99 protein-coding genes and 2 pseudogenes (1 of these 101 cut by a window edge) are annotated in these 114,556 nt (G+C 74.7%); 52 read left to right on the top strand and 49 right to left on the bottom strand.

Annotated elements, in window-relative coordinates:
• Positions 1–853, bottom strand: partial view of a B12-binding domain-containing protein gene (locus tag IE219_RS19985; protein WP_189979348.1) — the 5' portion only. Its footprint begins 119 nt before the window's first position; only the first 853 of its 972 coding nucleotides appear in the window; it begins with the start codon at positions 851–853; its stop codon lies beyond the left edge, outside the window.
• Between the two features lie 163 nt (positions 854–1,016).
• Between IE219_RS19985 and IE219_RS19980 the strand changes: the two genes are divergently transcribed.
• The 4 genes from IE219_RS19980 (at position 1,017) to IE219_RS19965 (ending at position 5,531) form a co-directional block, all read left to right on the top strand.
• Positions 1,017–1,505, top strand: coding sequence for a DUF1269 domain-containing protein (locus IE219_RS19980; protein WP_189979346.1), 489 nt, complete (start codon positions 1,017–1,019; stop codon positions 1,503–1,505).
• 87 nt (positions 1,506–1,592) lie between these two features.
• Positions 1,593–2,687, top strand: coding sequence for a baeRF3 domain-containing protein (locus tag IE219_RS19975; RefSeq protein ID WP_189979344.1), 1,095 nt, complete (start codon positions 1,593–1,595; stop codon positions 2,685–2,687).
• A 65-nt stretch (positions 2,688–2,752) separates the two neighbouring features.
• Positions 2,753–3,268 (top strand): MarR family winged helix-turn-helix transcriptional regulator, encoded by a 516-nt coding sequence (locus tag IE219_RS19970; protein ID WP_189979342.1) that lies wholly within the window; start codon positions 2,753–2,755, stop codon positions 3,266–3,268.
• 190 nt (positions 3,269–3,458) lie between these two features.
• Entirely contained in the window at positions 3,459–5,531 is a 2,073-nt protein-coding gene (locus tag IE219_RS19965) for an MMPL family transporter (RefSeq protein ID WP_189979341.1), read from the top strand.
• A gap of 28 nt (positions 5,532–5,559) precedes the next feature.
• Here the strand turns inward: IE219_RS19965 and IE219_RS19960 are convergent, their stop codons facing one another.
• Positions 5,560–7,611 (bottom strand): SpoIIE family protein phosphatase, encoded by a 2,052-nt coding sequence (locus IE219_RS19960; protein WP_189979338.1) that lies wholly within the window; start codon positions 7,609–7,611, stop codon positions 5,560–5,562.
• A gap of 276 nt (positions 7,612–7,887) precedes the next feature.
• Between IE219_RS19960 and IE219_RS19955 the strand changes: the two genes are divergently transcribed.
• The gene (locus IE219_RS19955; protein WP_189979336.1) at positions 7,888–8,643 is read left to right on the top strand and encodes a D-Ala-D-Ala carboxypeptidase family metallohydrolase; all 756 of its coding nucleotides are present in this window, start codon (positions 7,888–7,890) and stop codon (positions 8,641–8,643) included.
• Between the two features lie 52 nt (positions 8,644–8,695).
• On the opposite strand, the gene IE219_RS19950 is transcribed toward IE219_RS19955, so the two are convergent.
• Positions 8,696–9,223 carry an NUDIX hydrolase family protein gene (locus IE219_RS19950; protein ID WP_189979655.1) on the bottom strand — a complete coding sequence of 176 codons (528 nt, stop codon included), beginning with the start codon at positions 9,221–9,223 and terminating at the stop codon, positions 8,696–8,698.
• Positions 9,224–9,543: 320 nt separating this feature from the next.
• On the opposite strand from IE219_RS19950, the gene IE219_RS19945 reads away from it, so the two are divergent.
• Entirely contained in the window at positions 9,544–11,067 is a 1,524-nt protein-coding gene (locus tag IE219_RS19945; protein WP_189979333.1) for a glycosyl hydrolase family 18 protein, read from the top strand.
• 61 nt (positions 11,068–11,128) lie between these two features.
• Here IE219_RS19945 and IE219_RS19940 read toward each other — a convergent pair whose 3' ends face one another.
• The 4 genes from IE219_RS19940 to IE219_RS19925 form a co-directional block, all read right to left on the bottom strand.
• Complete coding sequence (locus tag IE219_RS19940; RefSeq protein ID WP_189979331.1) at positions 11,129–11,977, bottom strand: carbohydrate ABC transporter permease; 849 nt, start codon at positions 11,975–11,977, stop codon at positions 11,129–11,131.
• Positions 11,974–13,305 carry a carbohydrate ABC transporter permease gene (locus tag IE219_RS19935; protein ID WP_189979330.1) on the bottom strand — a complete coding sequence of 444 codons (1,332 nt, stop codon included), beginning with the start codon at positions 13,303–13,305 and terminating at the stop codon, positions 11,974–11,976. The genes IE219_RS19940 and IE219_RS19935 overlap by 4 nt, the downstream gene beginning before the upstream one ends.
• 12 nt (positions 13,306–13,317) lie before the next feature.
• A complete protein-coding gene (locus IE219_RS19930; RefSeq protein ID WP_189979329.1) occupies positions 13,318–14,664 on the bottom strand; it encodes an ABC transporter substrate-binding protein in 1,347 nt (448 codons plus the stop codon).
• Between the two features lie 132 nt (positions 14,665–14,796).
• Positions 14,797–16,074 carry an ABC transporter substrate-binding protein gene (locus tag IE219_RS19925; protein ID WP_189979328.1) on the bottom strand — a complete coding sequence of 426 codons (1,278 nt, stop codon included), beginning with the start codon at positions 16,072–16,074 and terminating at the stop codon, positions 14,797–14,799.
• Positions 16,075–16,241: 167 nt separating this feature from the next.
• Between IE219_RS19925 and IE219_RS19920 the strand changes: the two genes are divergently transcribed.
• From IE219_RS19920 to IE219_RS32295, 3 genes are all read left to right on the top strand, one after another.
• On the top strand, positions 16,242–16,748 hold the full coding sequence (locus tag IE219_RS19920; RefSeq protein ID WP_189979327.1) for a PadR family transcriptional regulator: 507 nt from the start codon (positions 16,242–16,244) through the stop codon (positions 16,746–16,748).
• The gene (locus IE219_RS19915) at positions 16,745–17,515 is read left to right on the top strand and encodes an ABC transporter ATP-binding protein (RefSeq protein WP_189979326.1); all 771 of its coding nucleotides are present in this window, start codon (positions 16,745–16,747) and stop codon (positions 17,513–17,515) included. Before IE219_RS19920 ends, IE219_RS19915 begins: the two co-directional genes overlap by 4 nt.
• Before the next feature lie 114 nt (positions 17,516–17,629).
• Positions 17,630–19,975: an FtsX-like permease family protein gene (locus tag IE219_RS32295; protein WP_189979325.1), complete on the top strand. Its 2,346-nt coding sequence runs from the start codon at positions 17,630–17,632 to the stop codon at positions 19,973–19,975.
• 72 nt (positions 19,976–20,047) lie between these two features.
• Here the strand turns inward: IE219_RS32295 and IE219_RS19905 are convergent, their stop codons facing one another.
• Complete coding sequence (locus IE219_RS19905; protein WP_189979324.1) at positions 20,048–21,061, bottom strand: zinc-binding dehydrogenase; 1,014 nt, start codon at positions 21,059–21,061, stop codon at positions 20,048–20,050.
• Between the two features lie 198 nt (positions 21,062–21,259).
• Here IE219_RS19905 and IE219_RS19900 point away from each other — a divergent pair, with 198 nt between their 5' ends.
• The 3 genes from IE219_RS19900 (at position 21,260) to IE219_RS31835 (ending at position 23,457) form a co-directional block, all read left to right on the top strand.
• Positions 21,260–21,826 carry a TetR/AcrR family transcriptional regulator gene (locus IE219_RS19900; RefSeq protein WP_189979653.1) on the top strand — a complete coding sequence of 189 codons (567 nt, stop codon included), beginning with the start codon at positions 21,260–21,262 and terminating at the stop codon, positions 21,824–21,826.
• A gap of 77 nt (positions 21,827–21,903) precedes the next feature.
• Positions 21,904–22,833: an ADP-ribosylglycohydrolase family protein gene (locus tag IE219_RS19895; RefSeq protein ID WP_189979323.1), complete on the top strand. Its 930-nt coding sequence runs from the start codon at positions 21,904–21,906 to the stop codon at positions 22,831–22,833.
• An 81-nt stretch (positions 22,834–22,914) separates the two neighbouring features.
• Positions 22,915–23,457 (top strand): amphi-Trp domain-containing protein, encoded by a 543-nt coding sequence (locus IE219_RS31835; RefSeq protein ID WP_229849879.1) that lies wholly within the window; start codon positions 22,915–22,917, stop codon positions 23,455–23,457.
• Positions 23,458–23,509: 52 nt separating this feature from the next.
• On the opposite strand, the gene IE219_RS19885 is transcribed toward IE219_RS31835, so the two are convergent.
• A complete protein-coding gene (locus IE219_RS19885) occupies positions 23,510–24,925 on the bottom strand; it encodes a lamin tail domain-containing protein (RefSeq protein ID WP_189979322.1) in 1,416 nt (471 codons plus the stop codon).
• A gap of 168 nt (positions 24,926–25,093) precedes the next feature.
• Here IE219_RS19885 and IE219_RS19880 point away from each other — a divergent pair, with 168 nt between their 5' ends.
• Complete coding sequence (locus IE219_RS19880; RefSeq protein ID WP_189979321.1) at positions 25,094–25,930, top strand: SDR family oxidoreductase; 837 nt, start codon at positions 25,094–25,096, stop codon at positions 25,928–25,930.
• Positions 25,931–26,124: 194 nt separating this feature from the next.
• Positions 26,125–26,472 (top strand): VOC family protein, encoded by a 348-nt coding sequence (locus tag IE219_RS19875; RefSeq protein ID WP_189979312.1) that lies wholly within the window; start codon positions 26,125–26,127, stop codon positions 26,470–26,472.
• 109 nt (positions 26,473–26,581) lie between these two features.
• On the opposite strand, the gene IE219_RS19870 is transcribed toward IE219_RS19875, so the two are convergent.
• Complete coding sequence (locus IE219_RS19870; RefSeq protein ID WP_189979303.1) at positions 26,582–27,487, bottom strand: NAD-dependent protein deacetylase; 906 nt, start codon at positions 27,485–27,487, stop codon at positions 26,582–26,584.
• A 343-nt stretch (positions 27,488–27,830) separates the two neighbouring features.
• Here IE219_RS19870 and IE219_RS19865 point away from each other — a divergent pair, with 343 nt between their 5' ends.
• The 3 genes from IE219_RS19865 (at position 27,831) to IE219_RS19855 (ending at position 33,781) form a co-directional block, all read left to right on the top strand.
• Positions 27,831–28,808, top strand: coding sequence for a hypothetical protein (locus IE219_RS19865; RefSeq protein WP_229849878.1), 978 nt, complete (start codon positions 27,831–27,833; stop codon positions 28,806–28,808).
• A gap of 108 nt (positions 28,809–28,916) precedes the next feature.
• Positions 28,917–30,779, top strand: coding sequence for an HSP90 family protein (locus IE219_RS19860; RefSeq protein WP_189979301.1), 1,863 nt, complete (start codon positions 28,917–28,919; stop codon positions 30,777–30,779).
• 2 nt (positions 30,780–30,781) lie between these two features.
• A complete protein-coding gene (locus IE219_RS19855; protein ID WP_189979299.1) occupies positions 30,782–33,781 on the top strand; it encodes a tetratricopeptide repeat protein in 3,000 nt (999 codons plus the stop codon).
• A gap of 51 nt (positions 33,782–33,832) precedes the next feature.
• On the opposite strand, the gene IE219_RS19850 is transcribed toward IE219_RS19855, so the two are convergent.
• Positions 33,833–34,873 carry a vWA domain-containing protein gene (locus IE219_RS19850; RefSeq protein WP_189979297.1) on the bottom strand — a complete coding sequence of 347 codons (1,041 nt, stop codon included), beginning with the start codon at positions 34,871–34,873 and terminating at the stop codon, positions 33,833–33,835.
• A gap of 104 nt (positions 34,874–34,977) precedes the next feature.
• On the opposite strand from IE219_RS19850, the gene IE219_RS19845 reads away from it, so the two are divergent.
• Complete coding sequence (locus IE219_RS19845; protein ID WP_189979295.1) at positions 34,978–35,475, top strand: hypothetical protein; 498 nt, start codon at positions 34,978–34,980, stop codon at positions 35,473–35,475.
• 24 nt (positions 35,476–35,499) lie between these two features.
• On the opposite strand, the gene IE219_RS19840 is transcribed toward IE219_RS19845, so the two are convergent.
• Both IE219_RS19840 and IE219_RS19835 read right to left on the bottom strand, forming a co-directional pair.
• Positions 35,500–36,168 carry an ABC transporter ATP-binding protein gene (locus IE219_RS19840; RefSeq protein ID WP_189979293.1) on the bottom strand — a complete coding sequence of 223 codons (669 nt, stop codon included), beginning with the start codon at positions 36,166–36,168 and terminating at the stop codon, positions 35,500–35,502.
• Positions 36,165–37,289 carry an ABC transporter permease gene (locus IE219_RS19835; RefSeq protein WP_189979287.1) on the bottom strand — a complete coding sequence of 375 codons (1,125 nt, stop codon included), beginning with the start codon at positions 37,287–37,289 and terminating at the stop codon, positions 36,165–36,167. Before IE219_RS19835 ends, IE219_RS19840 begins: the two co-directional genes overlap by 4 nt.
• Before the next feature lie 164 nt (positions 37,290–37,453).
• Between IE219_RS19835 and IE219_RS19830 the strand changes: the two genes are divergently transcribed.
• The 4 genes from IE219_RS19830 to IE219_RS19815 are packed head-to-tail and all read left to right on the top strand — an operon-like array spanning position 37,454 to position 40,448.
• Positions 37,454–38,056 (top strand): TetR/AcrR family transcriptional regulator, encoded by a 603-nt coding sequence (locus tag IE219_RS19830; RefSeq protein ID WP_189979285.1) that lies wholly within the window; start codon positions 37,454–37,456, stop codon positions 38,054–38,056.
• 44 nt (positions 38,057–38,100) lie between these two features.
• On the top strand, positions 38,101–39,180 hold the full coding sequence (locus tag IE219_RS19825; protein ID WP_189979284.1) for a serine/threonine-protein kinase: 1,080 nt from the start codon (positions 38,101–38,103) through the stop codon (positions 39,178–39,180).
• Positions 39,181–39,211: 31 nt separating this feature from the next.
• Positions 39,212–39,850 carry a class I SAM-dependent methyltransferase gene (locus tag IE219_RS19820; protein ID WP_189979282.1) on the top strand — a complete coding sequence of 213 codons (639 nt, stop codon included), beginning with the start codon at positions 39,212–39,214 and terminating at the stop codon, positions 39,848–39,850.
• Positions 39,837–40,448, top strand: a complete 612-nt coding sequence (locus IE219_RS19815) for a hypothetical protein (protein WP_189979280.1) — start codon at positions 39,837–39,839, stop codon at positions 40,446–40,448. Before IE219_RS19820 ends, IE219_RS19815 begins: the two co-directional genes overlap by 14 nt.
• On the opposite strand, the gene IE219_RS19810 is transcribed toward IE219_RS19815, so the two are convergent.
• Positions 40,442–41,038, bottom strand: coding sequence for a hypothetical protein (locus IE219_RS19810; protein ID WP_189979278.1), 597 nt, complete (start codon positions 41,036–41,038; stop codon positions 40,442–40,444). The genes IE219_RS19815 and IE219_RS19810 overlap by 7 nt on opposite strands.
• Positions 41,035–42,750 carry an aa3-type cytochrome oxidase subunit I gene (gene ctaD / locus IE219_RS19805; protein WP_373298860.1) on the bottom strand — a complete coding sequence of 572 codons (1,716 nt, stop codon included), beginning with the start codon at positions 42,748–42,750 and terminating at the stop codon, positions 41,035–41,037. The genes IE219_RS19810 and ctaD overlap by 4 nt, the downstream gene beginning before the upstream one ends.
• 650 nt (positions 42,751–43,400) lie before the next feature.
• Here ctaD and IE219_RS19800 point away from each other — a divergent pair.
• Positions 43,401–45,026 (top strand): sensor histidine kinase, encoded by a 1,626-nt coding sequence (locus tag IE219_RS19800; RefSeq protein ID WP_189979649.1) that lies wholly within the window; start codon positions 43,401–43,403, stop codon positions 45,024–45,026.
• 27 nt (positions 45,027–45,053) lie between these two features.
• Here IE219_RS19800 and IE219_RS19795 read toward each other — a convergent pair whose 3' ends face one another.
• Positions 45,054–45,773 (bottom strand): response regulator, encoded by a 720-nt coding sequence (locus IE219_RS19795; protein WP_189979276.1) that lies wholly within the window; start codon positions 45,771–45,773, stop codon positions 45,054–45,056.
• Between the two features lie 480 nt (positions 45,774–46,253).
• Between IE219_RS19795 and IE219_RS31825 the strand changes: the two genes are divergently transcribed.
• Positions 46,254–46,724, top strand: coding sequence for a pyridoxamine 5'-phosphate oxidase family protein (locus tag IE219_RS31825; protein WP_229849877.1), 471 nt, complete (start codon positions 46,254–46,256; stop codon positions 46,722–46,724).
• Between the two features lie 9 nt (positions 46,725–46,733).
• Here IE219_RS31825 and IE219_RS19785 read toward each other — a convergent pair whose 3' ends face one another.
• Both IE219_RS19785 and IE219_RS19780 read right to left on the bottom strand, forming a co-directional pair.
• Positions 46,734–48,113, bottom strand: coding sequence for a globin domain-containing protein (locus tag IE219_RS19785; RefSeq protein ID WP_308434032.1), 1,380 nt, complete (start codon positions 48,111–48,113; stop codon positions 46,734–46,736).
• Between the two features lie 178 nt (positions 48,114–48,291).
• A complete protein-coding gene (locus IE219_RS19780; RefSeq protein WP_189979272.1) occupies positions 48,292–48,669 on the bottom strand; it encodes a VOC family protein in 378 nt (125 codons plus the stop codon).
• Positions 48,670–48,850: 181 nt separating this feature from the next.
• Between IE219_RS19780 and IE219_RS19775 the strand changes: the two genes are divergently transcribed.
• On the top strand, positions 48,851–50,281 hold the full coding sequence (locus IE219_RS19775; RefSeq protein ID WP_189979270.1) for a polysaccharide lyase 6 family protein: 1,431 nt from the start codon (positions 48,851–48,853) through the stop codon (positions 50,279–50,281).
• Between the two features lie 55 nt (positions 50,282–50,336).
• Here the strand turns inward: IE219_RS19775 and IE219_RS19770 are convergent, their stop codons facing one another.
• Positions 50,337–51,317: a DUF2804 domain-containing protein gene (locus IE219_RS19770; protein WP_189979268.1), complete on the bottom strand. Its 981-nt coding sequence runs from the start codon at positions 51,315–51,317 to the stop codon at positions 50,337–50,339.
• A 203-nt stretch (positions 51,318–51,520) separates the two neighbouring features.
• Between IE219_RS19770 and IE219_RS19765 the strand changes: the two genes are divergently transcribed.
• The gene (locus tag IE219_RS19765) at positions 51,521–52,726 is read left to right on the top strand and encodes an NADH:flavin oxidoreductase (protein WP_189979265.1); all 1,206 of its coding nucleotides are present in this window, start codon (positions 51,521–51,523) and stop codon (positions 52,724–52,726) included.
• Positions 52,727–52,801: 75 nt separating this feature from the next.
• Here IE219_RS19765 and IE219_RS19760 read toward each other — a convergent pair whose 3' ends face one another.
• From IE219_RS19760 to IE219_RS19740, 5 genes are all read right to left on the bottom strand, one after another.
• Positions 52,802–54,013, bottom strand: coding sequence for a PucR family transcriptional regulator (locus IE219_RS19760; RefSeq protein ID WP_189979263.1), 1,212 nt, complete (start codon positions 54,011–54,013; stop codon positions 52,802–52,804).
• Positions 54,014–54,224: 211 nt separating this feature from the next.
• On the bottom strand, positions 54,225–55,169 hold the full coding sequence (locus IE219_RS19755) for a hypothetical protein (protein ID WP_189979261.1): 945 nt from the start codon (positions 55,167–55,169) through the stop codon (positions 54,225–54,227).
• A gap of 66 nt (positions 55,170–55,235) precedes the next feature.
• Complete coding sequence (locus tag IE219_RS19750; RefSeq protein WP_308434031.1) at positions 55,236–56,801, bottom strand: DUF6801 domain-containing protein; 1,566 nt, start codon at positions 56,799–56,801, stop codon at positions 55,236–55,238.
• Positions 56,802–56,930: 129 nt separating this feature from the next.
• Positions 56,931–57,335 carry a hypothetical protein gene (locus IE219_RS19745; protein ID WP_189979257.1) on the bottom strand — a complete coding sequence of 135 codons (405 nt, stop codon included), beginning with the start codon at positions 57,333–57,335 and terminating at the stop codon, positions 56,931–56,933.
• A gap of 100 nt (positions 57,336–57,435) precedes the next feature.
• Complete coding sequence (locus tag IE219_RS19740) at positions 57,436–58,065, bottom strand: hypothetical protein (RefSeq protein WP_189979255.1); 630 nt, start codon at positions 58,063–58,065, stop codon at positions 57,436–57,438.
• 730 nt (positions 58,066–58,795) lie between these two features.
• On the opposite strand from IE219_RS19740, the gene IE219_RS19735 reads away from it, so the two are divergent.
• The 13 genes from IE219_RS19735 to IE219_RS19675 are packed head-to-tail and all read left to right on the top strand — an operon-like array spanning position 58,796 to position 70,905.
• A complete protein-coding gene (locus tag IE219_RS19735; RefSeq protein ID WP_189979252.1) occupies positions 58,796–59,809 on the top strand; it encodes an ABC transporter ATP-binding protein in 1,014 nt (337 codons plus the stop codon).
• Positions 59,806–60,570 (top strand): MlaE family ABC transporter permease, encoded by a 765-nt coding sequence (locus tag IE219_RS19730; protein ID WP_189979243.1) that lies wholly within the window; start codon positions 59,806–59,808, stop codon positions 60,568–60,570. The genes IE219_RS19735 and IE219_RS19730 overlap by 4 nt, the downstream gene beginning before the upstream one ends.
• Positions 60,571–60,575: 5 nt before the next feature.
• Complete coding sequence (locus IE219_RS19725; RefSeq protein WP_189979241.1) at positions 60,576–61,382, top strand: MlaE family ABC transporter permease; 807 nt, start codon at positions 60,576–60,578, stop codon at positions 61,380–61,382.
• A gap of 1 nt (position 61,383) precedes the next feature.
• Entirely contained in the window at positions 61,384–62,637 is a 1,254-nt protein-coding gene (locus IE219_RS19720) for an MCE family protein (RefSeq protein WP_189979239.1), read from the top strand.
• On the top strand, positions 62,634–63,689 hold the full coding sequence (locus IE219_RS19715) for an MCE family protein (protein WP_189979237.1): 1,056 nt from the start codon (positions 62,634–62,636) through the stop codon (positions 63,687–63,689). The genes IE219_RS19720 and IE219_RS19715 overlap by 4 nt, the downstream gene beginning before the upstream one ends.
• Positions 63,686–64,732, top strand: a complete 1,047-nt coding sequence (locus IE219_RS19710) for an MCE family protein (RefSeq protein ID WP_189979235.1) — start codon at positions 63,686–63,688, stop codon at positions 64,730–64,732. The genes IE219_RS19715 and IE219_RS19710 overlap by 4 nt, the downstream gene beginning before the upstream one ends.
• Positions 64,732–65,757: an MCE family protein gene (locus IE219_RS19705; protein ID WP_189979233.1), complete on the top strand. Its 1,026-nt coding sequence runs from the start codon at positions 64,732–64,734 to the stop codon at positions 65,755–65,757. Before IE219_RS19710 ends, IE219_RS19705 begins: the two co-directional genes overlap by 1 nt.
• Entirely contained in the window at positions 65,754–66,989 is a 1,236-nt protein-coding gene (locus tag IE219_RS19700; protein WP_189979232.1) for an MCE family protein, read from the top strand. The genes IE219_RS19705 and IE219_RS19700 overlap by 4 nt, the downstream gene beginning before the upstream one ends.
• Positions 66,986–68,266: an MCE family protein gene (locus IE219_RS19695; protein ID WP_189979231.1), complete on the top strand. Its 1,281-nt coding sequence runs from the start codon at positions 66,986–66,988 to the stop codon at positions 68,264–68,266. The genes IE219_RS19700 and IE219_RS19695 overlap by 4 nt, the downstream gene beginning before the upstream one ends.
• Positions 68,263–68,784 carry a hypothetical protein gene (locus IE219_RS19690; RefSeq protein WP_189979230.1) on the top strand — a complete coding sequence of 174 codons (522 nt, stop codon included), beginning with the start codon at positions 68,263–68,265 and terminating at the stop codon, positions 68,782–68,784. Before IE219_RS19695 ends, IE219_RS19690 begins: the two co-directional genes overlap by 4 nt.
• Positions 68,781–69,497 (top strand): hypothetical protein, encoded by a 717-nt coding sequence (locus IE219_RS19685; RefSeq protein ID WP_229849876.1) that lies wholly within the window; start codon positions 68,781–68,783, stop codon positions 69,495–69,497. The genes IE219_RS19690 and IE219_RS19685 overlap by 4 nt, the downstream gene beginning before the upstream one ends.
• Before the next feature lie 26 nt (positions 69,498–69,523).
• Positions 69,524–70,069, top strand: coding sequence for an Rv1363c family protein (locus tag IE219_RS19680; protein ID WP_189979229.1), 546 nt, complete (start codon positions 69,524–69,526; stop codon positions 70,067–70,069).
• A 47-nt stretch (positions 70,070–70,116) separates the two neighbouring features.
• Positions 70,117–70,905, top strand: a complete 789-nt coding sequence (locus IE219_RS19675; protein WP_189979228.1) for a hypothetical protein — start codon at positions 70,117–70,119, stop codon at positions 70,903–70,905.
• Between the two features lie 24 nt (positions 70,906–70,929).
• On the opposite strand, the gene IE219_RS19670 is transcribed toward IE219_RS19675, so the two are convergent.
• From IE219_RS19670 to cseB, 4 genes are all read right to left on the bottom strand, one after another.
• Complete coding sequence (locus IE219_RS19670) at positions 70,930–71,946, bottom strand: endonuclease/exonuclease/phosphatase family protein (protein ID WP_373298863.1); 1,017 nt, start codon at positions 71,944–71,946, stop codon at positions 70,930–70,932.
• A 158-nt stretch (positions 71,947–72,104) separates the two neighbouring features.
• On the bottom strand, positions 72,105–73,058 hold the full coding sequence (locus tag IE219_RS19665; protein WP_189979227.1) for a D-alanyl-D-alanine carboxypeptidase family protein: 954 nt from the start codon (positions 73,056–73,058) through the stop codon (positions 72,105–72,107).
• A gap of 117 nt (positions 73,059–73,175) precedes the next feature.
• Positions 73,176–74,438: an ATP-binding protein gene (locus IE219_RS19660; protein ID WP_229849874.1), complete on the bottom strand. Its 1,263-nt coding sequence runs from the start codon at positions 74,436–74,438 to the stop codon at positions 73,176–73,178.
• A complete protein-coding gene (gene cseB, locus IE219_RS19655; protein ID WP_189979225.1) occupies positions 74,435–75,169 on the bottom strand; it encodes a two-component system response regulator CseB in 735 nt (244 codons plus the stop codon). Before cseB ends, IE219_RS19660 begins: the two co-directional genes overlap by 4 nt.
• A gap of 193 nt (positions 75,170–75,362) precedes the next feature.
• On the opposite strand from cseB, the gene IE219_RS19650 reads away from it, so the two are divergent.
• The gene (locus IE219_RS19650) at positions 75,363–75,899 is read left to right on the top strand and encodes a GNAT family N-acetyltransferase (RefSeq protein WP_189979223.1); all 537 of its coding nucleotides are present in this window, start codon (positions 75,363–75,365) and stop codon (positions 75,897–75,899) included.
• A 9-nt stretch (positions 75,900–75,908) separates the two neighbouring features.
• Here the strand turns inward: IE219_RS19650 and IE219_RS19645 are convergent, their stop codons facing one another.
• From IE219_RS19645 to IE219_RS19635, 3 genes are all read right to left on the bottom strand, one after another.
• A complete protein-coding gene (locus IE219_RS19645; RefSeq protein WP_189979221.1) occupies positions 75,909–77,498 on the bottom strand; it encodes a sensor histidine kinase in 1,590 nt (529 codons plus the stop codon).
• 100 nt (positions 77,499–77,598) lie between these two features.
• Entirely contained in the window at positions 77,599–78,354 is a 756-nt protein-coding gene (locus IE219_RS19640; protein ID WP_189979219.1) for an ABC transporter permease, read from the bottom strand.
• Positions 78,351–79,295, bottom strand: coding sequence for an ABC transporter ATP-binding protein (locus IE219_RS19635; protein ID WP_189979217.1), 945 nt, complete (start codon positions 79,293–79,295; stop codon positions 78,351–78,353). Before IE219_RS19635 ends, IE219_RS19640 begins: the two co-directional genes overlap by 4 nt.
• A gap of 171 nt (positions 79,296–79,466) precedes the next feature.
• Between IE219_RS19635 and IE219_RS19630 the strand changes: the two genes are divergently transcribed.
• A complete protein-coding gene (locus tag IE219_RS19630; protein WP_189979215.1) occupies positions 79,467–80,147 on the top strand; it encodes a response regulator in 681 nt (226 codons plus the stop codon).
• A gap of 32 nt (positions 80,148–80,179) precedes the next feature.
• On the opposite strand, the gene IE219_RS19625 is transcribed toward IE219_RS19630, so the two are convergent.
• Complete coding sequence (locus tag IE219_RS19625) at positions 80,180–81,583, bottom strand: CLIPPER-2 domain-containing protein (RefSeq protein WP_189979210.1); 1,404 nt, start codon at positions 81,581–81,583, stop codon at positions 80,180–80,182.
• Positions 81,584–82,617: 1,034 nt separating this feature from the next.
• Between IE219_RS19625 and IE219_RS19620 the strand changes: the two genes are divergently transcribed.
• Positions 82,618–83,529: a S1 family peptidase gene (locus IE219_RS19620; RefSeq protein ID WP_189979209.1), complete on the top strand. Its 912-nt coding sequence runs from the start codon at positions 82,618–82,620 to the stop codon at positions 83,527–83,529.
• Positions 83,530–83,618: 89 nt separating this feature from the next.
• Positions 83,619–84,125: a hypothetical protein gene (locus IE219_RS19615; RefSeq protein ID WP_189979208.1), complete on the top strand. Its 507-nt coding sequence runs from the start codon at positions 83,619–83,621 to the stop codon at positions 84,123–84,125.
• A gap of 33 nt (positions 84,126–84,158) precedes the next feature.
• Here IE219_RS19615 and IE219_RS19610 read toward each other — a convergent pair whose 3' ends face one another.
• Together IE219_RS19610 and IE219_RS19605 are read right to left on the bottom strand one after the other, a co-directional pair.
• Positions 84,159–85,202 carry a hypothetical protein gene (locus IE219_RS19610; RefSeq protein WP_189979207.1) on the bottom strand — a complete coding sequence of 348 codons (1,044 nt, stop codon included), beginning with the start codon at positions 85,200–85,202 and terminating at the stop codon, positions 84,159–84,161.
• A gap of 157 nt (positions 85,203–85,359) precedes the next feature.
• Entirely contained in the window at positions 85,360–86,760 is a 1,401-nt protein-coding gene (locus IE219_RS19605; RefSeq protein ID WP_189979205.1) for an APC family permease, read from the bottom strand.
• 382 nt (positions 86,761–87,142) lie between these two features.
• On the opposite strand from IE219_RS19605, the gene IE219_RS19600 reads away from it, so the two are divergent.
• Positions 87,143–88,354: a GNAT family N-acetyltransferase gene (locus tag IE219_RS19600; protein ID WP_189979640.1), complete on the top strand. Its 1,212-nt coding sequence runs from the start codon at positions 87,143–87,145 to the stop codon at positions 88,352–88,354.
• Between the two features lie 90 nt (positions 88,355–88,444).
• On the opposite strand, the gene IE219_RS19595 is transcribed toward IE219_RS19600, so the two are convergent.
• The 6 genes from IE219_RS19595 to IE219_RS19570 all read right to left on the bottom strand — a co-directional run bounded on the left by IE219_RS19595 (position 88,445) and on the right by IE219_RS19570 (position 96,731).
• Positions 88,445–89,449, bottom strand: coding sequence for a TolB family protein (locus tag IE219_RS19595; RefSeq protein WP_189979203.1), 1,005 nt, complete (start codon positions 89,447–89,449; stop codon positions 88,445–88,447).
• 3 nt (positions 89,450–89,452) lie between these two features.
• Complete coding sequence (locus IE219_RS19590) at positions 89,453–90,724, bottom strand: MFS transporter (RefSeq protein WP_189979201.1); 1,272 nt, start codon at positions 90,722–90,724, stop codon at positions 89,453–89,455.
• Positions 90,724–92,076 (bottom strand): discoidin domain-containing protein, encoded by a 1,353-nt coding sequence (locus tag IE219_RS19585; protein WP_189979199.1) that lies wholly within the window; start codon positions 92,074–92,076, stop codon positions 90,724–90,726. The genes IE219_RS19590 and IE219_RS19585 overlap by 1 nt, the downstream gene beginning before the upstream one ends.
• A 365-nt stretch (positions 92,077–92,441) precedes the next feature.
• Entirely contained in the window at positions 92,442–92,891 is a 450-nt protein-coding gene (locus IE219_RS19580; protein ID WP_189979197.1) for a hypothetical protein, read from the bottom strand.
• Positions 92,892–92,953: 62 nt separating this feature from the next.
• Positions 92,954–94,138 carry a DUF5954 family protein gene (locus tag IE219_RS19575; RefSeq protein ID WP_229849873.1) on the bottom strand — a complete coding sequence of 395 codons (1,185 nt, stop codon included), beginning with the start codon at positions 94,136–94,138 and terminating at the stop codon, positions 92,954–92,956.
• Between the two features lie 250 nt (positions 94,139–94,388).
• Positions 94,389–96,731 (bottom strand): glycosyl hydrolase family 18 protein, encoded by a 2,343-nt coding sequence (locus tag IE219_RS19570; protein WP_189979195.1) that lies wholly within the window; start codon positions 96,729–96,731, stop codon positions 94,389–94,391.
• Between the two features lie 317 nt (positions 96,732–97,048).
• Between IE219_RS19570 and IE219_RS19565 the strand changes: the two genes are divergently transcribed.
• Entirely contained in the window at positions 97,049–97,948 is a 900-nt protein-coding gene (locus IE219_RS19565; protein WP_189979193.1) for a DUF8832 domain-containing protein, read from the top strand.
• Positions 97,949–97,969: 21 nt separating this feature from the next.
• Here the strand turns inward: IE219_RS19565 and IE219_RS19560 are convergent, their stop codons facing one another.
• Positions 97,970–98,665 carry a nitroreductase family protein gene (locus IE219_RS19560; RefSeq protein ID WP_189979191.1) on the bottom strand — a complete coding sequence of 232 codons (696 nt, stop codon included), beginning with the start codon at positions 98,663–98,665 and terminating at the stop codon, positions 97,970–97,972.
• Between the two features lie 142 nt (positions 98,666–98,807).
• Here IE219_RS19560 and IE219_RS31820 point away from each other — a divergent pair.
• Positions 98,808–99,143: pseudogene (locus IE219_RS31820) on the top strand (transposase); the annotation flags it as partial.
• Here the strand turns inward: IE219_RS31820 and IE219_RS19550 are convergent.
• Positions 99,112–101,361 carry an MMPL family transporter gene (locus IE219_RS19550; protein WP_189979189.1) on the bottom strand — a complete coding sequence of 750 codons (2,250 nt, stop codon included), beginning with the start codon at positions 101,359–101,361 and terminating at the stop codon, positions 99,112–99,114. The pseudogene IE219_RS31820 and the gene IE219_RS19550 sit on opposite strands and share 32 nt — an antisense overlap.
• Before the next feature lie 94 nt (positions 101,362–101,455).
• Between IE219_RS19550 and IE219_RS19545 the strand changes: the two genes are divergently transcribed.
• The gene (locus IE219_RS19545; protein WP_189979187.1) at positions 101,456–102,043 is read left to right on the top strand and encodes a TetR/AcrR family transcriptional regulator; all 588 of its coding nucleotides are present in this window, start codon (positions 101,456–101,458) and stop codon (positions 102,041–102,043) included.
• Between the two features lie 578 nt (positions 102,044–102,621).
• Here IE219_RS19545 and IE219_RS19540 read toward each other — a convergent pair.
• Positions 102,622–103,311 (bottom strand): TetR family transcriptional regulator, encoded by a 690-nt coding sequence (locus tag IE219_RS19540; RefSeq protein WP_189979186.1) that lies wholly within the window; start codon positions 103,309–103,311, stop codon positions 102,622–102,624.
• 102 nt (positions 103,312–103,413) lie between these two features.
• On the opposite strand from IE219_RS19540, the gene IE219_RS19535 reads away from it, so the two are divergent.
• Positions 103,414–104,676 carry an MFS transporter gene (locus IE219_RS19535; RefSeq protein ID WP_189979184.1) on the top strand — a complete coding sequence of 421 codons (1,263 nt, stop codon included), beginning with the start codon at positions 103,414–103,416 and terminating at the stop codon, positions 104,674–104,676.
• Positions 104,677–104,738: 62 nt separating this feature from the next.
• The gene (locus IE219_RS19530; protein ID WP_189979182.1) at positions 104,739–105,971 is read left to right on the top strand and encodes a glycoside hydrolase family 1 protein; all 1,233 of its coding nucleotides are present in this window, start codon (positions 104,739–104,741) and stop codon (positions 105,969–105,971) included.
• A gap of 325 nt (positions 105,972–106,296) precedes the next feature.
• Here IE219_RS19530 and IE219_RS19525 read toward each other — a convergent pair.
• The 5 genes and pseudogenes from IE219_RS19525 to IE219_RS19505 form a co-directional block, all read right to left on the bottom strand.
• Positions 106,297–107,068, bottom strand: a pseudogene (locus tag IE219_RS19525) (transposase family protein).
• A gap of 40 nt (positions 107,069–107,108) precedes the next feature.
• Entirely contained in the window at positions 107,109–108,017 is a 909-nt protein-coding gene (locus IE219_RS19520) for a quinone oxidoreductase family protein (protein ID WP_189979181.1), read from the bottom strand.
• A gap of 79 nt (positions 108,018–108,096) precedes the next feature.
• Positions 108,097–108,708 carry an HAAS signaling domain-containing protein gene (locus IE219_RS19515; RefSeq protein ID WP_189979178.1) on the bottom strand — a complete coding sequence of 204 codons (612 nt, stop codon included), beginning with the start codon at positions 108,706–108,708 and terminating at the stop codon, positions 108,097–108,099.
• The gene (locus IE219_RS19510) at positions 108,705–109,079 is read right to left on the bottom strand and encodes a PadR family transcriptional regulator (protein ID WP_189979177.1); all 375 of its coding nucleotides are present in this window, start codon (positions 109,077–109,079) and stop codon (positions 108,705–108,707) included. The genes IE219_RS19515 and IE219_RS19510 overlap by 4 nt, the downstream gene beginning before the upstream one ends.
• A gap of 206 nt (positions 109,080–109,285) precedes the next feature.
• Positions 109,286–109,723, bottom strand: coding sequence for a winged helix-turn-helix transcriptional regulator (locus IE219_RS19505; RefSeq protein ID WP_189979175.1), 438 nt, complete (start codon positions 109,721–109,723; stop codon positions 109,286–109,288).
• A 218-nt stretch (positions 109,724–109,941) separates the two neighbouring features.
• Between IE219_RS19505 and IE219_RS19500 the strand changes: the two genes are divergently transcribed.
• From IE219_RS19500 to IE219_RS19490, 3 genes are all read left to right on the top strand, one after another.
• On the top strand, positions 109,942–111,378 hold the full coding sequence (locus tag IE219_RS19500; protein ID WP_189979173.1) for an MFS transporter: 1,437 nt from the start codon (positions 109,942–109,944) through the stop codon (positions 111,376–111,378).
• A gap of 350 nt (positions 111,379–111,728) precedes the next feature.
• Positions 111,729–112,907: an acyl-CoA dehydrogenase family protein gene (locus tag IE219_RS19495; protein ID WP_189979171.1), complete on the top strand. Its 1,179-nt coding sequence runs from the start codon at positions 111,729–111,731 to the stop codon at positions 112,905–112,907.
• 182 nt (positions 112,908–113,089) lie between these two features.
• A complete protein-coding gene (locus tag IE219_RS19490; protein ID WP_189979169.1) occupies positions 113,090–113,932 on the top strand; it encodes an NmrA family NAD(P)-binding protein in 843 nt (280 codons plus the stop codon).
• A 139-nt stretch (positions 113,933–114,071) separates the two neighbouring features.
• Here the strand turns inward: IE219_RS19490 and IE219_RS19485 are convergent.
• Positions 114,072–114,556: acyl-CoA carboxylase biotin carboxyl carrier protein subunit (locus tag IE219_RS19485; RefSeq protein ID WP_189979167.1), on the bottom strand; the 485-nt coding region annotated here is incomplete at its 5' end.

Here is a 114,556-nt window from a genome sequence, read left to right as displayed (position 1 = left end):
AGCCGGGCCCGGCGAGCAGCACCAGCGGCGCGGTCCTGGCGCCCCGCAGGCCGAAGCCGGTCGAGGCGACGTGCCGGGCGAGCGCGTGGTCGGCGGTGGAGCGGGCCTGCGCCCACAGCGCCACGGCGGCCGGACCGGTCCTGCGCACGGCGGCGTCCAGCGCCTCGGCCGGCACGGCGGCGCCGAACATCCGCACCGGCAGGCCCCGTTCGGCCAGTCCGGCGGCGAGCGCCTCCAGCGGCAGGGTGTGCTGCTCCGCCGGGGCACAGGCCAGCAGTACGGGACCCGCCCCCGGGTGCCGGACGCGCCCCGTCACGGCGGCCCGCCGCAGCGCGGTCGACACGTGCCAGGACAGCAGGTGCTCGACCTCCACGTACCGGTCGCCGGAGGACTCCCAGGTGCGGCCCACGGCGTGCAGCGCGGGCATCATGAGCTCCTCCCAGGCGGTCACCGGCCCGTGCTCCGCCACCGCCTCGGAGAGCAGCGCCTCCAGGGCGGGCCCGTCGAGCCGGACGGCGGCCCGCGCCAGCCCCCGGTGCCCGGCCCGCACCTCCCCGGTCGGCGGCGGCGCGCGCACCGGCTCCGGGGGCTCCGGGGGCGCGGTGGGCTCCGGGGGCGCGCCGAGGGCCGTCCGGGCGGCCTCGGCGGGCGGCACCCCGGCGGCCGTCAGCCGGCACATCTCCTCCAGGACGGCGACGTCCCGGGGCGCCCAGCGGCGGTGCCGGCCGTCGGCCCGGACGGCGGGCCCGATGCCGTACCGCCGGTCCCAGGAGCGCACGGTGGTGGGGGAGACGCCCAGGCGCCGGGCGAGGGCGCCGGTGGTGATGCCGGCCCCGCCGGCTCCTTCGGTCACGGGGCCACCCTACGGCGCGGCGGTGTGCGGGCGGTGCGGGGCGACCGATTCGCGGAAACGGTCATATCGGGACAGGATCGGCGGTGAGAGGGCGTGCGACGATGCCCCCGCGCGGTCGTGAGGACACGCTCCCCCGCCCGGCGCGCGGTTCGAGGAGGCGGTCTTGTCCGAGCTCATCGTGATCGGTTACGGGGACCGTGCCGGGGCCGAGGCGGCCCTCGCCACGGTGCAGGACCTCCAGCGGGACCAGATCGTCCGGCTCAACGGCCTGGCGGTCGTCTCCGTCGACGAGGAGGGCCGCACCCACGTCGACACCTCCAACCGGGTCGTCGGCGTCACCGCCGCCACCGGCGCCCTGTGGGGCACCATCTTCGGCATCCTCTTCCTCGTCCCGGCCGTCGGCGCCCTGACCGGGGCCGCGCTCGGCGGACTCGTCGGGCGGCTCAGTCAGTCCGGGATCGACGACCGCTTCCGGGAGCAGGTCGGCGACCTGCTGCGCCCCGGCTCCGCCGCCGTCGTGCTGATGGCCGGGAAGCTCACCGAGGACAAGTTCACCGCGGCGATGCAGCGGCACGGCGGCACCGTCCTGAAGACCTCGCTCAGCGACGAGGACGAGAAGGACCTCGCCGAGCGGCTCGCCGGCCCCGACTGAGACGACCCGGGGCCGGGGGAAGACCCCGGCCGAGACCCCGGCCCCCTCTTCCGGGCGAGCCCGCCCGGCCGACAGGAAGGCAGTCCCATGGATCCCGTGCTCAGCGGTGAGACCCTCGCGAAGCTGCGCCGGCCCCGGCCGTACCCGGCCGTCTCTCTGGTGATGCCGACGCACCGGCGCGAACCCGACAACGCCCAGGACCCGGTGCGCCTGCGCAACCTCCTGGCCGAGGCGGAGAAGGCCCTCACCGGCGACCCCGACGTGCCGCGCGAACGGCGGCTCGACATCCTCGACCAGCTCGGCCGCGCCGCCGCCGAGACCGACCTCGCGCACGCCGAGGACGGCCTGGTGATCTACGCGGCCCAGGGCGAGCACCAGGTGTGGTCGCTGCCCCGCACGGTTCCCGAGCGGGTGGTCCTCTCGGACACCTTCCTCACCCGCAACCTGGTCGCCGCGCACGCCGCCGAGCAGCCCTCCTGGGCGCTGGCCGTCGCCGCCGACCGGGTCTCGCTGTGGAGCGGCGACCCGGAGCGGACCGTCGAGTCCACCCGGGAGGGCTTCCCGCTCACCCGCGACCTGGAGGACCCCGACGCCGAGCGCAAGGAGCGGATCGGCGACCTCCCCAGCACCTGGCAGGACGAGGCCGCCCGGCAGTTCCTGCGCGACGCCCACGAGAAGCTGCGGGCCGTCCTCGCCTCCGACCCCCGCCCGCTGTACGTGCTCGGCTCCGCGCCCGCCCTCGCGCTCCTGGAGGAGCTGGGCCCGCTCGCCCCCGAGACCGTGCGGGTCCCGCACGGCGGCCTCGCCGACGGGCCGGCCGCCGCCGTCCACGACGCCGTCGAACCGGCCCGCGCCGAGCGCGCCGCCGCCGCGGTCTCCGCGCTCTCCGCCGAACTCGACGCGGCCCGGGGCCGGCGCGAGTTCGCCGGCGGCATCGACGAGGTGTGGCGCGCGGCCCAGGAGGGCCGGGCCCGGCTGGTCGCCGTCGAGGACGACTACCGGACGGTCGTCCGCGAGGAGGGCGGCCACCTGGAGCCGGCCGGGCCCGACGACCCGGGCGCCCGGGACGACATGGTCGACGAGATCGTGGAACGGGCCCTGGACACCGGCGCCGAGGTGCGGTTCGTCCCCGGCGGCGCCCTCGCGGGGGAGGGGCACGTCGCGGCGGTGCTGCGCTACTGACGGCCGCCCGCGCGGCGGAGCGCCGGGCGCGGCCCGCGCCCGGCGCCGCTGTATAGGCTGCCCGGATGGCCGGTGCACAGGAGCAGCAGGAACAGCGGGAGGCGCCCGGCGCCGCCGGAGCGGCGGCGGGCGGGGACGACGTCGGGCTCCAGCGGTTCGCCGTGGCGCTGCGCCGCACCCTCGGCGAGGTCAACCGGGTGGTGCACGGCTTCGCCGCCGACCAGCGGCTGCACCCCACCGACGTGCAGGCCCTGTCGTTCGTCCTGGACCACGACGGCCCGGTCACCCCGGGTCTGCTCCGCACCCACCTGGGGCTGACCTCGGGCGCGGTCACCGCCTGCCTCGACCGGCTGGAGAAGGCCGGGCACATCCGGCGCACCCGGGAGAGCGCGGACCGCCGGGTGGTGCACGTCGAGTACGCCGCAGGGGCGATGGCCGTCGCCCGCGACCACTTCCGGCCGCTGGCCGAGGCGACCGAGAAGGCCCGCGCCCGCTTCGACGACGACGAACTCGCCACGGTGCTGCGCTTCCTGGAGGCCCTCAACACCGAGCTGGCCGACCTGCGGGTGCCCCGCCGCTGACCCGCCGCCCGTTCGTGCGGGCGCGGGTGCATCCGCGTGCCGCCCTCCGGTGGAAGGGGGTGTGCGAGGCGCTCCGGTCCTCGTGCTTCAATGTGCCGCAACATCTCTCAATCATTGAGATTCTTTTGGATCGAGATATTGGGGGAGCGTGCGACACGCCGAGCCCACCCACCTTCCCGGGAGCCACCCCATGCCCGCAGCCCCGCCCTGGACCCGCCGACTGCTGCCCCTGCTACTGGTGGCCGTCTGGCTCGTCGTCGGCGGCGCCCTCGGCCCCTACGCGGGCCGCCTCGGGGAGGTCGCCACCAACGACCAGGCCGCCTTCCTGCCCCGCAGCGCCGAGTCCACCCGCGTCCTGGAGGCCCAGGCGGCCTTCCGCCAGGAGGAGTCCCTCCCCGCGATCGTCGTCTGGACCTCCCCCGGCGGACGGCCCCTCGACCAGGCCGCCGCGGGCGCCGCCACCCGCGCCCTCGCCGCCCTCGACGGCACCCCCGGCGTCGTCGGCGCGCCGTCCCCCGCCCTGCCTTCCGAGGACGGCGAGGCCCTGCGCGCCGTCGTCCCGCTCCGCCCCGACCTCGGCGACGCGCTCCCCGACACCCTGGACCGGATCGAGAAGGCCGCCGCGGCCGTGCCCGGCACCGAGACCTGGATCGGCGGCCCCGCCGCCAGCCGCGCCGACCTCTCCGACGCCTTCGCCGGCATCGACGGCCTCCTCCTCGGCGTGGCCCTCGCCACCGTCCTGGTCATCCTGCTGCTGGTCTACCGCAGCGTCCTGCTCCCCCTGGTGATCATCCTGGGCGCGGTCTTCTCCCTCGCCCTCGCCTGCGCCGTCGTCTACGTCCTCGCCGACCACGACGTCGTCCGCGTCGACGGCCAGGTCCAGGGCATCCTCTCCATCCTCGTCATCGGCGCCGCCACCGACTACGCCCTCCTCCTCGCCGCCCGCTACCGGGAGGAGCTCGGCGCCCGGGACGGGGCCGACCGCACCGCCGCCATGCGCGCCGCCCTGCGCCAGTCCGCCGGGCCGATCGCCGCCAGCGCCGCCACCGTCGCCCTCGGCCTCCTCGCCCTCCTCCTCAGCGACCTCACCAACAACCGCGCCCTCGGCCCCGTCGGCGCCATCGGCATCGCCTGCGCCGTCCTCAGCACCCTCACCTTCCTGCCCGCCGTCCTCGTCCTCCTGGGCCGCGCCGCCTACTGGCCCGCCCGCCCCAAGGCCGCCGACGCCCACCCGCTCTGGCACCGGATCGCCGGCTTCGTCGACCGCTCCCCGCGCCGCCTCTGGGCCGGCTCCCTGGTCGCCCTCCTCGCCTGCTCCGCCTTCGCCCTCACCCTCGACTCCAAGGGCGTCCCCTTCGACGAGATCTTCGTCAAGGACGCCCCCTCCGTCGCCGCCCAGCAGCGCCTCGCCGCCCACTTCCCCGGCGGCGCCGGAAACCCGGCCGTCGTCCTCGCCTCCGCCGCCTCCGCCGACCGGGTGAGGACCACCGCCGAGGGCGTCGACGGCGTCGCCTCCGCCGCCGTCGCCACCACCCCGCCGCCCGGCCCCGCCCGCCCCCTCGTCGCGGACGGCCGGGTCCGCGTCGACGTCACCCTCGACGACCCCGCCGACAGCGACGCCGCCAAGGAGACCGTCGCCCGGCTGCGCACCGCCCTGCACGCCGTGCCCGGCGCGGACGCCCTCGTCGGCGGCACCACCGCCCAGCAGTACGACACCCGCCTCACCGCCGAACGGGACCGCGCCCTCATCGTCCCCGTCGTCCTCGCGGTCATCCTCCTGATCCTCGTCGGACTGCTCCGCTCGCTGCTGCTGCCGCTGCTCCTGGTGGCCACCGTCGCCCTCAACTTCGCCGCCACCCTCGGCGTCGCCGCCCTCGTCTTCGAGCACCTGCTCGGCTTCACCGGCACCGACCCCGCCGTGCCCCTCTACGGCTTCGTCTTCCTCGTCGCCCTCGGCGTCGACTACAACATCTTCCTGATGTCCCGGGTCCGCGAGGAGACCGCGCTGCACGGCACCCGCGAGGGCATCCGGCGCGGCCTCGTCGCCACCGGCGGCGTCATCACCTCCGCCGGCGTCGTCCTCGCCGCCACCTTCGCCGCCCTCGGCGTCATCCCCCTCGCGTTCCTCGTGCAGATCGCCTTCATCGTCGCCTTCGGCGTCCTGCTCGACACGCTCGTCGTCCGCTCCCTCCTCGTCCCGGCCCTCGTCCGCGACCTCGGAGCGGTCGTCTGGTGGCCCGGGGCGCTGCGCCGCCGCCCCTGACCCGCCCCCCCGGGTGGGCGGCGGCCCGTCACGGTCCGCCGTCCACCCGGAACGCCAGCATCGCCGTGTCGTCCCGGTGGTCCGAGAGCCCCTGGAGGATGCGCAGGAAGTCCGGCAGCTCCCGGCGGCGGCAGAGCATCGCCTCGTGCGCCAGCCGGCGCTGCCCCTCGTCGATCGGCGCCGCCGGCGTCTCGATCAGGCCGTCGGTGTACAGCAGCAGGGTGTCGCCGGGGCGCAGCAGCCGGGTGTGGGTCGTCCGGGGCAGGGCGGCGGCCACGCAGAGCGGCGGGTCCGCCGCCCCCGGCAGGAAGAAGGCGTCGCCGCGCGCCGGGACGACCAGCGGCGGCGGATGCCCGGCGCTCGACCAGGCCAGCAGCCACGTGCCGTCCGGGCGCCGCCGCAGCGTCGTGTGCAGCGCGGTCGCCAGCGCGGCCGTGTCCAGACCGGCCGCCACCTGGTCCAGCCGGCCCAGCACCGAGTCCGGCGGGGCCGCCCCCGCCGCGTAGGCCAGCGCCCGCATCATGCTCCGCATCTGCCCCATCGCCGTCGCCGCCGTCAGGTCGTGCCCGGCCACGTCCCCGATGTCGAGCGCCAGCGTGCCGTCCGGCAGCGTGAAGGCGTCGTACCAGTCCCCGCCGATCTCCCCGCTGGAGCTGGCCGGCTGGTAGCGGGCGGCCAGCCGGCCGCCCGCCACCGGCGGCGGCTCGGTCAGGTGGGCCCGCTGGAGCCCGAGCGCGGTCAGCCGCGCCTGCTGGAGGTCGAGCACCTTCCGGATCGGCCGCTGCGCGTGGTGCAGCACCTCCCGCAGCAGCTCGGTCTCGGCCGGTCCCGGCACCGGCGTGTCGCCGTTGGAGCTGGTGGCGGCGTACCCCAGCACCCGGTCGTCCACGATCAGCGGGATCAGGGTGAGGCTGGTCGCCCCCGAGACCCGCAGCCACCGCTCGCTCACCGTCGGCACCAGGCCGGGCGGCACGGGCGCGCCGGGCTCCAGCCGGAAGGTGACCGGCGCCCGGCGGTCCAGCACCTCCCGCACCACCGGGGTCACCGTCACCCGCTGCCCGCGCAGCGCGGGCGGGGCGGGCAGCCCCGGCCGCGTCGCCGACGCGATCCGGCGGGCGGTGACCTCCGCGTGCTGCGGCGGCGGCCATTCGTCGTGCGACAGCAGCAGGACCAGGCAGGCGTCGGTCAGCTCCGGCACCACCACCTTCACCACCTCGGCGAACGCCTCGTGCAGGCTCGCCCCCGACACCGCCGCCACCTGGGCGAGCAGCCGCTCGCGCAGCTGGCTGCCCCAGGCGTCCTCCACGTCGGCCGTCGCCACCACCCACTCGGCGACCCGGTCGTCCCGCAGCACCGGCACGGAGCGGGTCGAGACGTGCCGGTACGAGCCGTCCGCCGCCCGCACCCGGAAGACGCTCTCGAAGACGTCGGGCGGCCCGCCGCCCAGGGCCCGCCGCCACGCCGCGCCCAGCTTCTCCCGGTCGCGCGGGTGGATGCGGTCGTACCACTCCTTGTCGGCGCGCGGCAGCCAGGGCGCGCCGGTCAGCCGCTCCCAGCCGGGGACGATCTCCTCCATCGCGCCGTCGTCCCGCAGCACCCACACCATCTGCGAGATCGCCGACACCAGCGCCTCGTACCGCTGGAACGCCCGGGTCTCGGCCGTGGTGTCCATGGCGACCACGAGGATGCCGGGGCCCTCGGCGGTGGTGACCGGGCTGCACGAGTAGACGAAGTGCCGGGCCTGGCCGGTGGACCCCGGGTCGGTCCGCCGCTCGCCGACGACCTGCCGGGCCCGCCCGGTGGCCCGGACGGAGTCGACGACGGCGAGGAAGCGGTGCGCGTCCGGGTCGGGGAAGGCGGCCCGGGCGGGCCGGCCGATCGGCCGGACGCCGAAGAGCCGGGTGAAGGCGGAGTTCGTGTACACCAGCCGGTCCTCGGGCCCGGCGAGCACCGCCACGGCGGCGACGGCCCCGTCGAACGCCCCCGGATCCACCAGCCGCCCCGGGCTCGCCGGCCGGCCCGCGCCCGGGGCACGGCCGGGCGGGTCCGGGGCGGCCGCGTCGGCGTGGGTGCCGGTCATCGGGGGGCCGCCGGAGGTGGGGGCGGGGTCCGTACGGGCTCCGCCGCGCCCCTCGTATCCGCTCCCGTCGCGCTCATCACGCCTTCATCATCACCGCGCGGACGGTTCCCGGCCCGCCGCCGGGGCCGCCCGTGCCGCCGTACGGTCCGGTTCCGGCGTGGTTGACGCGCGTCGACCCGGCGGGCCACCCTTCCTCCGAAAGGCGTTAGATGACAGATGCATGACACCCCTGTGCGGTGTCCCGCATGCCGTTCACCCGAGGTGGAGGTCCGCCCGATGCTCCTGCACGCCCGCGCCCCCGGTTCCGCCCTCTCCAGGCTGCTGCTCGCCCTCGTCCTGCTGGTCTCCGGCCTCGCCGGCGTCGTGGCCGGGGCCGGTGAGGCCCGCGCCGACGGCTGCTACACCTGGTCGCGCACCCTCTCCCAGGGGGCGACCGGCGCCGATGTGACCCAGCTCCAGATCCGTGTCGCCGGCTACCCCGGCTACGGCGGCGTGCTCGCGGTCGACGGCTCGTACGGGCCCGCGACCGCCGCCGCCGTCAAGCGCTTCCAGTCCGCCTACGGCCTGGCCGCCGACGGCGTCGCCGGACCGGCGACCTTCAGCAAGATCTACGCCCTCCAGGACGACGACTGCACACCGGTCCACTTCACCTACGCCGAGCTGAACACCTGCAACGGCACCTGGGCCGGCGGCGCGGTGAGCGCGGCCACGGCGAAGTCCAACGCCCTGCGCACCATGTGGAAGCTGGAGGCGCTCCGGCACGCCCTGGGCGACCAGCCGATCCGGGTCACCAGCGGCTTCCGCAGTACCTCCTGCAACGCGGCGGTCGGCGGCGCCTCGAACAGCCGGCACCTGTACGGCGACGCGGCCGACCTCGGCGCGGGCCCGAACAGTCTGTGCGCGTTCGTGAAGCAGGCCCGCAACCACGGCTTCAACGGCATCCTCGGCCCGGGCTACCCCGGCCACTCCGACCACGCCCACGTCGACCACCGGCCCAGCCGCTACTGGTCCGCCTCCGGCTGCGGCGTCTGAGCCCGCGCGCGGCCCCGGGCCCGGTCCCGCCGGGTCCGGGGCCGCGCCCGGCTCAGTAGGTGACGCCCACGTGGGCCAGGGCCTGCTTCAGGAGCACGCCGTGGCCGCCGGGCATCTCGCCCTGGACGGCGGCGGAGGCCGCCTCGTGGGGGGTGAACCAGACGAGGTCGAGCGCGTCCTGCCGGGGGCGGCAGTCGCCGCTGACCGGCACGATGTAGGCGAGCGACACCGCGTGCTGGCGGGGGTCGTGGAACGGGGTGATGCCGGCCGTCGGGAAGTACTCCGCGACGGTGAACGGCTGGAGCGCGGCGGGCACCCGGGGGAGCGCGACCGGTCCGAGGTCCTTCTCCAGGTGCCGCAGCAGGGCGTCCCGGACGCGCTCGTGGTGCATCACGCGTCCGGAGACGAGCGTGCGGTTGATCGTGCCGTCGGCGCCGATGCGGAGCAGCAGTCCGATGCTCGTGACCTCACCGCTGTCGTCCACCCGGACCGGCACCGCGTCGACGTAGAGGATCGGCATCCGGGCGCGGGCCGTCTCCAGCTCGTCCGAGGTCATCCAGCCGGGCGTGGTCTCAGTCATGTCAGACATCGCCTGATCATACTTACCCCGGGGGCCTCCCGGTCGCGATTCCGGCATCCGCCTGTCGGGTGGGACGGGTGGGGCGAGAGGGTTCCGCGGCCGGGTCAAGAGCGGTAAAAATCCCGGGAATTGGTCTAGTCCAAGTGGGCTCCGGGTGGGCAGGGGAAACGCGTGCGGACCGGCCGAACAGGTCTAGTCCAGTCTTCGTCGGGATGCTTGACCCGCCTTCGCGCCGCCGCCTATCCAGTACCCGGCACCCCGTCGGCCTCCCACCCGGCGGGGGCCCACCGCCCACCCCTCACACCCTTGGGACGACCGATATGAGAAGCACGCGCCCCCTCCGGGCGATCCTCGCCGCCGTCACCACCGTCGTGGCCGCGGCCGGACTGACCGCCCTCGGCGGCGGCTCCGCCCAGGCCGCGACGCCGCTGCCGAACCGGGTCTTCGCCCCGTACTTCGAGGCGTGGACCGGCGAGAGCCCCGCCGCCCTCTCCGCCCAGTCCGGCGCCAAGCACCTGACGATGGCGTTCCTCCAGACCGCCACCAAGGGCTCCTGCACGCCGTACTGGAACGGCGACACGGGCATGCCGATCTCCTCCGCCGTCTTCGGCGCCGACATCAAGACGATGCAGGCGCGCGGCGGGGACGTCATCCCCTCCTTCGGCGGCTACACCGCCGACACCACCGGCACCGAGATCGCCGACAGCTGCACCGACGTCAACCAGATCGCCGACGCGTACGAGAAGGTCCTCACGACCTACGACGTGACGCGCCTCGACATGGACATCGAGGTCGACGCCCTCGACAACAGCGCCGGCGTCGACCGCCGCAACAAGGCCATCAAGGTCCTCCAGGACCGCGCCGCCGCCTCCGGCCGCACCCTGGAGATCTCGTACACCCTGCCGACCACCCCCAACGGCCTCGCGGCCAGCGGTCTCGCGCTCCTCAAGAACGCGGTGAGCAACGGCGCCCGGGTCGACGTCGTCAACATGATGACCTTCGACTACTACGACAACGCCGCCCACGACATGGCCAAGGACACCCAGACCGCCGGCCAGGGCCTCTACAACCAGCTCGCCAAGCTCTACCCGGCCAAGACCCCCGCCCAGCTGTGGGGCATGGTCGGCATCACCGAGATGATCGGCGTCGACGACTTCGGCCCCGCCGAGACCTTCACCCTCGCCAACGCCCGCACCGTCTACGACTGGGCCGTCTCCAAGGGCATCAACACCCTCTCCTTCTGGGCGCTCCAGCGTGACAACGGCGGCTGCCCCGGCGGCGCCGCCGCCGACAACTGCTCCGGCATCGCCCAGAACACCTGGGACTTCAGCCACATCTTCGCGCCCTTCACCGGCGGCACCACCGCGCCCGCCGACGACTTCTCCGTCGCCGCCGCCCCCGCCGCCGGCACCGTGACGGCCGGCTCCGCCGCCACCGCGACCGTCAGCACCGCCGTCACCGCCGGTGCCGCCCAGTCGGTCTCCCTCAGCGCCGCCGGCCTCCCCGCCGGCGTCACCGCGAGCTTCAGCCCCGCCTCGGTCACCGCCGGCGGCTCCGCCACCCTGACCCTGACCACCAGCGCGTCGGCGGTCTCGGGCACCTACCCGATCACGGTCACCGCGGCCGGTCCGTCCGCCGCGCACACCGCGACCTACACCCTGACGATCACCGGCGGCAACGGCAGCCAGTGCACCGCCGCCCCGTGGGCCAAGACCACCACCTACACCGGCGGCCAGACCGTCTCGCACCAGGGCCACCACTGGAAGGCCAAGTGGTGGACGCTGGGCGAGGAGCCCGGCACCACCGGCCAGTGGGGCGTCTGGCAGGACCTCGGCGCCTGCTGACGACCGCTCCGCCACCACCGGTCGCCCCCGCCCTCCCCGAGGGCGGGGGCGACCGCCGTCGCTACTTGACCGAGCCCGCCATCACCCCGCGCACGAAGTGCTTCTGGAAGGCGAAGAACACCACCAGCGGCACGATCAGCGACAGGAACGCCCCCGGGGCCAGGACCCCGATGTTGCTGCCGAACTGCCGCATCTGCGACTGGAGCGCCACCGTCAGCGGCTGCGACCCGCCGTCCGCGAAGAGCAGCGCCACCAGCATGTCGTTCCACACCCACAGGAACTGGAAGATCGCCAGACTGGCCAGCGCGGGCCGCCCCAGCGGCAGCACCAGCCGCAGGAAGATCCGCGCCTCGCTCCCGCCGTCCAGCCGCGCCGCCTCCAGCATCTCCCGGGGGATCTCCGCGAAGAAGTTCCGCAGCAGGAAGACGCCGAACGGCAGTCCGTACGCCACGTGGAAGAGGACCACCCCGGCGACCGTCCCGAAGAGGCCGACCGCGCCGAACAGCTTCGCCACCGGCAGCAGCCCGATCTGCACCGGTACCACCAGGAGCCCGACGACCACCAGGAACAGCCCGTCCCGGCCGGGGAAGTCCAGCCAGGCGAAGGCGTATCCGGCGAGCGCCGACACCCCGACGACGAGCACGGTGGCGGGCACCGAGATCAGGACGGTGTTCCAGAACGCCTGGACGAGGCCGGAATCCTCCAGCAGGACCCGGTAGTTGTCGAGGGACAGCTGCGCGGGGTCGGCGAAGGCGGTCCACCAGCCGTCCGAGGCGTTGTCCCGCTCCGAGCGCAGCGAGGAGAGCAGCAGCCCGGCCAGCGGGGTCAGCCAGACCAGCGCCACCACCAGCAGCAGCCCCTGCACCGCCGCGCTCCCGAGCCACCGGACGCCGCCGGCGCGCCGGCTCATGAGTCGCCCCCCTTCCGGAAGCGCCGGATGTTGAGGACCATCGCCGGGACCACGAGCAGGAGCAGCAGCACGCTGAGGGCGCTGCCCAGCCCCTGGTCGTTCCCGCCGCCGAAGGAGACCAGCCACATCCGGGTCGCCAGCACGTTCGCCTCCTCCTGCACCGGGCCCGGCGCGATCACGTACACCAGGTCGAAGACCTTCATCACGTTGATGACCAGGGTCACGAAGACCACCGTGAGGACCGGGGCGAGCAGCGGCACCGTGATCCGGCGGAAGACCTGCCGCTCACTGGCGCCGTCCACCCGGGCCGCCTCCAGCACGTCGCGGGGGAGGGCGGCGAGCCCGGCCCCGATGAGCACCATCGAGAAGCCGGTCCACACCCACAGGTAGGCGCCGATCACCGCCGGGGTGATCAGGGCCGGGCCGAGCCAGTCCACCCCGCCGTACCCGGCGGCGAAGACGGCGGCCGGCACGCGCAGCCGGTACGTCCCCTCCGTCAGGCCGTCGAGCCGGAAGGAGCCGTCGGCGGCGGTCCGCGCGGAGGCCACCGCCGCCCCGTCCCTGACCGCCTCGACGGTCACGCCGGGCAGCCCCTTCTCCGCCGGGTCCACCCGCCCCGGCCGGCCACCGGCGCCCGGCGTGAAGTCCAGGTACACGGTCCCGGTCAGCGCGCCGGGCACCGCGTCGGGGGCCCGCGCCGGTCCGGCCGCCGCCGGTACAGCGCCGGGCGCGACGCCCACGAAGGGCAGCACGGCGACCGCGCCGGGCCGCAGCTCCCCGCTGGTGTAGCCGTCGGCCTGGCTGCCGGTGAGGCCGAGGCCCTCCCGGGCGCGCGCGGTCGGATAGGGCGCCGGCTCGACGAAGACGTCGTGCACGCCGACCACCACCGCGTTGAGGACGCCCCGGTCGGGGTCCTGCTCGTACGCCAGCCGGAAGACGATGCCCGCCGCGAGGAAGGACACCGCCATCGGCAGGAACAGCACGAGCTTGAAGGCGGTCGCCCAGCGCACCCGCTCGGTCAGCACGGCCAGGAGCAGGCCGAGCCCGGTGAGCAGGACCGGGGCGACGACCACCCAGACGGCGCTGTTGCGCAGCGCCGTGAGCGTCGCCGGGTCGCGGGCCATCTCCACGTAGTTGTCCGCGCCGACGAAGCGGTCCCCGCTCGCGTCGAAGAGGCTGCGGACCACCGAGAAGACGACCGGGTAGGCGACCAGGGCGCCGAGGAGCAGCAGTGCGGGGAGGGCGAAGGCGGCGCCGAGGAGCCGTCTGTGGCGCAGGGCGCGCCGCCGGGGGTCCGCCCCGGGGCGCGTCGTCGTCCGCTGGGCCATGGCGGTCCGGCCTCAGTTCCCGTACGCCTTGGCCGCGGCCTTCTCCAGTTCCGCCGCCGTTCGCGCCGGGTCGGAGGGGTCGCGCAGGAAGTCCTGGAGCAGCTTCCACTCGCCGGCCCCCTTGGTGCCGCCGAAGGCCGCGGGCGCCTGGTCGGACATGTCGAAGCGGACCGAGTCGCCCGCCGCGACGAGCGAGGCGGCGGTGGCGCGCGCGGTGTCGTCCGCGTACGCCTCCGGCTTCACGTCCTTGTTGGGGGAGAGGAAGCCGCCCGCCCCGGCCCACACGGCGGCGGCCTCCGGGGTGGCGAGGAACTCCAGGAGCCGCATGCCGGCCTCGGCGTTCTTCGCGTCCTTGAGGACCACGGCCGCGTCGCCGCCGCTGACCACCGGCGCCTTCCCGCCGCCGACGGGCGGGAAGGCGAAGAACTTCGCGTCCTCGCCGGGCTTGCGGCCGTACTCGTCGCGGGCGACGCCGCCGACGAAGTCGCCCTCGTAGACCATGGCGGCCTTCGGCTCGGGGCCGAAGACCTTCTCGACGGAGCCGGGGAAGTCGGTGCGCAGCGCCTCGGCGGCGCCGCCGGCCACCAGCCGCTTGTCCTCGAACACCTCGGCGAGGGTGGTGAGCGCGGCGACGACGCTGGGGTCGGTCCACTTCAGCTCGTGCCGGGCGAGCCGGTCGTACTTCTCCGGTCCCGCCTGCGACAGGTAGACGTTCTCGAACCAGTCGGTGAGCGTCCAGCCGTCCTCCCCGGCGACGGCGAAGGCGGGCCGCCCGGAGTCGGCGACGGTGCGGCCGGCGGCCAGCAGCTCGTCCCAGCTCTTCGGCTCGGCGACGCCCGCCTGGGAGAGGGCCTCGGGGTCGTACCAGACGGTCGACTTGTGGGCGGCCTTGAAGTAGAGGCCGTAGTAGGTGCCGGAGACCGTGCCGTAGGTCTGCCAGACCGGTGCCAGGTTCCCGGCGGCGGTGGCGGAGGTCTTCTCGGAGAGCGGCGTGAGCCAGCCGGCCTCGGCGAACTGCTTCAGGACGCCGACCTGGGGGACCAGGACCACGTCGGGGGCGTTGCCGCCCTCGATCTTGCTGCCGACGAAGGTGGAGACGTTGTCGCCGGAGGGGACGAAGACGGTCTTCGCCCCGGTCTTCGCGCCGAAGGCGTCGAGGACCTTCTTGAAGTTCTTCTGCTCGCTGCCGGTCCACACCCCGGCGACGGTGACGGTCGTGCCCGCCAGCTCGCCGGAACCGCCGCCGGAACCGGGGGCGGGGGCGGGGTCGCCGCCGCAGGCGCCGGCGGTGAGGGCGAGGGCGAGCACCGCACCGGCGGCGCCGGTGGTGCGCAGGGTCCTGAGGGAGGCTCGTCGCATGGTCGTCCTTCCTTCGTTCCGATGCCTACATGTTAAGTAGCGGTGACGAAGTCATGTCAACGACGCGGACACAACTGGCATGCCAGCGCCATGTGTTGGGCAAACAGAGTGAAGGAAGGGGAGTCCTTCTACCTAACGGGAAAGCAGCGAGCGGGAAGGGAGGGAGTCATCGACCGCCGCCAGCTCGCGCACCAGCCGCCGCGCCCCCTCCTCCGGCGTGGTCCGCAGCGCCAGCACGTCCTGCGCCACCGCCTGCACCGCCAGACTCACCTGCTCGTACCGCGCGCTCCTCGGCCGGGGCACCGCCGCCAGCACGCTCTCCCGCAGGATCGGCAGGTACGGATGGGCCGCCACCAGCTCCGGATCGGCGTACAGCGAGGCCCGCACCGGCGGCAGCGAACCCCGCGTCAGCACCCGCCGCTGCACCGGCTCGCTCGTCAGGTACGCGAGGAAGTCGGCGGCCGTCGCCGGATGCCGCGACCGGGCCGACACCGCCAGGTTCGACCCGCCGAGCACGCTCCGGCCCGGCCCGTCGGCCCCCGGCAGCGGCGCCACCGCGAACCGGCCCGCCACCTCCGACCCGGGCCGGGCCGCGTCGGCGTACACGTACGGCCAGTTCCGCAGGAACAGCAGCCGCCCCTCCTCGAAGGCCGCCCGCGACTCCTCCTCCGTGAACCGCAGCGCCGCGGCCGGTATCCAGCCCTCCCGCACCCCCCGCGCGAGGAACGCGAAGGCGGCCCGCGCCGCCGCCTCGTCGACGCCCTCGCCCGGCGCGCCGCCCGCCGACCGGATCGCCTCCGTCACGTTCACCGTCAGCCCCTCGTACGGCAGGAACTGCCCCGCGTAGCCGTCCATCCCGTGCTTTGGCGCCAGCGTCCGGGCCAGCCGGGCCAGCTCCGCCCAGGTGCGCGGCGGCCGCTCGCCCGCCGCCTCCAGCACGTCCGCGCGGTAGTACAGCAGCCCGGCGTTGGTCACGTACGGCACCGCGTACAGCCGCCCCCGGAAGACCGCCGTGTCCACCACCGGCGGCAGGAACGCCCCCAGGTCGAACCGGTCCCGCTCCAGCGGCGCGATCAGCCCCGCCGCCGCGAACTCCGGCGTCCACGCCACGTCGATGTTCAGCACGTCGAACCGGCGGCTCCCGGACCGCAGCTCGGAGAGCATCTGGGCGCGCGTCTCGTCCGCCGAGTCCGGCAGCTCCACCAGCGCCACCGGCTCCGCCGGACGCCGCGCGTTCCACTCCGCCACCAGCGGCGCCAGATAGTCCGTGAGGTCCCCGGCCGTGACGAAGGTCAGCGGACCCCGCCCCCCGGCCGGCGGCCCGCCCGGACCCGCCACCGCCCCGACGCACCCGGCCAGCACGACCGCCACCGCCAGCGCGCCCCTCCGCACGGCCCGCACCCACCCCATCGGTCCCTCCCGGACGTGGTCCCGGCACGACGCTCCATCGTGACAGATCCCGCCCCGGGCGCATCGGTGATACTGGTCCGGCGGACCCGGCTCCCGCCGGTCCACCGGCCCCCGGACCGCCACCACCCGGCCGGGAACGGCGCACGACACGGAAGAAGGGGGAGCGCGTGCGGCAGCAGCTGCTGGCACTCCTCACCCGGGGCCCCGCCCACGGCTACGAGCTCAAGCAGGGCCTTGAACAACTCCTCGGCTCCGCCTACCCTCAGCCCAACGTCGGGCAGGTCTACGTGACGCTCGGCCGGCTGGAGAAGAGCGGACTGATCGAGGGCGAGGACGTCGAGCAGACGGGCCGCCCCAACAAACGGACCTACCGGCTCACGGACGCCGGACGGGAGGCCGTCGCCGCGTGGTTCGAGGACACCACCGACGAGCCCCGGGTGCGCGACGAGTTCTTCATGAAACTCGCCCTCGCCCCGCTCTCCGGACTCGCCGACCCGATCGCCCTGATCAACCGGCAGCGGCGGCAGCACCTCAACACCATGCGCGGCCTCTCCCGCCTCGCCGCCGCCGAGGACCGGGGCAACAAGATCGCCCAACTCCTCATCGAGGGCGCCATGCTGCACCTCCAGGCGGACCTCGACTGGCTGGAGCGCTGTCAGGAGGAGCTCGAATGACCGACCCGGGCACCGGTACGGGACCCCCGCCGGGCGCGATCGTGCACGCCGAGGGACTCACCAAGACCCACCACGGCGACCGCGCCCCCGTCCACGCCGTCCGGGGCGTCGACCTGACCGTCCGGGAGGGCGAGTTCGTCGCCGTCACCGGCCCCTCCGGCGCGGGCAAGTCCACCCTCCTCCACCTCGTCGGCGGCCTGGAGCGGCCCGACTCGGGACGGCTGTGGATCGCCGGGGAGCGCGCCGACGGCCACGACGAGGCCCGCTGGGCCGTCCTGCGCCGCCGGGGCATCGGCGTCGTCTTCCAGTTCTTCAACCTGGTCTCCCACCTCACCGTCGCCGACAACGTCGAACTCCCCGCCCTCCTCGCGGGCGCGGGACCCCGCGCCGCCCGCGCGGCCCGGACCGGACTCCTCGCCGAACTCGGCCTCACCGGGCGGGAGAACGCCCTCCCCGGCGCCCTCTCCGGCGGCGAGCAGCAGCGCGTCGCCCTCGCCCGCGCCCTCGTCAACCGGCCCGCCCTGCTCCTCGCCGACGAACCCGCGGGCAGCCTCGACAGCCGGGGCGCCCGCGACGTGCTGCGCCTCCTCGGCCGCTTCCACGCCCGGGGCCAGACCATCCTGATGGTCACCCACGACGCCCGGACGGCGAGCGCCGCCGACCGGGTCATCAGCTTCTTCGACGGCCGGATCGCCGACGACACCACCCTCGGCGGCCCCGCCCCCACCCGGCCGGGGGTGACCGGGGTCCTGCGACTGGACGACTGAACCGCAACGGCCGGGCCCGGCGGGCCGGTCGGGCCGCCGGGCCCGGCGTTCCAGGGCGGGCGGCACACGGACGGGCGGCACACGGACGGCGCGGGAGCGCGAGGAGGCGGCGAGGTGCGGGCGACATGGCGGTGGGTCCACTCCGACCTCCGCACCCACCGGGGCGAAGCCCTCTTCGCGGTGCTCGCCACCGCCGGCGTCATCGCCTCCCTGCTGCTCTCCGCCGCCCTCCTCGGCTACGCCGTCAGCCCCTGGCAGCGCGTCTTCAACGAGTCCCGGGGCGCCCACATCTGGCTCCAGGACCACGGCGGCCCCGACCCCGCCGCCCTCGCCCCGCTCACCTCCCTCGACGAGGTCGCCGCCGTCTCCGGACCCTTCCGGACGGCCGCCGCCACCCTGGAGTCCGGCGGCGCCCGCGCCGGCACCGTCCTGCGCGCCGCCGGACCCCGCCCGCCCGGCACCGCCCGCCCCCTGCTCACCGCCGGCCGCTGGCCGGGCGAGGACGACGACGCGATCGTCCTGGAGCGGTCCCTCGCCACCGCCCTGTGGGCCGACCCCGGCGAGACCGTCACGGTCACCCTCCCCGGGCGCGGCGGCCCCGCCGGCCGCGCCCTGCGCGTCGCCGGGATCGCCGAGACCGCCGAACCCCGCTACCGGCCCGGCCGGGGCGGCGGCGTCGGCTGGGTCCCGGCCGCCGCCCTCGACCGGCTCCTCGCCGCCGCCCCCGGCACCCCCACCGGCCACGCCCTGGGCCTGCGCCTGAAGGACCCCGACGACACCGACTACGTCGTCCAGCGCGCCGTCACCCTGCTCGGCGCCGGCCGCGTCGACCAGGTCACCAAGTGGCAGCAGGCCAAGGCCGACTTCGGCGGCGACGACCGGCTCCTCGGCCGCCTCTTCGCCGCCTTCGGACTGGCCGCCCTCCTCGCCGCGGCCCTCGCCGCCGCCGGCGCCGTACGGGCCCGCGTCCGGGGCCAGGCAGGCGACATCGCCGTCCTCAAGGCCATCGGCTTCACCCCCGGCCAGGTCGTCCGCGGCTACCTCCTGCGCCACCTCGGGCTCGCCGCCGCCGGGGCGGGCCTCGGCACCGCCGCCACCCTCGCCTGCGGGCCGCTGATCCCCGGCCGGGTCGGCGCCGCCGTCGCCCTCTGGCCGCGCATGCCCGGCCACCGGGCCGCCGTCCTCGGCCTGCCCGCCGCCGCCGTCCTCCTCATCGGCGCCGCCACCGCGCTCGCCGCCTGGCGGGCCGGCCGGGTGCCGCCGGTCCCGGCGGCCCGGTCGGCGCTCCCCGCCGCCCGCCCGCTCTCCGCGGCCGCCCGCCGCGCGCTCGGCCCCGGGCTCGCCCCGGTCCTGGTCCTCGGCCGGCGCTTCGCCTTCACCGCCCCCGGCCGGGCCCGCGCCCTCGGCGCGACGCTCCGGCTGGCGCTGCCCGTCGCCCTGATGACGGTGGCGCTCACCGGCTGGTCGACCCTGGGCCAGTTCCACACCGACCCCGCCCGGATGGGCCGGGCCGCCGCCCTCACCGTACGGGCCGAGAACCTGCGGCAGACGTCCGACGCCGCCCTCGAACGGACCCTGGAGGCGGTGCCCGGCGTCGCCGACGCCGTCCCCGGCGCGGAACTGGCCGCCCTCGTCCCCGGCCAGAACGGCACCCTCACCCTGCGCGGGCTCGGCACCGCCGCCGACCCCTACCCCCACACCGTCGTCGAGGGCCGCGCCCCCGCCGGGCCCGACGAGGCCGTCGCGGGCCAGGGCTTCCTGGACCTGCTCGGCGCCCGGGTGGGGGAGTGGGTGCGGCTCACGGTCGAGGGACGGCCGCAGATCCTGCACGTGGTCGGCCGCAGCGTCGAACCCGACCACGGCGGCCGGGTCGTCTCCACCACCCTCGACACCCTCCGCGACGGCGCCCCGGAGCTGCGCCCCGGCTTCCACGCCCTGGTGCTGCGGCCCGGCGCCGACCCGGGGGAGGTCGCCGCGGGCGTCGCGGCCGCCACCCGGGACGGGGCCGAGGTCCGCCCGTCCGCCGACCCGGCGGACGGGCCGGACGCGCCCCGGGGCGTCCTCGCCGCGCTCGTCGCCGTCCTCGCCCTGATCGGGCTGGTGGACCTGCTCGCCCTCGTCGGCACCGGTACCCGGGACCGGCTCCGGGACCTCCTCGCGCTGCGGGCCGTCGGCCTGACCCCCCGCCAGGCCGGCGGGGTCGTCGTCACCGCCGCCGCGCTCACCGCCCTGGCGGCGGCCGCCCTGGGCACGGCGGCGGGTGCGGCCCTCGGCCACCTGATCGTCGACGCGGAGGCGGCGGCGACGGGCATCGGCGCGGGGGTGGCCCGGCTGCCCGGCCCGGCGGTCCTGGCCGCCCTGGTCGCCGCGGCGACGGCGGCGGGCGCCCTGTCGGCGCTGCCTCCGGCGGTCCGGACGGCCCGCCGCCGCCCCACCGCCTCCCCGGGCGAGACGCTCTAGGAAGGGGTACGGCCCCGGCCGCGCGGGGCGGTCGGGGCCGTGGCCGGGGCCGGGCGGGGTGCCCGGGGCCGGTCAGGGGCGGAGGATCAGACGGATGGGGTCGCCGGTCTTGTTCTCCAGCCGCTCCACCGCCTCGGCGGCCCGGGACAGCGGGAGTTCGCCGCTGATCGAGGCCGAGAAGTCCAGCCGGCCGCCCCGGAGCAGGGCGAGCAGCTGGGGCAGCGCGACCGGCATGTCGGAGCCGTAGTGGCCGAGGATCCGCTGCTGGAGGTAGCTGAAGCGGGTGCCGTCGGCGACGGTGAGGGGCTGGTCGGTGAGGCCCACGAGGACCAGCCGGCCCTTGGGCGCGAGGACCGACAGCGCCTGCTCGCGGACGGCCGGGACCCCGGCGAAGTCGAAGGCGGCGGCGAGCCCGGCCCCGCCCGTGACCTGTCCGATCCGCTCGCGCAGCGCCGGGTCGGCGGGGTCGAGCGCCAGGTCGGCGCCCTGGGCGAGGGCGCGCTCGCGGGCGATCGGGTGGGGGTCGACCGCGACGACGGGGCAGGCGCCGACGGCCCGCAGCAGCTGCACCGCGTGGACGCCGAGCCCTCCGGCGCCCCAGACGCCGACCGCCTCGGCGGGCCGCACCGCGCCGGTGACGGTGATCGCGCCCCACGGGGTGGAGACCGCGTCCGGGATGATCGCGCCCTGGTCGAAGGGGACGGAGTCGGGCAGCGCGATGAGGGCGTCCTCGGCGGAGAGCGCGTACTCGGCCCAGCCGCCGTCGTAGTCCACGCCGCGCGTGTACGTGACGCCGTCGCGGACCTCGCCCGCGTACAGCACCACCCGCTGCCCCGGGGTCCAGCGGGTGGTGCCGGGACCGGTCTCCGCGATGGTGCCGGAGACCTCGTGGCCCAGGGTGACGGTGTCGCCGGAGAGCAGCAGCGGGGTGAGGGTGCCGTCGATCAGGTGGACGTCCGACAGGCAGACGCCGGCGGCCTCCACCTTCACCAGGACCTGGCCGGGACCGGGGACGGGCCGGGGGACCTCCTCGATCCGCAGGGTGCGGCTGGGGACGTGCAGCCGGGCGGCGAGCATCTGCTCCATGACGTGACCTCCTTGACACGGCGGCGACCTCCGGGCTCCGTACCCCCGGCCCGTAACGCAAGTCGCCTTGCGATGAAAGATACGTCCGTCCCGGATGTAAAGCAAGGCGCCTTGCGTTAGCCTGGGTCCATGGTCCCCGCCCCACCCCCCGCCGCCCCGGGCGAGCCCGCGCCGCCCCTGCGCCGCCGGGGCGAGCGGATGCGCGCCGCCGTCCTCGCCGCCACCGTCGGCGTCCTCGCCGAGCACGGACTCGCCGGCACCACCGTCGGCGCCGTCGCCCGCGCCGCGGGCGTCCACGAGACCTCGCTCTACCGCCGCTGGCGGACCCGCGAGAACCTGATCCTCGACGCGCTGTCCGAACAGGCCGACGCGGCCCTGCCGGTCCCCGACACCGGGCGGGTGCGCGACGACCTCGCCGCCTACTTCGCCGCCCTGGCCCGGCTGCTCGCCACCGCCCAGGGCGAGGCCCTGCTCCGGCTCAGCGCCGAGCGCGACGAGACCCTGCCGGACCGCCGCCTCCCCTACTGGACCGAGCGCCTCGAACGCGGCGCCGTCATGGTCCGCCGGGGCGTCGAACGCGGCGAACTGGCCCCGGACACGGACCCCGCCCTCGTCGTCGAGGCCCTCGCGGGCCCCCTCTTCACCCGCGCCCTGATCAGCGGCGCCCCCCTCGGCGAGGCGTACGCGTCCCACCTCGTCGACCTCGTCCTCGGCGGTGCGCTCCCCCGGGACCGACCGGCCCCGGAGACTCCCGCACCGGAGTGACCGCCCGCGGCGGACGGACGGGCCCTCCGCCGGGAAACCGGGTGCCCCCGCGCCCGGACCCCCGCGATACTGCTCCGATGACCGACCCGACCGCTTTGTTCGGCCCGCCCGGCCCCGTACGGGACTCCCTGCGCGGCCTCGCCTTCGGAGACGCCTTCGGCGACCGCTGGTTCGGCATCCTGCGCCGCGAGGGCGAGGGCGCCCTGCTCGCCCGGATCCTGCCCCCCGAGCCGCTGTGGCGGTGGAGCGACGACACCGCCCAGGCCCTCGTCCTGGTCCGGGAGCTCGCCGAGGGCGGCGGAATCGTCGACCAGGACCGCCTCGCGCTGCGCCTCGCGGCCGCCTACGCCGACGACACCCACCGCGGCTACGGGGCCTCCATGCACGACGTGCTGCGCCGGATCGGCGCGGGCGAGCTCTGGCGCGAGGTCGTCGCCGGACAGTTCGGCGGCCAGGGCTCCTGGGGCAACGGCGCCGCCATGCGGGTCGCCCCGCTCGGCGCCCGGCACGCCGCCGACCTCGACGCGGCGGCCGAGCAGGCCGCCCGGCAGGCCGTCGTCTCGCACCACCACCCCGAGGCGGTCGCCGGGGCGGTGGCCGTCGCCCTCGCGGCGGCCCTCGCCGCCCGCAGCCGGGGCGGAGCCGCCCCGGGCCGGGCCGGCCTCCTCCTTGCCGTCGCCGACCGGCTTCCCGACGGCGACGTCCGCTCCGGCCTGCGGATCGCGGCCCGGATGCCCGACCGCACCTCCGTCCGGCACGCCGCGGAGGTCCTTGGCTCCGGCTACCGCATGTCCGGCCCCGACACCGTCCCCTACGCCCTGTGGTGCGCGGCCAGCCACCTCGACGACCTGGAGGAGGGGTTGTGGCGGACCGTCGCCGGGCGCGGTGACATCGACACCACCTGCGCCATCGCGGGCGGGGTGATCGCCGCGCGGACGGGCGTCGCCGGGCTGCCGGCCGCCTGGCACGCGGCGCTGGAACCCCTGCCGCGGGTCACGCCCGGGTGACCCGGACGGCGGCCTCCCAAGATCGGGCGTATCGTCCGGATTGTTCGCCCTGTCGTCTGTGGTGTGCCGTGGGAGGTTGTCGTGAAGGACCTGGGTTTCGAGCGCGAGCGCACGCTCGGCCGGAAGGAGGCCGCCGCCCGGCTGGAGGCCCTCGCCGCCGCGCTCCGCGCGGGCGGCGAGGCCGAACTCGCCCTGGGCGAGGGAGTGCTGAGCCTGCGGATCCCCGAGGAGATGGAGGGCGAGATCGAGCTGTCGGTCGAGGACGGCGAGGTCGAACTGGAGGTCGAGCTGAAGTGGCCCTTGGTCCCGCGGAAGAAGAAGCCGTCCAAGCCGGAGAAGAAGCCGTCGAAGCCCGAGAAGAAGCCGTCGAAGCCGGAGAAGAAGACGGCCGCGCCGGTGAAGGCCGCCGAGAAGTCCGCGACCAAGGCCAAGCCCGCCTCCAAGGCCAAGCCGGCGACCAAGGCCAAGCCCGCCGCCAAGACCAAGTCGGCGTCGAAGCCCGCGCCCGCACCGGCCAAGGCCGCGGGAAAGGCCGTCGGCAAAGCCACCGGCAAGGCGAACGGCAAGGCCACCGGCAAGGCGAACGGCAAGGCGCCGCGCAAGGCCGCCGCGAAGCGGCCCTGAGCGGCGCCGGAGCCCTGCCCGGAGTCCTGCCGGGCGTCCCGGTGGGCGGGGGCTAGCAGCTGATCGTGCCCCTGCGCAGGGCGTGGCCGCCGGTGTTGGAGTCGTCGGACCAGTAGACGGGCCTGGTGCCGCCGACGCACTCGTCGGCGCCGGAGAGCGCGAAGCCCTCGTTGTTGTAGTCGGGCATCCCGGACGGACGGGCGTACACGGCGTCCACGGCGAAGGAGCCCGACGCGTTCACCTTCAGCGTGCGGTGCTGCCCGCCGCAGGTGTCGTCGCAGACGGCCCACAGCCGGGCCGCCTGCGGCTCCCACTGCACCTCCATCACGCCCGCCAGGCCGGTGGCGGCCGTGGCGACCCGGGTGAAGGAGCCGGAGTCCGCCAGAACGTACCCGTGGACCGCGCCGGTCCCCTCGACGCCGACGAAGAAGACGCCGCCGGAGTGGGCGCCGTACGCGGCGGGGTCGTACGCGGCGCCGGTCGAGGCGTCCTTGAAACCGGCGGCGGTCAGGGCCGCGTCCGGGACCCAGGTGACACCCTCGAAGCCGAGGTTGGAGCCGGTCGACGGCAGGCTCGCGGTCAGGTTCCACTCGCGGGTCGCGGTCAGCGTCGTCCCCGTGCCGGAGACGTCGTACCGGAGGACGGAGAGGCGGCTGGTGCCGGACGAGGCGTCGTTGCGCTCACTGGCCACGAACACCCCGCCGGCGGAGCCCGTACCGGTGACGGTCACGCCCTCGCTGTCGGGGGCGCCGGAACCGGACGGGAAGCGCAGGGACTTGCCCGAGCCCCAGCCGTTCGCGGTGTCCGGCTTCCAGCCGCCGGAGCCGTCGCGGACCAGCCGCCACAGCTTCCCGCTGTTCTGGGCGCCCCACAGCACGTTCCCCTCCTGGTGGAGGCCGCTGAGGTCGCTGCCGAAGACGTTCGACGCGTCGGCGGTGGCGACGGCGGAGCCGCCGGGCCAGGCGACCGGGCCGGTGCCGCCGCCGGTGCCGCAGGAGTTGGCGGCGCCGAGGGTGAGGGCGGCGGACCTGAAGGCGCCGGTGCCGTCGGGGCAGCGGGACCAGGAGGGCGCGGAGTGGCTGCTCCAGGAGAAGCTGTCGACGAGCGTGGAGCCGTTGGGCAGGTAGAGCCGCGCCTTGTCGCTGGAGCCGAGGCCGAACCTGCCGTGCACGTCGAACGCGCGGAACGCGCCCGGCGCCAGCGTCGTGCCGGAGGCGATCGCGTACTTCGAGCCGTTGTCGTCGTCCTTCAGGATCCAGCCCGAGAGGTCGACCGTCGAGGTGCCCTTGTTGTAGAGCTCGACGGAGTCCTCGACGGAGCCGGTGGTGACGACCTCGTTGATCCGGACGTCGTCGGCGGGCGCGGCCTGCGCGGGCGCGGCGGTCAGCGCGCCGAGGGCCAGCGCCGGTACGGCGACGAGGGCGAGGGTCAGGTCACGGCGCCGGCGGCGTACACGCGAAACGGTCACAGAAGTCCGTCCTGGGGTTCGGGGCCGTGACGGTCACGGCGGGGTGCGGAGCGGCTCGACGGTCCCGGTCCCACCCCAACTCCACGCCCCGGCCGACGAGTCCCCCCAGTGAACAGCAGCCGAAGGATTCCCCCGCCGCACGGCGCGCCCCGGCTACCGTGGGACGGCATGACGACCCTCATCATCGGCGGCAGCGGGTTCCTCGGCGGCGAACTGCTCCGCCAGGGAAGCGCGGCAGGGCTGCCCCAGGCGGCCACCCACCACTCCCGGCCCGGCCGGTTCCCCGACGTCCCGTGGCACCGCCTCGACCTCCGGGACGACGCCCTGGTGGAAGCCGTCCTGGACGCGGTGGCGCCGAGCACGGTCATCAACGCGAGCAGCGGCGACGCCGACTGGGCGGCCACCGCCGAGGGCGGTCTGCGGCTCGCCCGCGCGACCGCCCGCCGGGGCCTCCGGCTCGTCCACGTCTCGACCGACGCCGTCTTCTCCGGCCACCGCGAGCGGTACGACGAGAGCTGCCTCCCCGACCCGCTCACCCCCTACGGCGCGGCCAAGGCGGCGGCGGAGACGGCGGTGCGGCTGCTGTGCCCGGACGGGGCGGTCGCCCGTACCTCGCTGATCATCGGCGACGGCCGGTCGACGCACGAGCGGGCCGTCCGCGACCTGGCCTCGGGCGCCCGGAGCGGGGCCCTGTTCACCGACGACGTCCGCTGCCCGGTGCACCGTACGGACCTGGCCGCCGCGCTCTGGGAACTCGCCCGCTCACCGCTCGCCGGGACCTTCCACCTCGCCGGCCCCGACGCGGTCACCCGGCACGAGCTCGGCACCCTCATCGCCCGCCGGGACGGGATCGACCCCGCCCTGCTGCCCCGGGCCCGCCGCGCGGACACGGCACTGCCCGGCCCCCTCCGCGTCGTCCTGGACGGCCGCGCCACCCAGGGCCGCCTGCGCACGCGGCTGCGGGGCGCGACGGAGTTCCTCGGCGGGCCGGAGCCGCGGCACTAGCGGGCGCCGAGGCCACCTCCGCCTGGTTGTCGCGCGCGACGGCGCGTTCCTGGCCTGACGCGTCCGGCCGTCCGGCTCGAAGGCCCCGACACGGTCGTCCTCCCCGGTGTGCGGACACTTCCCGCCCCGATCGGCGACGATGGGTCGCGGTCCCCCTCGGTCCGCATCCCCGCCACCAGGAACCGGAGTCCCCGATGAGCGTCCGCCGCGTCGTGCCCAACCTGCCCTCCGCCGCGCCGGAGGGCAACCGCGCCTTCTACGGCCTGCTCGGTCTCGAAGAGGTCATGAACCACGGCTGGATCATGACCCTGGCCTCCCCGGAGGTCCCGGCCGCGCAGATCAGCTTCATGGCCGCCGACCCGACGGCGCCCGTCGCCCCCGACCTGAGCGTCGAGGTCGACGACGTCGACGCGGTCTACGCGGCGGTGCGGGAGAGCGGCGCGGAGATCGTCCATCCGCTCCGGGACGAGGAATGGGGCGTCCGGCGCTTCTTCGTCCGCGACCCCGGCGGCCGGGTCGTCAACGTCCTCGGCCACCGCTGACCCGGTCGGCCCCGGTGGCCCGTACGCCGTCCAGGCCCTGGACGGCCGGGACCCGGTGGCCCGTCCGGGGGGTCGGCGGTCCGGCGGGACCCGGTGGCCCGTCCGGGGGTCAGCCGTCCGGCGGGTCCTCCCCGCCGAGTGCGACGCCGAGCCGCTCCGCGACGGTGGTGAGGGCCGGGCCGAGGGGGAGTCCGATCCGGGCGGCGGCCAGCGTGTCGCCCCGGGTCGCGTCCCGGTTGACGATCAGCACGGGCGTCCCCTCCCCGGCGGCCTGCCGGACGAACCGCAGCCCGGACATCACCGTCAGCGAGGACCCCAGCACCAGCACCGAGGCGGCCCCGCGCACCAGTTCCCGGCAGCGTGCCACCCGCACGGCGGGCACGGTCTCGCCGAAGAACACCACGTCCGGCTTGAGGAGCCCGCCGCACACCCCGCAGGGCACCACCCGGAAGCCCGCGACCTGCGCGTCGGTGAGGTCGGCGTCACCGTCGGGGTTGAGCGCGGCGGGCACCGGGTCGAACCCCGGATTGGCCTCTTCGAGGCGCTCCGCCAGCCCGCGCCGCGCGCTGACGTCGCCGCAGGTCAGGCAGACGACCCGGTCGAGGCTGCCGTGCAGTTCCACGACGCCCTCGCTGCCCGCGGCCTGGTGCAGGCCGTCGACGTTCTGCGTGATGACCCCGGCCAGCAGGCCCCGCCGCCCGAACGCGGCCACCGCCCGGTGCCCGGCGTTCGGCCGGGCCCGGCCGAAGGTCCGCCAGCCGAGGTGGCTCCGCGCCCAGTACCGCCGTCGCGCCGCCTCGCCGCCGGTGAAGTCCTGGTACGTCATCGGGGTGTGCCGGCTCAGGCTCCCGCCCTCGCCCCGGTAGTCCGGAATCCCCGACTCCGTCGAGATCCCGGCCCCGCTGAGCACCAGCACCCCGCCGGCGCGCAGCGCGCCGACGACCGGCTCCAGGTCCGTCGTGCCCGGCGGGAGCTCCCCGGCCGGGGTCCAGCTCAAGGTGGGACGCATGCGCATGCCGCCAGGGTACGGAACGGACCGCGGCCGCGACGGATCGGCGAGCCGGTCCGGCTCCCGCACGGCCTGCCCGTGCGCGCCCGTCCGGATGCTCGGGGAACCGCCGGCGAAGAGGACCGCGCCGGATGCCGGTCGCCGGGGCCGTCCGCCGCCTCGTACGGGGTGAGCGGCGGCAGGGCGCACCAGCCCCGCCACCGCCCCGACCGATCCGACCGCCCCGACCAGCGGATCAATACAGGAGTGCGATTGTCGGTCGTGCGTGATAGTCACTACACCCACGGGGAGGAACGATCATCGGCCACCCCGTCCGAGAACGCGGCAAGGCACGGCAAGGGGTGGGGACATGGCGTTGCTCCGGGGTGTGGGGAACACGCTGGCACGGTGGACGGGACGACCCGTCGCACACATCGACGAGGACGCCGGGGACCTCGATCTCCAGCGCGCCCGGGACGCCGCCGCGGCGGCGGACTGGGCCACCGTGCGGGACCTCCTCGAAGCGCGCCCGGAGAGCGCGGACCGGACCGGCCTGCTGTGGGCCGTCGGCGAGACCGCCGGCGTGGAGAAGTGGATCACCGACGTCATCGCGGCCGAACCGGACGCCGCCCTGCCCCGGCTCGTCGCCGGGATCCGCCACCTCAGCTGGGGCTGGGAGGCCCGCACCGACGCCCGCGCCAAGGACGTCTCGCGCGAGCAGTTCGAACTGTTCCACAGCCGCCTCGCGCGGGCCGAGGAGTGGCTGTACGAGGCCGCCGAGCGCGAACCGGGCTGGACCTCGCCCTGGTACTGCCTCCAGGTCACCGGGCGCGGCCTCCAGGTCGGCCGGGAGACCGCCCGCCGCCGCTTCGAGGCCACCGTGCGCCGGGACCCGTACCACCTGGGCGCGCACCAGCAGCAGTTGCAGCAGGTCTGCGAGAAGTGGAGCGGCTCGCACGAGGAGATGCACGCCTTCGCCCGCGACGCCGCCTTCGCCGCCCCCGCCGGAACGCTCCTCGGCCGGCTCGTCGCCGTCGCCCACCTGGAGCACTGGCTCGCCCTCGAATCGGGCCCCGACGCCCACTACATCCGCGCCTCCGAGGTCCTCGCCTCCCTGCACCGCGCCGCCGACCACTCCTACCGGCACCCCGACTTCGTCCGGGCCCCCGGCTGGCTCCAGACGTACAACTCCTTCGCCATGGCCTTCGCCCTGGCCGGCGACCCCGCCGCCGCCCGCGACTGCTTCCGGGCCACTGAGGGACGGGTCACCGAGTCCCCCTGGTGCTACCTCGACGGCGCCGACCCGGTGCGGGCGTACCGCCGCCTCCGGGACCTCGCCGGACGCTGAGCGACGACCCCGTCCGGGCCCTCCCCTCCAGGGGAGCGCCCGCCCCCCTTTCCCCCTGCTTCCCGCCCGCGCCGTCCGGCGCGGGCGCGTACCGAAGGACTGCCCCGGGTGTCCCCTTCCGAGACCGCACACACCTTCCAGGTCGACCTGCGCGGCCTGGTCGACCTGCTCTCCCACCACCTCTACTCCAGCCCCCGCGTCTACCTGCGCGAACTGCTCCAGAACGCCGTCGACGCCATCACCGCCCGACAGGCCCTCGACCCGGCCGCGCCCGGCGCCATCACCGTCCGCACCGGCGACGTCCTGACCGTCACGGACACCGGCGTCGGCCTCACCGAGGCCGACGTCCACCGCTTCCTCGCCACCATCGGCCGCAGCTCCAAGCGGACCTCCGACGGCGCCCTCGACGGCGCCGGACTCGACGCCGCCCGGGGCGACTTCATCGGCCAGTTCGGCATCGGCCTGCTCGCCTGCTTCGTCGTCGCCGACGAGATCACCGTCCGCAGCCGGTCCGCCGCCGACCCCGCCGCGCCCACCGTCGAGTGGCGCGGCCACTCCGACGGCCGCTACACCATCCGCACCCTGCCCTCCGCGACGCTGCCCGAGCCCGGCACCACGGTCACCCTCGTCCCGCGCGCCGACAACGCCGAGTGGACCGAACCCGGGCGGGTCGTCTCCCTCGCCCGGCACTACGGCGGACTCCTCCGCCACGAGGTGACCGTCACCGACGCCCGGGGCGAGGACCACCGGATCAACGAGGCGCCGCCGTGGGAGCGGACGCACCGCTCCCCGCTCGCCAAGCGCGAGGCGTACACCGCGTACTGCCGCACCCTCTTCGACTTCACCCCGCTCGACACCATCGAACTGGACCTCCCGGCGGCCGGCCTGCGCGGCGTCGCCTACGTTCAGCCGACCGCCGTCAGCCCCGCCCAGCGGGCCGGACACCGCGTCCACCTCAAGGGCATGCTCCTCACCGACCAGGCCCCCGAACTCCTCCCCGAATGGGCCTTCTTCGTGCGCTGCGTGGTGGACACCACCAGCCTGCGCCCGACCGCCTCCCGCGAGTCGCTGTACGAGGACGGCACCCTGTCCGCCGTACGGGACGCCCTCGGCGACCGCATCCGCGACTGGCTCACCGGGCTCGCCGCCAGCGACCCCGCCCTCCTGCACCGCTTCATCGACACCCACCACCTCGCGGTCAAGGCGCTCGCCCGCCACGACGACGAGCTGCTGCGCATCGTGCTGCCCTGGCTGCCCTTCGAGACCACCGACGGCAACGTCACCCTGGAGGAGTTCGCCCGGACCCACCCGACGCTCCTCGTCACCCGCAGCGTCGAGGAGTTCCGGCAGGTCGCCCCCATCGCCTCGGCCGCCGGCCTCGGCGTCGTCAACGGCGGCTACACCTACGACCGCGACCTCGTCCACCGGCTCCCCGAGATCCGCCCCGGCACCTCCGTCGCCGACCTCGACCCGACCACCGTCACCGCCCACCTCGACGCCGTCGACCCCGGCGCCGAACTCCGCGCCGCCGCCTTCCTCGCCGTCGCCCGCGAGACGATCGGCGCCCACGACTGCGATGTCGTCCTGCGCGACTTCCAGCCCGTCACCGCGCCCGCGCTGCTCCTCGACAACCGCGACGCCCGCCACGAACGCACCCGGTCGAGCCTGGCCGCCGAGAGCGACGGCCTGTGGGCCGACATCCTCGGCTCGCTCCGCGACGACACCCCGCGCGCCCAGCTCGTCCTCAACCACCTGAACCCGCTGGTCCGCCAGGCCCTCACCGTCACCGAGCACGGCCTCGCCACCGCCACCGCCGAAGCCCTCTACGGCCAGGCCCTGCTGCTCAGCCGCCGCCCGCTGCGCGCGAGCGAGAGCGCCCTGCTCAACCGGGCCTTCATCGGCCTGCTCACCCACGCCATGCACCACGCCGACGCGACCGACCCCGGCACCGGGACCCGGAAGGAACTGTAGAGATGCTGGACACCCCCGAAGCCGTCGTCGAGGCGCTCCGCGAGAACCACGAACGCCCCCACGGCCTGTCGCGCACCGTCACCGCCGAGGAACTCGTCGAGGCCGCCGAGGTCTTCGAGAAGCCCGACGTCCTCGTCACCGCCCTCCTCGAACTGATGACGGCGTACGAGTTCACCGGTGAGCACCGCAAGTCGCCGGTCGCCTTCGCCCGCGTCCTCAAGCTCTGGGACGAGGCCCCCGACACCTTCAGCCCCTGGGAGGCCCATCAGGTCTTCTGGCGCTTCAAATGGGTGACGACCTCCCTCCTCCAGGTGCCCGAGATGCCCCTGACCACCGTCCACGGCTGGATCGACCGGATGCGCGAGCGGTACGAGAAGGCCGGCCACGGCCTCCAGCCGGTCGCCGCCATGCGCTTCCACGTCGCCGCCCACACCGGCACCGGCGTCCCCGACGCCCACGACCTCTGGGCCACCCGCCCCCGCACCGACCTCAGCGACTGCGAGGCGTGCGAGACCCGCCACCACGCCTGGCACCAGGTCCGCTCCGGCGACGACACCACCGCCCTCGACCAGTGGCGGCCGGTCCTCGACGGCACCCAGGCATGCAGTGAGGAACCCCAGGTCAGCCAGGCCCTCGCGCTGCTGCCGCTGCTCCGCACCGGCCGCCTGGACGAGGCCCGCTCGCACCACCTCACCGGCTACCGCAAGGTCCGCGGGCAGACCGGCACCCAGGAGGAGGTCGGCCACCACCTGGAGTTCTGCGCCCTCTCCCGCAACGAGGGTCGCGGCCTGGAGATCCTCGCGGAGAACCGGCCCCTCTTCGAGGCCACCGGCGCCCCCCTCGCCCACCTCGGCTTCCTCACCGGCGTCGAGGTCCTCCTCGCCCGCCTCGCCGAGGACGGCCACGGCGACACCGCCGTGGCGGGCCCGCCCGGCCGCTCCTGGACCGCCGCCGCGCTCCTCGCCCACGTCCGCGCCGAGGCCGGCCCCCTCGCCGACGCCTTCGACGCCCGCAACGGCACGAGCACCATCGGCGACGACCGCCGCACCCGGCTCGCCCGCCGCCCCCTCCTCGACGAACCGCTGCCCCTCGGCCTGCGCACCCCCGCCGCCGGCACCGCCCCGGCCGCCGCGCCCGCCGTCCCGGCCGCCGTCCGCACCGAGATCCCCGACGACTTCGACGCCCTCGTCCGCACGGCCCGCCGGATGGCCCGCGAGAGCCACCCCGGCGACACCCGCCTCTGGCGGCGGATCGCCGACCGCCTCGCCGACGGCACCGCCCCCGGCCCCGGCGGCCCGCTCGGCCCCGAGGCCCTGCTGCGCGCCGAACTCGCCGAGCAGCGCGCCCAGGACCTCTGGACGAAGGACGACGTCACCGAGAGCGCCGCCGCCCTCACCGAGGCCGTCGCCCTCTACGAGGAGCTCCGCCTGCCCTGGCACGCCCTCTCCGGCCGGGCCCGCGCCCTCGCCTGGACGGCGTCGGCCCCGGAGGGCGAGGAGCGGCCGGACATCCGGCAGGGCCTCGACGAGGTGCTGCGCGCCACGGAGGACCTGCTCGCCGCGACGCCCTTCGACAGCGAGCCGCTGGGCGAGGCGGAAGCCGCGTACGGCCCCGACCTGCCCGTCGAACGCGCGCTCTCCTACCTCTCCGTCCGCTACTCCGCCGTCTTCGCCGCCTACCAGGACCTCGTCGGCACGCTGGGCCGCCCCGCCGCCGAGACGGCGGACGGGGACCCGGCCGACGGGACCGACGAGCTCCTCCGGCGCTTCGAGGAGCGGGTGACGGCCCTGCACACCGAGGCCGAGCGCCTCGGCCACCCGCACCAGGTCGCCAACGCCCACCAGTTCCGCGCGGACGTCGCCGCCCGCAGGGGCGACCTGCCCGCCGCCGAGCGGAGCCTGCGCGAGGCCCTGGCCGGGCTCGACGCCGCCGGCCGCCCCTGGCGCCGGCCCCGCCCCAGCGGCCTCCTCGCCCAGGTCCTCCTCGGCCTCGACCGGCCGCAGGAGGCCGCCGAACTGCTCCACGGCGCGATCGCGGACGCCGTCGCCCACGACGACACCTCCTTCGCGCTCGCCCCCACCCACCTGCTGCTCGGCCACGCCTCCTCGCACACCGGGGACGTCACCGGAGCGGTCCGCCACCTCTCCGAGGCCGCCGCCCGCTTCGACCAGGACGGTGAGTCCGGCCAGGCCACCGAGGCCCGCCTCCAGCTGGCCGACGTCCTCGCCCGGGGCGGCCGGACGGCCGACGCCGTCGCCGTCCTGGAGTCCGTCCTCGCCGGGGACGCCGCCGACGGCACCGACCCCCGCTCGCTCGCCCAGGCCCGCCTGAACCTCGGCCGCGGCCTGCGCGAACTGGAGGAGTACCTGCCGGCCGCCGAGGAACTGCTGCGGCTCGCGGACACCGTCTCCGGCTGGGCGGACGAGGACCGGGGCGCGATCCTCACCCTGGTCGCGGCCGAGGCGGCGCGGACCCTGGCCATGGCCGGCCGCTGGGACGCCGCCGCCACCGCGTACGACCGGGCCGTCGCCGCGCACGCCGAGGCGCCGAACCCGCCGCTGATCCTGCTGATGATGCGCGACTTCGCCCGGCTCACCATGGCGGAGCAGGAGGCCGAGGGCGTGGACGCGGCCCTCGGGCACCTGGCCGACGCCGACGAGGTGCTCGCCGGCTTCGCGGACGACGAGGGCTTCTCCGTCTGGTACGAGCGCGGCGAGATCCACTACCGCCGCGCCCGTGTCCTCGCCGAGGCGGGCCGCTTCGAGGAGGCGCTGCCCGAGGCGGAGGCCGCCGTCGCCGCCCACGAGGAGGGCGGCGAGGACGGCGAGCTGCCCCGCGCCGAGGCGGTCCGGATCGCCGCCCTGATCGAGGGCGACGGCCTGGAGCGGTTCAACGAGGCGATCGCCCGCCTCACCACGGCGGCGGCCCGCTGCCGCCACGCGGGCGAACCCGACGCGGCCGGAGTCCTCGACGCCCTGCGCGAGCGGTTCCTGTCCCGCTGAGCCCGGCGGCCCGCGCCCCCTCGGGGACGCGGGCCGCCGGACCGGTCGGGATCAGTGCATGATCAGCAGCCGGGTGCGCGCCACCAGCTTCCGGTTGACGCTGGTGCTCTGCACGAAGATGGTGAACTCGTCGTTGTGGTCGGGCTTCACGCGGGTCTCCGCGTCGGGCAGGCCCAGCAGGGCGCGGGCCTCCGGACCGGTGTAGACCCGGTCGGTCTTCTTCTCCAGGACCGCGATCCGCTTCCGCGCCTGGATCTTCTCCGTCTTGCTCAGCTGGTAGAACGCGCCCCCGGTGCGGTACGCGTGCCCGGCGGCGGTGACGCCCTCCCGGATCGCCACGGCCTCGGTCACCGGCACCAGCGCGTACCCCGACGGGTCCATCGGGGTCAGCCCGGCCGCCTCGATGGTCTGGCGGTTGACCGCCTCCGCGCCGGTGGAGAACACCGCGCGCGAGCCCCGGATGCCCTTGGTGCGGCCGATCATGAACTTCTCGGTGGCCTCCTGGATGACCTGGCCGGCCTCCTCCAGGCCCTGGGTGCTGGTGGCGTCCCAGATGGCGATGTTGTCCTTGGGGAAGCCGTAGTTCATGGCCTCCCGCTTGCCCATCTGGTCCGGCACCAGGACGGCCAGCGTCCAGTTGTCCTCCTGGTGCTCGATCATCCCGGCCACCGCGCCGATCAGTTCGCGGGCGCTGCGGGACGGCGCGTCGGGGCAGCGGTGGCTGGCGTTCTCCTGACCGTCGGTCAGGACGAAGGTGAGGAAGCTGTGGTCGCCGTACAGCTGCGCGGTCTGGGCCAGCTCCCGCTGCGACTTCAGGGTGGCCGCGAGCAGGGCCGTCATCCCGCCGACCCGGTACAGCTGCTTCAGCGAGGGCATCCGCAGCACGTCCTTGTCGTAGATGACGCACTCCACCTTGTCGGCGAACACGTACACCGTCACGCGGGTCTCCTGGTCCAGCTCCCGCGAGCGGCGGGCCAGGTACGCGATCTGCTGGTCGGCGACCTCGACGACCTTCTTGCTGAGGCCCGACATGGACGAACTCGCGTCCAGGACGAGAGCGACGTGGTTGATGTAGTTCTGGTTTCCGGACATGGCTCGGCCCCCTGTTTCCCGTGCTGAGGTGATGACTCCAACCTCTCACCCGGCACTGACAACCGACGGCGGACAGCGGGGCGCGGCCGGGGGAGGATCGGGGCATGAGCTCCTCCGGAACCCTGGCCGGGCTGCGCGTGTGCGCGGCCGAACTGTCCACGCCCGCAAGGGTGTTCGCGATGGCTGGCCGCTTCGGCGAGCCGGATCCGGACCTGCCGGAACTGGCGGCCCGGATCAGGGAGCTGCTCGCCGGGGCCGCCGCCGACGAGGCGTGGCGGCGCTTCCTGCCCGGCTACGTCCCGCCGCCCGTCCCGGCGGTCCTCGCCGCCCTGGAACCGGTCGGCCCGGCCGGGGCCGCCGCCCTGCTGGCCGAACTCGCGGGCGCCGACCTCCTCTGGCCGGACCACCGCCACCTGCCCGCCGCGACCGCCCGGCGCGCGGCAGACCGGGTGGTGTCGCTGCTCGGCCCGGACGGGAGCTGGTGGACCAACCGCGACGCCGCGTGCGGCGCGGTCAACGGCCTCACCCCCGTCCTCGACACCCTCCTCGCGGGCACGGACGGCACCCGCTTCTTCCTGCTGCTCCAGCTCGCCGACGACTGAGCGGACCCGGCGGGCCGCGCCGGATCAGGCGGGCGCGCGGTGCCCCTGGAGGTCGAGCACCTCGTCCGCGGCCGCCACCACGACGGGGTCGTGGGTGGCGACGACGGTCACGCAGCCGTACGCGTGGGTGGTGCGGGCGATCAGGGCGGTCAGGTCCTCGGCGCGGGTGCGGTCGACGGCGGCCGTCGGTTCGTCGACGAGCAGCAGCCGGGGCTCGGTGAGCAGCGCGCGGGCCAGCGCCACCCGCTGGCGCTCGCCGCCGGAGAGCTGGTCGGGGCGGTGGCCGAGCCGGTGGCCGAGGCCGACCTCGTCGAGGAGCGCGCGGGCCCGCGCGCGCAGGGCGCGGGGGCGGTGGCCGGCCAGTGAGGCGGCGCCGAGGAGCTGCTCCTCGGCGGTGAGCCCGGTGAGGAGGTTGCCGCTCTGGAACATGTAGCCGACGCGTTCGAGGCGGGCGCGGGCCCGTTCGCGGTCGGTGAGGGCGGCCAGGTCGGTGCCGTCGAGCAGGACCCGCCCGCTGTCCGGGCGCAGCAGGGCCCCGGCGACGGCCAGCAGGGTGGACTTGCCCGAGCCGGAGGGCCCGGCGAGGGCGGTGAGGGCGCCGGGCCGGAAGGCGGCGTCCAGGCCGCTCAGCGCGGTGGTACGGGACTCGCCCCGGCCCAGGGTGACGGTGACGTCGTGGAGGTGGAGGCTCATCGGCCGGCTCCCAGCATGGTCATCGGGTCGACGGTGGTGACGCGTCGCAGGGTGAGGGCGGAGCCGGCCAGGCCGACCAGGGCCACGGCGGACATGGTGGCGGCGAGGGTGCCGGCCGGGAGGCTGAAGGGGACCGCGCCGCCGACGAGCAGGCCGAGCCCGGCGGCGAGGGCCGCGCCGGCGGCGGTGCCGGTGACGACGACGGCGGCGGCCTGGCCCAGGGTGTGGCCGAGGAGCCTGCGCCGGGAGGCGCCCAGGGCGCGCAGCAGGGCGAGTTCGGGGGTCCGCTGGACGGTCCAGACGGCGAAGAAGGCGCCGACGACCAGCGGGGCGATGAGGAAGAGGAAGGTCTGGATGGACGTCATGGTGAGCCGTTCGCCGTCGTAGCCGGGGGCGGCGGCGAAGGCGTCCTCCAGGGGGACGGTGCGGGTGCCGTGGCGGGCGTCGGCGGCGGCGAGCGCGTCGGCGTCGGCGGTGCCGGGCAGCCGGAGGGCCACCGCGCTGTACTGGACCGGCGGGGCGGGGGCGTCGGCCCCGGCGCCGGGGACGGTGAAGCGGATCCGGCGCCAGGTGTCGGTGGTGACGTACGCGGCGGGCACGTGCCCGTAGGACGAGCGGCCGGTGGTGCCGACGACGTCCAGGCGGACGCCGAGGCGGTCGAGGACGAGGGTGTCGCCGATCCGCACGCCCTCGTCGACGAGCTTGCGGGAGACGACCACGCCGCCGGGGCGGGCCGGGTCGAGGCGGGCGCCCTCGTCGGCGCCGGGGTCGGTGAAGGCGCCGGGCTCGACGCCGAAGGCGGCGAGGTCCACCTCGGTGCCGCGCCCGGTGGTGCCCCGGGTGAGGGTCACGCCCAGCGGGGTGGCCCCGGCCTCCTCCCGCTTCCAGCCGTCGACGGTGCGGGCGTCGACCAGTCCGCGGGCGAACTGGTCGGAGTCGGAGCCGGTGGCGAAGGCGATGTGGGTGGCGGGCAGCCGGCGCAGGGCGGAGACGGTGTCGTCGCCGAGTCCGGTGGTGAAGCCGGAGACGATCCCGACGAGCGCGGCGACGAGCAGGACGACGCTGCCCATCAGCAGAAAGCGGCCCTTGGCCGCCTTCAGTTCCAGCAGAGCGAGGAACACGGTGTTCCTTCCAATGATAGGGACGGTGCGTCCCCACGATAGGAGATGGCGACGGTGCGTCCCTAAGTGGGGTCGGTCCGATGACCCGGGGGCGGTTCACGTGGGGGAAAGGCGCCGCGCACGGGGAGGGACCGCTGTCGGTCCCGGCTCCTAGACTGGTTCCCGTGCCCAAGATCCATGCCGCCACGGTCGCCGACCACCGCTCCCGGCAGTGCGCCGCCCTGCTCGACGCGGCCCGCGAGCTGCTGGCGGAGGGCGACGCCTCCCGCGTCACCTTCGCGGAGGTCGCCCGCCGCACCGGCCTCGCGCGCAACAGCGTCTACAAGTACTTCCCGGACCGGCACCACCTGCTGACCGCCGTGGTCCGCGAGGCCGCCCCGCGCTGGACCGACCGCATCAGGGCCGCCCTCGCCGCCGCCGGCGACGCCCCCGAGGACCGGGTCGCCGCCTACGTCACCGTCCAGCTCGACATGGTCCGCGAGGGCGAGCACAGCATCGCCCGCGCCGTCACCGACGAGCAGGAGGCCGCCGCCCTGCGGGCCGGGGCCGACGCCGCGCACCGGGCCCTCCTCGAACCGCTCGCCGAGGCCCTGCGGGAGCTCGGCGACGACGACCCGGCGATGACCGCGCGCCTCCTCCAGGGCTTCGTCAACGCCGCGACCACCGCCCTGGAGGCGGGCGGCGACCCCGAGGCGGTGACCGGCCGCGCGGTGCGGCTCGCGGTCGCGGCCCTCGGGGGCCTGGCACCGGACGCACGGACCGCATAGGACGCACACCGCACACCGCACACGGAACACACGGGGGGAACGGGATGAGTGGACAGGAGCTCTACGGGGAGCGGTCGTGGAACCCGCTGGCCCGCACGGTGGAGCTGACCGAGGAGGGACTGCGCCGGGGCGGCACCACGACCCCGCCGGAGGAGCTGAACCTGACGGCGATGGCCGAGGCGTACGCCCGGGGGAACTGGCTGGGCGGCGGCGGGGCCGAGCGGCCCCTGTCCGGCCTGCCGCGGGGCTCCGGCGTCGTACCGGTGACCAGGATCACCGGCACCGGCGTCCCGGTCCGGGTCCGGCGGGCCGCCGACTTCGCCGAGGCGCTGGGCGGCTGGGCCCTGCGGCTGAGCGGCGGACCGGAGGCGGTCGCCGCGCGGGCGCACCGGGCCGCGGACGAGGGCGTCCCGCTCTGGATGGCCCGGCGCACCGCGCCCGGACCGGCCGGGCCCGTCACCGTCGCCGTGGACCGGCGCCTGGTCCGGGTGGACGTCTGGGGACCGTACGCCCCCGTCGTCCGCGTCCGCGCCCCGTACGGCTTCCACCACGACGAGCCCGACCCGTCCAGGGGCCTGCTCCTCACCATCGGCGAGATCCCCGCCGAGCTCCGCCTCCAGAAGAAGCTGCGCAAGTCCAGGAGCCTGGTCGAGGCCGAGGCCGAGGCCGACGGCGTGCGCTGGACGCTGCGGCGGCAGGACGCGGGCAGCTCGTGGCTGCTGCGCGACGACCGGCGGGTCGCCCTGCTGGCCCGCCCGCCGCGCCGCCGCGCCTCCCCGGGGGACCCGGTGCTGACGCCGCTCGGCCCGGTCCGCCACGAGACCGCCGACCCGCTCGACGCGGTCGTGGCCCACGCCTTCGCCACCGCCTTCGGCCTCGGCGACACGACGGGACTGGCCCGCTTCCGCTCCCAGTGGCGCCCCCGGGAGGGCCGCGAACCGCTGGTCCTGGACGCCGATTGGTCCCGCCCCTGGTTCACCAACCTCGGCCGCCGCGGCGGCGACGACAACGACTCCGGGGACGGCGACGGCTGGGGCGCGGACGGCGGCGACGCCGGCGACTCGGGAGGCGGTGGCGACGGCGGAGGCGACGGGGGCGGTGGCGACGGCGGAGGCGGCGACTGACGCCCCCTCGCCCGGGTGCTAGCTTCTCCCCGTGCGGGAATACCAGGCGCGGACCAGGGCGGCCTACGACGGGGTCGTCGAACTGTACGCGTCGCTGTTCGCCGACGGGCTGGAGGACCGGCCGCTCACCCGGTCCGTGCTCGACGCCTTCGCCGAACTGGTGCGCGCCACCGGCCACTTCGAGGTGGCCGACGTGGGGTGCGGGCCCGGCCACCTGACGGACCTGCTGCACCGGCGGGGCGTGGACGCCTTCGGCCTCGACCTCTCGCCGGGCATGGTCGCCCACGCCCGGCGGGCCCACCCCGCCCTCCGCTTCGAGGAGGCGCGGATGGAGGCCCTGCCGGTCGCCGACGGCACCCTCGGCGGCGTCCTGTCCCACTACTCGACCATCCACACCCCGCCCGGCGAACTCCCCGCGCTCCTCGCCGAACTGGCGCGGGTCCTGGCGCCCGGGGGCGTCCTCCTGGTCTCCTTCTTCGGCGCCGGGGGACCGGACCCGGTCCCCTTCGACCACAAGGTGGCCCCCGCCTACGCCTGGTCGGCCGACCGGTTCGCGGACCTGCTGACCGGGGCCGGATTCGACCCCTTCGCCCGGCTGCTCCACGACCCGAGGACCGAGCGGGGCTTCCTCGACGCCCACCTGCTGGCCCGCCGCGATGCCCCCGCCTGACGAGCGGGCCCTCCCGGAGGTCCCGTGGAACGCGGCGGCGCTGCGGCTGCTCGACGACACCTACGTCTTCGCGGCCACCGGGCCGCGCCGCCACGAGGAGTGGGCGTACGACGTGCACGCCCTGCTGCACCGTGCGGTGGACGACCCCCGGGGCTGGCTCCGGCTGGACCCCGACCGGTCGAACGACGCCCGCCACACCCTCCCCTCCTACCCCTTCGAGCCGCCGGACCCCGCCGACCTCGCCGCCCTCCTGCACCCGCTGGAGCCGGCGGCCGCAGCGGGCGCGCTCGCCGTCATGGCGGAGGAGTGGCAGGCGGAGCCCGCCCCGGTCCGCACCCGCCCCGACCGCGCCGCGCTCCTCGCGGACGCCCGCACGCTGCTCGGCCGGTACGGCCCCGGCGTCCGCTGCTGGACCAACGCCCGCGCGGCCGCCGGGAACCCGTCCGCCGACCTCCTCGCGGCCGGCCTGCGGGGCACCTCCTCGCACCGCTTCCTCACCACCGCCTACCTGCGCGGCCTCGACCTCGGCGACGAACTGGGCGTGGTCGCGGTCGGCGACGACGAGGTGGGCGTCTTCTGGGCGATCGAGGGCTACTGACCCCGCGCACGGGCCCCGCCGGGCCGGACCTCGCCGGGCCCGGCCGTGAGCACCGGGTCCCGCGCGGTCCTGCCCCGGGCCGCCGCGGCCCAGGCCACGGCCAGGGCGGCCCCGGCGAGGACGGCGGGGACGGCGAGGGCGAACAGACCGCCCGCACCCGCCGAGGGCCCCCACGTCAGCAGCGCCAGCGCCGCCCCCGCCGCCGACAGCAGACCGGCGGCCGCGCGGCGGACGAAGACCCGCTGGGGCACCGGCCGGACGGGCGGCGGCACGGCCGCCAGTGCGCTCCAGCAGCGGGCGTCCTCGGCCCGCTCCCGCCGCAGCCGCAGCGCCGCCCGGACCCGCAGCAGCACGCTCGCCGAGGCCCCGGCGGCGGCCGGACCGAGCACGAGGCCCGCCGGGGCGCCCAGCAGGAGCAGCGCGGTGACGGCCGCGGCCGCGGACCAGCCGGCGACGCACCCGGCGGCGGCCAGCCGCCGGGAGACCGGCCGGTCGGCGCCCGCCCGCAGATCGGCGACGGCGGGGACGTACCAGACGCAGCCGGAGACGGTCACCGCCCCGGTGCCCAGGGCGAGGACGGCGGCGCTCACCGGGCGCCCGCCGTCTCGTGGGGCCGGTTCTCCAGCCGGTCGACCTCCGCGAGCGAGGGGTGGTGCAGGTCGAAGGCGGGGGACTCGGAACGGATCCTCGGCAGGACCGCGAAGTTGTGCCGGGGCGGCGGGCAGGAGGTGGCCCACTCCAGCGAACGCCCGTACCCCCAGGGGTCGTCGCACTCCACCCGCTTCCCGTACTTCGCGGTCTTCCAGACGTTGTAGAAGAACGGCAGGAAGGCCAGGCCGAGCAGGAACGAGCCGATCGTGGACAGGGTGTTGAGCGCGGTGAAGCCGTCCGCGTCGAGGTAGTCGGCGTACCGGCGCGGCATGCCCTCCGCACCCAGCCAGTGCTGCACCAGGAAGGTCGCGTGGAAGCCGGCGGTCAGCGTCCAGAAGGTGATCTTGCCGAGGCGCTCGTCGAGCATCCTGCCGGTGAACTTCGGCCACCAGAAGTGGAAGCCGGCGAACATCGCGTACACCACCGTCCCGAAGAGCGTGTAGTGGAAGTGCGCCACCACGAAGTACGAGTCGGAGACGTGGAAGTCCATCGGGGGCGAGGCCAGGATGACGCCGGTCAGACCGCCGAAGGTGAAGGTCATGAGGAAGCCGGTGGCCCACAGCATCGGCGTCTCGAAGGAGAGCGACCCCTTCCACATCGTCCCGATCCAGTTGAAGAACTTCACCCCGGTCGGCACCGCGATGAGGAAGGTCATGAACGAGAAGAAGGGCAGCAGCACCCCGCCGGTGACGTACATGTGGTGCGCCCACACGGTCACGGACAGCCCGGCGATCGCGATGGTCGCGGCCACCAGACCGATGTAGCCGAACATCGGCTTGCGGCTGAAGACCGGGATCACCTCGGAGATGATCCCGAAGAAGGGCAGCGCCAGGATGTACACCTCCGGATGCCCGAAGAACCAGAAGAGGTGCTGCCACAGCAGCGCCCCGCCGTTCGCCGGGTCGAAGACGTGGCTGCCGAACCTCCGGTCGGATTCGAGCGCGAACAGCGCGGCGGCCAGCACCGGGAAGACCATGAGCACGAGCAGGGACGTGAGCAGCACGTTCCAGGTGAAGATCGGCATCCGGAACATCGTCATGCCCGGGGCGCGCATGCAGATGATGGTGGTGATGAAGTTGACCGCGCCCGCGATCGAACCGAAGCCGGACAGCGCCACGCCCATGATCCACAGGTCGGCGCCGAGACCGGGGGAGTGGACGGAGTCGGAGAGCGGCACGTACAGGAACCAGCCGAAGTCCGCCGCGCCGCCGGGGGTGAGGAAGCCGCCCGCGGCGATCAGCGAGCCGAACAGGTAGAGCCAGTACGCCAGCATGTTCAGGCGGGGGAAGGCGACGTCCGGGGTGCCGATCTGGAGCGGCATGATCCAGTTGGCGAAGCCGGTGAACAGCGGCATCGCGAAGAGCAGCAGCATGATCGAGCCGTGCATCGTGAACGCCTGGTTGAACTGCTCGTTCGACATGATCTGCGTGCCGGGGCGGGCCAGCTCCGCCCGCATCAGCAGGGCCATCAGCCCCCCGACGACGAAGAAGAACAGCGCCGAGCAGAGGTAGAGGGTGCCGATCTTCTTGTGGTCGGTGGTCGTCAGCCACTCCACCCACGAGGGCCGCGCCGGACGCCCGGCGCCCGCGCCCTCCGTGCCGGGGAGGCCCGGATCCCTCTGCTGCGCCTGCGTACCGCGTGTCTCGTCCACCGGACGGCGACCTTCCTTCCACTGAGCACGGGTTGCCGCGGACCCCGCCGCCCTGGGGGCGGGACCGCTCGGGCCGGGAAGCGCGCGGGTACGGGGGTGATCACGGCGCTTCCCGGCCGGCGCCCCATGCTTCCGCCCGGCGGCCGCCGCGCGGCAGGGCCGAACAGGTCCCTGACAAGACCCGGGGGCGGGGCCGTTCGGCCCCGACCACGGTCAGGGCCGAACGGCCCCTTCCGGCACGTTCCCGCACGTCGCGTACGCTGCGGACGGCGGGCGGCGGACACGGGCCGCCCCGGTGGACACGAGACGAGAACAGGCGGCCGGACATGTCCGAGACAGCCGACCCGACGACCCGCGCGACGGAACCGGCGGGCCCGACGGCCCGTCCGGCGGCGTGCCCGGCGACTTCGGCGGTGCGTGAGGCGGACCCGGCGGCCCGTGAGGCGGACCCGGCGGTGCGTACGGCCGGCCCGACGACCCGCGCGACGGACTCGGCGGGCACGGTCGGCCCGGCGGCGTGCCCGGTGGCTCCGGCCGCCCGTGGGACGGACCCGGCCGCCCGTGCGGCGGGGCACGGGGTGCGGGACGGGCGGGACGCGCGGCCGGCCGGCGGGTCCGCCGCCTGGCCCCGGCCCGCCGTCCCCGACCGGATGCACGGCCTCCTCACCGCCGTCATGGACCTCGGCCGGGACCTCGAACTCCCGCAGGTGCTGCGCGGCATCGTCGAGGCCGCCGTCAGCCTCACCGACGCCGAGTACGGCGCGCTCGGCGTCATAGACGACCGGAGCCGGCTCTCCCAGTTCCTCACCGTCGGCATGTCCGACGAACTGGCGGCCCGGATCGGCCCGGCCCCCTGCGGCCACGGCATCCTCGGCGAACTCATCCGCAACCCCACCCCGCTGCGCCTGGACGACCTCTCCCGGCACCCCAGCAGCTTCGGCTTCCCCGCCCACCACCCGCCGATGCACACCTTCCTCGGGGCGCCGATCCGGGTCCGCGACGAGGCGTTCGGCAACATCTACCTCACCGAGAAGCGCGGCGGCAAAAGCTTCGACGCCGACGACGAGGCCGTCCTCACCACCCTCTCCATCGCCGCCGGCGTCGCCATCGACAACGCCCGGCTCTACCACGACAGCCGTCGCCGCGAACACCGCCTGGAAGCCCTCGGCGAGATCACCCGCGCCCTCCTCGCGGGCACCGACACCGACGAGGTCCTGGGCCTCATCGCCCGGCGCGCGATGGAGGTCGCCGACGCCGACCTCGTCGCCGTCCTGCTGCCCTCCGAACCTTCCGGGGACCTGACCGTACGGGTCGCGCACGGCGACCTCGCCGACCGGGTCCGGGGCGCGGGCCTGCCCGCCGGGGGCTCCCTCGCGGGCCTCGCCGCCCGCACCCGGGGCCCCGCCGTCACCACCGACGTCCGCACCGACCCCCGCGCCCTGCCCCTCCCGCCCGAGGGCCCCGGCCACGGCGCGCACGGGCCGGTGGTCGCCGTGCCGCTGCCCGTCGACGACGCCGTCTGCGGCGCGCTGCGGCTCAGCCGGCGGGCCGGCCGGCCGGGCTTCGACCCCACCGAGACCGAACTGATCAGCGGCTTCGCCGACCAGGCCGCCATCGCCCTCGAACTCGCCCGCAGGCGCGCCCAGTCCGAGGAACTGGCGGTGCTCCACGACCGCGACCGGATCGCCCGCGACCTCCACGACCTGGCGATCCAGCGGCTGTTCGCCACCGGCATGACGCTCCAGAGCGCGACCCGGGTCATCGAGCGGCCCGACGCCGTCGAACGCGTCACCCGCGCGGTCGACGACCTCGACGCCACCATCCAGATCATCCGCTCGACCATCCTCCAGCTCCGCACGCCCGCCGACGACCGCGCGGGCGGCCCCGCGCTGCGCCGCCGGATGGCCGAGACCGTGCAGCTCGCCGCGCAGCACCTCGGCTTCCCGCCCGCCCTGCGGATCGTCGGACCGGTCGAGTCGAGCGTCCCCGACCACCTCGCGGAGCACGTCCTGGCGGTCACCGCCGAGGCGCTGAGCAACACCGCCCGGCACGCCGGGGCCGGCCGCGCCGAGGTCGTCCTCACCGTGCCGGACACCGCCGACCGGCTGGTCCTCACCGTCACCGACGACGGCGCCGGCCTCGGCGGCGCGGTCCCCACCGGCGGCCTGCGGAACATGGACGCGCGGGCGCGGCAGTGCGGCGGCACCCTCGGCCTGCGGGTCCCCGACGACGGCGGCACCCGGATCGTGTGGAGCGCGCCCCTGCCCGCCGGCTGACGGCCCGCCGGCCGGGCGGGCCCCCGCTCAGGGCAGGTCGTGCGCGTGCTGCTCCCGGAACCGCTCGGCGATCATCGCCGCCTGGATGCGCCGGCCGACGCCCAGCTTGCCGAGGATGGACGAGACGCGGTTCTTCACCGTCTTCTCGGCCAGGAAGAGGCGCTCGGCGATCTGCCGGTTCGTCAGGCCCAGCCCGATCAGGTCGAGGATCTCCAGCTCGCGCGGCGAGAGCCGGTCCAGCTCGGCCGGGACCGCGTCGCGGGGCGCGGCGTCCGTGCCCCGGATCCGGGCCATCACCCGCTCCGTCATCCGCGGGTCGAGCAGGGAGCGCCCGGTGGCCACCGTGCGGACCGCCGCGACCAGGTCCGAGCCGCCGATCTGCTTCAGCACGTACCCCGCCGCACCCGCCATGATCGCGTCGAACAGCGCCTCGTCGTCGTCGAACGAGGTGAGCATCAGGCAGGCCAGGCCCGGCAGTTCGGCCCGCAGCTCGCGGCAGACCGTCACGCCCTCGTGGTCCCCGCCGGACGGGCCGAGCCGCACGTCGAGCACGGCGACGTCCGGGCGGGCGGCGGGCACCCGGGCCAGCGCCTCGCGCGCGTCGGCGGCCTCGCCGACCACGACGATGTCCTCCTCCGCCTCCAGCAGGTCCCGCACGCCCCGCCGCACGACCTCGTGGTCGTCGAGCAGGAAGACCCGGACGGGCCCGGTGGCGGGGACGGACGCGAAGGGGGACGGGGACGTCAAGGGGAACTCCCGGGCAGGGGGCGCGCGGTCGCGCCGACGACGGAGGGGCCCCCGGTACGGGGCGGCCGGGCCGGGAGCGAGCGTCAGTATGGCACCGGGCCCGGCGGGCCCTTCGGCCCCGGTCCCGGGGGGCCGAAAGGCCCTATCGGCCCCCTGCGGCCTCCTGGTCGAATGCCTGCGCACCCCGGAGCGCCGGCCTCCCCGCGGCCCGGCCGTCCCCCGGCCCGCCGCCGGCGCACCGGGGCCCGGTCCGCCCCCGCCCGGGGGCCGTACGGCTCCGGCCGTACCCGGCGCGCCCCCCTGGCCCGGGGCGCGCCACCGGACCGGGCCCGTGCCGATCGGCCCCGCGGCGGTTCGGCCGGTGGAGGGCCGAACGACCCTTCCCCGGTGGGAGCGGGTGCCGTCTACTGGGGCGACCGGGCGCCGAGCCCGCCGCGCGCCGACGGCGGCGCGTCCGTACCGACATCCCGGGAAGGCCCCGTGCACGACGAAGCTGTCCCCGCTCCCGAGCCCGCGTCCGCGCCCGTCCCGCCGGGCGGGCGGCGGACGGTCGACCTCCGGCCCGGCGAGGCGCTCGCGCTCCTCGCCGGGGTCCCGCTCGGGCGGATCGTCTTCACCGAGCAGGCGCTGCCCACGATCCGGCCCGTCAACCACCTCGTCGACGGCGGGGACGTCATCATCCGCACCGGCGAGGGCGCGGCGCTCGCCCGCCGGGCCCGGGAGGCGGGCGAGCGGGGCGTCGTCGTCGCGTACGAGGCCGACGAGATCGACGCCGCGACCCGGCTCGGCTGGAGCGTGGTGGTGACCGGCTACTGCCGCCCGGTCACCGACCCCGGGGAGACGGCCCGCTACACGGAGCTCCTGAAGCCCTGGACCGACCAGCACCGGGAGCAGGTCGTCCGGATCCGGCCCGACCTGATCACCGGCATGCGGCTGGTGCCCTCCGACTGAACCGGGCCCTCAGACGAGGACCGGGACCGGGCGCGGCGCGAGGGGGACCGGGCCGCCGACCGGGTCGTGCCGCAGCCGCTCGGCGGGCGTGCCGGCCGCGGCCAGCCGCTCCACCACCGAGGCCACCATGGCGGGCGGCCCGCTCACGTACGCCACGTGCCCGGACCAGTCGCCGTGCCGGGCCACCGCCTCGGCCGGCGACCCCGCCGCCGGGTCCCCGGGCCGCCCGTCGACCACCGGGACCACCCGCAGCCAGGGCCGTCCCCGCTCCAGCTCCGCGACGGCCGCCGTGTCGTACAGGTCGTCCAGGGTGCGGGCGCAGAGGAAGAGGTGCGCGGTACGGCCCGCGGGGCGCCGCGCGGCCAGCTCCTCGACCAGCGCCTTCGCCGTCGCCCAGCCGGTGCCGCCGGCGACCAGGAGCACGTCCCGCGCCGGGTCGCCGTCCAGGACGGCGGTGCCCCGCGCGGGCCCGAGCCGCAGGGCGTCGCCGGGCCGGGTGCGGTTCACCAGGACGTCGCTGAGCCCGCCGGGCGCGGTGCGGCGGACGTGGAACTCCAGCTCGCCGTCGGGCCGGGGCGCACAGGCGATCGAGTACGGCCGCCAGGCGTGCGGCAGCGCCGGAGACTCGACGCTCGCGTACTGCCCCGCCTCGTAGGGGAAGGGCTCGGCGGTGCGGACCCGCAGCACGGCGAGGCCGGGCCGGCGCAGTTCGTGCCCGGTCACCGTCGCGTTCCAGGAGACGGGCTCGCCCACCGCGCCCTCCGCCCCCGCCACCATGGCGTCGACGGCGAACCGGATCATCCGCAGCCACGCCTCCTCCAGCTCCGGCACCCACCCCGGGCCCGCGCCGCGCCGCAGCCCCTCCGCGAGCGCCGCCTCGAACACCGCGAAGTGCGCGGGCCGGACGCCGAGCTTGCGGTGGTCCCGGCCGAGCCGCCCGCAGAACGCGGCGATCTCGTCGGGCCGGTCCAGGTTCTCGATCAGGAACCAGAAGGCGCGCTCCAGATGGGCCCGCTGGAACTCCATCGAGTCGGGGAAGAGGCCCCGCAGGTACGGGTGCTGCTCGAACATGGCCCGGTAGAGGTGCTCGATCAGCTCCCCGAAGGGCGTCACCAGCGGCAGGTACCGCCGGATCGTCTCCTGGTCGCGGGGGCCGGGGACCGTACCGGCCGCCGGTGCCGGCGCGGTCGCGGCGGGGGCGGCGGCCCGGCCCGGGGAGAGCAGCCGCTGCCGCAGCCGCATCGCGTCCTGCCGGGCGAGGAGCGCGTGGTACTCGCCGTACGCCTCCCCGCCGGCGCCCGGCCGGTGGCCCTCCGCCCCCGGTCGTGCCTCCCACGCGTCGCCCCGCACCGCGGTCGTCATCGCCGACTCCTCCACCTCGTCGTTCACCGTCGCGCCCCGCCGTGTTCGGCCGATCGCAAGATCGCGGACGGAGCGCGCGTCAGTGTGGCACCGCCGCGCCACCGCCGTCCGGCCCCACGGAACGGGGACCGTCGGACCCTGGCGCGAACCGTCCCGAGGGGCTAGACCTCCAGGTCGGGGGCGGTTTCCGGACAGGAGTGCGGGCTCAGTCCCGTACCAGGCAGAAGGGGTGCCCGGCGGGGTCGGCGAGGACGCGCCGGCTCCGCCCGCCGTCCCCGCCGTCGAGCAGGACGGCGCCCCGGCCCAGCGCCTTCTCCTGGGCGCGCTCCAGGTCCGCGACGCCCAGGTCGAGGTGGAACTGCTGGGGCCGGGCGGGATCCGGCCAGTTCGGCGGCCGGTGGTCCGCCACCCGCTGGAAGGCGAGGACGAACCCGTCGTCGAGGTGGAGCGTCGCCCAGTCGTCGTCGAGCGACCAGCGCGGATCCGGCCGGTTCACCTCGCCGCCGAGCAACGAGCGGTAGAAACCGGCGAGTTCACGCACATCGGCGCAGTCGAGCACCACGCACTGCAGTCTGGCGGTCATACGGGGCAGCCTAGGACCGCACACGCCGGGACCGGCACGTCCCGGCGTGTGCGGCGTCGCTCCGCGGTCTTCCGCCCGCATGATCGTCACGGTGGCCGCCCCGTCCGCGCGTTAGCGGGACGGCAGCGGGACGGCAGGGCCGCCGCCGAAGCTGGGGCGCATCACATTCAGGAGGCAGCACATGCGACGACGTACCTTCCTCAAGGGAACCATGATCGGCGCGGCCGCCGGAGCCGTCCCGGTGTCGGCCCTGACCCAGGGCACGGCCTTCGCGGCCGGCACCGTGACCGTCGGCACCATCCCCGCGCTCCAGAGCGCGATCGACGCCGCCGTCCCCGGCGACCGGATCGTCCTGGCCGACGGCACCTACAGTGTCCCCTCCACCGGCATCCGCGTCACGGACAAGCGGGGCACCGCCGGCGCCCCGATCACGATCGTGGCCGCCGGCCGCGGCGGCGCCGTCCTCGACGGAACGGTCGGCTTCGTCCTCTCCCGCTCCTCCGACATCACGATCAGCGGCTTCGCCTTCCGCCAGACCACCACCTTCGCCATCCCCGCGGACTGCCCCCGCATCCGGCTGACCCGCAACGACTTCAAGCTCGCCGACAAGGACGGGCTCGACTGGCTGACGATCCGCGGCGACGACGCCAAGATCGACCGGAACCGCTTCCACGACCGCGGCACCCAGGGCATCTTCGTCGTCGTCGACGGCCCCGGCGCCACGGCCATGGCCCAGCGCACCCAGATCCTCCGCAACCACTTCGCCGACCACTCCTACGCCGGGGACAACGGCGGCGAGTCGATCCGCATCGGCGTCAGCCAGCGGGCCCTGTCCACCGCGAACGCCGTCGTCGAGTACAATCTCTTCGAGCGCTGCGACGGCGACCCCGAGGCGATCTCGGTCAAGTCCTCCGGCAACACGATCCGCTACAACACCCTCCGCTCCGGCCGGGGCGGCATCGTCCTGCGCCACGGCAACGGCAGCGCCGTCGAGGGCAACCACATCCTCGGCGGCGCGAACGGCATCCGCCTGTACGGCAACGACCACCGGGTGGTGAACAACCACGTCTCCGGCACGACCTCCCGGGGCATCGTCATCGGCAGCGGCAGCACCCGCGACCACACCCCGGACGAGACCGGCGAGGAGCGGCGCGGGAACGACGCCTGCGACCGGGCCGTCATCGCCCACAACACCCTGGTCGGCAACACCAAGACCCTGTGGGGCGAGAGCCGGACCCACGAGCCGAGGGACGTCGTCGTCGCCGACAACATCCTCGTCGCCTCCACCGGCACCCTCGTCGGCCTGAACGCCACCAGCGGTTTCGTCTGGCGGGGCAACATCCTCTGGGGCGCCGCCGCCGACGGCACCGCCCCGGCGGGCGGCTTCCGCCGCGTCGACCCGCTGCTCCGCCAGGACGCCGACGGCGTGTACCGCCTCACCGCGGGCAGCCCGGCCGTCGACGCCGCCGCCTACACCGGCCTCACCCTGACCGAGGACGCCGACGGCCACCCCCGGACCGGCACCCGGGACGTCGGCGCCGACGAGTACTCCACCCTGGCCCCGGTCCGCCGCCCCCTGACGCCGGCCGACGTCGGCCCGAACGCCTCCTGACCCCCCGTCCGGGGGACCGGCCGTGACCCCGGCCCCCCGGACGGCCCGCCGGCCGCTACCAGCGGTTGCGGGCCTCCTCCGCCCAGCCGACCAGACCGTCCAGGGAGACCTCCGTGCCGTCGTCGGCCAGGGCACGGCCGGAGAAGCGGCCGAAGCACTGGTGCGTCTCGTTCGCCACGACGCCCAGGTTCATGCGGGACACCTTCTCGTGGAACGGCTCGAAGCGGGCCGTCACCCGCTCCCCGTCGATCCGCCACGGCCGCAGCCAGTCCGACCGGTCGTAGCTCCACCGCAGCTCCTCCCCGATCTTGTGCAGCCGGCCGTCGACGACCAGGGCGTTCTCGGTCAGGCCCGTGCCGTCCGTCCACTTCCCGCCGAACTGCACAGCCCGGCCCGGCGCCGCCCCGGCCGCCCAGTTCCAGGTGACCGCGTACGGCCACCGGCCCCGGCCGTGGTCCAGGACCGCGAACGCCTCCGGGCCGCCCACCTGGTGCGTCTCGCCGCGCAGCTCCAGCGTGCCGCGCACCGGGCGGCCGACGTCCTTGACCGTGTACTGGAAGCGGGTGCGGCTCCACGGCACCACCACGCCCAGCGACTCGTGCCCCGGCGGCAGCGGCACCTCGACGGCCAGGCGCACCCCGTCCGCCACCGCGCGGACCGAGGCGCCCTCCGGCCCCTGCCGGACGCCGATCGCCAGACCGCCGCCGCGCACCTCGACCTCGCCCTCGCCGCCGCGCGCCGGGAAGCGCGCGCCCCGGGCGAGCGGCACCACCGCGTCCCAGGAGCTCTCCCGGCCGGTGGCCCGTTCCAGCACGTAGATCCCGTGCACGCCCGCGTAGTCGAGCGAGGAGGCGACCAGGCCGACGATGTGGTCCGGGGTGACGATCCCCCAGTACTCCCAGCGCTTGGTACGGCCCCAGCCGCGCAGGTTCGCGCGGTGCAGCGGGCGCCGGGTCCAGCCGACCGCGGCCGGGTTCAGCCGGCCGTCCGGGAGGCACAGGTCGACGGGGGAGGTGAGCTCCGGCTCGTGTGTCATCCGCGCAGGATAACCGCGCGCCCCGACCGCCCGGCGCCGCCCCGGGCACGCGGCCGGCGGACGACCGCGCACGGGTCCGGGGCCGGTCGCGCACGGGTTGCGAGGACGACCGCGCAGAGGTCTCCACGCCGGTCGCGCACGGGTCTCCGGGCCGGCCGCGCACGGTACCTGACTCTTCGTCAGTTCTGTGCGATCCTCCGCCCATGACCGCAGCCCCCCGGCCCCCGCGCCCCTCCGGTCCCGCCCCCGACGTCCTCGCCCCGGCCCGCCTCGGCCCCGTCCGGCTGCGCAACCGGACCATCAAGGCGGCCACCTTCGAGGGCCTCACCCCCGACGGCCTCGTCACCGACGCGCTCATCGACTACCACCTGCGCCCCGCCGCCGGAGGCGTCGGCATGACCACCGTCGCGTACTGCGCCGTCGCCCCCGAGGGCCGCACCCAGCGCGCCCAGCTCTGGATGCGCCCCGAGGCGCTGCCCGGACTGCGCCGGCTCACCGACGCCGTCCACGCGGCCGGCGCCGCCGTCTCGCTCCAGCTCGGCCACGCCGGACCGGTCGCCGACGCCCGCTCCAACCGGCTGCCCTCGCTCTCCCCGACCGGCGGCTTCAGCCCGGTCAGCCTGCGCCGCGACCGGGCCGCCACCGAGGAGGACCTGCGCCGCGTGGTGGCCGCCCACGCCTCCGCCGCCCGGCTGGCGGTCGAGGCCGGCGCCGACGCGGTGGAGCTGCACCTCGGCCACAACTACCTGGCCAGCGCCTTCCTCAGCCCCCGGCTCAACCGCCGCACCGACGCCTACGGCGGCCCGCTGCGCCACCGCGCCCGGCTCGCCCTCGACCTCGCCCGCGCCGTCCGGGAGGAGGTCGGCGACCGCATCGCGATCACCGCCAAGCTCAACATGAGCGACGGCGTGCGCGGCGGCCTCGTCCCCGAGGACAGCCTCCAGGTGGCGCGCTGGCTCCAGGAGGAGGGCTCGGTGGACGCCCTGACGCCGACCGCCGGGAGCTCGCTGCTCAATCCGATGTACCTGTTCCGGGGCGACGCCCCGCTGAAGGAGTTCGCGGCGGCCTTCCCGCTGCCGCAGCGGCTCGGCCTGCGCACGGTCGGCCGCTCGTTCCTGCGGACGTACCCGTACGAACCGCTCTATCTGCTGGAGCGCGCCCGGGAGTTCCGCGCCGCGCTCGCGCTGCCGCTGGTGCTGCTCGGCGGAGTCACCGACCGGGAGGGGATGGACCGGGCCATGGCCGAGGGCTTCGCGTTCGTCGCGATGGCCCGCGCGCTGCTGCGCGAACCCGATCTGGTGCGCCGCGTCGGCGAGGATCCGGGGACCCGGTCGCGCTGCGTGCACTGCAACCTCTGTATGCCCACCATCTACACGGGCACCCACTGTCCGCCGGCCGCCGGGGACTGACCCGCGCGGCGGGGTGCGGAGGGGGTGGGGTGTGGGGGGAACGTGGGGGAGTGGGGGGTGGCGGGGCGGACGGCCTCAGTCCGACTGCTTCGCGGCGCGCAGGTGGAGGGCGCGCAGAGCGGCTTCGAGGGCGAAGCGGTGCTCGGGGTCGTGCAGCCGGTCACCGAAGTGGTGGTCCAGGTTCCGCAGCCGGTAGCGGACGGTCTGGGCGTGCACGCCGAGCAGTTCGCCGACCTGTTCGGCGGGGGCCCGGGTGGAGACGTGCACCCGCAGGGTCTCGATCAGCCGTTCGCGCCGGGAGCCGGAGAGGGAGTCCAGCGGGGCCAGTTCGCGGGTGGCGAGGTGGTCCGTCAGGGCGGGGTCGGAGAGCAGCCATAACGTTGTCAGGTGCTCGTCGCAGTGGACGACGGGGGCGTCCGGCACCACGCCCTCGTCGATGAGCTGGAGCAGTCGGCGCGCCCATCGCAGCGAGTGCGCGGCCTGTGCGGACGGCACGGTCGGGCCGATGACGGCGGGCGTGCCGCCGAGCGCCGCCTCCAGCATCGCCAGCCGCTCGCCGGTGAGGGGCCCGGGGACGAGCAGGTGCGGCTGGGGCAGGGTCGGGTCGGCCAGCACGTCCCGGTCGAGCGCGGGCGGCACGAGGTCGGCGGCCGGCGGCCGCAGGGCGACCAGGGCGCATTCGGCGGGCAGCTCCCAGCCGGCCTCCCGGCACAGCTCGGCGATGGCCCCCTGGGGCAGCGGCGGACCGGCGACCACCAGGTGCAGGAGTTGTCTTCGCAGTGCCGCCGTGTCGGAGACGCCCCGGGCCTGGACCGCGAGATAGCCCTCGCGGGACAGCGCCTCCAACTCGTCCACGTAGGCGAAGAGGGCGTCGGCGAAGGCCAGGATCAGGGTGGGGGAGAGGTTGTAGGTGCGGCCGATGTACTTGGCCCGGCGCAGCGCGATCCGGGCGCCGAGGCGGTACGCCCCCTGGAGGGAGTCCAGGTCGCGCCCCTCGTACGCCTCGACCCGGCCGAACTTGCGCAGCAGGTCGTCGCGGAGGGCCGATTTCGCGGTGGGGTTGGCCACCCGCTCGACGAAGGCGGTCAGGGCCTGCTCGACGCCCTGGCGGATGGCGTCGACGTGGGGCCCGGCGAAGAGATGGGCGTACACGGGGTAGGTCCGCTGGACCTCCACGCCGATCTCCTTGATGAGTCCCGGGATCTCCGGGCGCATCAGTTCGGCGAACTCCCTGGGGAGGGGGTCGAGCGGCTCGCCGAGGTTCTGGGGGTGTGTGATGGCGGTCATGAACCGATCCCTTGCTCTCTGGGTGACCGGTGCGGAATGAGCGCGGCGCCCAACCTGGCGTGGTGGGCGCCGCCGAAACCGTCAGGTGTGTACCAACGGGAACTGCTGAAGTTAGATCAACTACTCGTTGCTGTACACAACTTGAGCAAGAGTTGTTGCGTGGAGGGGGCACGGTCCGCCCAGTAGGCCGGTTATCGCCCCCGGGTGGCCGTTACTTGACGGCGGAGTGCCAGTTCTGGGACAGGACCTTGCCCGCGTCGGGGGCGGAGAGACCGGGCGCGAACAGGCCGGCGAGGTGGGTCTGGGTGTTGTTGAGGACGAGCTTGTTCTTGCCGGCGGCGGCGGGCAGCCCCGTCTTGAGGTTGACGGCGGCGTCGATCACGCCGAACCAGCCCAGGCCGCAGCCGCTCGCCCCGGGGACGGCGAAGCTGTCGTCGTACTGGGTGGAGCCGAGGAGGTTCAGGCGGCTCATGGAGCCCTCGTCGTTGGGGGTGCCGTCGCCGTTGAAGACCTCGAAGCCGAACTCGGGCGCGTTGGCGTTCTTCGGGCGCAGCAGGATCGGGTCGGCCTTCGACCCGATGTAGCAGTTGTCGCCGAGGAAGGGGTTCTGGAGCCGGATGCGGACCGGGACGGTCACGATCGGCTGGTCGGTGACGACGCCCGCGATCTGGTCGAAGTTCGAGGGGGCGCCGGCCGACTCCATGGTCGCGGTGATCTTGTTGAGCTTGGCGTCCGACAGCTTCCGGCAGATGTCGGTGATGAAGGGGATGTCGCTCGGGCACATCAGGCCCATCAGCCCGCCGGGCACCGTGGCCGAGTCCGCGATCAGCGAGCTGCCCGAGGTCCCCACGACGGAGCTGGTGCCGTCGAGGTTCTGGATGGCACCGAACTGGAGGTTGGTCTTCCCGGTGACCACCGTCGTGTTGCCCAGCTTGATGGTGCCGCTGAGGGAGTACGAGACGACGCACTGCGGGGTGGCGTCGATGCCGTCCGTGGCGAGCATCGCCGGGGCGTCCACCGGGCACCGGTCGAGCGGCGCCCAGCTGCCGTTCAGCTGCGGGGTGGCGGCGGTCGCCGTGCCCATGGCGGCGAAGGAGCCGAGGGCGGTGAGGGCGGAGACGGCGGCCAGCTTGGTGCGGGGGGAGACGAGGGGCATGGCGGGGCCTTCCTGGGAGACGGGTGAGGGGCGGAGGGGAGAACAGGGGGGCGGTACGGGGACGGGTCAGCGCTCGGCCCTGGGGACCTGGTACGGCTGTCCGTCGTCGGTGCACTCGGGGTTGATCGGGGGGAACGGATTGAGGATGTTGCAGGTCTGGCCCTGGATCTGCCGGACGTAGTTGTCGGAACCGGAGATGGAGGCGGTGAGCAGCCGGTCGAGGTTCTCGCCCTTCGCGCCGCAGCCCTTGAAGGCGGGGATGGTCACCTTGCCGACGAGCGGGCCGCCGCCGGTGAGGAGGTAGCCCTTGGCGTCCCCGCCGAACGTGGACAGGCCCTTGCCCACCAGGACCATGTGGTCTCCCGGATACGTGGCGGGGTCCGGCTCGGTGGAGGAGAGCGGCTTCTCCGTGCGGCAGGAGGGGCCGACGTCCAGCTTCGTGCCGTTGACCCGGGCGTCGAGGACGCGCAGGACCAGGGGGACGCGGACGTACGTCTCGCTGATGTTGTACGGGTAGGACAGGAGGGTGTCCGAGTAGAGGGCCATGGGCCCCGCCTGTTCCAGGACCAGGGTCGCGGTGGTCGGAGCGAAACCGAAGGTCAGGAAGGTCCCCTTGAAGGGCGGTGTCTCCTGGCGCCCCTGGGTGGAGAGGCGCCCCACCGCCTTGTTGATCAGGTGGGTCTCCGGCTCCTCCTCGGTCCCGCCGAAGACGATCTCCGGATCGCCCTGCTCCATCAGGACGCAGGTCAGGGGGATGAGGGAGGCCCCGTCCTGCTTCCGTACGTTGGAGTAGCCGGTGATGTAGGCCGACAGCGACATGGGGGTGGGGTCCTTGGTGACACAGGGGGGCGCGGCCGGCCGGGGCGCCGGGGCGCCGGGCGTGTCCTCGTCGGCCGCCTTCAGCCCCTCGTCCGCCCGCGGCCCGGCGCCCGGGTCCTCCGTCGCGGTGCCCGCCGTGTCTCCCGGGGCCGCCGGGTCCGAGGGGAGCGGCGGCAGCGGGAGGCCCGGAACGGGGCTCGACGGGGAGGAGGCGTCCGGGGACGGCGCCGCCGTGCCCGGACCGCCGGTGGGGGCGCCGGCGCCGACCGGGACCCGGGCGAACACCGTACGGCCCTCCGCGTCGGGGGCGGGAGCGCAGGCGACGGAGAGGGAGGCGGGGACGGTGGCCGCGCCCTCGGCCGTGCTCAGTGCGAGGTCCACCCCGAACGCCCCTGCCGTGAGGGAGAGTTCGCCCTCGGTCCCGGTCGTCAGGGAGGACACGTCCCCGGTCGTGGTAAGCGTGAGGGGGCCCTCGGCGGGGACGGCGACGGGCTGCGCCGTGCCGCTCCACGTCGCCTCCGCGCGCTGCTCGCCCTGGGCCACGCCGACCGCGAGCCGGCTCTCCGCCCGTACGGTGGCGGCCTTGAGCGCGGTCAGCTCGGCCACGGCCGCGCCGGGGAACTCCACCGTCGTGGTGACGTCGGCCGGCCGGATCTCCTCGCCGGCCTCCGCCCGCTCGGGGAAGGCGGCCGTGATCCGCACCGTCGCGGGCTGCGGCCCCGAGGGCAGGGTGCAGACGTAGGGCAGCGCGGCGTCGACCTTCAGCGTCCCGACGGCGACGGCCGCGGCCGGAAGCAGAGGGGCGAGCGCCACGAACGCGGCGATCGTCGCACCGCGCACGCGGGCGCGGGAGGAACGAGGGGTGGGCCGGGGGCCTTTCATCTGGTGCTCCGCTCGGGTCGTTCGGGAACGCGGGGGTGGTGCCGTGCCGGGACGAGGGGGTTACGGGTTGGTGCCGACGGCGATCGGCGGGGTGCCGCCGGGGTTGACCAGGTAGTCGCCCTTGAAGGTGGGCTTGGCGCCGACCGGGGCGACCGTGCCGCAGCCGGACGACGAGACGACGGTGAGCTCGCCCGCCGCGCCGGCGACCGAGAACAGGCCGGTGATGACGGCGATCGCCGCCGGGTTGCCGGTGGCGTTCTGCGTCCGCCCCGAGGCGGTGGACTTCCCGCACGTCAGCGCGAGGCCGCCGAGGAAGAGCGAGACGTTCCCGCGGTTGACCGCCGTGAAGCCGCCGGAAGGAGTGACGGTCCAGGTGGTCGACGGCACCGCGGAGGCCGGGACGGCCGTGAGGGCGAGCGTGGCCGCGGTCGCGGTGACGGCGAGTCTTCCGGTCGGCTTCTTCACGGCGGGGCCTCCTGGGGCGGCGGGGACGGTCGGGAACGCGGACAGGCCCGCGCCCGCCCGGCCGGGGTCACCGGCCGGACGGACGCGGGGTCCTGAGCCCTTACGGGTTCGAGCCGACGATCGTCGGGATGGCGGTGCCCGCCTTGAAGAGGTACTTGCCCTTGAAGGTGGGCTTGGCGCCGACCGGGACGGCCGAGCCGCAGCCGGACGACGTGACGACGGTGAGCTCGCCCGCGAGGCTGTTGACGGTGAGCGCGCCCGTCGAGTTGGTGTAGGTGGAGGACGCCTTGCCCGTCACGCGGAAGTTGCAGGCGCCGACGGAGACGTTGGCGTCGACGTTGCCGACGTAGCCCGAGGTGACACCGGTCGCGGCGTTGTAGTCCTGGGCCACGATCGTCCAGGGGGTCACCGGGACGGCGGTCACGGGGCCGAGGACGCTGGTGCAGGGCGCCCCGGTGGCACCGAAGACCATGGTGGTGATGGTGCCGACGGTGGCCGGGTTGCCGGTGGTGCTCGCACCGGTGCCCGCGCCGTTCGACTTCGTACACGTCATGGTGATGCCGTTGACGCTGAGGGCGACGTTGCCGCTGTTGAGCGCGGTGATGCTGGCCGGGGACGGGCTGACGGTCCAGACCGTCGAGGGCACGGCCGAGGCCGGCGAGACCGCGAGGGCGAAGGCGGCGGAGGCGCCACCGGCGACGACGGCGAGGTTTCTGATCGACTTCTTCATGACTCTGGGACTCTCCTTGGGGATTGACCGGCAGAGGGGTGGCCGCGACGGGGACGAGCGGCCGGAGGCGGCTCGACGTTTCCCTGGCCGCGCCACCAGACGTTACTTGCGGGAAACTTGGCTGAACAATGGCACCGACCATGATTCTTTGAAGAGGTCCATTGCCTGTCAGGCGGGTGAGTGGTAGCCGGAATCCGGTTGGTTCTCGGGTGCGCATTGTCGACAATTATGATCGATCATGAAGCACTTGTGCGGAGAATCCTCACTTCCGTGCGGGCGTCGGCCGCGGAAGAACGCGCCACGCTCTCCCCGGTGACAATCACCGGGCCCCGATTGTGTTCCCGATGACAGGAACCCCGCATTCCGCACCCCATTGCAGAAAACTCCCCACTCGCGTATTGCTCCGGGAGGTTACCGGGCCGTAGCGTTCGCCGGGCGGCGCCCAGCCGCAGGTCGGCGCGCTCCGTGAGCCGCCCTGCGGCGGACGCGCCCGCCCCGGTCTCCCGGCCGGGGCGGGCACGCCCGCAGGCCGGAACCACGCCGCGCCGGCCCCTCGGGGCAGGCGGCACCCCTGTCTCCCCGGAGACAAGAACCGACCGCGCCTTTGTCTCCCCGATGACAAATAAAGAAGCGGATCAAGGATTTTGCGCCATGCCTATTGTCCGGGTGATCGGCACCGACTTAACGTGCGCCCGCGGTGCACGCCCGACGCGGGCTTGCTGGAGGTGGAATGGGAATCGAAGTAGCCGTTGAGGGTCTGACCATGTCCTTCGGCAAGCAGAACATCTGGCAGGACGTGTCACTGACATTGCCGGCCGGAGAAGTGAGCGTCATGCTCGGGCCTTCCGGCACCGGCAAGACGGTCTTCCTGAAATCGCTCATCGGGCTCCTCAAGCCCCAGCAGGGACGCGTCCTCATCAACGGCGTCGACATGGTCAACAGCCCCGAGAAGGACATCTACGAGACCCGGAAACTCTTCGGCCTCATGTTCCAGGACGGAGCCCTCTTCGGCTCCATGACCCTGTTCGACAACATCGCCTTCCCACTGCGCGAGCACACCCGCAAGCGGGAGTCCGAGATCCGCCGCATCGTCATGGAGCGGATCGAACTCGTCGGCCTCCTCGGCGCCGAGGGCAAGCTCCCCGGCGAGATCAGCGGCGGCATGCGCAAGCGCGCCGGCCTGGCCCGCGCCCTCGTCCTCGACCCGCAGATCGTCCTCTGCGACGAGCCCGACTCCGGCCTCGACCCGGTCCGCACCGCCTACCTCTCCCAGCTCCTCATCGACCTCAACGCGCGGATCGACGCGACGATGCTGATCGTCACCCACAACCTGGACATCGCCGCCACCGTCCCCGACAACATGGGGATGTTCTTCCGGCGCAACCTGGTCACCTTCGGCCCCCGCGAAGTCCTCCTCACCAGCGAGGAACCGGTCGTCACCCAGTTTCTCGCCGGCCGCCGCGAAGGCCCCATCGGCATGTCCGAGGAGAAGGACGCCGCCACCCTCGCCGCCGAGGCCGACGCCCCCGCCCCGCACCTGACGGCTGGCCCCCGCGTCATCGTCCCGCAGCTGGAGCCCTCGCCCGGCCTCCCGCCGCGCGCCGCCGTCGCCCGCCGCCGCGAACGCGTCCTCGGCATGCTCGACCGGCTCCCGCCCGCCGCCCGCGCCGCCATCCAGGACACCTACGCGCGCGGCGGCACGGCCCCCACCCTGACCAAGCCCGCACCCGGGAGCGGCTCGTGATCGGCGGGGCGCTGCGGCAGACCGGACGCCTCTTCGCCCTCGCCGCCGAGGTGACCCGGGCCGTCTTCCGACGCCCCTTCCAGTTCCGCGAGTTCATCGAGCAGTTCTGGTTCGTCGCCAGCGTCACCATCCTGCCGGCCGCCCTCGTCTCCATCCCCTTCGGCGCCGTCATCGCCCTCCAGGTCGGCTCGCTCACCCAGCAGCTCGGCGCCCAGTCCTTCACCGGCGGCGCCAGCGTCCTCGCCGTCATCCAGCAGGCCAGCCCGCTCATCGTCGCCCTGCTGATCGCCGGCGCCGGAGGCTCCGCCATCTGCGCCGACCTCGGCTCCCGCAAGATCCGCGAGGAGCTGGACGCGATGGAGGTCATGGGCGTCTCGCCGGTCCAGCGCCTGGTCGTCCCGCGCGTCCTCGCCACCATGGCCGTCGCCGTGCTCCTCAACGGCATGGTCTCCGTCGTCGGCACCCTCGGCGGCTACTTCTTCAACATCGTCCTCCAGGACGGCACCCCCGGCGCGTACCTCTCCAGCTTCTCCGCCCTCGCCCAGCTCCCCGACCTGTACATCAGCGAACTCAAGGCGCTGATCTTCGGGTTCATCGCGGGCATCGTCGCCGCCTACCGCGGCCTCAACCCCCGGGGCGGCCCCAAGGGCGTCGGCGACGCCGTCAACCAGTCGGTCGTCATCACCTTCCTCCTGCTCTTCTTCGTCAACATGGTGCTGACCGGCATCTACCTCCAGATCGTCCCGCCGAAGGGAGGCTGAGGCCGATGGCCTCCCCGTTCGCCTGGCTCGACCGGTCCGGTGACCAGTTCCTGTTCTACGTGCGCGCCCTGCTCTGGATCCCCCGGACCCTGCGCCGCTACCTCAAGGAGGTCCAGCGCCTCCTCGCCGAGGTCGCCTTCGGCTCCGGAGGACTCGGCGTCATCGGCGGCACCATCGGCGTCATGATCGCGATGACGCTGTTCACCGGCACCGTCGTCGGCCTCCAGGGCTACGCCGCCCTCGACCAGATCGGCACCGCCGCCTTCACCGGCTTCGTCTCCGCCTACTTCAACACCCGCGAGATCGCGCCCCTCGTCGCCGGACTCGCCCTCTCCGCGACCGTCGGCGCCGGCTTCACCGCCCAGCTCGGCGCCATGCGGATCAACGAGGAGGTCGACGCCCTCGAAGGCATGGGCATCCGCTCCATGCCCTACCTGGTGACCACCCGCATCATCGCCGGCGTCGTCGCGATCATCCCGCTCTACGCGATCGGACTGCTCTCCTCCTACCTGGCCTCCCGCTCCATCACCGTCCTCTTCAACGGCCAGTCCCAGGGCACGTACGACCACTACTTCAACCTCTTCCTGTCCCCGACGGACGTCCTCCTCTCGGTGCTCAAAGTGCTGATCTTCAGCGTGATGGTGATCGTCGCCCACTGCTACTACGGCTTCCGCGCCTCCGGCGGCCCCGCCGGCGTCGGCATCGCCGTCGGCCGCTCCGTGCGCAACGCCATCGTGCTGATCAGCGTCACCGACTTCTTCCTGTCGCTGGCCCTCTGGGGCGCGACCACGACCGTGAAGGTGGCGGGGTGAGATGAGCGAACCACACGGCACGACCACCCGCCTCCGGCTCGCCGGAATCGTCTTCCTGCTGGTGCCCGCCCTGCTGGCCTGGCTGGCGGTGGCGGTCTACCAGAAGAGCTTCACCGACTCCGACCCGGTCGTCGTCGAGACCGGCAGCGTCGGCAACGAGATGCACCTCGGCGCCGAGGTCAAACTCCGCGGCGTCGTCGTCGGCGAGGTCCGCGCCATCGCCGCCACCGGCGAGGGCGCCCGCCTCACCCTCGCCATGAAGCCCGGCGCCCTGGAGCACGTCCCCTCCGACGTCCGCGCCCAGATGCTGCCGACCACCCTCTTCGGCGAGCGGTTCGTCGCCCTCGTACCGCCCCCGAACCCCTCGGGCGCGAAGCTCGCCCCCGGCGCCGTCATCCCGCAGGACCGCTCCGGCAACGCCGTCGAACTCCAGCAGGTCCTCGACAACGTCCTGCCCATGCTCACCGCCGTCCAGCCGCAGAAGCTCTCCGCGACCCTCTCCGCGGTCTCCCAGGCCCTCGAAGGACGCGGCGACAAGCTCGGCGACACCCTCGCCCGGCTCGACGCCCACCTGCGCGAGTTCAACCCCCAACTGCCCGCCCTCAACCGCGACCTGAAAGAACTCGTGAAGGTCAGCAACCTCTACGCGGACGCCGCCCCCGACATCGTCACCGCGCTCACCGACTTCACCACCACCAGCGGCACCCTCGCCGAACAGGAGAGCCGGCTCGCCGGCACCTTCGGCGCCACCACCCGCACGGCCCAGGACCTCACCGCCTTCCTGCGCCAGAACAAGGACAACATCATCCGGCTCAGCGCCACCAGCCGGCCCACCCTGGAACTGCTCTCCGAGTACTCCTCCTCCTTCCCCTGCACCCTGCGCACCCTGGCCCAGTTCGTCCCCGCCATGGACAAGGCGCTCGGCAAGGGCACCGACCGGCCCGGCCTGCACGTCGAGGTCACCACCGTGCCCTCGCGCGGCGCCTACACCCCCGGCCGCGACACCCCCTCCTACGGCGCCGGCGGCGGCCCCCGCTGCTACCCCGTGCCCTACCTCGGCGCCGCCGCCGCGCCCGCCGCACGGGCCTCCGCCGCCGCCGAACAGGACCTCGGACCCGCCAACTCCCCGCAGGAGAACGACCTCGTCACCGAACTCCTCGCGCCCGCCGCGAAGAAGACCCCCGCGGAACTCCCCGACTGGAGCAGCCTGCTCGCCGGACCCGCCTTCCGCGGAGCGGAGGTGACCCTCCGATGACCCCGCGCACCGACCACACCCGCCGCCGCGGCCTCACCGGCACGGTCGTCAAGTCCCTCCTCTTCGTCCTGGTCACCGCCCTCGCCACGGCCGTCCTCGGCCTCAGCATCGCCAACACCGGCGTCGGCTCCGAGACCCTCTCCTACAAGGCGCTGTTCACCGACGTCACCGGCCTCGTCAAGGGCGACTCCGTCCGGATCGCCGGCGTCAAGGTCGGCGAGGTCACCGACGTCCGCGTCGTCCAGCGCCGCACCGCCCAGGTCACCTTCACCGTCCGCGAGGACCGCGCCCTGCCCCGCTCGGCCACCGCCTCCGTCAAGTACCTCAACATGGTCGGACAGCGGTACGTCTCCCTCGGCCGCGGCAGCGGGGAACTCTCCGGCACCCTCCAGGACGGCGACACCATCCCGCTCGACCGCACCACGCCCGCCCTCGACCTCACCCTCCTCTTCAACGGCTTCAAGCCGCTCTTCGAGGGCCTCTCGCCCGCCGACGTCAACGACCTCGCCGACTCCCTGGTCCAGGTCCTCCAGGGCGAGAGCGGCACCGTCGACAGCCTCATGCGGCACATCGGCTCCCTCACCCGGACCGTCGCCGCCAAGGACCAGGTCATCGGCCAGGTCGTCACCAACCTGAACACCGTCCTCACCACCATCAACAACCGCGAGGCCGCCTTCGAGGACCTCGTCGTCACCCTCCAGAAGCTCGTCACCGGCTTCAACACCGACCGCAAGCCGCTCGGCCAGGCCGTCCAGGCCATCGGCGACCTCACCACCACCACCGCCGGCCTCTTCCAGGACGGCCGCGCCCCGCTCAAGAAGGACATCAGGGAACTGGGCCGCCTCTCCACCACCCTCGGCGAGCACACCCCCGCCATCGAGTCCTTCCTCGCCCACACCCCCGGCAAGATGACCGCCCTCGCCCGCCTCTCCTCCTACGGGTCCTGGTTCAACCTCTACCTGTGCGAGGCACGCGTCACCGGCGTCGGCACGTCCGACGGCTCCAAGCCGCCGACCGGCATCACCGTGACCGAATCGAGGTGCCGCGGATGAGCCCCCGCATCGGAATCAAGCCGGTGAAGGAACGCAACCCGATCACCGTCGCCGTCGTCGGCCTCCTCGTCCTCGCCCTCCTCGGCGCCGTCGCCTACAACGCCGACCGCCTGCCCTTCGCCGGCGGCGGCACCTCCTACAGCGCCGACTTCTCCGAGGCCGCCGGCCTCGACGCCGGCGACGAGGTCCGCATCGCCGGCGTCAAGGTCGGCGAGGTCACCGGCGTCTCCCTCGACGGCCCCAAGGTCAAGGTGGTCTTCGAGGTCGGCGACGCCTGGGTCGGCGACCGCTCCACCGCCGCCATCGCCATCAAGACCCTCCTCGGCGAGAAGTACCTGGCGCTCGACCCGCTCGGCTCCGCACCCCAGGACCCCGGCACCCGCATCCCGCGGACCCGCACCACCTCCCCGTACGACGTCACCGAGGCCTTCCAGGACCTCAGCCGCACGACCGACGCCATCGACACCGAGAAGCTCGCCGAGAGCTTCGAGACGATCTCCGACACCTTCAAGAACTCCCCGCCGCACGTGCGCAACGCCGCCGACGGCCTGTCCGCCCTGTCGAAGACCGTCTCCAAGCGCGACGCCGAGATCGCCAAGCTGCTGGAGAACAGCGACACCTTCACCAAGACCCTCGCCGACAAGAAGTCCAGCTTCGAGACCCTCCTGGAGGACGGCGGCTCCCTCCTCGGCGAACTCCGCAAGCGCCGCGAGGCCATCCGCGCCCTCCTCAAGGGCAGCCGCGCCCTCGGCACCGAACTCAGCGGCCTCGTCGACGACAACGACCGCCAGCTCGGCCCCACCCTCAAGGCCCTCGGCCGGGTCACCGAGGTCCTGGAGAAGAACAGCGGCCAGCTCGACAAGACGCTCGCGCTCGTCGGCCCCTACTACCGGCTCGTCGGCAACACCCTCGGCAGCGGCCGCTGGTTCGACAGCTACCTCTGCGGAGTGGTGCCCCGCACCTACCTGCCGGAGGGCTCCCAGCCCACGACCGGATGCATGCCGCCGAAGCAGAAGGCGACGGCGCAGGGGAAGGGTGAGTGATGAGCAGAGCCAGGAAACCCCTCGTCGCCGGCATCGCCCTCGCGGTGCTCGCGGCCGGCGGACTCACCGCCGCGGGCGTCCTCGACGACGAGGGCACCCGCGTCACCGCCTGGTTCGACCAGGCCGTCGGCATCTACGCCGGATCCGACCTGCGGATCCTCGGCGTCCGGGTCGGCGAGGTCGAGTCCGTGCACCCCGAGGGCACCCGGGTCCGCGTCCGCCTCCGCCTCGACGAAGGCGTCCGCGTCCCCACCGACGCCGCCGCCGTCGTCGTCGCCCCCAGCATCGTCGCCGACCGCTACGTCCAGCTCACCCCCGCCTACAGCTCCGGCCCCTCGCTCGCCGACGGCGCCGAACTGCCCGCCTCCCGCAACCGCGTCCCCGTCGAGATCGACCAGCTCTACAAGTCGATCACCGACCTCGGCGACGCCCTCGGCCCCGACGGCGCCAACGCCGAAGGAGCCCTCTCCCGGCTCCTCGACACCGGGGCCAGGAACCTCAAGGGCAACGGCGCCGCCATCGGCGACTCCATCGAACAGTTCGGCAAGGCCGCCAAGACCCTCGACGGCAGCAGCGACGACCTGTTCGCCACCCTCGGCCAGCTCCAGACCTTCACCACCATGCTCAAGGAGAAGGACGGCGACGTCCGCACCGCCCAGGAACGCCTCGACGAGGTCGTCGGCTACTTCGCCGAGAACAAGGACGACCTCGCCGGCGCCCTCAAGGAACTCGGCAAGGCCCTCGCCCGGGTCAAGACCTTCATCCAGGAGAACCGGGGCGCACTCAAGAAGAACGTGGACCGGCTCGTGCCCCTCACCCAGACCCTCGTCGACCAGCGCGCCTCCCTCGCCGAGGCCCTCGACACCGCCCCGCTCGCCGCGACCAACCTCGTCAACGCCTACAACGAGGACACCCGCACCCTCGACGGCCGCGCCAACCTCAACGAGATCAGCATGGGCGGCCCCCTGCTCCCGCTGCCGGTGGCCGGCGGCTCCGCCTCGACCGGCGGGAAGGAGAAGCGATGAAGCGCGCCGCCCTCCCCTCCCGGAAGGCCGCCGGAGCCGGCGCCGCCGGAGTCGTCGTCCTCGGCCTCGCCCTCGTCCTCGGCGCCCTCCCGCTCCGCTTCGACGGCATCGAGGACCTCCCGCTGCCCGGTGGAGCCGACCTCGGTCCCCGCCCGTACACCGTCACCGCCGAACTCGCCGACGTCCTCAGCCTGGTGCCGCAGGCCGCGGTCAAGGTCAACGACGTCGCCGTCGGCCGCGTCACCCGCATCGAGGTCGGCACCGACGGCTGGTCCGCCCGCGTCACCCTCGCGATCAACGGCGACGTCCGGCTGCCCGCCGACGCCAACGCCCGCCTGGAACAGTCCAGCCTCCTGGGCGAGAAGTACATCCAGCTCGTCGCCCCCCTCCGCACCGACACCGCCCAGGGCGGCGTCCAGCGGACCGCGGCCGGCGGCGGCGACGGGAGCCGCCTCACCGACGGCAGCGTCATCCCGCTCGCCCGCACCAGCCGCAACACCGAGGTCGAAGAGGTCTTCGGCGCCCTCTCCCTCCTCCTCAACGGCGGCGGCGTCAACCAGCTCAAGACCATCACCCGCGAACTCAACAAGGCGCTCGGCGGCCGCGAACCCGAGGTCCGCTCCATGCTCAACCGGGTCGACACCCTGGTGAAGAACCTCGACGAGCACCGGGGCGACATCACCCGCGCCCTCGACGGCCTCAACCGCCTCTCCACCACCCTCGCCGGCCGCAAGAACGACGTGGACACCGTCCTCACCGGCCTCTCGCCCGGCCTGAAGACGCTGGAGGACCAGCGGGGCTCCCTCATCACCATGCTGCGCTCCCTGGACACCCTCTCCGGGGTCGCCGTCTCCACCGTCGACGCCAGCAAGAAGGACATGGTCGCCGACCTCAAGGCCCTCGCGCCGACCCTCAAGGCGCTCGCCGACTCCGGCGCCGACCTGCCCGACTCGCTCCAGGCGCTCCTCACGTACCCCTTCACCGACGAGGTGATGCGGGGCATCAAGGGCGACTACCTCAACACCTACCTCCACCTGGCGGCCACGCCCGGCACCGAGGTCATCCCGCCGCTCGTCCCCCGGGACGAGACGCCCCGCCCGGACCCCACCGAGGAACCCACCGAGGAACCCACCGACCCCGGGGCCGGCCTCCGCCGGCAGAACGGAAGCGGCGGCACGGGCCTCCCGCTGCCGCCCGTCACCACCCCCGCGGACGGAGGCGCCCGCCGATGATCACCCGTACCGTCTGGATCAAGAACATCTCCTTCCTCGTCATCGCCGTCCTCGTCCTCGGCTACCTCGGCATCCGCTACGCCGACCTCGGCCGCTACACCGGCGTCGCCGACCACTACACCGTCCGCGTCCACCTGGCCCGCACCGGCGGCCTGTTCACCCACTCCGACGTCACCTACCGGGGCGTCTCCGTCGGCCGCGTCGGCGCCATCGACCTCACCGCCGACGGCGTCGTCGCCGAACTCCGCATCAAGCGGTCCGCGCCCCGCATCCCCGCCGACGCCAAGGCCGTCGTCGCCGGACTCTCCGCCGTCGGCGAGCAGTACATCGACCTCCGCCCCGAGAGCGACGGCGGCCCCTACCTCGCCGAGGGCGCCCGCATCGACCAGATCGACACCCAGGTCCCGGCCCCCGTCACCGACGTCCTCACCAGCATGAACGACCTCACCCGCTCCGTGCCGCTGGACTCCCTGCGCACCGTCGTCGACGAACTCGGCACCGCCTTCGAAGGCCACGGCGACGACCTCCAGGCCCTCCTCGACAACGGCAGCCGCTTCATCGAGGCCGCCGACCGGTCCATGCCCGCCACCACCCGGCTCATCAACGACGGGGAGACCGTCCTGCGCACCCAGGCCGACGAGAGCCGCGCCATCCGGGGCTTCGCCACCGGCGCCCGCGACCTCGCCGCCGCCCTCAAGGGCTCCGACGCCGACCTGCGCCGCGTCCTCGCCGAAGCCCCCGAGGCCACCGGCCAGGTCAGCGGCCTCCTGCGCGACCTCGACCCCAGCCTCGGCGTCGTCCTCGCCAACCTCCTCACCACCTCCGAGATCGCCGTCACCCGGCAGCGCGGCACCGAGGAACTCCTCGTCCGGTTCCCGGCGGCGGTCTCCGCCGGAGCCTCCGCCGTCGAGAACGGCCGCCTCAACGTCGGCATGGCCGTCACCTTCTTCCAGCCGCTGCCCTGCACCTCCGGCTACGGCGCCACCCGCTACCGCAACGGCCTCGACCTCGGCACCGCCCCCGCCCTCAACACCGGCGCCTCCTGCACCGCCCCCGCCTCCTCCGGCGTCAACGTCCGGGGCTCCGCCCACGCCCCCGGGCGCGGCGCCGTCCCCGAGCCCGCCCGGCCCGGCTCCCTGCCCTCCGGCAGCGGCGCCCGGACCGCAGGCGACACCGCCGGGACCGCGCTGCCCGGCGCGCTCGCCCTGCCCGGCCGGGCCGACGCGCCCGAGGACATGGCCGGACTCCTCGGCCTCGGCGGCGGGAGCGGCCGGTGAGGCGCGCCCGCGCCGCCGCCGTCGGCGCCCTCGTCCTGGCCCTCGGCGTCTGCGGCGCCGGTGCCTGGACCTACGGTCAGGCCAGGACCGACGAGGAACTCGCCTTCGGCCGGGAGCGGGACACCGCGCTCGCCCAGGGCCGCGACCGCCTCACCGTCCTGAACACCCTCGACGCCTCCACCAAGGGGGCGGCGGAAGCGGGCATCCGGGCCTGGCGCGACGCCTCCACCGGCCCGCTCCGCACCGAACTCGGCGGCACCGCGCCCGCGGTGGGCGCCTCCGCCCGCGCCACGGTCACCGAAGCCGCCCTCACCGCGCTCGACGCCCGCGCGGGCACCGCGAAGCTCATCGCGACCCTCCGCGTCGACGTCACCCCGCGCGGCTCCGCCGCCGCGACCAGCGACCGCAAGCGCCTGGAGGCCGTCCTGACCCGCACGGACGACGACACCTGGAAGGTCTCGGCCCTGAGCGCGGTGCCCGTCACCGAGGCCGCGCGGGAGAAGGGGGAGGACGGATGACCCGGCTGCCCGCCGACACGACGGACCCGGAGACGATCCCGGAGACCGGCCCGGAGACCGACCTGGAGGCCGATTCCGGAAAGGACGCGGATACGGCTCCGAGGGCGGGGCGGAAGGACCCGGAACCGCGCGCGGGCGCGGAGCCCGGCGACACCCCGGAGGACCCCGAGAGCGACGGGGCCGACGGGGAGGACGACGGGGAACGCCGCCGTACCAGAACCCGGCGCACCGCCGTCGTCGTCACGGCCGTCGTCGCCCTCCTCCTCGGCGGCGGCGCCTTCTTCCACGCCGCCCACCAGCTCCGCTCCACCCCCTCGGCGCAGAACAGGGCGCTCACCGACACCGAGGCCACCACCCGCGTCGGCGGCGACGTCGCCGAAGGACTCGCCCGGATCTTCTCCTACACCCCGGCCGGCACCGACAGCGCCGAACGCTCCGCCCGGACCGTGCTCACCGGCCGCGCCGCCCGCCAGTACCAGGACCTGATCGCCCAGGTCCGCACCGGCCTCGCCGGCCAGAAGGTCTCCCTCACCACCCAGGCCGTCCGCACCGGCGTGGTCGAACTCGACGGGGACCGCGCCCGCGTCCTCGTCTTCCTCGACCAGACCTCGCGGCGCGGCAAGGGCGCCACCAGCTCCGTCGCCGCCCAGCTCACCGTCACCGCGCGGTTCGACGGCGAGCGGTGGCTGATCGCCGACATCAAGGCCCGCTGAACCCCCGGCGGGAGAAGGAAGAACCCATGAAACGCCTGGTACGCACCACGACGGGCAACCGGCCGGCGCTCGCCGCGGCCCTCGTGCTCACCCTCGTCGCCGGCGGCTTCGCGGCCTGGCAGGGCCAGAGCTGGTACGCCGCCGCCCACGACGGCTCCGCCGCGTACGCCGCGCAGCGCGACCGGGCCCTCGCGGCGGGCCAGCAGGCCGTCCAGAACCTCAACACCCTCGACCACCGGCGGGTGGACCAGGGACTCGACCTCTGGGAGTCCTCCACCACGGGCGAGCTGCACAAGGAACTCGTCGAGGGCCGTCAGCAGTTCGCCGGCCAGGTGAAGGAGGCACGGACGGTGACCACGGCCCGCGTGCTGTCCGGCGCCGTCACCGAGCTCGACGACCGGGCCGGCCGGGCCCGGATGCTCGTCGCCCTGCGCATCACCGTCACCACCTCCGACGCCAAGAGCACCGACAAGGACAGCCGCATGCTGGGCGAGCTGACCCGCGTCGACGGCCAGTGGAAGCTCAGCGGCCTGGGACAGGCCCCCGTGGGCGGTACGGCCTCCGGCGGCTGACCGGGCCCGCCCCCCGAGAGCCGCCACCCGCCGAAAGGACACGCACCATGTCGACGACCCGCCACCACCTCAACCGCCAGCGCCGCCGCCAGGCCCTCGCCGAGCCGTCGGCCCGCCGCGCCCCCGGGAACGTCCTGACCGACCCCGCCACCGACCCCATGACCGGCACGGACACCGGCACGGAGGCCGGTCCCGCCCCGGAGGAGAAGGCGGAAACCGGCCCGGCCCGGAAGAAGAAGCCCGCGCCCGGGGCCCGGCGGACCGGCGGGGCGCAGGACGGCCCGCGCCCGCGCCGCCTCCTGCCGCTGGCCGTCCTCTGCGTCCTCACCCTCCTCCTCGGCGGCTTCGCCGGCTGGGCGCACAGCAGGGCCGGGGCGCTCCGGGACGACCCGGCCCGCGCCAACACCGCCCTCACCGACCTCGCCCGCACCAGCGAGGTCAAGGGCCGTACCGCCGCGGCCGTCGCCGCCCTCTTCTCCTACGACCACGCCGACCCGGCCGCCTTCGAGAAGGCCGGGAAGACCCACCTCACCGGCAAGGCCGTCGAACAGCACCGCACCCTCTTCGGCGGGGTCCTCGCCCAGGCCGCCCGGCAGAAGATGGTCATCACCACCACCGTCACCGACAGCGCCGTCGAGCGCATCGACGGCGACCGCGCCCGGGTCCTCGTCTACGCCGACCAGAGCAGCGTCAGCACGGCCGGGGCGAAGAAGGACGCGAAGAAGGACGGCCAGGCCCAGGACCAGGGCGTCTACGCGGGTGCCATGTTCGCCGTGGACGTCGTCCTGCGCGACGGCCGCTGGCTGGTCGAGAACATCGACACCTTCGGCCGCTAGGAACCGCCCGTCAGGAACCGCCCGTCAGGAACCGTCCGGGGAGAGGACGATCCGGGCCGCCACCGGGAGGTGGTCGCTGGCCGTGGCGGGCAGCGTCCACGCCGAGACGGCCCGCACGCCGTCGCAGAGGATCTGGTCGATCCGGACGACCGGGAGGCGGGCCGGCCAGGTGAGGCCGAAGCCCGCGCCCGCCGTCTCCTGGGCCGAGGACAGCCGGTCGGTGAGGGGCCGCAGCGCCCGGTCGGCGGTGGAGCCGTTGAGGTCGCCGAGGAGGACGACGCGCCGGACCGGTTCGGCCCGGACCTCCGCCGCCAGCAGGCCCAGCGCCTCGTCGCGGGTCCGGGTGGTGAAGCCGGCCGGGCCGACGCGGACCGACGGCAGGTGGGCGACGTACACGGCGATCCGCCCGCCGGGCGCGTCCACGGTGGCCCGCATGGCCCGGGTCCACGGCATGATCGTCAGGCCCCGCGCGTCGCGCAGCGGATGGACGCTCCACAGGCCCACCGTGCCCTGGTAGGAGTGGTACGGGTAGGCGTCCGCGAGGGCCCGCTCGTAGGCGGGCGCCGTCTTCGGGCTCAGCTCCTCCAGCGCCAGCACGTCCGCCTTGGCCGCGAGCAGGCTCCGCACGGTGCCCTCGGGGTCGGGGTTGGCCTGGTTGACGTTGTGGCTGACCACGGTGAGGTCCCCGCCGGGGGACGACTTGTCGGCCAGCGCGCCGCCGAGGACGCCCAGCCAGGCGGCCGTCGGTAGCACCAGGGCCACCGCCGCCGCCCGCCACGCCCGGCGCAGCACCGCCGGGGCCACCAGGACGGGGACCGCAAGGGCCGTCCAGGGCAGCAGGGTCTCGGCCAGGCTGGTCAGCCGGCCGGGCAGCTGGGGCAGCAGGCCGTGCCCCGCGAGGGCCGCCGAGAAGAGGCCGGAGCAGAGCACCGTCACCGCGCCCGGCCGCCGCCACCGGCGCGAGGCGGGCACCGCGCGCGGGGCGCCGTTGGGGCCCTCGGGACCGGAGGTCGTACATACCGTCCTGGCCGTCTCCGCCATCGTCACCACGGGGGTCTCCACCGTCTCCGCCATCGTCACCACGGGGGTCCTCACCGTCTCCGCCGTCTCCGTCACCACGGGCGTCTTCACCGTCTCCGCGTTCTCCGCTGCCCTCACCACGGGCGTCCTGACCGTCGCCGTCGCGTCTGTCGTGTCCGTCATCGCGCTCCGCCCTCCGTCCGGGGCTCGGACAGCCGGTCGCGGAGGCCGGTGAGCAGGCGGCGGCTGCTGTCCACGGCGGCGCGGAGCCCCTCGGAGGGCGTCGTGTCCGCCCGCTGGTGCAGGACGGCGCCGACGAGCAGCCGGGAGGCGCCGCCGACGCGGACCTCGCAGGCCCACAGCAGGTTTCCGCCCGCCGGGGTGCTGGAGCCGGTCTTGATGCCGACGACGCAGGGGTCGTCCAGCAGCGGATTGGTGTTGGTGATGGTCCCCAGGTGGGGGACGGTGACGCTCCGGCCGGCCACGACCGCCCGGAAGACCGGGTCCGCCATCGCCGCCCGCGCCAGCCGGACCTGGTCGGGCGCGGTGCTCGTGGTCGTCGGCTCGATGCCGCTCGCCCCCGTGTAGGTGGTGTCCTTCATGCCGAGCTTCCCGGCGGCCCGCCGCATCTTCGCCACGAAGGCGTCCTGGTCGCCGGAGTCCCAGCGGGCCAGCAGGCGGGCGATGTTGTTCCCGGAGGGGATCAGGAGCAGTTCCAGCAGGCGGCGCTGCGAGTAGCGCTGACCGGCCCGGACGGGGACGGTCGACTCGCCGCCGACGCCCACCTCGTACGCGGCCTGCTGGTCGACCTCGATCAGGGGGCCCTCCTCGCCGGGCCGCAGCGGGTGCTCCTGGAGCACGACGTAGGCGGTCATCACCTTGGTGAGGCTCGCGATCGGCACCGGCCGCCGTCCGCCCCGCTCGCCCAGCGAACCGGTGCCCTCCAGGTCGACGGCGCTCTGGCCCTCCTCCGGCCACGGCACCGGGCCGATGTCGAGGACCGGCCGCCGCCCGTCGCCCGGTCCGGCGGGGGAGTCGGAGGGGCCGACGACGGCGAGGGTCAGGCCCGTCAGCAGGGCCAGGGCCAGGGTGCCGCCGACGAGGCGGCGACGGGGGGAGCGGGAAAGGGACACGGGCCGCCTCCAGGGGCTGCGGTACGGGATCGGTACGGCAGCAAGACTCCGGGGGCGAGGCGTCCGGACCACGGGCGCGGGGGCGCCGCCCGCGCTCGGGAACCCATCGGTCGTGTATCAGTCCGGCCCGGGGCCGTCCCCGGGCGCCGGGCCGTCCGGGGGCAGCCGGAGCGTCGCGACCGCCCCGCCGTCCCCGGGGGCGTTGGCGAAGTCCAGGACGGCGCCGATCACCCCGGCCTGACCGGAGGCGATGGTCAGGCCCAGGCCGTGGCCGCGCCCCCGCTCGGCGGTGCCGGTGCGGAACCGCCGGGGGCCGTCGGCCAGCAGGTCGGCGGGGAAGCCCGGCCCGTGGTCCCGGACCGTCACCGTCCGGCCGGAGACCTCGACCTCCACCGGCCCGGCGCCGTGCCGGTGCGCGTTGACGACCAGGTTGGAGACGATCCGGTCCAGGCGCCGGGGGTCGGTCTCGACCACCGCCGGGTCCCGCTCGGTCACGTGCGCCGCGAGCCCCGTGCGCGCCACCGCGTCCCGGACGAGCCCGGCGAGGGCGACCGGGCCCGGCTGGGCGCGCTCGGCGCCCGCGTCGAGCCGGGAGATCTCCAGCAGGTCCTCGACCAGGTCGCGCAGGACCCGCACCCGGTCCTGGACCAGGTCGGTCGCCTCGCCCTCGGGGAGCAGACCGGCCGAGGTGACCAGGCCCATCAGCGGGGTGCGCAGCTCGTGCGCGACGTCGGCGGTGAAGCGCTGCTCGGTGTCGATCCGCCGCTGGAGGCTGTCGGCCATGGAGTCGACGACCGCCGAGATCCCGGTGACCTCGTCGCCCCCGCGCATCGGGCCCGTCCGCGCGTCGAGGTCGCCCGCCGTGATGCGGCGGGCGGTGCGGGCGACCCGGCGCAGCCGCCGGGCGGGCAGCTCGGTGGCCAGGGCGGTGGCCGGGACGACCACGCCCAGGGTGAGCAGCGAGTACTTCCACATGTGGCGGTCGAGGGCCTGCCGGGTCAGCAGGTCGGCGGTCATGTCGGCCTCGACCGCGTACAGCTTCCCGCCCTCCTTCCGCGCGGCCCAGAAGACGGGGGCCGGGGGCTCGTTCTCGTACAGGGTGGCCTCGCCGTCGCGCTCGACCTGCCGCAGCAGCGCCTCCGGCAGCTCCTCGGGGGTCCGCACGGGTCCTTCCGTGCTGGTGGCGGCGGCCTCGTCGCGGGCCTGCGCCAGGGCCGCGAGGGCCTTGCCCGAGCCCTCGTGCAGGGACCGCCGCAGCACCGACTCGTGCACCAGCAGGCCGACCGTCAGCGCCATCGACGCGCAGGCCAGGGCCACCAGGAGGACGATCTTCCAGCGCAGGGAACGGAGGCGCGCCGCCCTCCGGGGGGCGGCGCTCACCGCTTGAGCTTGTAGCCGAAGCCCCGGACCGTCTCGATGCGGTCGGCGCCGATCTTCTTGCGCAGTCGCTGCACGCACAGGTCGACGACCCGGGTGTCGCCGTCCCAGCCGTAGTCCCACACCTCGCGCAGCAGGGTCTGCCGGTCCAGCACGATGCCGGGGTGGGCGGCGAACTGGAGGAGGAGGCGCAGTTCGGTCGGGGCGAGCGCGACCCGCTCGCCGCCCCTGCGGACCTCCAGGGCGGCCGGGTCGAGCGAGAGGTCGCCGAAGACCAGCGGCCCGGCGGTCTCCGCCGGGCCGGGCCGGCCGGTCTCCTGCGGGACGAAGGCGGACCGCCGCAGCAGCGAGCGGATGCGGGCCACCAGGACGGCCGTGTCGACGGGCTTCACCACGTAGTCGTCGGCCCCGGCCTCCAGGCCGGAGACCACGTCGAGGGCGTCGCCGCGCGCGGACATCATCAGGATCGGGTCGGTCGCGGTCTCCCTGATCCGCCGGCACAGGCCGATGCCGTCCAGGCCCGGCAGCATCACGTCGAGGAGCAGCAGGTCGTGGCGCCCCTCCCGGAACAATTCGAGCCCGGTCAGCCCGTCGGCCGCGACGAGCACCCGGTAGCCGTACCGCTCCAGGGCCATCGCGACGGACCGCCGGATCACCTCGTCGTCCTCGACGAGCAGAATCGTCACGGGCGCGGGCGCGGTGTCCGGCGCAGGGGCCGGGGCGGAGTCAGACATGTGCATCCCTCGGGGACGGGGCCGGGCGGGCCCCCATCATGCCCCACCCCCTCCGCCGCCCCCACCACGGAGAAGCACCTGACCTGCGCTGATACACGGCTGATGCACGATCGCGCGGCAGCCGCCGCACAGCGGGGCCGCCCGCCGGGGAAACCGGTGGCGCGCCGCCCGCCCCGGCGGCCATCATCACCGGATGAGCGACGTCACCCTCTCCGACGGCACCGTCACCCTCTCCCCGCTGCGCGCCGACGACGTCGGGCCGCACCTCGCGGGCGAGGACGCCCTGCTCGTCCGGTGGCTCAGCGGCGCCCCCAGTACCCGGGAGGGGGCCGAGGCGTACTTCCGGCACTGCCGGGAGCAGTGGGCGACCGCCGGACCGCTGCGCGCCTTCGGCATCCGGACGGCGGGCGGCCCGGACGGCGGCCCCGTCCTCGCGGGCACCATCGACGTGCGGTTCTCCGCCGCGGGCCTCGACCCCGGCCAGGTCAACGTCGCCTACGGCCTCTACCCGTCCTGGCGCGGCCGGGGCCTCGCCACCCGCGCGGTCCTGCTGCTGCTCCCGTACGTCGCGCGCGAGGGTGGCCGGGAGGCCGTCATCAAGGTCGACCCGGGCAACCCGGCCTCCGCCGCGGTCGCCCGCCGGGCCGGCTTCACCCCCGCCGGCCGGGCGCACGACCCGGACGGCGTCCTCTACGACCGCTACGTCCGCGACCCGCACGCCACCGGCTGACCCCGCCGCTCAGCGCGGGTCCGCCCGGATCGTGTCCCGGGACACCAGGACGCCGCCGGACCAGCAGAGCCGGTAGAAGTCGACCTGGTGCAGCAGGTCGGGCCCGGACCGGTACGCCTCGCAGCGGGCACCGGCCGGGGCCGGGGCGGCGCGCACGTGGTCGGGCGGGTACGGGAAGGGGCGGGCCGGGAGCAGCGGGGCCAGCTCGGCCCGGGTCCGGCCCGGCTCCAGCCGGTCGTACCGGTGCGGCGGCAGCACCCCCGTCGTCAGCTGCCGGGCCAGATAGCCGGCGGCCGGCACGAAGAACGCGGCCGCCGCCAGCGGCGCCACGAGGGCGAGGGCCGAGCGGCGGCGCGCGGTGCGCCGCGCCTCGGCCAGCCGCCGGGCGGACTCCGGCGCGGCCCCCGGGTCCGGGAGGGCCGCCGGGGCGCGCCGGCCCGGCGGCCGGTGCGGGAGCACCGCGCCCACCCGGAACCCGCCCCGGTACGGTTCCGTCCGCAGCGATCCGCCGAGCACCGACACCCGCTCCCGGAGCCCCGTCAGCCCCCGCCGCCCGCCTTCGGGACCGGCCCCGGCGGCGGCCCCCGGCGGCGGGGCCCCGTTGACGACGCCGACCCGGGTGCGGTCGGCCTCGTGGACGATCTCCACCCGGACCGGGGCGCCCGGCGCGTGCTTCACGGCATTGGTCAGGGCCTCCCGCACCACCCGGTGGATGCCCCGCTCGACCAGCGGTGAAAGGGCCGGCACCGGGCCGCGCCGCTCCCAGCGCACCGGCACCCCGGAGGCGACCGCCCGGCCGAGCAGCTCCTCGACCGTCTCCGGGACGGAGGTGTCGTCCCCGCCGGGCGACGCGCGCGGCTCGTGCAGGACGGCGACGGTCTCCCGCAGCTGTTCGACGGCGTCCGCGACCGTCCCGCGCAGCTCGGCCAGGTCGGCGCGGTCGCGCGCGGTCAGGTCGGGGGAGAGCTCCAGGGCCCCGGCCCGCAGGGCGACCAGGCTCAGCACGTGACCGAGGGAGTCGTGCATGTCGGCGGCGATGTCGGTCCGCTCGGTCAGCCGGGCCCGCTCCGCGACGAGGTGCTGGCGCTCCTCCAGGCCCACCGCCAGCCGCCAGCCCTCCCGGACCAGTTCACGCCGCCCGCGCCAGTGCCGCCCGGCCAGCCACGGCGGCAGCAGGGCGGCGGGCAGCACCGTCAGGGCGTAGAACCACCACACGGGCTGCACCCGCAGCACGGCGCAGACCGCGACGGCGAGGGCCAGGCAGGCGGCGAGCACCAGCAGCGGGCCCCGGGCCGCCGCGACCCGCGCCCCGAGCAGGAAGCTCAGCACCGCCAGGGACAGGACCTGGGGGCCGGCGGGGGTGACCGGGTCGGCCAGGCCCAGCGCGCACAGCCCGCCGGCGAGGAGCACCGCCGCGCCCGGCCGCCGGCGGGACAGCGGCACCGCGACCGCCAGGACGGCCGACGGCAGCAGCAGGTCGGGGACGAGCGAGGCGGAGTCCGTCTCCAGGAAGCCGTAGCCGGTGACGGCGGTGAGCCCGGCCCACAGGGCCGCGTCCGTGAGCACGGGCCGGGACGGGCGGGGAAGCGGATGCCGCATGGGCCGTGCCTTCCGGTCGGTGACGGGGGACGCTCCGTCGATTCTCCGACGCCCACCCGGACACGCCTCCGGCCGGGGCCGGGTCTCCGCGCGGAGCGTCTCAGGCGTCCGCGCGGTGGAGGGCGTACCGGCCGGCCAGGTGGGCGGCGGCGGCCCAGGCGGCGACGATCAGGACCGCCGTCACCGGGCCGTACGGGGCGCCGCCCGCCCCCGCGCTCACGAAGTGGCCGCCCGCCCCGTACGGCAGGCCGTCCACGACGGTCGCGGCACCGAGCCCGAGGAGCGTGCTGGGCACCGCCCACAGCAGGGAGACGAGGACGGCCAGCGCGCCCGCCGGGTGCCGGGCGGCGAAGGCCACGCCCACCGTGAGCACGGCGACGAGCGCCTGGTACACGCCCACGGCGAGGACCTGGCGGGCCGTCGTGCCCGCGTCGAACGAGGCCCGCCCGTCGAACGCCCCCCAGGCGACGGCCGTGCCCAGCACGGCGCAGACGGTCCCGCCCGAGAACGCGACCCCGGCCGCCACCAGGGCCTTCGCCGCCTGCACCCGGTGCCGCCGGGGCGTCCACAGCAGGGTCGCCCGGATGCTCCCCGTCGTGTACTCGGAGGTCACCGCCACCATCGCCAGGACGGCGAAGGCGAACTGGACGAGGACCACGGAGGAGGCCGCCGCGTTCCCGACGGGCTGGACCGGGTGCCCGTTGATGCGGGCGATCGCCCCGTAGTAGTACGAGAACACGCCGGTGACCACGAGGGCGGCCAGGAGGCAGAGCCCGGCGGACCGGACCGACCACAGTTTGCCCCACTCGGAGCCGACCGTCCCCGGGAAGGCGGGGGAGAGGAGGGGGAGTCTCATGCCCGCTCCTCCCCGTGCCCGCCGCCGGTGCCCGCCGCGTACTCGACGCTGTGCGCGGTCAGTTCCATGTACGCCTCCTCCAGCGACACCCGGACGTCGCGCAGGCCGTGCAGCCGGGCGCCGCACCGGTGGGCCAGGTCGCCGACCTCCGCCGCCGTCCGGCCGCCGACCGCGAGGGAGCCGTCAGCCGCCGCCTCGACGCTCACCCCGCCGAGCGCCGCGAGCCCGCGCGCCAGCGCCGCCCGCTCCTCGGGGTCGGGCACCGCGACGCGCGCCGACGGGGGCGACGCGGAGGCCAGGAAGTCCGCCATGGAGGTGTCGCTCAGCAGCCGTCCCCGGCCGATGACGACCAGCCGGTCGGCGGTCAGCTCCATCTCGCTCATCAGGTGGCTGGAGAGGAAGACGGTGCGGCCCCGGGCCGCCTCCTCGCGCACGAGCCGCCGGATCCAGCGCACGCCCTCCGGGTCGAGGCCGTTCACCGGCTCGTCCAGGACCAGCACGGCCGGATCGCCGAGCAGGGCGCCCGCCACCCCGAGCCGCCCGCTCATCCCCAGCGAGTAGGTCCCGGCCGGCCGGCGGGCCGCCGCGCCCAGGCCCACCGCCTCCAGGACCTCGTCCACCCGGCGGACCGGGATGCCGCCGGCCCGTGCCTGGGCGACCAGGTGGGCCCGGCCGGAGCGGGCCGGGTGGACGGCGCGGGAGTCGAGCATCGCGCCGACCGCGCGCAGCGGCCGGTGCAGCTCCGCGTAGGGCCGGCCGCCGATCAGGGCCCGGCCCCGGGTGGGGTGGTCCAGGCCCAGGACCATCCGCAGGGTGGTGGACTTCCCGGCCCCGTTGGGACCGAGGAAGCCGGTCACGAGCCCGGCCCGGACGTCGAAGGTCAGGTCGTCCACGGCGAGGGTGCCGCCGTAGCGTTTCGTCAGTCCCCGAAGGCTGATCACAGGTCTCCTCAGCGGTCGTCCGCGGCCCTCCGCCGCGGGACCACCGACGCTAGGAGCGGGCGGGGCCGGTGCCCACCGGACGAAGGGAAGGAGCGACCCGACCTTCGTCGGGGGTGCCCGCCCGCCCCGGGGCGGACCCGCCGGGCCCGCCGCCGGCCGTAGGCTCCTCGCATGGAGGACGAGACGACGGGCGGGCGGCCGGTCCGGGTGCTGGTCGCGGACGACGAGGCGATGGTCCGGGCCGGGGTCCGGGCCATCCTGGCGCGGGACCCGCGGGTCGAGGTGGTGGCCGAGGCGGGCGACGGGCGGGAGGCCCTGGAGCTCGCGCGCCGGCACCGGCCGGACGTGGTCCTGCTGGACATCCGGATGCCGGGCCTCGACGGGCTGGGCGCGGCGGCCCGCTTCCACCGGGAGCTGCCCGGCGTCGGGGTGATCGTGCTGACGACCTTCGGCCAGGACGCGTACATCACCCGGGCGCTCGAAGAGGGCGCGGACGGCTTCCTGCTGAAGGCGGACGATCCGAGGGAACTCCTCGACGGGGTGCGGGCGGTGGGCGCCGGGGGCGCCTATCTGTCCCCGCGCGTCGCGGCCCGGGTGGTCGCCGGGATGCGGGCGCACCGCTCGGCGCACCCGCACCGCCCCCTGGACCGGCTGACGGAGCGGGAGCGGGACGTGCTCGCCGGGGTCGGCGCGGGCCTGTCCAACGCCGAGATCGGGGACCGGCTGCACCTGGTGGAGGGCACGGTGAAGGCCCACGTCAGCGCCGTGCTGACGAAGCTGGGCGTCCGCAACCGGGTGGAGGCCGCCATCGCCGCGCACGAGGCGGGCCTCCTCCCGCCGCGCGGCGCCTGACGGCTGCGGCGGGCCCGCGGGGGGACGGCCGGTCAGCCGCGCGGCACGCACGGCTCGCAGCAGGCCGGGGCGGGTTCGACGCAGACGGCCACGGAGTCGGTGTTGTCGGAGGGGTCGGGGTCCTTCTCGGCGGCGGTCGCGGTGGCCGTGTTGACGGGGCGTCCGGTCCGGGTGGCCTTGGCCCGCAGCACGAGGGTCGCGCGGGCGCCGACCGCCAGTTCGCCGACCGTCCACCGGCCGGTCGCGGGGTCGTAGGAGCCGGCGGAGGGCTCGGCGGAGAGGAAGGCGAGACCGGCCGGGAGGCGGTCGGCGACGGTGACGCCGGTCGCCCGGTTCGGGCCGGAGTTGTGGACGGCCACCCGGTAGGTGACGGTCTGGCCGACGGTCACGGTGGTGGCGTCGGCGGACTTGGCCACGTCCAGGTCGGCGGCGGGCCGGACCTCGGTGGCGGCCTCGTCGGAGGTGGCGGTCAGCGCCTCCGGGGTGGCCCCGAGGCGGTTCTCGTAGGCGGCGGTCGCCGTGTTGACGACCCGGGTCCCGGCGGTCTCCAGGCCGAGCACGACCCGGTACTCGACGGTCGTGCCGCCCGGCAGCGCGGCGGTGTTGGCGAGGCTGCCGCCCTGGGTGGCGGAGGCGCCGGTGCCGAGCCGGAAGACGACCGTGCGGGACTCGGGGTCGTACGCCGCCTGGTCGTCGCCGTCCCGGTCGGTCTTCGCCCCGGCGTTCGGCCCGTCGACGATCCGCAGCGAGCCGGGCACGTAGGCGGTGCCGGGCGGCAGCACGTCGGTCAGGACGAGCCGTTCGGCGGCGCCGCCGCCCTCGTTGCGCGCGGTGACGCGGTAGGTGACGACGTCGCCGACGTCGAGCGGGCCGACGGGGATCGCCGTCTTGGCGAGCACCACGAGCGGGGCGGTGCCGAAGAAGACCCCGTCGAGGAAGTTGCCGATGCCCTGGTTGCCCCCGGCGGCGGAGACGGAGCGGAAGGCGAAGCGGGTGGTGGTCTGCCCGGCGGGCACGGTGTAGGTGCCGGTGTAGTGGCCCCAGGCGGTGTTCCCGTCGCTGAAGGTGCGCTGCTCGACGGCCCGGCCGGGAGCGCCGATGTCCAGGGCCATGGTGTCCTGCCCCAGCCTGCCCCGGTGGGAGAGCCGCCAGTACAGCTTGGTGCCGGGGGAGGTCGGCAGGTCCTGGTAGAGCGTCGAGACCTGGTTGGCGTTGAGTTCGGCGAACTGCTGCCCGTCCGTCGAGGGGACGCCGTTGAAGCCGGAGTGCCACAGCTCGATCAGGTGGTCCGTCGCGGTGGTGAGCCACCCCGGGACGCGGCCCGGGGCCTGGGTCTGGGAGGCGTCCGGGAGGAGCGCCATGTCGGTGACGGCCGGTTCCTCGAAACTTCCGTTGACGAGGGCGACCCGCAGCGGGGTGCCGGGAGGAGTGCTCATGCTGACCTCTCCAGTCGGTCGACGGTCGGTCGACGGTGCGCCGTGGTCCCGCCGGCCGTGCCGTCCGGGGCGCGGACGGCACGGGGGAGGGCGGGGCCGGGAACGCCCCGTAGCTCAGCACTCCGCACAGGTTCACGTAAAGTCGCGGCGGAGGGGTCCTGGCCACTATCGGCTGGAAGGTTTGGGCACGCCGTCACCCTGTGTCGCGGCCCCGTCGCCTGGCAGGGCGTCTCCGGGGGCGCCCCGCCCGCCCCGTACGCCCCAGCGGTTCCTCGCGTGCCACCTGTACTGGCCTGATGACACCGCCGTCTGACGGAACCTCGCCATCGCGCGGGGCGAATTTCCGCACATCGCGTTGACGGACGTACGGGATCGTTCCGCGACGGCCGGGAGGCGGCCCCCGCCGCACCGGTCCCGGGCGGTGAACAGATCCGGCCATGCCTGAGAACGTGGCGAACCGTCAGGATCGGTGCGTACCGCACCCCGTGGGAGGGGTGGTCCCGGTGGCGGTGGAGTCCTCGCGGAGGGGGCCGGGGGTGGGTCCCGGGCCACGGGCGAGGCGTGCGGCCGCCGTTGCGCGCGCGAAAGCCCGGCGCCGCCGGGGGAGGGCGCGCCGGCCGGGGCGGAACGCGGCGAAGACCGAGGGCACGGCCGGGAATGCCCGCTCCAACCTCCGGTACTTTGCGGACCCTTGACTTCCGTATGGCAACGCCTTGCAGCAAGCTTCCGGCGGCGCCGTCGTGCCCCGGGGGTGCCGTGCCGCGCGCGGTCCGGGGCCGATGGGGCGGGGTGCGGGACGCGGACGCGCGTAGAGGGGCCGAAAGGCCGCCTTGCCGCGCCGTGCCGGGGCGCCGAGGATTCCCTCAACTGTTGACAGGTTCATGGCGATCATTGCCGTACGGTCCCCTCGTCCCCCCACAGCGAACCCGGCCACCCCCCACTCCACGGCCCACCCCACAGGGCCCGGCCGGGCCGATCCGTCCGAACCGGGCCGCCCCACGGCCCACCCACCCCCACACCCACCGGAGGACACCGTGCACCGTCCGTCCCGTCCCGGCAGGCTCCCCCGCGCCACCCGCGCGCTCGCCGTCGCCGGAGCCCTCGTCGCCGCCTCGGCCCTCGCCGCCCCCTCCTCGTCCGCGCAGCAGCCCGACGCCTCCCGCGCCTCCGCCGCCGCCCTCGCCACCGTCAGCGACGCCGTCCTCGACGCCGACGTCCCCGGCACCGCCTGGTACACCGACCAGACCACCGGCAAGGTCGTCCTCACCGCCGACTCCACCGTCTCCGCGGCGGACCTCGCCGCCCTCCGCAAGGCCGCCGGCACCGGCGCCACCCACCTCGAGGTCCAGCGGACCGACGGCAGGTTCGACAAGCTCATCGCCGGCGGCCAGGCCATCTACGCCGGCGGCGGCCGCTGCTCCCTCGGCTTCAACGTCCGCAGCGGCAGCACCTACTACGCCCTCACCGCCGGCCACTGCACCGAGATCGGCAGCACCTGGTACACCAACTCCGCCCGCACCACCGTCCTCGGCACCCGCGCCGGAAGCAGCTTCCCCGGCAACGACTACGGCCTCATCCGCCACTCCAACGCCTCCGCCGCCGACGGCCGCGTCTCCCTCTACAACGGCACCTACCGCGACATCACCGGCGCGGGCAACGCCTACGTCGGCCAGTCCGTCCAGCGCAGCGGCAGCACCACCGGCCTGCGCGGCGGCACCGTCACCGGCCTGAACGCCACCGTCAACTACGGCGGCGGCGACATCGTCTCCGGCCTCATCCAGACCAACGTCTGCGCCGAGCCCGGCGACAGCGGCGGCGCCCTGTTCTCCGGCACCACCGCCCTCGGCCTCACCTCCGGCGGCAGCGGCAACTGCTCCTCCGGCGGCACCACCTTCTTCCAGCCCGTCACCGAAGCCCTCAGCGCCTACGGCGTCAGCGTCTTCTGACCCCGTGCCACCCCCGCCCGGGCGGGCGGCCGCCCCCACCGGCGGCCGCCCGCCCCGGCCCGTCCGCACCCCGCCCAAGGAGGCACCCCGTGAAGGCCCGTTCCGTCCTCGCCGCCCTGGCCCTCGTCCTCGGCGCGCTGTTCGCCCCCGGGATCGGCGCCCTGTCCGCCACCGACGCCCACGCCGCCACCAAGATCAGCCACGCCACCGCCACCTCGATGTTCCGCTCCTCCGGCATCACCTGGTCCTCGTCCGGCGGCTGCTCCGACCGCAATGTCCCCACCTGCACCTCGTTCGAGCAGCTCAACCTCGCCACCGCCCAGGGCGCCCAGACCCTCAGGAGCGCGAGCGGCTGCGCCCTCACCATCACCGGCGGCACCGAGACCGGCCACGCGAGCGGCACCTACTCGCACTGGAACGGCTACAAGCTCGACTTCGGCAAGGCCACCTGCCTCACCACCTACGTCAAGAACACCTTCACCTACATCGGCGTGCGCGGCGACGGCGCCCCGCAGTGGAAGTCCGGCGCGGGCAACGTCTACGCCGACGAGGGCAACCACTGGGACGTCACCTTCTACAACTGCGGCGGCTGCTGACCCCGCCCGCCCCCGGCCGTCTCCCCACCCGGACTACCGGGCGGAGACGGCCAGGGCCACGTCGTCGTCGGCCCCGCCCACGATCAGATACCGGGGCGCGAACCCCTCCGGCACCACGAAGCACATGCGCGACACCGGCGCGGGCCGCACCGGCACGTGCCCGTCGAAGCCGCCCGGCGCGGCCCCGCACTCCCCGGCCGCCAGCAGCGCCGCCCGCCCCCGCCCCTCGCCGACCAGCTGCACCGGCAGATACGCGGCCGCCTCCCGCCCGTTGCGCACCACCACCTCCGCCACCAGCACCCGCAGCCCCGCCAGCCGCCCCGGCGCACCCGCCGGCGCGCCCTCCGCGAGCGGCCCGCCGACCCGCAGCGAGAACCCCCGCACGTCGGCCGTCCCGCCGGACGGCACCACCGTCCCGGGGAAGAACTCCGGCGCGTCGTAGATCCCCATGCCGTCCAGCGTCCACGGCCGCCCCTCCGACCCGCCCGGCCCGAAGAGGGTCAGCCCCGCGAGGGCCGCCCCGGCCACCGGCACCGCGAACACCGGCAGCCGGCGCACCGGACCCGGCAGCGGCAGCCGCCGCGCGGCCGCGTACACCCGGCGCCCGTACCGGCACGTCACCCCGACGACGACGCCCGACACGGCGAGCAGCACGACGATCCCCCCGTGGGTGTGCAGATCCGCCTCGCCCCCGGGGCCGCGCACCGCGAGCGGCCGGCCCGTGACCCGGGACCGGGTCACCACCACTGCGTCCCCCAGCCGGAACGGCCGCAGGATCCCGCCGGCCTCGCCCAGCGGCACCGCGCGCCCGTCCCCGGTCAGCGCCTTCACCGCGGGCGACTCGGGTCCTCCGTCGTCACCGCCCCCGTCGTCCGCGTGGCCGATCACCGCGCTCTCCCGCACCACCGGCGCCACGGCCTCCACGCCCCAGACCGCGAGGAAGACCGCCACCACACCGACGGCCGCCAGCCACAGCAGCGCCGACGCTCCCACGGCCCGGTCCCGCTCCGCCGCCCGGTCCTTCCCCGCCCCGTCCGCCCCGCCCGTCCCGTCCACCACGTCCCCCATCGCCCGCACGCCCCTCCCCCGACAGCACGCCGCCCCGACGCTACGCCACCCGCCGGGACGCGGTCACGGGAACGCCCGGCGTCCGGAACATGAACCCCGGGCGCCGGAACGCGCGGAGGCCGGGGCGGCACCGACCGCCCCGGCCTCCCCGGTGCCCCGGCACCGGTCAGACGTGCTGCTCGTCCTCGGGGACGCTCACCAGCCAGCGGGTCTCCCGGCGCGGACGCAGGTACAGCGCCCAGTACAGGGTGGCGACCGCGGTGATCCCGCCGGTCCACAGCAGGTACTCCGTCTCCTGCATGGACAGGACGTACGCCAGGACCAGGATCAGCAGCGCCGGGACCGCCGGCCACAGCGGCATCCGCCAGGCCGCGACCTCGCGGTGCGCGCCGCGCCGGCTGAACAGGGCCGCCACCGAGACCAGCAGGTACATGCCGGTGACGGAGACGCCGGTCACGCCGTACAGGGTGTCGAGGTTGACGAAGCAGAGGGCCGCGCCGGGCACGCCCACCACCAGGGTCGCCACCCACGGCGAGCCGAAGCGGCCGAGGCGCGACAGCGCGTCGTTGACCGGCCGGGGCCACGCCTTGTCCCGGGCCGAGGCGAACAGCACCCGGGAGTTCTGGATGACCATCACGATGCCCGCGTTGATGATGGCGAGCGCCACGCACAGGCTGATGAAGGTGCCGACGGCCGAGTTGGACCAGGCGGTGATCATGCCGCTGATGTCGCCGCCGGTCAGCGCCCCGAGGTCGTCGGCGCCCAGGGTGATGGCGACGACGGGCACCAGGATGACGGCGGTCGAGATGGCGAGGGTGGCGAGCACCGTGCGGGCCACGCTGCGGCGCGGGTTCTCCAGCTCCTCGGAGAGGTAGACGGCCGTCGAGAAGCCCTGCGTGATGAAGAGGGCGATGGCCAGACCCGAGACGACGAGCGCGCCGGTGACCAGCGAGGACGTGCCGTCCCCGGTCGCGACCTCGCCGTGCAGCAGCGCCCCGGCGCCGCGCTGGGTGTGGGCGAAGCCCAGGATCGCGACGATGCCGGCCGCGATCACCTCCAGGACCAGGAAGATCCCGGTGATCCAGGCGTTCGCCCGCAGGTCGAGCAGACCCGCCAGGGTCGCAAGCAGCATGACGCCCGCACCGGCCAGCGGGGCCGGGATGTGCACCAGCGGCGCCAGGTAGTCGGCGGTGCCCATCGCGATCACCGGCGGCACGATCATCACCACGAGCAGCGACAGCACGAAGACCAGCCAGCCCGCGAGCCGGCCCGCCAGCGTGGAGACCATCGCGTACTCGCCGCCCGCGCTGGGGATGAGGGTGCCCAGCTCCGAGTAGACGAAGGCCACGCCGACGCAGAGCAGCGAACCGATGGCGATGGTGAGGGCGGTGAAGGTGCCGACGCTGCCGAACAGGTCGGGGACGACCACGAAGAGGGTCGAGGCGGGGGTGACGCACGAGAGCGTCAGGAGGGTGCCGCCGACGACACCGATGGAGCGCTTCAGTTTCTGCGGAGCGGGGCCGGTCTGCGGGGCCAGGGCGTGGGGGGCGCTGAGGGTGTCGGTCATCAGGCGGTTCCGATCGATGCGTGCGGTGTTTCCGAGCGGGAGCGGTATCGCCTCCGGGGCGTCCGGTGATGTGAGGGGTGTTCGCGGCTCCCAGGGCTGAATGGAAGCGTCCACGGAACCCGCAGGTCAATGGCGTGCCGACTGCGGAATCCGTCGTCGCGGGGCACCTCGGCGGAGCTCCCGGGCCGTCAAGAACGCGTCAAGACTGCGTGAACGCTCCGTGCGGGAACCGCAGCCCCGCCGGGAGGACTTTTCCCGCGCTTTACCTCCCGGCCGCCTCCGGAGGGCCGTAATTCGCTTGCCCCGGCCCGGACGGTGCCGTGCACTGGCGCCGGGCACCGCGCACGGCGGCGCCCCGCACCCCCCGGGAGGCCCAGCGGTGATCGACGTCCGCCCCACCACCGAAGAGGACCTCGGCGTCTTCGTCGACACGGTCCACGCCGCGTTCGCCCGCTTCCCGGAGACTCCGGACGAGGACGGCGGCGGGGTGTTCTGGTCGGTGTACGAGATGGACCGCGCCCTCCTCGCCGAGACCGCCGACGGCCGCCCCGTCGGCACCGCCGCCGCCTACTCCTTCGAACTCACCCTGCCCGGCGGCGCCCTCCTGCCGGCCCCCGGGGTCACCGCCGTCGGTGTCCTGCCCTCGCACCGGCGCCGCGGCGTGCTCCGCGCGATGATGCGGCACCAGCTCGCCGACCTGCGGGCACGGGGCGAGGCCCTTGCCGTCCTGCTGGCCTCCGAGGCCACCATCTACGGCCGGTTCGGCTACGGCCCCGCCACCTTCACCCAGCGGCTGACGCTGCCGAGCGGAGCCGCCTTCACCACCCCCCGCCCGGACGCCCCCGCACCCGCCCCCGGCACCGTCGAGGTGCTGCGGCGCGCCGACTGCGGCCCCCTCCTGGAGGAGGTGTACGACCGGTACCGCCGCGCCCAGCCCGGCGCCCTCTCCCGCCCGCACCACTGGTGGGAGCGGCGCGCGGGACAGCCGCCGGTCTCCGCCGCGCCCCGCTACGTCGCCCTGCACCGCGCCGCCGACGGCACCCCCGACGGATACGCCTCCTACGCGCTCGCCGACGGCGTCCTCACCGTCGACGAGACGATCGCCGCCGACGACGCCGTCTTCACCGCCCTGGCCCGCCTCCTCCTCGACCACGACCTGGCCACCCGGGTCGTGTTCCGCCACGTCCCGCCCGGGCACCCGCTGCGCCTCAGGCTCGCCGACTTCCGCGCGGGCGAGCCCGGCGGCCACACCGACTGGCTCTGGGTCCGCCTCCTCGACGTCCCCCGCGCCCTGGCCGCGCGCGGCTGGGAGGCCGACGGCACGCTCGTCCTCGACGTCGACGACCCGTTCCTCGGCGAGCGCGCCCGCCACCTGCTGACCGTCCGCGACGGCACGGCCGTCTGCGCGCCGACCGACCGGGAGCCCGACCTGTCCCTGGACGTGGCCGACCTGGGCTCCCTCTACCTCGGCGGCACCGCCCCGAGCGCCCTGGTCCGCGCCGGCCGCGTCCGGGCCCACCGGCCCGGCGCGGCCGACCGCGCCGACGCCCTCTTCCGCACCGCCCGCCCGCCGCACTGCCTGCACTGGTTCTGACCGGCGGGGGCCCGCCCCGGCCGACGGCCCCGCGGGACGACCGCGCCCCCGCGCCCCGACCGGGACACGGGGACCGGGCCGGACGGTCCGTCAGGCCGGGGACGCCGGGCGCGCCACGGTCGGGGAGGACGCCTTGGGGGCCAGCAGCCGGGGGGTGCCGGAGCCGTCGGCGGGCACCGACCAGACCCCGCCGCCGTAGCCGTACGCGAGGGTCGCGCCGTCCGTCCACAGCGCCTGGTCGTCGATGCCGCGCCGCTCGGCGACCGGGTGCTCGCGGCCGGTCGCCAGGTCGTACACGTACAGCCGCCACGGGTCCTCCGGCCCCTCGGAGACCCGCTTCTTGAAGGCGAGCCGGGTGCCGTCGGGGGAGAGCGAGGGGCATTCGACGTTCTCGCGCAGCGCCCGCGCCGACCACTTCGCCATGTCGCCCTCGACGAGGTGGGTGCGGCCGCCGGTGGAGACGGTGGCGTAGAAGCGGTTGTCGTCGGCGGCGAAGCTGACGCCCCAGTAGTTGACGTCGGGCGCGTGGTACCGCTCGCCGCCGAGGGTGAGCGGGATCTGCTCCATGTTCTTGATCAGGTAGCCGGTGCGCAGGTCGAGGAGGGAGGTGCGGGTGGAGAAGGACGAGCGGGCGTAGGAGTCGCCGGTCGCGAACATCGTCCAGGCGAGCATGTTCCCGGAGGCGGAGACCCGGGCCCGGCTGGGGATGCCGGGCATGCCCATGCGGCGCACCTCGCGCAGCTGCCGGTCGAGCACGATGACGTACGAGCGGGCCGGGACGCCCGGCCGCCGCTGGAGGCAGAGGGCGGTGCCGCCGGCCGCGTGGAAGCGGTCGCAGGCGGGACCGCCCGCGATCCGGCCGCCGGGCGCGGACGGGTCGAGGCGGGCGACGCGCCCGGTCGCGGTGTCCCGGGCGTAGAGCGCGCCGCCGCCCTGGGCGAGGGTGAAGCCGGGCTCGGCGGTACGGGCGGCCGCTGCCTCGCGGCCCGAGGCGGCCCGCAGGGTGTAGGCGGTGGCCCCGCCGCCGAGCAGCAGCAGCGCCAGGACGATGATCCACACGCGGGTGCGGGAGGAGGTGCCGGTCAGGGCGGGCATGGGTCAGGCGGTCCTCTCTGAGGGCTCGGCGGGGGCGGCGAGGCCCCGGGGGAGCAGGCGCGCCGAGCAGCCGACGGCGGCGGCGAGGGCGACGAGCGCCGCGACGAGCGCGGTCTCGGGGCCGGTGGCGGTCCACACGGCGCCGAAGGCGACGGCGGCGCCGAGCCGGGCGAGCGCCTGCGCGGTCTGGACGAGCGCGAGCCCGCCGGCCTGCCGTCCCTCGGTCAGGAAGGGGCCGGTGAGGGCCATCAGGACGCCGTCGGTGGCGGCGTAGAACAGGCCGAGCAGGGCGAGGACGCCCAGCAGGACCACGGTGTCGGGCAGCGGGGTCAGCAGCAGCCCGTACGCGAGGAGGAGGGCGCCGTGCCCGTACAGCAGCGGGGCGCGCCGGCCGAGGCGGTCGGCGAGCCGGCCGACCGGGACGGCGAGCAGCAGGAAGACGGCGGCGGCCCCGAGCGGCAGGAAGGGGAACCAGGTGGCGTCGAAGTCGAGCCGGCGCTGGAGCAGCAGGTAGAGGAAGGAGTCGCCGATGGTGGCGGCCCCGAGGAGCCCGGCGCACAGCACGATCCGCCGGTAGCCGGGCGAGCGCAGCGCGGAGAGGAGCCCGCCGCGCGGGCGGGGCGCCGGGGCGGGGACGGCGAGCGGGTCGCGGGCGCGGCCGGGCACGAGCAGCACCCACAGCAGCACCCCGAAGGTCCCGACGCAGAAGCTGACGGCGAAGACGGCGTCGTACGCGTCGGCCGTCGCCCACAGCAGGGCGAAGGCGGCCAGCGGTCCGAGGAGCGCGCCGGTGGTGTCCATGGCGCGGTGGGCGCCGAAGGCGCGGCCGAGGTCCTCGGGCGGGCTGTGCAGGGTGATGAGGGCGTCGCGCGGGGCGGTGCGGACGCCCTTGCCGAGCCGGTCGGCGCCGATGGCGGCGGCGATCCAGCCGGTGGCGCCGCCCGCGAGGAGCAGGCCGAGCCGGGAGAGGGCGGAGAGGGCGTAGCCGGAGCCGCCGACCGCCTTGTGCCGGCCGCCGCGGTCGGCGGTGGCGCCGCCGAGGAGCCGGACGAGGGCGGTGGCGCCGTTCGACAGGCCGTCGAGCAGCCCGAACTGGAGGGGGGAGAGGCCGAGTCCGAGGACCAGGTAGAGCGGCAGGACGGCGGTCACCATCTCCGAGGAGACGTCGGTGACCAGGCTGACCGTGCCGAGCGCGAGGACGGTGCCCGGGACGCGCCGCCGGACCCCCGAGGGGGCGGGCGGCGCGTCGGGGCGACCGGTGGTCGCCAGGTACATCAGTGGCAGGTGTAGGTCGGGGCGGAGTCCTTGACCTGGTCGTCGGTGCCGACGTACTGCCAGGTGTAGGTGGTGTCGGTGAGGTCCAGCTTCAGCACGCCGTAGGTGCCGCTGATCCGCTTCTGGCTGTTGGGCTGGACGGTCTCGATGTCGTACGGCTCGGCGCCTCCCATGCCGCCGACGATCTCGACCATGCCGTCGGCCGTGGCCCGGCCGTCGGCGTCCTGCGGGGCGAAGCGCTCGTAGTGGTGGTCGTGGCCGTTGAGGACCAGGTCGGCCTTGGCGCCGTAGAGGATCTTCCAGACGGGCTTGGAGACCGGGTCGTTGCCGTGTCCGCCGGAGGAGTACAGCGGGTGGTGGAAGTAGGCGGCGACGCAGCCCTTGGTGTTGCGGGCGAGGTCGTCCTTGAGCCACTGGATCTGCGCGGCGTCGTCGAAGGTGTTGGAGTCGAGGGCGACGAAGTGCCAGTTGCCCTGGTCGAAGCTGTAGTAGGGCTTGCCCTGCGGGTAGGCGATCGAGCCGAAGTACGACTTGTAGCCGGCGAAGGCGCCGGCCGGGTCGTAGGACTCGTGGTTGCCGGGCACGGGGCGGGTCTTCGCCTTGAAGGCGCCCCACGTCTTGTCGTAGTAGTTGCGGAAGTCCGACAGGCGGGCGTCGTCGTACTGGCTGTCGCCCATGGTGACGTAGAAGGACGGGGCGATCCGCTGGGCGAGCGCCGCGGTCTTGGGGTGGGCGCAGGAGCTGCTGGAGGCCGTGCACTGGGCGGCGATGTCACCGGCCGCGACGACCGTGAAGGAGCCGGTGGGCGGGGTGGTCGAGCCGGCGGTGCCGTAGACCTCGACGGTGTAGAGCGAGTAGCCGTACGAGGTGCCGCGGGCGGTGCCGTAGACGCGCAGGTAGCGGCCGGAGCCGGTCAGCCCGGTCCAGTCGTCGGTGCCGCCGTTGCCCGCGGTCTCGTTGGCGAGCCGGGTCCAGGTGGTGCCGTCGGCGGAGATCTCGACCCGGTACGCCTTGGCGTAGGCCGCCTCCCAGACGAGCTTGACGCGGGAGACGGTGGCCGAGGGGCCGAGGTCGACCCGGATCCACTGCGGGTCGACGCCCTCGGTGCTGGCCCAGCGGGTGGTGGAGACGCCGTCGAAGGCGTTCTCCGGGCCGAAGGTGGAGTCCTCGACGGAGGACGAGGTGGCCGGACGGCCCTGTGAGATCAGCGAGTCGGCGACGGGGCCGGCACCGGCCCGGTCCGGCAGCGCGAGGAGGAGCCCGCCGACGAGCAGCAGCACGGCGGCGAGCACGAGGGAGAGGGTGGTGGGGGTCGTGGTGCGGCGAGGTGGGGCGGAGACGGACAGGCGCATACCTGGGCTCCCTGGCCTTGAGGGGGTGGACGAGAGCGGGACACCGCGCCGTGCGGCGCGCGCACGGCCGGCGGACCGGGTGGCGTATGGGGCGTCACCGGTCCGGGGCGGTGCACGGCGGCCGGGTCAGAGCTCTCACTGAGCGCGTCACGTCCTCACGAGGGGCCGCCGCGCCAAGCCGCTGCCGGGATGCTAGCGGATAGGAAGGTTTCCTACCAGACTCCGAACGAGCGACGGAGCGGGCTCCTCTGACGCCTCGTCAGTGATCTTTCCGGCTGCTTTCCGGCACGGGGCATCCGGGTGAACGGCACCCTGCGGGAGGGGGCCGGAGCCCCCTGGAGGGACGGCTTCCGCACGCCGCCGCGTCACCGGCCCGGCTGCCGCCCCCGGTCGTCGAGCGCGGCGAGCAGCCGGGGGGAGAGGGCCGGGGGCAGCAGCCACAGGCCGCCGAGGCCGAAGGCGGTGACCACCGCGGACAGCGCCACCGCCGCCCCCGTGGGACGGCCCGCCAGACCGAGGGTCCCGGTCGTCAGGGACAGGGCGACGGAGAGGAGCAGGGGCGGCCACCACGCCCGGCGGGCCGGGCGGTCTCCGGCCCGCCACCAGGCGGTGGCCGACCACAGGGCGAGGCCGGCCGCGCCGAGCGGGGCGGCGGCCGGCAGCCAGACGTGGAGGTGGAGACCGCCGGGCAGGTGCGGGATCCACCGGGCGGTGCGGTGGAGGAACCACAGGTGGAGCGGGACGGTGGGGAGCGCGTACGCCCACAGCGTCAGCCGCACCGCCCGGCCGGCGGAGCCGCCGGAACCCTTCGCCATGCCGGTCCGCCCCTTCCGTGCCGACGGCGCCACCGGCGCCGTCGGCGCCGTCGGTCCCCCGGTCAGGACGGCTTCTTGCCGCCCTTCTTGTCCTTGTTCCGCTTCTTCTTCGCGGCCTTCTTGTCCTTCTTCGCGTTCTTGGCGGGTGCCCGCTTCCCGCTGAGGACGGTACCGTCCTCGTCCATCGGGGGGTGGAGGGCGGTCGGTTCGTAGTCGCTGATGTCGGAAGGGCGCGGGCCCTCCGGCCCGTCGGGGCCCCAGCGCAGCAGGCGGCGGGTGCGGCCGACGCGGTAGACGGTGCCGCGCACCTCGATCTGGTCCAGCCGCTCCGCGCGGAGCCGGTCCGCGGCCTCGGCGAACACCGCGAGCTGCGCGGCGGCGGGGTCCGTCCCCTCGGCGACGACGGTCCGCGCGTCGGTGGGCGTGCGGATGTCCCGTTCGGGGTCGTCGGAGATCAGGCCGAGCCGCCGGGGCTCCCACCAGACCAGGGAGAAGTCCAGCGCCCGGCGGGTGTCGTGGGGCGTGGCGTGCAGGCCGCCGCCCAGCGCCCACGGCTCGGTGCCGGTCCGCTCCACGACCCGGAACAGGGCGGGCATGAGCACCACGTCGGGGTGGGTCTCCCGGGCCCGCTCGGAGTCGCTCAGGACGGCCTCGGGAAACTTCTCGCCGGCGTAGGACAGGGAGCGCAGGGAGAGCCGCTCGCCCGCCTGGGCGGGGGTGAGGGGCGCGTCCGGGTCCAGGACCAGGTTGTCGTCGATCTTCGGGTCCCGGGCGCCCCGCCGCCAGTCGAGGACGAGGGGTTCGGGGTCGGTGGGGCGGGGGCCCTCGATGGAGCCGTAGGCGTCCACGCCGGTGTACTCCTCGGCCCGCACCACGCGGTAGCGGGTGCCGAGTACGGTGAGCTCGTCGACGGGCTCCGTCTCCAGGCGGGCGACGGCGGCGAGCAGCGCGCGCCGCTCCTCGCGGTCGTCGGTCTCGTCCTTCGCCCGGAACCAGAGCAGGGAGTTGAGCCCGTCGCGGGCCTCCTGCGGGCAGGGCTGGGTGACTTCGAGGACCACCCGCCAGCGCCGTCCGTCCTCCTCGCCCTGGGCGGCCACCCCGAACAGCGGGCCCCGGACGGCGAGTCCGGCGGAGCGCGCCGCCGCGTCGCGGGCGTCGGCCTCGACCGCCGCCTCCACCGGTTCCACCGGAACCTTCACGACCACCGGCCATCCGTCGTCCGGCCCTGCTGCGGCTTCATGGTTCATGCCGTCATCCTGGCGGCAACGGCGGGCCCGCATCGGGTTTTCCGGGGATCGTCCGCCGAAAGGGGCGGGGGAGGGGCGGGAACGCGCCGGACCGGAACGCGCCTGAGGGGACCAGGTCGGACCGGGTCGGACCGGAACGCGCCGGATCGGACCGGATCGGACCGGACCGGGCGGTCCGTCGACCGTCCGGCCCGGTCCGGGCGGGGCACCGGGGCAGTGGCGGGGCGCCGTGGGCGCCCCGCCGCCGCGGCTACTTCAGACCGCTGTCCAGCGCGGTCATCAGCTTGCCGTCCGGGGTGTCGCCGGACATCTCCCAGACGAAGCCGCCCAGCAGCCCCTTCGACTTGATCCAGGCGGTCTTCTTCCCGATCGACCAGGTGTCGTCGAAGGACCACCACTGGCCGTTGGCGCCGGTGTAGCCGTACGTCGAGACGGACTGCTCGTCGTGGCGGACCACCATGTTCGGGAAGCTGGTGATCAGGTTGTTGTAGCCCCTGACGCCGGCCTCGGTGTCGAACTGGCCGGGCGCGGCGCCGCCCGCGCTCTGCCACTCGCCGTTCACGCCGCCGTCGGTGACGCCCTGCCAGCCGCGCCCGTAGAAGGGGAAGCCCACGGTGATCTTGCGCGGGCTGACCCCGGCGTCGAGATAGGCCTTGACGGCGTTCTCGACGCTGAAGTGGAACGAGTACGGGTCCTGGTCGTCGGTGTAGAGGTTGGAGCCGTGGCCGACGCGGTTCGGCTCCCAGGAGTTGTCGCTGCCCGCGCCGTGGAAGTCGTACCCCTGCACGTTGGCGTAGTCGAGGGACTCGAAGATCCGGCCGAGGTCCCAGCCGGCCTCGATCTTCGCCGGGTCGGCGGGGGTGAAGGCGGTGAGCAGCCGGTGCTCGCCGCCGAGCGCGTCGAGCTGCTTGCGGAACTCGGCGAGCAGGGCGGTCAGGTTGTCCTTGTCCTGCGGGCCGTAGTGGTTGCCCGGGTGGCCCTCGGAGCCCGGCCACTCCCAGTCGATGTCGATGCCGTCGAAGATCCCGGCGCCGGTGCCGGGGCCGCCCGCGCCGTTGTAGACGGGCAGGTCGCCCTTGATCCAGACGTCGATGCAGGACTTCACGAACTTCTCGCGGGACTGCTGCGTGGCGGCGGCGTCGGAGAAGAACTTCGAGTACGTCCAGCCGCCGAGCGACACGACGACCTTCAGCTTCGGGTACTTGGCCTTCAGCTTCTTCAACTGGTTGAAGTTGCCGCGGAGTTTGCCCCAGCCGTCGTCGGCGACGCCGTCCACGGACTGGCCGGCGGACATGGGGCGGGCGTAGTCGGCGTCGGCGTCGCCGGCGCCGGTGCCCTCGTCCGGGTCCTGCGGGTCGGCGGAGACGCCCTTGGTGACGCCCGCCTGGCAGGTGAGGTTCTTCGGGTCGATGTTCTCGAACGAGTAGTTGATGACGTCGAGCTTGGCGGCGGCGCCGGAGGTGTCGAGGTTCTTCACGAAGTACTGGCGTCCGTAGATGCCCCACTGCGCGTAGTAGCCGACCTTGAGCTGCTTGCCCGCGCCGGCCACGTCGTCGGTGGTGACGGCCAGGGCGGCGGAGGCGGGCGAGGGGTTGTCGGCGGTGTCCCGGGCCTTCACCGTGAAGGTGTACGGCGTGGCGGGGGAGAGGCCCTCGACGGTGGCGGCCAGGGTGTCCGCGCCGACCGACTTCACCAGGGTGGAGCCCCGGTAGACGTCGTAGGCGGCGACGGCCACGTTGTCGGTGGACCGGTCCCAGGCCAGGCCGACGGTGGAGGCGGTGCGGCCGGTGGAGCGGAGGTTGCCCGGCGCCGTCGGCGGCACCGGGTCGGTCGACGGGTCCACGGTGCGGACGGTCAGCGGGGCGGTGGCCGGTCCTGTGTTGCCCCGGACGTCCTTGGCGCGGACGCTGAAGGAGTACTCGGTCGCCGGGGTCAGGCCGGTGACGGTGGCGGAGGTGCCGCTGGTGACGGTGACGGTCTCCGAGCCCTTGAGCACCTCGTAGGAGGCCACGGGGTGGTCGCCGCCGGAGGCCGCGGGCCAGCTCAGCGCGACCGTCCGGGAGGTGATCGCGGTGGCCTTCGGGGCGCCGGGGGCGGTCGGCGGCACGTCGGGGCTGCCGTCGCACTTGTCGCCGTTGACGGTGCAGCCGGTGGGCGTGCCGGGGGTGCCGCCGGCGGTGAACCAGTAGCTGTACGGCTCGGTGGTGCCGCCCGCCGCGACGGTGGCGTTGTAGAAGGCGTTCTTGACGGTCACGTGGCGGCCGGAGACGGTGACCTCGCCGTTGTAGTTGCCGGAGACGGTCACCCCGGCGGGCAGGTCGAACTCCAGGGTCCAGCCGGTGACCGGGGCCGTACCGGTGTTGCGGACGACGTACGTCCCCTTCCACCAGGAGCCGTTGTCCTGGGTGGTGAAGGTCGCGGTCAGGGTGCCGGCCGCCTGGGCGGGGGACGCGAGGGCGGTGAGCGCGGCGAGCGGCAGCAGCAGGGCGGTGCCGAGGGCGGCGGCCCGGTGCCGCAGCCGCCGGGGGCCGCCGGGACCCGGCGGCCGTACCGCCGGGGTCGTACGGGGAAGCGATCTGCGCCTGGGGAACATGGCTCTCCCTGTGGTCGTGGGGTGGTACAGGGGTGAGGCGAACCGTGCGCGTGCGTGGGGCCGGTGCGTCCGGACGGAGGTGGGCGGGGAGCCGTCTCCGGGCGGGGCGCCCCACAACGTAGAAGGTCTGGACCAATGCGTCAACGGGGGCGCTTCGGGGCCGGTCGGGCGTACTGGGAGCCATAGCGGGAGAGTCGCCCCGGAGGGTGCCGGGGGATCTCCTCTCCGGCTGGTGGAATACCCCCTGGGGGTATATTGTTCTGAGGGTTGTCCTGATCGGACGGCGCCAGACGGTGCGGTACACCAAGGGAGACGTCATGAACCAGCACGCCGGACACGAGCAGACCCCGCACGGCGCCCACGCCGGGCACGCGGGCCACGGCGACCACGCCGCCCACGGCGGCCGGCCCGGCGGGCTGTCGGTCTCCGAGGACGGCTACGCCCTCGAACTCGACGCCACCGTCCTCCCGGCCGGTGTGCGGACGATCGGCTTCCGGGTGATCGGCCCCGACGGGCGGCCCGTCACCGACTTCGTCCCCGAGCACGAGAAGGACCTGCACTTCATCGCCGTCCGGCGCGACACCACGGGCTTCCAGCACGTGCACCCGGTGCGGGACGCGAAGGGCGACTGGAGCGTCGAACTGGCCCTGGAGCCGGGCGACTGGCGCTTCTTCACCGACATCCACCCGGCCGGTCACGACGGCACCCTCACCCTCGGCATCGACGCCGCCGTCGCCGGGACCTACGACCCCCGGCCGCTCCCCGAGCCCACCAGGACCGCGCGGGTGGACGCGTACACCGTCACCCTCGACGGCGACCTGCTGCCCGGCGCGCCGGGCGAACTGACCCTCACCGTCAGCCGGGACGGCCGCCCCGTCACCGACCTCCAGCCCTACCTCGCCGCCTACGGGCACCTCGTCGCCCTGCGCGCCGGCGACCTCGGCTACCTCCACGTCCACCCGGAGGGCGAGCCCGGCGACGGGGTCACCGCGTCGGGGCCCGGCATCTCCTTCGTGGCGGTCGCGCCCACGGCCGGCACCTACCGGCTCTACCTCGACTTCCGCCACGACGACACCGTCCGCACCGCGGAGTTCACGGTGCGGACCGCCACGGCCGCCCCCGGCCCGGACGCGGAGTCCCCCGCCGCGCCCGGACACGGAGCGCACGGGGAGCACGGGGGACATGGAGGGCACCACGGCGCCCACGCGCACCACTGACCGCGCGGGCGCCCGGCCGGGTCAGAGGCGGACCATCACCTGCTCCAGGCTCTTGCGGCGCAGGTCGGGGACCCTGGCGTCCTCGGCCGGGTAGCCGACCGGGACGACGTACGCGGCCCGCTCCTCCGGCGGCCGGTCGCAGACCTCGTTCAGGAAACGCATCGGGCTCGGCGTGTGGGTGAGCGTCGCCAGCCCCGCCTGGTGGAGGGTGGCCAGCAGCAGGCCGACGGAGATGCCGACCGACTCCTTCGTGTAGTACGGGCGCGGCGAGTCGGGCCCCTTGTGCACCTCGAAGACCACGATCACCGCGGGCGCGGTCTCCAGGAACGGCTTGCTCCAGTCGGTGCCCAGCGGCGCCAGGGCCTCCAGCCACTCGGGGGAGGCCCGGCGGGCGTAGAACTCCCGCTCCTCCGCCTCGGCCGCCTCGCGCAGCCGCCGCTTGCGCTCCGGGTCGGTGAGGACGACGAAGCGCCACGGCTGGACGTGCGCCCCGCTGGGCGCGGTGGCGGCGGTGCGGATCGCCCACTCCACCACGCCCTCGGGCAGCGGGCGGTCGCTGAAGTCGCGCACGGTGCGGCGGCGGTCCATCACCTCGTGGAAGGCGCGGGCCCGTGCCTCCGCCTCGCCGGCCGGCACGGTCAGCGGCCGGTGAGGAACGGTGGGGTGGGCCGGTGCGGCGGTGGCCGGCGTCCCGCCCGGTTCAATGGTCTGGTCCATAGGAGCAGCACAGCACGTCCGGCGGCCCCGGGTAAACACCTCAACCGGCTGAAGACGGAGCGGACTTGCCCCGCTCCGGCGTTCTCCCGGGGCCTGTCCCGCGAAGGTCCGCCGGACACCCCTGGGGACTTTCCGGACAGGCCCTAGATCCGGGTGCCCCGGTCGGCCCCGGACCCGGCCCGATCACGTCCTGGGCGACAAGGGCTACAGCTCCCAAGCCATCCGCGCCTGGCTCCGCCGGCGGGGCATCCCGCACACGATTCCCGAGCGGGTTGACCAGGTCGGCAACCGGGCCGGGCGCGGCAGCCGCGGAGGCCGCCCGCCGGCCTTCGACCGCGAGGCGTACGAGCACCGCAACGTCGTGGAACGGTGCTTCAACCGTCTGAAGCAGTGGCGAGAGATCGCCACCCGCTACGACAAGACCGCCGAGTCCTGCGAAGCAGCTGTCACCCTCGCGTCACTCCTGATGTGGGTGTGACATTTGACGACAGAACCTGGGAGTGGTCGGCAGGGTCTGGGGTCCGCTCGGTGGCGGAGGCAATGGTCTTGGCCGGAGGCTGGGGGAGGTTGGTGCCTTCGACGTCGACGTCGGGAGTGATCCGGTCGAGCCAGCGGGGGAGCGTCCAGGCTCGGTGGCCGAGAAGGGCCATGGCGGCGGGGACGAGGGTCATGCGGACGATGAAGGCGTCGATGAACACGCCGATGGCGAGGGCGAATCCGATGGATTTGATGATCGGGTCGTGGTTGAAGACAAAGCCGCCGAAGACGGCGACCATGATGAGGGCAGCTGCAGTGACGACGCGTCCGCTGGCGGCGACGCCGTGGGTGACCGCTTCGTCGGCGTCACGGGTGTGCTGGAAGTGTTCTCGCATGCGGCTGACGAGGAAGACTTCGTAGTCCATGGCGAGGCCGAACAGGACGCCGATCAGCAGGACGGGGAGGAAGGCGGTGACGGGGCCGGCGGTGGGGATGTCGAGCAGGCCGTTGAGGTGACCGCTCTGGAAAACCCACACGGTGGCACCGAGGGAGGCGGCGATGGAGAGCAGGAACCCGGCGACGGCCTTGAGGGGGACGAGCACGGAGCGGAAGGCGATGGTCAGCAGGGCCAGCGCGAGGATGACGATGATGGCGATGAACAGGGGCAGGGCGTCGGCGAGTTTGGCGGAGACGTCGATGGCGGCGGCGGTGGCGCCGGCGATGTAGAGGGTGGCGCCGTCGCGGGCTGCACCAGCCTTCAGGTCGCGCAGGTGGGCGACGAGGTCGGTGGTGGCCTTGTCGTCGGGGCCGGTGGCAGGGATGACGGGTATGGCGGCGAGGGTGGTGTCACTGTTGGGGATCGGAGTGCCGACGCGGGTGAGGCCGGGGACTCGATCGAGTGAGGTGGCCAGGCGGCCGAGGGCGGCCTCGCGGTCGATGGCCGGGATGCGGCTGGTGTCGACCACCGCGGTGAGGGTGGCGTTGAAGCCGGGGCCGAAGCCCTTGGTGAGCAGGTCGTAGCTCTTGTGCTGGGTGGTGGTGGCGGGCTGGGAGGCGTGGCTGGGCAGGCCCAGGCGCAGGTCCTTGGCGGGCATGGCCACGGCGAGGAGTCCGAGGGTTCCGGCCAGCAGGACCAGCAGGGGCTTGCGAGTGACGGTGCGGGCCCAGACCAGCGACCAGGTGGTGTCCTTGCGCCTGTTGGTCTTCGGTGCGCGTGGGCGCAGCCGTTCGCCGAGCAGGCCCAGAAGCGCGGGGACGAGCGTGACGGCGATGAGGACCGCGAGCAGCACGGTGGCGGCGGCGGCCAGGCCCATGACGGTGAGGAAGGGGACGCCGGTGACGGCGAGCGCGGCCAGCGCGATGATCACAGTGGCGCCGGCGAAGACGACGGCGCTGCCGGCGGTGGCGGTGGCGCGGGCAGCTGATTCCTCGACATCAGTGTCGGGGTCGGCGAGTTGCTCGCGATGGCGGGCGAGGATGAACAGGGCGTAGTCGATGCCGACGGCCAGGCCGATCATCAGGGCCAGGACGGTGGCGGTGCTGGTCATCTCGACTGCGTTGGCGATGAATTGGACGCCGAGGACACCGATCCCGACGCCGATGAGCGCTGTCAGCAGGGGCAGACCGGCGGCGATGAGGGAGCCGAGGGCGACGGCGAGGACGGCGAAGGCGACGACGACGCCGACGATCTCGGCGGGTCCTCCGACCTCGGTGTCGGGATCCATGACGGAGCCGCCGTACTCGACCTGCAGGCCGGCGTCGCGGGCGGGGGCCAGGGAGCCGGCGAGGGCGTCCTTCGCGGTGTCGGGGATCTCGTCGGCGGCGTCGCGGAACTGGACGTCGGCGAAGGCGATCGTGCGGTCCGGGGAGAGGGTCTGGCTCTTGTAGGGGTCGGTGACGTGGACGACTCCGGGGACCCGGGCTGCCGCGGCGAGGCCACGGCCGACGGCAGCCTTCGCGTTCTCGGCGTCGAGGGTGGCGCCCTGGGGCGCGGCGACGACGATGCGCATGGTGCCGCCCGCGGCCTCGGGCATCTTCTGGCGCAGGAGGCTCTGGGCCTGCTGGGACTCGATGCCGGGGACGGTGAGGTTCTTGCTGACGGGTCCGGCCAGGGACAGGCCGAGGCTGCCGATCAGTGCGAGCAGCAGTAGCCACATGCCTATGACGCGTCCGCGGCGGCGTGCCGCCCAGCGCCCCCACCTGTACAGCACCGATGCCATGACGTCCTCGCTTCCGACGAACCCTGCAAGTTTTTACAGCCTAAAGCATTTTTGCAGTGAGCTGTAAAAATGCTTTCAGGTGTAGGATTTGCGCATGGCTGAGGGTGTGAGAGAGCGCGGCAAGGCTCGGCGCAGGGAAGCGATCCTGCGTGCGGCGTACAAACTGTTCGAGGAGCGCGGGTTCGACGCGACGACGGTCGCCGACGTCGCCGAGGCTGCCGAGGTCTCGCCGCGCACCGTGACGCTGTACTTCCCCACGAAGCTGGACCTGGCCACCTCGCGCCTGGAGGAGTTCACCGGGCAGCTGAGCCGGGCGCTCGCCGAACGGGACGAGGGCCTCAGCACGCTGGGTGCGCTGGAGGCGTGGCTGCGCCAGCACCTCGCCGAGAGCGACGAAACGGCCGAGCTGGACATGCTGTGGGATCGGATGATCGACCGGAACCCGCAACTCCGGGCAATCGCCAACAGTCGCTTCACCCAGGTGATCCAGAACGGCGCACGGATCTTCGCCGCCGAGCGGGGAGCTGATCCCGACTCGTTCGCACCTCGGATGGTCGCAGCGGCCTCAGCGGCGGTGGTCGCCGAGGTGTGCCTGAACCACCCGATGCAGGAGAGCATCGACTCCGCCATCGCGTTCCTGGTCGGCGGCATCGCAGCATTGCCCGCTGGGTCATTGGACTGACCCAGACGCTCCGCCGGCTCCCTGAGCGAGGAGCATTCCGATGCCCTCGCGCCGCGCTTCGGCCGACACCACCGGCATCGGCCGAAGCGCGGCAGCCGTCGTACCGCCGGTCATCCTGCGCTTGCGCATCCCGGCCCCTGCGGGCGCGGGGGTGCGGCACCTGACGTCATTCCGCGTGACGGGGCAGGCGATCCGCTGATCGGCAGGGCGCACCCGAAGACGCCCCGTGCTTCAGAGGCTCGCACCCGGCGGGCTTCGCCGCGCCCTCGGCTGAACGGCCGGATGAGACCTTGTCCTGCCCCTTCCGGTGGCGTCAGGGGTGTCCGCGCCATGGGAGAACCTTGAGGGCGATGCCGATCTCGACGGCGTGCCGGGCGAGGAGGCACGGCAGGGGCCGGCCTGCGCGGGCGGGGCGGCGCGGGAGCGCGTCGCAGCGGACAAAGAGAAAGGCGGCGTTGCACCGCCCCTTGATGAAGGCGCACAGGGTCTCGATGGCCCAGGCGGCGCCGCCTGCAGCGCCCGAGCCTTGCGGCCGAGGGGAAGGTACCTCGCGGCGTACGGAGAGGGAGGATGGCTCCTCAGGGTGCGAGTCCGGACGCGGAGGCGCCCGTCCCCGTATATCCGGCCGCCTCCGCGTCCGGACTCGCGCCTGTGCGGTCGATCAGCAGGTCAGCGAGGCGGTCGAGGTCGGCGGCCATGTCGATCTCGGGGTTGAGCAGCCATTGGAGCTGGAGCCCGTCGGTCGCCGCGATGAGGATGCGCGCGGCCCAGGCCGGATCGACGGGTCCCGCCGCCGAGGTGGAGCCGAGGCGGGACCCGGCGCCGGTGGCCTCCCGGCCCCGCTCGGCCGCCCTGTCCGTGAGAGCGGCCGTCAGTTCGGTGCGGAAACGCTCGTAGCGCCGGGTGAAGAAGTCGTGGGCAGGGTGCTCGGGTTCGGCCGCCGCCGCGGCGAGGTCGACGAAAAGCTTGACCAGGCCGGGGGTCGCTGCGTTCTGCGCCAGCATGTCCGCGTAGCCGGCGCCGGGCTTCTCGAAGGAACCGTAGACCTCGGTGCCGGCCGCGTCGCGGGCTTCCAGCACAGCGGTGAGCAGGGCCTCACGGCCGCCGAAGTGATGCAGGACTCCCGCGTCCGTCATGCCGGCGCGCTGAGCGATGTCCCGTACCGACACCTTGCGGCTGCCCGCCTCCGCGTACGCCGCCAGCGCGGCCTCGATGATCTTCTGCCGCTTCGCCGCGGTCTTCGCGTACGGGCCCCTGGGAGTGCTCATGGAGAGGAGTCTAACGAGCCTCCAATCAAAACCTTGACCATCAATGTTTTCGTTGGTTACCTTGAGGAAACTTGCACGCCACACGGCAGGTAGGAGCCGTCCGTGATCCGCACCCCACCCGCCGGTCCGACGTCGGTCGAAGACGTCACCGACACCGAGAAGCCCCCCGCGAGAGCCGCCCGGCTGGGCCCCCTGCTCGCCGCCACCCATCTGAGCTGGGCACTTCCCGCCGCCGGCGGCCTGACCCTCCTCCAGGCACGTCTGGAGGAGCTCGACCCCGCCACCAAACTCACCCACTTCGCCGTCCTGGCCACGGTCGGAGCGGCCACCGCCCTGGTCGCCAACATCACCTTCGGCCTCCTGTCGGACCGCACCCGCTCCCGCCACGGCCGCCGCAACCCGTGGATCGCCGCCGGCGGCCTCGCCGCCGCCTGCTGCCTCAGCGCCGTGTCCTTCGCGGACGGCTTCGCCGGGCTCCTCATCCTGGTCGTGGCGTTCCAGATCGCACTCAACGCGATGCTGGCTCCGCTGTACGCGGTGCTTCCCGACCGGGTCCCGTCGGAGCGCCTGGGGAAGGCGTCAGCCTGGACCGGCCTCGGCACGCTGGTCGGGCAGAGCCTCGGCGCGGTCGCGGCCGGCGCGCTGGTCACCGCACCGACGCTGGGACTCAGGTGGCTGCCCTGGCTGATCGCGGCGGGCGCCCTGCTGTTCTTCCTCGCCGCCCCGGACACGTCCTCCAGGGACCTGACCCGCCCGCCGTTCTCCCTTCGGGAGCTGGGCCGGGGCATGCTGCCGCCGAAGGACGCCGACTTCTTCTGGGCGCTGGGCGGACGGCTGCTCGCCCTGCTCGGGATCAACCTCGTCCTCGTCTACCAGCTGTACACGCTGACCGACCACCTGCACCTGACCACCGCCCACGCCGGCTCGGTCATCGCGCTGGGTGCGATCGTCTCCGCGCTCGCGACCGGCACCGCCATCGCCGTGTGCGGGCCCCTCTCGGACCGGCTCCGGCGCCGCAAGGTGTTCATCCTGGCCGGCACCGCCGTCATGGCCGCCGCGATCCTTCCCCTGGTGCTCGCCCCGGCCCTGTGGTCCTTCTACTTCTTCACCGGCGCCGCGGCCCTCGGCCTGGGCTGCTTCGGCGCGGTCGACCAGGCCCTCGTCTCCGAGGTGCTGCCCCACCAGGAGAACCGCGCCAAGGACCTCGGCTTCCTCAACATCGCCAACACCCTGCCACAACTGCTCGCACCGATCACCGCGAGCGTGGTCGTGCCCGCCTTCGGATACCCGGCACTGTTCGTCCTCGCCATCGTCCTCACCCTCATCGGCGGACTCTGTGTCCTGCCGCTGCGCCGCGTCGCCTGACGCCCGCCGGCCCTCCCCTCTCCACGGCATCACCATCCCCTTCCCGCACAGGAGCAAGCACCATGTCTGACCCCCGCACCACCCTGCCCGAGGGCTTCCTCTGGGGGGCCTCCACGGCCGCCCACCAGACCGAGGGCGCCAACCACAACAGCGACTGGTGGGAGCTGGAACACCTCGCCCTGGAACACGGCATCGGGCACATCGAAGAGCCCAGCGGCGACGCCTGCGACAGCTTCCACCGCTGGCCCGAGGACATGGACCTGCTCGCTGCGCTCGGCTTCACCGACTACCGGTTCAGCATCGAGTGGGCCCGCATCGAGCCGGCCCCCGGCGAGATCTCCCACGCCGCGATCGACCACTACCGCCGCATGGTCGAAGGCGCCCGCGCACGCGGCCTGCGCCCGATGGTGACGCTCAACCACTTCACCACGCCGCGCTGGTTCTCCGCCCGGGGCTCGTGGTACGCCGAGGACGCCGTCGACAGCTTCGCCCGCTTCGTCGAGGCCGCCGCCCCGGTCTACGCCGACGGCGTCGAGCACGTCTGCACCATCAACGAACCCAACATGGTCGCCGCCCTGCTGCCCGTCTTGGCCCAGGCTGCCGCAGGCGCACCGTCCGACGTGCTGCCCGAACAACTCGCTAGCACTGGACTGCCCGCGCCGGACGCCCGTCTCACCGAGGTCATGGTCCGCGCCCACCACCGTGCCGTCGAAGTGGTCAAGTCCCACGCACCGCACGTCCGCACTGGCTGGTCCGTCTCCGTCCAGGCATGCCAGGCGCTCGACGGCGCGAAGGCGACCGTCGAAGCGTACAGTCGCCCGCGCCAGGACGTCTTCCTGGAAGCGGCCCGCGACGACGACTGGCTCGGCATCCAGACATACACCCGCGTCGTGGTCGGCCCCGACGGCCTCCTGCCCGTCCCCGAGGACACAGAACGCACCCTCACCGGCTGGGAGTTCTACCCGCAGGCCCTCGGCGAGGCCGTACGCAGGGCCGCCGAGCTCGTCCCCGGCGTCCCGCTCGTCGTGACGGAGAACGGCATCGCCACCGACGACGACACGCGCCGCGTCGCCTACACCTCCGGTGCCCTGGCCGGTCTCGTCGACGCCATGGCCGATGGCGTCGACGTACACGGCTATTTCCACTGGAGCGCCCTCGACAACTACGAGTGGGGCAGCTACCGGCCCACCTTCGGCCTCATCGCCGTCGACCGCACTACCTTCGCCCGCACCCCCAAGCCCTCCGCCAGCTGGCTCGGCACGGCCGGCCGCGACCGCCGTTGGCCCACCGCCTGACGGACGGCACCGGCGGATGCCGAAACCGCGCCCCACCTCGGCATCCGCCTCCCAGGCACATCGAGCGCCCCACCTGCCGAACGGCCCCCGCCCCGGACCTGACACCAGGATCGGGGGCCGTTCCCCCTCCTCTTTCTTCTTCTCTTTCCTCGTTACCCTCGCCCCCAGGAACTCTGCTGCGGCAATCCCACCGCGGTGGCCAACCTCCGCACAAAGGCGAGCGCGTCCTCGGCCTTGACTCCGGCGGCGGCATTGATTTCAAGGGCCTAAAGGGTGTTGCAGAAGGTCGGCTTGGGCGGGCTGGAGTGGTATCTGGCCTGCTGTTTCACCGTGTCATGGCGAGGTTGTGCATGGTGGCGACGGCCTGGACCGCGTGGTGGAGGCCGTCTCCTTTCTGGCGGCAGTCGTGGAGGATCTTCCAGTTCTTCATCCGGGCGAAGGTGTGCTCGACGCGGGCTCGGACGTGCCGGTGTTCGGCGTTGTGTTCCTCCTGGCCGCGCAGGAGGGGGCGGCCGGCTCTCTTGCGGTGCGGGACGATCAGGCCGGTGCCGAGGCAGGCGCTGTTCGCGATCACCGTCGTCCCGGCCGCGGTGGCCGTCAGGCCCGACTCCCGCCAGATGTGGGCGTCGGCCTTGTTGCCCGGTGCGGGCCAGGCCGAGGCGATGACCAGGTGGGTGTCCGAGTCGGTGATGACCTGCACGTTCGCCGAGAATCGGTAGTTGCGGGACGAGGCTCCCACTGTGCGGTCGCGGACCGGGATCAGGGTTCCGTCCACGATCCACAGCCGGTCCACGCCGGCGACCGGCCGCAGGGCCGCTTCCAGGGCCAGGAGCGGCCGCAGGCGGTGGATGACCCGGCAGACGGTGGCAGCGCAGATCCCGAAGAGCGGGGCGAGCTGCCGCATGGTGAGGTTGGTGCGGTAGTAGACGGCCACCGGCAGGACCCGGTCTGCCAGAGGCAGGCACCACGGCCGGCCACCACCGGGACCGTTCCCGCCCCGCTCCTTCACCACTTTCACAAGCTTCGCGAACCGGTCGATCCGCAAGCCCGTGAAACGTCTCGACCCACACCGGCTCGGCCCGCAACACCCCACCCATACAAGGGAAATGCCTGGAACCGAGCCTTCTGCAACCCTCTTTAGGGACGCAGGACGATCTTGCCGGTGGTGCGGCGGGCCAGGAGGTCGGCGTGGGCGGTGCGGGCCTCGGTGAGTGGATACGAGGGGCCCGCCACCGGGCGCAGCCGTCCCCGGAGCGTCAGGTCGAACAGCTCCGCGAGCGGTTCGGCGAAGGCCCCCGGGCGGGCCAGGGTCGGGCGCAGCCAGAAGCCGACGACGGCGGCGTTCAGCCGGCCGAGGCGGCCGGGGTCGAGGGCGGCGAACGCGGTGCGCGAGGCGTTTCCGTAGGTGACGAGGCGGCCGAAGTCGGCCAGGGAGTCCAGCGCGTGCGCGAACAGCGCGCCGCCCGCCGCGTCCAGGATGACGTCCGCCCGCCGCTCCAGCGGATAGCGGACCGCCTCGTCGGCGCCCAGCTCCAGGGCGAGGCGCTCCTTCTCGGGCGTCGACGCCTGGGCGAGGACGCGACCGGCGCCGAACTCCCGGGCCAGCTGGACCGCGAGGCTGCCCACACCGCCCGCCGCGGAGTGCACGACGACGCTCTCGCCGTCGCGCAGCCGGGCCGCCGAGCGCAGCAGGTGCCAGGCGGTCAGCCCCTGCGTCAGGAGGGCGAGGGCCCGGGCGGCGTCCAGCTCCTCGGGAACCTCGACGAGGGCGGACTCCTTGGCGAGGGCCCACTCGGCGTAGCCGCCGGTGGCCTTGGCCAGGACCCGCCGGCCGTCCGGGGTCCGGCCGACGACCTCGCCGCCGGGGACGTACGGCAGCAGGGAGGCGTCCAGGTAGGAGCCGTCCGCCTGGAGCACGTCGGCGAAGTTGACGCCCGCGGCCTCCACGGCGATCAGGACGTCGCCGGGGCCGGGCTCCGGGGCGGGGACGTCGACGGGGGTGAGCACTTCGGGACCGCCGAAACGGTCGAACCGTATCGCGAGCATGATCGGCACGGTACCGGCCGGCGGGCGCCGGCGGCCGGGGTTCCGGCCCTTCCGCCGCCGCCTGCCGCCCGGGTCCGGCTCAGACGCGCCGGCGGACCCGCCAGAGCCACGCGGCGGAGGCGGCCAGCACGACGAGCGTCACCAGGTTCGCCACCAGGGCCGGGGCGTCGCCCGCCGGGGCGATGGTGGTCTCCTCCCAGAGGAGGTTGGCGACGCTCGACAGCACGATGGTGAGCACCACGCCGACGACCTTCTGGACCGGGGTCCAGAAGACCGAGGTGCACAGGAGGACCGCGCCGACGATGCGGACCAGGCCGACGGCGAGCTGGGGCGCGGCGGAGTCGGTCAGGAGCGCGGTGGAGAGCGTGCCGAGGACGAAGGGCACGGTGAGCAGCAGCAGCGGCACCAGGGGGTGGACCCTGCCGCGCCGGGCGGGCTCCTCCGGGGGCCGGCCCCAGGCCGCCGCGGTCCCGCCGCCCGCCTCCGCCAGCGCCGTCGCCGCGATCACCCGCGGGTCGCCCAGCTCGGCCAGGACCTCGCCGTCCGTCGCGCCGGGGTGTTCGGCGCGGGTCACCGCGATGTGCTCGGCGAGGTCGGCGAGGAGCTCCTGGCGGCGGTCGGCGGGAAGCGTGGAGACCTCGCGCTCGACGGCGGCGAGGTAGTCGCGGACGGGGTCGGTGGGGGTCTTCATGCGAGGTCTCCGGTGGTGGGGTGGGGGAGGGTCAGGAAGGCGTCGACGGTGTCGCGGAAGTCGGGCCAGACGTGCGTGAACTCGTCGAGCGCGGCCCGGCCGCCGTCGGTGAGCGCGTAGTAGCGCCGGGGCGGTCCGGAGGCGGACTCCTGCCAGGTGGTGGTGACCAGGCCGTCCCGGCGGAGCCGGGAGAGCAGCGGATAGACCGTGCCCTGGCTGGTGGCCAGGGCACCGGATTCGCCCAGGGCGTGGAGGAGCTCCACGCCGTAGCGGGGACGGTCCCGCATGAGGGCGAGTACGCAGTACTCCATGACCCCCTTGCGCAGCTGGGCGGCCGCGCGGGCCTGCTTAGTGGCATCGCCTGGTTCCATGCGATACAAGGTACCTGGTCGTGCGACGGAGATGAACAGGGGGGTTCCGTTTTCCTCCGCGAGGGGCGCGATCAGCCACCGCACGGCATGTGACCTGCTGTTTCGCGGCGCGCGGTCTTCCGCAGGGAGACGTGGAACCGGGCCGGGGCGCCGGTGACGGCGCCCCGGCCCGGCCGGGGAGGAGGAAGAGGAGCGGGGGCGCGGGGCTAGGAGAGGGCCGCCAGGTCGTCCTGCCGGCTGTCGTAGGAAGCGCGGGCCGCCGCGATCTCCTCCTGGTGGTCCTCGGTCCAGTCCACGAGGGCCTGGATCGTGGCGTGCAGGGTGGCCCCCAGCGGGGTCAGGGTGTACTCCACGCGCGGCGGGACCACGGGGTGGACGGTACGCGTGACCAGCCCGTCCCGCTCCAGCTGGCGCAGGGTCACCGTCAGCATGCGCTGGCTGATGCCCTCGATGCGACGGCGCAGTTCGGAGAAGCGCAGGGTCTGGCGCTCCAGGTGCGCTATGGCGAGCAGCGACCACTTGTCGGCGACCCGGTCGAGGATCTGCCGGACCTCACACCCTTCCCGGGTGTCCCACTGGCGGACGTCGTAGTCCTGCTCGGTACCCGTGCAGTGACTCGGTGACTTTAAAGTGCGTTCTTCCATGCCTCCCAACGGTGCCCCATGATGCGAGTGGTTACAAGCGGGAACCGGCAGGCTTTTTCGTAACTGCCCCTTCCTGCCCCGCTCCTCACGCGGTCTTCAAGGCAACTGCAAGTCCGCATGACGAGGATGCGCACGGTTCCCTCTGGTTATTCCTTCGCGTACAAGGAGAAAATTCTGTGTCCACACTGCAATCCCCCTCGAACAGCGGCACTGACCGCATGAGCGGACGCGCGTGGGGCGTACTGTTCGTGCTGTGTGGCGCGATCTTCCTCGAAGGCATCGACGTCGCCATGCTGAATGTGGCGCTGCCCTCGATCCGCGAGGACCTGGGCATGTCCACCGGCATGCTCCAGTGGGTGATGAGCGCCTACGTGCTGGGCTACGGCGGCTTCATGCTCCTGGGAGGCCGGGCCGCCGACCTCTTCGGCCGCCGCCAGATGTTCGTCTTCTGGCTCGTGGTCTTCCTGCTCTTCTCCGGACTGGGCGGCTTCGCCACCGAGGGCTGGATGCTGATCGTCGCCCGGTTCGTGACCGGTGTCGCCGCGGCCTTCATGACCCCGGCGGGCCTGTCGATCATCACCACCAGCTTCGAGGAGGGCCCGCAGCGCAACAAGGCCCTGCTCGTCTACTCCGGCACCGCGGCCGGCGGCTTCTCCATCGGCCTCGTCGTCGGCGGTCTGCTGACGGCCGTCGACTGGCGCTGGGTCTTCTTCGCCCCGGTCATCCTCACCCTGCTCATCCTGATCGCCGCCGTCACCCTCATCCCCAAGTCGCCGCGCCCCGACCGCACCGGTCAGAGCATCGACCTGGGCGGCGCGATCACCGTCACCGCCGCCATCCTGCTCCTCGTCCTCGGCGTCGAGCGGGCCGCGCACGCCACGGGCGGCTGGACCGCCGGCACCATCGGCGCCAGCCTCCTGCTGTTCCTCGTCTTCATCCTCATCGAGCGCAAGTCGTCCTCGCCGCTGGTCCGCCTGGGCATCTTCCGCAACGGCGGACTGGTCCGCGCCAACCTCTCCGGCATGCTCTTCGCCGCGGGCTTCTTCGGCTTCCAGTTCGTCGCCGTGCTCTACCTCCAGGAACTGCGCGGCTGGTCGACCCTGGAGACCAGCTTCGCCCTCATCGTCATCGGCATCGACGCCATCCTCTCGCCGACCCTGACGCCCAAGCTGGTCGCCAAGTTCGGCAACGCCCGGGTCATCTTCGGCGGCCTGCTCCTCGCCGCCCTCTCGTACGCCCTCTTCCTGCCGGTCCGCGCCGACTGGACGTACCTGGCGATGTTCCCGAGCCTGATCATCCTGGGCCTGGCCTTCTCCCTGGCGTACGGACCGCTCACCATCGTCGCCACCGAGGGCATCGACGAGGAGGAGCAGGGCGTCGCGGGCGGCCTGCTGTACACCTCCTTCCAGTTCGGTGCCGCGCTCGGCCTGTCCTCCGTGGCCGCCGTGAACATCGGCGCCACCGACGGCACCTCGCCGGCCGCGCTCCTGGACGGCTACCAGGCCGCCCTGATCGTGCCGCTGGTCGCCGCCCTGGTCGCCGCCTTCATCAGCGCCTTCGGGCTCCGCAGCCGCTCCGGCATCGAGGAGTCCGGGCCGGCCGCGGAGGCGGTCACCGAGACCAAGTCGGCCCAGCCCGTCGAAGCGGGCCGGTAACCGGCCGGATCCTCCCGGGGGCGGGTTCTCCCGCCCCCGGAAACACCGCGGCGCCGCGCCGTGGAAAGCGCCGGACGGAAATCCGGCACAAGGACCGCATTGCCCTGGCCTTCACATCCCCCGCAGGCCAGGGCGATGCGCTTTTTCTTTACGAGGGGCTTTTTCCGGAACGGTTTCCGGAAAGGGCCCCTCGTCTCATCTTCCGGTAACCGCCAGGAAACACCCGGGGAAATTCCCGGCGGGAACGTCCGATGACTCCCGCATGACCTCGCACCGAGAGAATGAGGACGTCGCCGGGCGCCCCGAGAAAAGGCCGCCCGAATCGCTGCGGAAGATTCTGAGGAGACAGGATGACCACGACCGACAGCGCCGTCGCCACGGTGCTGGACGAGGTGACGGCCCTCGCCGACACGCTGCGCAAGAGCGGACCCGAGGCCGAGGAGCGTCGCTGGATCCCGGACGAGAACGTCGAACTGCTCGACAAGGCGGGCGTGTTCCGCCTCTCCGTCCCGCGCCGCTTCGGCGGCCTCGACGCCTCCGTCGCCGACCAGACCCGCGTCCTCGGCGAGATCGCCCGCGCCGACACGGCCACCGGCTGGGTCTCGATGATCTGGGTCTCCTCCGCCTGGGTCCCGAGCCTCTTCCCCGACAAGGCGCAGGAGGAGGTGTACGCGAACGGCTCCGTCCGCGTCTCCACCGGGTTCACGCCGACCGGCACCCTCACCCCCACCGAGGGCGGCTACACCCTCGACGGCTCCTGGAAGTGGATCTCCGGCTCCCGGGGCGCCGACTGGGCCCTGCTGTCCGCGCTGCTCACCGGCCCGGACGGCACCCCGGCCCCCTTCGCCGCGCTGGTCCCCTTCAGCGAGGTCACCATCGCCGACGACTGGCACGCCTCCGCCGCCGCCGGCACCGGCAGCTCCACCGTCACCGCGGCCGGCGTGACCGTCCCGGCCCACCGGGTGGTCAGCCTCATCGAGGTCCTCGGCGGCGTCACCGGAGACCGGTCCAACACCGGCGCCACCGGCCGCAACTACGCCTTCGTCCCCTTCTTCATGGCCCAGGGCGCCGCCGCCTACCTGGGCATCGCCAAGGGCGCCTACGAGCTGTTCCTGGACCGCCTGCCGGGCCGGGGCATCACGTACACCTCCTGGACCGACCAGAGCCAGTCCCCGGTCACCCAGGTCCAGGTCGCCGTCGCCGCCAACAAGATCGCGGCGGCCGAGGCCCTCCAGGAGGGCTGGCTGCGCGAGCTCCAGAAGCACGCGGACGCCGGTACGGCCCCGTCGGTGGAGGAGCGCGCCGCCGCCCGCGGCCGCGCCGCCTACGCCATCCAGCTCGCGAAGGAGGCCGTCGACGGCCTCTTCGAGGCGAGCGGCGCCTCGGTGATCATGCGGGACGTGCCGTTCCAGCGCTACCACCGCGACCTGCGCGGCCTGTCCCTGCACGCGCTGTTCGCCTTCCACACCAACCAGGAGGTCCACGGCCGGGCCATCCTCGGCCTGGCCCCCGACACCCCCTTCCTCTGACCGGCCTCTCCGGCGGCCGGAGCATCCCCCCTTCCCCCTTTCCGGCCACCGGAGCACCCACCGGGCCGCCCGACCCCCACGGGCGGCCCGGTTCCATACCCCCACACCCTCACCCCCCACACCCCGTCCTTTTGCCCCGAACTCCCTTGAAAACCCGAAGAATCCGCAGGAAGGCTTCCGCGATGACAGACAAGACCGTTCTCGTCCTGGGCGGTACGGGCAAGACCGGCCGCCGCGTGGTGGACCGGCTGAAGGAGCGCGGTGCCGCCGTCCGCGCCGCGAGCCGCTCCTCGGCCGTCCGCTTCGACTGGGACGACCGCACGACCTGGGCCCCCGCGTTCACCGGCGTCGACGCGGCCTACCTCGTCGACGCGCAGGACAAGCCCGGAGCCTGGGACGCCGAGGCCGCGATACGCGAACTGTCCGGCCTGGCCGTCGACGCGGGCGTACGCCGTCTGGTCCTCCTCCAGGCCCGCGTCACCGAACGCGTCGGAGGCAAGTCGCTCATCGCCGGCGAGAGCGCCGTGCGCGAGTCCGGCGCCGAGTGGACCGTGCTGCGCCCCAACTGGTTCTTCCAGAACTTCGACGAGGGCGTCCTCCTGGACGGCGTCCGCTCCGGCACCGTCGCCCTGCCCGCGGGCTCCGGCCGCGAGCCCTTCGTGGACACCGACGACGTCGCCGCCGTCGCCGTCGCCGCTCTGCTCGACGAGGGACACGCCGGACAGACCTACGAGCTGAGCGGCGCCCGCTCCCTCACCCTCGACGAGGCCGTCGGCGAGATCGCCCGCGCCACCGGCCGGGACATCCGCTACACGGCGGTCGACCACCAGGCGTACGTGGACGAGCTGATCGGCTACGACGTACCCGCCGACTACGCCCTCTTCGTCGCCGACCTGGTCGCCCAGATCCGCGACAACAAGAACGCCGAGCCCACCGACACCGTGCGCCGGGTCCTGGGCCGCGAGCCCCGGGACTTCTCCGACTTCGTGAAGGACGCCGCCGCCCGGGGCGTCTGGGACGTCTGAGCACCGCCCTGCACCCGCACACCGGCCCCCACGACCCGCCCGGGTCCGTGGGGGCCGACGCGTGTGCCCGGGCCGTCTCCGGACACGCGGAAGGGCCCCGGGCGGTGGTCCGCCCGGGGCCCTCGGCACGTACTCTCCGTCAGACCTTGATGTCGCAGATGGTGGCGCCGGAGGTGAGGGAGGCGCCGACTTCGGCGGTGAGGCCGGTGATGGTGCCGGTCTTGTGGGCGTTGAGGGGCTGTTCCATCTTCATGGCTTCCAGGACGACGATGAGGTCGCCTTCCTGGACTTCCTGGCCGTCTTCGACGGCGACCTTGACGATGGTGCCCTGCATGGGGGAGGCGAGGGTGTCACCGGAGGCGGTGGGCCCGGACTTCTTCGCGGCGCGCCGCTTGGGCTTGGCGCCGGCGGCGAGTCCGGTGCGGGCCAGGCTCATGCCCAGGGAGGAGGGCAGGGAGACTTCCAGGCGCTTGCCGCCGACCTCGACGACGATGGTCTCGCGTCCGGTCTCGTCCTCGCCCTCGTCACCGCCGGGGGTGGCGGGGGCGAAGGGTTTGATGTCGTTGGTGAACTCGGTCTCGATCCAGCGGGTGTGGATGCGGAAGGGGTCGGTGGTGAAGGCGG

The sequence above is a fragment of the Streptomyces termitum genome, from assembly GCF_014650175.1.
In the GTDB taxonomy this organism is placed as follows: Bacteria; Actinomycetota; Actinomycetes; order Streptomycetales; family Streptomycetaceae; genus Streptomyces; species Streptomyces termitum.
This window is presented reverse-complemented; position numbering and strand designations above follow the sequence as displayed.

Coding starts and splice junctions, on each gene's coding strand:
- IE219_RS19975 (WP_189979344.1), top strand. CDS start 1,593: ATGGATCCCGTGCTCAGCGGTGAGACCCTCGCGAAGCTGCGCCGGCCC.
- IE219_RS19970 (WP_189979342.1), top strand. CDS start 2,753: ATGGCCGGTGCACAGGAGCAGCAGGAACAGCGGGAGGCGCCCGGCGCC.
- IE219_RS19965 (WP_189979341.1), top strand. CDS start 3,459: ATGCCCGCAGCCCCGCCCTGGACCCGCCGACTGCTGCCCCTGCTACTG.
- IE219_RS19960 (WP_189979338.1), bottom strand. CDS start 7,611: ATGACCGGCACCCACGCCGACGCGGCCGCCCCGGACCCGCCCGGCCGT.
- IE219_RS19955 (WP_189979336.1), top strand. CDS start 7,888: ATGCTCCTGCACGCCCGCGCCCCCGGTTCCGCCCTCTCCAGGCTGCTG.
- IE219_RS19950 (WP_189979655.1), bottom strand. CDS start 9,223: ATGACTGAGACCACGCCCGGCTGGATGACCTCGGACGAGCTGGAGACG.
- IE219_RS19945 (WP_189979333.1), top strand. CDS start 9,544: ATGAGAAGCACGCGCCCCCTCCGGGCGATCCTCGCCGCCGTCACCACC.
- IE219_RS19940 (WP_189979331.1), bottom strand. CDS start 11,977: ATGAGCCGGCGCGCCGGCGGCGTCCGGTGGCTCGGGAGCGCGGCGGTG.
- IE219_RS19935 (WP_189979330.1), bottom strand. CDS start 13,305: ATGGCCCAGCGGACGACGACGCGCCCCGGGGCGGACCCCCGGCGGCGC.
- IE219_RS19930 (WP_189979329.1), bottom strand. CDS start 14,664: ATGCGACGAGCCTCCCTCAGGACCCTGCGCACCACCGGCGCCGCCGGT.
- IE219_RS19925 (WP_189979328.1), bottom strand. CDS start 16,074: ATGGGGTGGGTGCGGGCCGTGCGGAGGGGCGCGCTGGCGGTGGCGGTC.
- IE219_RS19915 (WP_189979326.1), top strand. CDS start 16,745: ATGACCGACCCGGGCACCGGTACGGGACCCCCGCCGGGCGCGATCGTG.
- IE219_RS19905 (WP_189979324.1), bottom strand. CDS start 21,061: ATGGAGCAGATGCTCGCCGCCCGGCTGCACGTCCCCAGCCGCACCCTG.
- IE219_RS19900 (WP_189979653.1), top strand. CDS start 21,260: ATGCGCGCCGCCGTCCTCGCCGCCACCGTCGGCGTCCTCGCCGAGCAC.
- IE219_RS19895 (WP_189979323.1), top strand. CDS start 21,904: ATGACCGACCCGACCGCTTTGTTCGGCCCGCCCGGCCCCGTACGGGAC.
- IE219_RS19880 (WP_189979321.1), top strand. CDS start 25,094: ATGACGACCCTCATCATCGGCGGCAGCGGGTTCCTCGGCGGCGAACTG.
- IE219_RS19875 (WP_189979312.1), top strand. CDS start 26,125: ATGAGCGTCCGCCGCGTCGTGCCCAACCTGCCCTCCGCCGCGCCGGAG.
- IE219_RS19870 (WP_189979303.1), bottom strand. CDS start 27,487: ATGCGCATGCGTCCCACCTTGAGCTGGACCCCGGCCGGGGAGCTCCCG.
- IE219_RS19865 (WP_229849878.1), top strand. CDS start 27,831: ATGGCGTTGCTCCGGGGTGTGGGGAACACGCTGGCACGGTGGACGGGA.
- IE219_RS19855 (WP_189979299.1), top strand. CDS start 30,782: ATGCTGGACACCCCCGAAGCCGTCGTCGAGGCGCTCCGCGAGAACCAC.
- IE219_RS19850 (WP_189979297.1), bottom strand. CDS start 34,873: ATGTCCGGAAACCAGAACTACATCAACCACGTCGCTCTCGTCCTGGAC.
- IE219_RS19845 (WP_189979295.1), top strand. CDS start 34,978: ATGAGCTCCTCCGGAACCCTGGCCGGGCTGCGCGTGTGCGCGGCCGAA.
- IE219_RS19840 (WP_189979293.1), bottom strand. CDS start 36,168: ATGAGCCTCCACCTCCACGACGTCACCGTCACCCTGGGCCGGGGCGAG.
- IE219_RS19825 (WP_189979284.1), top strand. CDS start 38,101: ATGAGTGGACAGGAGCTCTACGGGGAGCGGTCGTGGAACCCGCTGGCC.
- IE219_RS19815 (WP_189979280.1), top strand. CDS start 39,837: ATGCCCCCGCCTGACGAGCGGGCCCTCCCGGAGGTCCCGTGGAACGCG.
- IE219_RS19800 (WP_189979649.1), top strand. CDS start 43,401: ATGCACGGCCTCCTCACCGCCGTCATGGACCTCGGCCGGGACCTCGAA.
- IE219_RS19780 (WP_189979272.1), bottom strand. CDS start 48,669: ATGACCGCCAGACTGCAGTGCGTGGTGCTCGACTGCGCCGATGTGCGT.
- IE219_RS19775 (WP_189979270.1), top strand. CDS start 48,851: ATGCGACGACGTACCTTCCTCAAGGGAACCATGATCGGCGCGGCCGCC.
- IE219_RS19770 (WP_189979268.1), bottom strand. CDS start 51,317: ATGACACACGAGCCGGAGCTCACCTCCCCCGTCGACCTGTGCCTCCCG.
- IE219_RS19765 (WP_189979265.1), top strand. CDS start 51,521: ATGACCGCAGCCCCCCGGCCCCCGCGCCCCTCCGGTCCCGCCCCCGAC.
- IE219_RS19760 (WP_189979263.1), bottom strand. CDS start 54,013: ATGACCGCCATCACACACCCCCAGAACCTCGGCGAGCCGCTCGACCCC.
- IE219_RS19755 (WP_189979261.1), bottom strand. CDS start 55,169: ATGCCCCTCGTCTCCCCCCGCACCAAGCTGGCCGCCGTCTCCGCCCTC.
- IE219_RS19740 (WP_189979255.1), bottom strand. CDS start 58,065: ATGAAGAAGTCGATCAGAAACCTCGCCGTCGTCGCCGGTGGCGCCTCC.
- IE219_RS19735 (WP_189979252.1), top strand. CDS start 58,796: ATGGGAATCGAAGTAGCCGTTGAGGGTCTGACCATGTCCTTCGGCAAG.
- IE219_RS19725 (WP_189979241.1), top strand. CDS start 60,576: ATGGCCTCCCCGTTCGCCTGGCTCGACCGGTCCGGTGACCAGTTCCTG.
- IE219_RS19720 (WP_189979239.1), top strand. CDS start 61,384: ATGAGCGAACCACACGGCACGACCACCCGCCTCCGGCTCGCCGGAATC.
- IE219_RS19715 (WP_189979237.1), top strand. CDS start 62,634: ATGACCCCGCGCACCGACCACACCCGCCGCCGCGGCCTCACCGGCACG.
- IE219_RS19710 (WP_189979235.1), top strand. CDS start 63,686: ATGAGCCCCCGCATCGGAATCAAGCCGGTGAAGGAACGCAACCCGATC.
- IE219_RS19705 (WP_189979233.1), top strand. CDS start 64,732: ATGAGCAGAGCCAGGAAACCCCTCGTCGCCGGCATCGCCCTCGCGGTG.
- IE219_RS19700 (WP_189979232.1), top strand. CDS start 65,754: ATGAAGCGCGCCGCCCTCCCCTCCCGGAAGGCCGCCGGAGCCGGCGCC.
- IE219_RS19695 (WP_189979231.1), top strand. CDS start 66,986: ATGATCACCCGTACCGTCTGGATCAAGAACATCTCCTTCCTCGTCATC.
- IE219_RS19685 (WP_229849876.1), top strand. CDS start 68,781: ATGACCCGGCTGCCCGCCGACACGACGGACCCGGAGACGATCCCGGAG.
- IE219_RS19680 (WP_189979229.1), top strand. CDS start 69,524: ATGAAACGCCTGGTACGCACCACGACGGGCAACCGGCCGGCGCTCGCC.
- IE219_RS19675 (WP_189979228.1), top strand. CDS start 70,117: ATGTCGACGACCCGCCACCACCTCAACCGCCAGCGCCGCCGCCAGGCC.
- IE219_RS19670 (WP_373298863.1), bottom strand. CDS start 71,946: ATGGCGGAGACGGCCAGGACGGTATGTACGACCTCCGGTCCCGAGGGC.
- cseB (WP_189979225.1), bottom strand. CDS start 75,169: ATGTCTGACTCCGCCCCGGCCCCTGCGCCGGACACCGCGCCCGCGCCC.
- IE219_RS19650 (WP_189979223.1), top strand. CDS start 75,363: ATGAGCGACGTCACCCTCTCCGACGGCACCGTCACCCTCTCCCCGCTG.
- IE219_RS19645 (WP_189979221.1), bottom strand. CDS start 77,498: ATGCGGCATCCGCTTCCCCGCCCGTCCCGGCCCGTGCTCACGGACGCG.
- IE219_RS19640 (WP_189979219.1), bottom strand. CDS start 78,354: ATGAGACTCCCCCTCCTCTCCCCCGCCTTCCCGGGGACGGTCGGCTCC.
- IE219_RS19630 (WP_189979215.1), top strand. CDS start 79,467: ATGGAGGACGAGACGACGGGCGGGCGGCCGGTCCGGGTGCTGGTCGCG.
- IE219_RS19625 (WP_189979210.1), bottom strand. CDS start 81,583: ATGAGCACTCCTCCCGGCACCCCGCTGCGGGTCGCCCTCGTCAACGGA.
- IE219_RS19605 (WP_189979205.1), bottom strand. CDS start 86,760: ATGACCGACACCCTCAGCGCCCCCCACGCCCTGGCCCCGCAGACCGGC.
- IE219_RS19595 (WP_189979203.1), bottom strand. CDS start 89,449: ATGCCCGCCCTGACCGGCACCTCCTCCCGCACCCGCGTGTGGATCATC.
- IE219_RS19590 (WP_189979201.1), bottom strand. CDS start 90,724: ATGTACCTGGCGACCACCGGTCGCCCCGACGCGCCGCCCGCCCCCTCG.
- IE219_RS19585 (WP_189979199.1), bottom strand. CDS start 92,076: ATGCGCCTGTCCGTCTCCGCCCCACCTCGCCGCACCACGACCCCCACC.
- IE219_RS19580 (WP_189979197.1), bottom strand. CDS start 92,891: ATGGCGAAGGGTTCCGGCGGCTCCGCCGGCCGGGCGGTGCGGCTGACG.
- IE219_RS19575 (WP_229849873.1), bottom strand. CDS start 94,138: ATGAACCATGAAGCCGCAGCAGGGCCGGACGACGGATGGCCGGTGGTC.
- IE219_RS19570 (WP_189979195.1), bottom strand. CDS start 96,731: ATGTTCCCCAGGCGCAGATCGCTTCCCCGTACGACCCCGGCGGTACGG.
- IE219_RS19565 (WP_189979193.1), top strand. CDS start 97,049: ATGAACCAGCACGCCGGACACGAGCAGACCCCGCACGGCGCCCACGCC.
- IE219_RS19560 (WP_189979191.1), bottom strand. CDS start 98,665: ATGGACCAGACCATTGAACCGGGCGGGACGCCGGCCACCGCCGCACCG.
- IE219_RS19550 (WP_189979189.1), bottom strand. CDS start 101,361: ATGGCATCGGTGCTGTACAGGTGGGGGCGCTGGGCGGCACGCCGCCGC.
- IE219_RS19545 (WP_189979187.1), top strand. CDS start 101,456: ATGGCTGAGGGTGTGAGAGAGCGCGGCAAGGCTCGGCGCAGGGAAGCG.
- IE219_RS19540 (WP_189979186.1), bottom strand. CDS start 103,311: ATGAGCACTCCCAGGGGCCCGTACGCGAAGACCGCGGCGAAGCGGCAG.
- IE219_RS19530 (WP_189979182.1), top strand. CDS start 104,739: ATGTCTGACCCCCGCACCACCCTGCCCGAGGGCTTCCTCTGGGGGGCC.
- IE219_RS19520 (WP_189979181.1), bottom strand. CDS start 108,017: ATGCTCGCGATACGGTTCGACCGTTTCGGCGGTCCCGAAGTGCTCACC.
- IE219_RS19515 (WP_189979178.1), bottom strand. CDS start 108,708: ATGAAGACCCCCACCGACCCCGTCCGCGACTACCTCGCCGCCGTCGAG.
- IE219_RS19510 (WP_189979177.1), bottom strand. CDS start 109,079: ATGGAACCAGGCGATGCCACTAAGCAGGCCCGCGCGGCCGCCCAGCTG.
- IE219_RS19505 (WP_189979175.1), bottom strand. CDS start 109,723: ATGGAAGAACGCACTTTAAAGTCACCGAGTCACTGCACGGGTACCGAG.
- IE219_RS19500 (WP_189979173.1), top strand. CDS start 109,942: ATGAGCGGACGCGCGTGGGGCGTACTGTTCGTGCTGTGTGGCGCGATC.
- IE219_RS19495 (WP_189979171.1), top strand. CDS start 111,729: ATGACCACGACCGACAGCGCCGTCGCCACGGTGCTGGACGAGGTGACG.
- IE219_RS19490 (WP_189979169.1), top strand. CDS start 113,090: ATGACAGACAAGACCGTTCTCGTCCTGGGCGGTACGGGCAAGACCGGC.